Origin of the sequence: Microcoleus sp., assembly GCF_041354475.1 — a bacterium.
GTDB lineage: Bacteria > Cyanobacteriota > Cyanobacteriia > Cyanobacteriales > Microcoleaceae > Microcoleus.
This window is the reverse complement of record NZ_JBGJZU010000016.1, coordinates 1-90,990: the sequence shown is the minus strand read 5'-3', so window position 1 is coordinate 90,990 and position 90,990 is coordinate 1. Positions and strand designations below refer to the sequence as shown.

Annotated in this window: 102 protein-coding genes; 52 read left to right on the top strand and 50 right to left on the bottom strand. The window is 43.0% G+C overall.

All coding sequences use genetic code 11. From position 1 onward, the window contains the following. Positions 1 to 209, bottom strand: a 209-nt coding sequence (locus tag ACBR23_RS09115; RefSeq protein WP_371118405.1) for a hypothetical protein, incomplete at its 3' end; no start/stop codon positions are given. Positions 210 to 349: 140 nt separating this feature from the next. Between ACBR23_RS09115 and ACBR23_RS09110 the strand changes: the two genes are divergently transcribed. After that, positions 350 to 1,363, top strand: coding sequence for a glycosyltransferase family 2 protein (locus tag ACBR23_RS09110; RefSeq protein ID WP_371116582.1), 1,014 nt, complete (start codon positions 350 to 352; stop codon positions 1,361 to 1,363). 38 nt (positions 1,364 to 1,401) lie between these two features. Here the strand turns inward: ACBR23_RS09110 and ACBR23_RS09105 are convergent, their stop codons facing one another. The 5 genes from ACBR23_RS09105 to ACBR23_RS09085 form a co-directional block, all read right to left on the bottom strand. Further along, on the bottom strand, positions 1,402 to 2,556 hold the full coding sequence (locus ACBR23_RS09105; RefSeq protein ID WP_371116581.1) for a response regulator: 1,155 nt from the start codon (positions 2,554 to 2,556) through the stop codon (positions 1,402 to 1,404). A 4-nt stretch (positions 2,557 to 2,560) separates the two neighbouring features. Beyond that, complete coding sequence (locus ACBR23_RS09100) at positions 2,561 to 3,664, bottom strand: ATP-binding protein (protein ID WP_341738252.1); 1,104 nt, start codon at positions 3,662 to 3,664, stop codon at positions 2,561 to 2,563. Positions 3,665 to 3,896: 232 nt separating this feature from the next. Next, positions 3,897 to 7,586 carry a PAS domain S-box protein gene (locus ACBR23_RS09095; RefSeq protein WP_371118404.1) on the bottom strand — a complete coding sequence of 1,230 codons (3,690 nt, stop codon included), beginning with the start codon at positions 7,584 to 7,586 and terminating at the stop codon, positions 3,897 to 3,899. An 82-nt stretch (positions 7,587 to 7,668) separates the two neighbouring features. After that, a complete protein-coding gene (locus tag ACBR23_RS09090; RefSeq protein ID WP_371118403.1) occupies positions 7,669 to 14,130 on the bottom strand; it encodes a PAS domain S-box protein in 6,462 nt (2,153 codons plus the stop codon). A 332-nt stretch (positions 14,131 to 14,462) separates the two neighbouring features. Next, entirely contained in the window at positions 14,463 to 14,786 is a 324-nt protein-coding gene (locus tag ACBR23_RS09085; protein WP_341738249.1) for an iron-sulfur cluster assembly accessory protein, read from the bottom strand. A gap of 11 nt (positions 14,787 to 14,797) precedes the next feature. Between ACBR23_RS09085 and ACBR23_RS09080 the strand changes: the two genes are divergently transcribed. Beyond that, on the top strand, positions 14,798 to 14,926 hold the full coding sequence (locus tag ACBR23_RS09080) for a hypothetical protein (protein ID WP_371118402.1): 129 nt from the start codon (positions 14,798 to 14,800) through the stop codon (positions 14,924 to 14,926). A 102-nt stretch (positions 14,927 to 15,028) separates the two neighbouring features. Here the strand turns inward: ACBR23_RS09080 and ACBR23_RS09075 are convergent, their stop codons facing one another. The 3 genes from ACBR23_RS09075 to ACBR23_RS09065 all read right to left on the bottom strand — a co-directional run bounded on the left by ACBR23_RS09075 (position 15,029) and on the right by ACBR23_RS09065 (position 16,513). Further along, the gene (locus ACBR23_RS09075; RefSeq protein ID WP_340518866.1) at positions 15,029 to 15,451 is read right to left on the bottom strand and encodes a phosphomannose isomerase type II C-terminal cupin domain; all 423 of its coding nucleotides are present in this window, start codon (positions 15,449 to 15,451) and stop codon (positions 15,029 to 15,031) included. A gap of 519 nt (positions 15,452 to 15,970) precedes the next feature. After that, positions 15,971 to 16,291: a DUF5615 family PIN-like protein gene (locus ACBR23_RS09070; protein WP_340518867.1), complete on the bottom strand. Its 321-nt coding sequence runs from the start codon at positions 16,289 to 16,291 to the stop codon at positions 15,971 to 15,973. 3 nt (positions 16,292 to 16,294) lie between these two features. Next, positions 16,295 to 16,513 carry a DUF433 domain-containing protein gene (locus tag ACBR23_RS09065; protein ID WP_340518868.1) on the bottom strand — a complete coding sequence of 73 codons (219 nt, stop codon included), beginning with the start codon at positions 16,511 to 16,513 and terminating at the stop codon, positions 16,295 to 16,297. A 197-nt stretch (positions 16,514 to 16,710) separates the two neighbouring features. Between ACBR23_RS09065 and gltB the strand changes: the two genes are divergently transcribed. The 16 genes from gltB (at position 16,711) to ACBR23_RS08985 (ending at position 28,970) form a co-directional block, all read left to right on the top strand. After that, complete coding sequence (gene gltB, locus ACBR23_RS09060) at positions 16,711 to 21,297, top strand: glutamate synthase large subunit (RefSeq protein WP_371118401.1); 4,587 nt, start codon at positions 16,711 to 16,713, stop codon at positions 21,295 to 21,297. A 78-nt stretch (positions 21,298 to 21,375) separates the two neighbouring features. Further along, positions 21,376 to 21,603 carry a hypothetical protein gene (locus ACBR23_RS09055; protein WP_371116573.1) on the top strand — a complete coding sequence of 76 codons (228 nt, stop codon included), beginning with the start codon at positions 21,376 to 21,378 and terminating at the stop codon, positions 21,601 to 21,603. A 21-nt stretch (positions 21,604 to 21,624) separates the two neighbouring features. Next, positions 21,625 to 21,828 carry a hypothetical protein gene (locus tag ACBR23_RS09050; protein ID WP_371116572.1) on the top strand — a complete coding sequence of 68 codons (204 nt, stop codon included), beginning with the start codon at positions 21,625 to 21,627 and terminating at the stop codon, positions 21,826 to 21,828. Next, positions 21,828 to 22,193 (top strand): hypothetical protein, encoded by a 366-nt coding sequence (locus ACBR23_RS09045; protein WP_371116571.1) that lies wholly within the window; start codon positions 21,828 to 21,830, stop codon positions 22,191 to 22,193. The genes ACBR23_RS09050 and ACBR23_RS09045 overlap by 1 nt, the downstream gene beginning before the upstream one ends. Positions 22,194 to 22,226: 33 nt before the next feature. Continuing rightward, entirely contained in the window at positions 22,227 to 22,550 is a 324-nt protein-coding gene (locus tag ACBR23_RS09040) for a DUF433 domain-containing protein (RefSeq protein ID WP_371116570.1), read from the top strand. After that, complete coding sequence (locus tag ACBR23_RS09035) at positions 22,547 to 22,879, top strand: DUF6883 domain-containing protein (RefSeq protein ID WP_371116569.1); 333 nt, start codon at positions 22,547 to 22,549, stop codon at positions 22,877 to 22,879. Before ACBR23_RS09040 ends, ACBR23_RS09035 begins: the two co-directional genes overlap by 4 nt. Positions 22,880 to 22,898: 19 nt before the next feature. After that, positions 22,899 to 23,147, top strand: coding sequence for a DUF4926 domain-containing protein (locus ACBR23_RS09030; RefSeq protein ID WP_371116568.1), 249 nt, complete (start codon positions 22,899 to 22,901; stop codon positions 23,145 to 23,147). Between the two features lie 125 nt (positions 23,148 to 23,272). Continuing rightward, on the top strand, positions 23,273 to 23,683 hold the full coding sequence (locus tag ACBR23_RS09025; protein WP_371116567.1) for a hypothetical protein: 411 nt from the start codon (positions 23,273 to 23,275) through the stop codon (positions 23,681 to 23,683). A 6-nt stretch (positions 23,684 to 23,689) separates the two neighbouring features. Further along, positions 23,690 to 25,267 carry a GUN4 domain-containing protein gene (locus ACBR23_RS09020; protein WP_371116566.1) on the top strand — a complete coding sequence of 526 codons (1,578 nt, stop codon included), beginning with the start codon at positions 23,690 to 23,692 and terminating at the stop codon, positions 25,265 to 25,267. A gap of 572 nt (positions 25,268 to 25,839) precedes the next feature. Next, complete coding sequence (locus ACBR23_RS09015) at positions 25,840 to 26,409, top strand: hypothetical protein (protein WP_371118400.1); 570 nt, start codon at positions 25,840 to 25,842, stop codon at positions 26,407 to 26,409. Then, positions 26,406 to 26,795: a hypothetical protein gene (locus ACBR23_RS09010; RefSeq protein ID WP_371116564.1), complete on the top strand. Its 390-nt coding sequence runs from the start codon at positions 26,406 to 26,408 to the stop codon at positions 26,793 to 26,795. Before ACBR23_RS09015 ends, ACBR23_RS09010 begins: the two co-directional genes overlap by 4 nt. 129 nt (positions 26,796 to 26,924) lie before the next feature. Further along, the gene (locus ACBR23_RS09005) at positions 26,925 to 27,338 is read left to right on the top strand and encodes a hypothetical protein (protein ID WP_341738238.1); all 414 of its coding nucleotides are present in this window, start codon (positions 26,925 to 26,927) and stop codon (positions 27,336 to 27,338) included. After that, positions 27,335 to 27,817, top strand: coding sequence for a type II toxin-antitoxin system HicB family antitoxin (locus ACBR23_RS09000; protein WP_341738237.1), 483 nt, complete (start codon positions 27,335 to 27,337; stop codon positions 27,815 to 27,817). The genes ACBR23_RS09005 and ACBR23_RS09000 overlap by 4 nt, the downstream gene beginning before the upstream one ends. Positions 27,818 to 27,853: 36 nt before the next feature. Beyond that, positions 27,854 to 28,198 (top strand): XisI protein, encoded by a 345-nt coding sequence (locus ACBR23_RS08995; protein WP_341738236.1) that lies wholly within the window; start codon positions 27,854 to 27,856, stop codon positions 28,196 to 28,198. Positions 28,199 to 28,291: 93 nt separating this feature from the next. Next, on the top strand, positions 28,292 to 28,576 hold the full coding sequence (locus ACBR23_RS08990; RefSeq protein WP_371116563.1) for a hypothetical protein: 285 nt from the start codon (positions 28,292 to 28,294) through the stop codon (positions 28,574 to 28,576). Next, complete coding sequence (locus ACBR23_RS08985) at positions 28,566 to 28,970, top strand: type II toxin-antitoxin system RelE/ParE family toxin (RefSeq protein ID WP_371116562.1); 405 nt, start codon at positions 28,566 to 28,568, stop codon at positions 28,968 to 28,970. Before ACBR23_RS08990 ends, ACBR23_RS08985 begins: the two co-directional genes overlap by 11 nt. Here the strand turns inward: ACBR23_RS08985 and ACBR23_RS08980 are convergent. After that, complete coding sequence (locus ACBR23_RS08980) at positions 28,878 to 29,654, bottom strand: class II glutamine amidotransferase (protein ID WP_371116561.1); 777 nt, start codon at positions 29,652 to 29,654, stop codon at positions 28,878 to 28,880. The two genes, ACBR23_RS08985 and ACBR23_RS08980, sit on opposite strands and share 93 nt — an antisense overlap. A 305-nt stretch (positions 29,655 to 29,959) precedes the next feature. Here ACBR23_RS08980 and ACBR23_RS08975 point away from each other — a divergent pair, with 305 nt between their 5' ends. The 8 genes from ACBR23_RS08975 to ACBR23_RS08940 all read left to right on the top strand — a co-directional run bounded on the left by ACBR23_RS08975 (position 29,960) and on the right by ACBR23_RS08940 (position 38,313). Next, on the top strand, positions 29,960 to 32,179 hold the full coding sequence (locus ACBR23_RS08975; protein ID WP_371118399.1) for an ATP-binding protein: 2,220 nt from the start codon (positions 29,960 to 29,962) through the stop codon (positions 32,177 to 32,179). A 93-nt stretch (positions 32,180 to 32,272) separates the two neighbouring features. Then, a complete protein-coding gene (locus ACBR23_RS08970; protein WP_371118398.1) occupies positions 32,273 to 33,220 on the top strand; it encodes a rhodanese-related sulfurtransferase in 948 nt (315 codons plus the stop codon). Further along, entirely contained in the window at positions 33,204 to 33,872 is a 669-nt protein-coding gene (locus ACBR23_RS08965) for a glutathione S-transferase (protein ID WP_371118397.1), read from the top strand. The genes ACBR23_RS08970 and ACBR23_RS08965 overlap by 17 nt, the downstream gene beginning before the upstream one ends. Before the next feature lie 53 nt (positions 33,873 to 33,925). Continuing rightward, positions 33,926 to 34,351, top strand: coding sequence for a DUF1348 family protein (locus ACBR23_RS08960; RefSeq protein WP_371118396.1), 426 nt, complete (start codon positions 33,926 to 33,928; stop codon positions 34,349 to 34,351). 28 nt (positions 34,352 to 34,379) lie between these two features. After that, a complete protein-coding gene (locus ACBR23_RS08955; RefSeq protein WP_371118395.1) occupies positions 34,380 to 35,051 on the top strand; it encodes a peptidase M15 in 672 nt (223 codons plus the stop codon). Between the two features lie 250 nt (positions 35,052 to 35,301). Then, complete coding sequence (locus tag ACBR23_RS08950) at positions 35,302 to 36,207, top strand: D-hexose-6-phosphate mutarotase (RefSeq protein ID WP_371118394.1); 906 nt, start codon at positions 35,302 to 35,304, stop codon at positions 36,205 to 36,207. 223 nt (positions 36,208 to 36,430) lie between these two features. Then, positions 36,431 to 36,586: a hypothetical protein gene (locus ACBR23_RS08945; RefSeq protein ID WP_371118393.1), complete on the top strand. Its 156-nt coding sequence runs from the start codon at positions 36,431 to 36,433 to the stop codon at positions 36,584 to 36,586. A 200-nt stretch (positions 36,587 to 36,786) separates the two neighbouring features. Continuing rightward, positions 36,787 to 38,313: a phosphomannomutase/phosphoglucomutase gene (locus ACBR23_RS08940; RefSeq protein ID WP_371118392.1), complete on the top strand. Its 1,527-nt coding sequence runs from the start codon at positions 36,787 to 36,789 to the stop codon at positions 38,311 to 38,313. Positions 38,314 to 38,971: 658 nt separating this feature from the next. On the opposite strand, the gene ACBR23_RS08935 is transcribed toward ACBR23_RS08940, so the two are convergent. Beyond that, positions 38,972 to 39,421, bottom strand: a complete 450-nt coding sequence (locus ACBR23_RS08935) for an endonuclease domain-containing protein (RefSeq protein ID WP_371116548.1) — start codon at positions 39,419 to 39,421, stop codon at positions 38,972 to 38,974. Between the two features lie 182 nt (positions 39,422 to 39,603). Here ACBR23_RS08935 and ACBR23_RS08930 point away from each other — a divergent pair, with 182 nt between their 5' ends. The 8 genes from ACBR23_RS08930 to ACBR23_RS08895 all read left to right on the top strand — a co-directional run bounded on the left by ACBR23_RS08930 (position 39,604) and on the right by ACBR23_RS08895 (position 44,189). Beyond that, on the top strand, positions 39,604 to 39,831 hold the full coding sequence (locus tag ACBR23_RS08930) for a hypothetical protein (protein WP_340523228.1): 228 nt from the start codon (positions 39,604 to 39,606) through the stop codon (positions 39,829 to 39,831). 11 nt (positions 39,832 to 39,842) lie between these two features. After that, the gene (locus tag ACBR23_RS08925) at positions 39,843 to 40,034 is read left to right on the top strand and encodes a hypothetical protein (RefSeq protein ID WP_371116547.1); all 192 of its coding nucleotides are present in this window, start codon (positions 39,843 to 39,845) and stop codon (positions 40,032 to 40,034) included. 116 nt (positions 40,035 to 40,150) lie between these two features. After that, positions 40,151 to 40,624: a hypothetical protein gene (locus ACBR23_RS08920; protein WP_371116546.1), complete on the top strand. Its 474-nt coding sequence runs from the start codon at positions 40,151 to 40,153 to the stop codon at positions 40,622 to 40,624. Between the two features lie 137 nt (positions 40,625 to 40,761). After that, positions 40,762 to 40,974, top strand: coding sequence for a hypothetical protein (locus tag ACBR23_RS08915; protein ID WP_371116545.1), 213 nt, complete (start codon positions 40,762 to 40,764; stop codon positions 40,972 to 40,974). Between the two features lie 828 nt (positions 40,975 to 41,802). Then, entirely contained in the window at positions 41,803 to 42,225 is a 423-nt protein-coding gene (locus tag ACBR23_RS08910; RefSeq protein WP_371118391.1) for a YidH family protein, read from the top strand. A gap of 123 nt (positions 42,226 to 42,348) precedes the next feature. After that, positions 42,349 to 42,750, top strand: coding sequence for a YidH family protein (locus ACBR23_RS08905; RefSeq protein ID WP_371118390.1), 402 nt, complete (start codon positions 42,349 to 42,351; stop codon positions 42,748 to 42,750). 156 nt (positions 42,751 to 42,906) lie between these two features. Next, the gene (locus tag ACBR23_RS08900; protein WP_371118389.1) at positions 42,907 to 43,392 is read left to right on the top strand and encodes a hypothetical protein; all 486 of its coding nucleotides are present in this window, start codon (positions 42,907 to 42,909) and stop codon (positions 43,390 to 43,392) included. A 2-nt stretch (positions 43,393 to 43,394) separates the two neighbouring features. Next, complete coding sequence (locus tag ACBR23_RS08895; RefSeq protein WP_371118388.1) at positions 43,395 to 44,189, top strand: sulfite exporter TauE/SafE family protein; 795 nt, start codon at positions 43,395 to 43,397, stop codon at positions 44,187 to 44,189. A 227-nt stretch (positions 44,190 to 44,416) separates the two neighbouring features. Here ACBR23_RS08895 and cysK read toward each other — a convergent pair whose 3' ends face one another. From cysK to ACBR23_RS08880, 3 genes are all read right to left on the bottom strand, one after another. Further along, positions 44,417 to 45,394, bottom strand: coding sequence for a cysteine synthase A (gene cysK / locus ACBR23_RS08890; protein ID WP_371118387.1), 978 nt, complete (start codon positions 45,392 to 45,394; stop codon positions 44,417 to 44,419). 18 nt (positions 45,395 to 45,412) lie between these two features. Beyond that, on the bottom strand, positions 45,413 to 45,850 hold the full coding sequence (locus tag ACBR23_RS08885; RefSeq protein ID WP_371118386.1) for an Rrf2 family transcriptional regulator: 438 nt from the start codon (positions 45,848 to 45,850) through the stop codon (positions 45,413 to 45,415). Positions 45,851 to 46,137: 287 nt separating this feature from the next. Next, positions 46,138 to 47,169, bottom strand: a complete 1,032-nt coding sequence (locus tag ACBR23_RS08880; protein WP_371118385.1) for a sulfate/molybdate ABC transporter ATP-binding protein — start codon at positions 47,167 to 47,169, stop codon at positions 46,138 to 46,140. A gap of 341 nt (positions 47,170 to 47,510) precedes the next feature. On the opposite strand from ACBR23_RS08880, the gene ACBR23_RS08875 reads away from it, so the two are divergent. After that, positions 47,511 to 48,095 carry a Crp/Fnr family transcriptional regulator gene (locus ACBR23_RS08875; RefSeq protein WP_371118384.1) on the top strand — a complete coding sequence of 195 codons (585 nt, stop codon included), beginning with the start codon at positions 47,511 to 47,513 and terminating at the stop codon, positions 48,093 to 48,095. A gap of 444 nt (positions 48,096 to 48,539) precedes the next feature. On the opposite strand, the gene ACBR23_RS08870 is transcribed toward ACBR23_RS08875, so the two are convergent. From ACBR23_RS08870 to ACBR23_RS08860, 3 genes are all read right to left on the bottom strand, one after another. Next, positions 48,540 to 49,118, bottom strand: a complete 579-nt coding sequence (locus ACBR23_RS08870; protein ID WP_371118383.1) for a Uma2 family endonuclease — start codon at positions 49,116 to 49,118, stop codon at positions 48,540 to 48,542. Between the two features lie 135 nt (positions 49,119 to 49,253). Continuing rightward, positions 49,254 to 49,439: a hypothetical protein gene (locus ACBR23_RS08865; protein WP_341739217.1), complete on the bottom strand. Its 186-nt coding sequence runs from the start codon at positions 49,437 to 49,439 to the stop codon at positions 49,254 to 49,256. 5 nt (positions 49,440 to 49,444) lie between these two features. Next, positions 49,445 to 49,603 (bottom strand): hypothetical protein, encoded by a 159-nt coding sequence (locus ACBR23_RS08860; protein ID WP_293339280.1) that lies wholly within the window; start codon positions 49,601 to 49,603, stop codon positions 49,445 to 49,447. Between the two features lie 124 nt (positions 49,604 to 49,727). Here ACBR23_RS08860 and ACBR23_RS08855 point away from each other — a divergent pair, with 124 nt between their 5' ends. After that, positions 49,728 to 49,919: a hypothetical protein gene (locus tag ACBR23_RS08855; RefSeq protein ID WP_371118382.1), complete on the top strand. Its 192-nt coding sequence runs from the start codon at positions 49,728 to 49,730 to the stop codon at positions 49,917 to 49,919. Beyond that, positions 49,919 to 50,206 carry a hypothetical protein gene (locus ACBR23_RS08850; protein WP_341739215.1) on the top strand — a complete coding sequence of 96 codons (288 nt, stop codon included), beginning with the start codon at positions 49,919 to 49,921 and terminating at the stop codon, positions 50,204 to 50,206. Before ACBR23_RS08855 ends, ACBR23_RS08850 begins: the two co-directional genes overlap by 1 nt. Before the next feature lie 10 nt (positions 50,207 to 50,216). Here ACBR23_RS08850 and ACBR23_RS08845 read toward each other — a convergent pair whose 3' ends face one another. From ACBR23_RS08845 to ACBR23_RS08805, 9 genes are all read right to left on the bottom strand, one after another. Continuing rightward, positions 50,217 to 50,360 carry a hypothetical protein gene (locus ACBR23_RS08845; protein WP_371118381.1) on the bottom strand — a complete coding sequence of 48 codons (144 nt, stop codon included), beginning with the start codon at positions 50,358 to 50,360 and terminating at the stop codon, positions 50,217 to 50,219. A gap of 13 nt (positions 50,361 to 50,373) precedes the next feature. Continuing rightward, complete coding sequence (locus tag ACBR23_RS08840; protein ID WP_341739213.1) at positions 50,374 to 50,709, bottom strand: XisI protein; 336 nt, start codon at positions 50,707 to 50,709, stop codon at positions 50,374 to 50,376. Next, the gene (locus ACBR23_RS08835) at positions 50,697 to 51,113 is read right to left on the bottom strand and encodes an element excision factor XisH family protein (RefSeq protein WP_371117142.1); all 417 of its coding nucleotides are present in this window, start codon (positions 51,111 to 51,113) and stop codon (positions 50,697 to 50,699) included. Before ACBR23_RS08835 ends, ACBR23_RS08840 begins: the two co-directional genes overlap by 13 nt. A 211-nt stretch (positions 51,114 to 51,324) precedes the next feature. Beyond that, positions 51,325 to 51,579 (bottom strand): hypothetical protein, encoded by a 255-nt coding sequence (locus ACBR23_RS08830; RefSeq protein ID WP_340523243.1) that lies wholly within the window; start codon positions 51,577 to 51,579, stop codon positions 51,325 to 51,327. After that, positions 51,576 to 51,758: a hypothetical protein gene (locus ACBR23_RS08825; RefSeq protein WP_371118380.1), complete on the bottom strand. Its 183-nt coding sequence runs from the start codon at positions 51,756 to 51,758 to the stop codon at positions 51,576 to 51,578. The genes ACBR23_RS08830 and ACBR23_RS08825 overlap by 4 nt, the downstream gene beginning before the upstream one ends. Before the next feature lie 79 nt (positions 51,759 to 51,837). Next, a complete protein-coding gene (locus ACBR23_RS08820; protein ID WP_371120843.1) occupies positions 51,838 to 52,530 on the bottom strand; it encodes an SDR family NAD(P)-dependent oxidoreductase in 693 nt (230 codons plus the stop codon). A gap of 29 nt (positions 52,531 to 52,559) precedes the next feature. Further along, positions 52,560 to 54,104, bottom strand: a complete 1,545-nt coding sequence (locus tag ACBR23_RS08815) for a radical SAM protein (protein ID WP_371118378.1) — start codon at positions 54,102 to 54,104, stop codon at positions 52,560 to 52,562. Between the two features lie 5 nt (positions 54,105 to 54,109). After that, the gene (locus ACBR23_RS08810; protein WP_371118377.1) at positions 54,110 to 55,054 is read right to left on the bottom strand and encodes a hypothetical protein; all 945 of its coding nucleotides are present in this window, start codon (positions 55,052 to 55,054) and stop codon (positions 54,110 to 54,112) included. Between the two features lie 49 nt (positions 55,055 to 55,103). After that, the gene (locus tag ACBR23_RS08805) at positions 55,104 to 56,165 is read right to left on the bottom strand and encodes a class II aldolase/adducin family protein (protein ID WP_371120842.1); all 1,062 of its coding nucleotides are present in this window, start codon (positions 56,163 to 56,165) and stop codon (positions 55,104 to 55,106) included. Between the two features lie 206 nt (positions 56,166 to 56,371). Between ACBR23_RS08805 and ACBR23_RS08800 the strand changes: the two genes are divergently transcribed. Beyond that, on the top strand, positions 56,372 to 57,757 hold the full coding sequence (locus ACBR23_RS08800) for an NB-ARC domain-containing protein (protein WP_371118375.1): 1,386 nt from the start codon (positions 56,372 to 56,374) through the stop codon (positions 57,755 to 57,757). Positions 57,758 to 57,980: 223 nt separating this feature from the next. Here the strand turns inward: ACBR23_RS08800 and acs are convergent, their stop codons facing one another. The 5 genes from acs to ACBR23_RS08775 form a co-directional block, all read right to left on the bottom strand. Further along, the gene (gene acs / locus ACBR23_RS08795) at positions 57,981 to 59,951 is read right to left on the bottom strand and encodes an acetate--CoA ligase (RefSeq protein ID WP_371118374.1); all 1,971 of its coding nucleotides are present in this window, start codon (positions 59,949 to 59,951) and stop codon (positions 57,981 to 57,983) included. A 121-nt stretch (positions 59,952 to 60,072) separates the two neighbouring features. Then, positions 60,073 to 60,435 carry a DUF5615 family PIN-like protein gene (locus ACBR23_RS08790; protein WP_371117140.1) on the bottom strand — a complete coding sequence of 121 codons (363 nt, stop codon included), beginning with the start codon at positions 60,433 to 60,435 and terminating at the stop codon, positions 60,073 to 60,075. Further along, positions 60,413 to 60,763, bottom strand: coding sequence for a DUF433 domain-containing protein (locus tag ACBR23_RS08785; RefSeq protein WP_371118373.1), 351 nt, complete (start codon positions 60,761 to 60,763; stop codon positions 60,413 to 60,415). Before ACBR23_RS08785 ends, ACBR23_RS08790 begins: the two co-directional genes overlap by 23 nt. Positions 60,764 to 60,840: 77 nt before the next feature. Further along, on the bottom strand, positions 60,841 to 61,215 hold the full coding sequence (locus ACBR23_RS08780) for a type II toxin-antitoxin system RelE/ParE family toxin (protein ID WP_180274492.1): 375 nt from the start codon (positions 61,213 to 61,215) through the stop codon (positions 60,841 to 60,843). Further along, positions 61,208 to 61,453, bottom strand: a complete 246-nt coding sequence (locus ACBR23_RS08775) for a hypothetical protein (protein WP_371117138.1) — start codon at positions 61,451 to 61,453, stop codon at positions 61,208 to 61,210. Before ACBR23_RS08775 ends, ACBR23_RS08780 begins: the two co-directional genes overlap by 8 nt. Positions 61,454 to 61,577: 124 nt before the next feature. On the opposite strand from ACBR23_RS08775, the gene ACBR23_RS08770 reads away from it, so the two are divergent. From ACBR23_RS08770 to ACBR23_RS08760, 3 genes are read left to right on the top strand one after another with little or no spacing between them, the layout of a single operon-like run. Continuing rightward, positions 61,578 to 62,237 carry a restriction endonuclease subunit R gene (locus ACBR23_RS08770; RefSeq protein ID WP_371118408.1) on the top strand — a complete coding sequence of 220 codons (660 nt, stop codon included), beginning with the start codon at positions 61,578 to 61,580 and terminating at the stop codon, positions 62,235 to 62,237. Positions 62,238 to 62,288: 51 nt separating this feature from the next. Continuing rightward, positions 62,289 to 62,537 (top strand): type II toxin-antitoxin system RelE/ParE family toxin, encoded by a 249-nt coding sequence (locus tag ACBR23_RS08765; RefSeq protein WP_371118372.1) that lies wholly within the window; start codon positions 62,289 to 62,291, stop codon positions 62,535 to 62,537. Further along, the gene (locus tag ACBR23_RS08760; protein WP_371125639.1) at positions 62,524 to 62,760 is read left to right on the top strand and encodes a type II toxin-antitoxin system prevent-host-death family antitoxin; all 237 of its coding nucleotides are present in this window, start codon (positions 62,524 to 62,526) and stop codon (positions 62,758 to 62,760) included. Before ACBR23_RS08765 ends, ACBR23_RS08760 begins: the two co-directional genes overlap by 14 nt. Positions 62,761 to 62,939: 179 nt before the next feature. Here ACBR23_RS08760 and ACBR23_RS08755 read toward each other — a convergent pair whose 3' ends face one another. The 3 genes from ACBR23_RS08755 to ACBR23_RS08745 all read right to left on the bottom strand — a co-directional run bounded on the left by ACBR23_RS08755 (position 62,940) and on the right by ACBR23_RS08745 (position 64,133). Then, on the bottom strand, positions 62,940 to 63,413 hold the full coding sequence (locus ACBR23_RS08755; RefSeq protein WP_371118370.1) for an SMI1/KNR4 family protein: 474 nt from the start codon (positions 63,411 to 63,413) through the stop codon (positions 62,940 to 62,942). Between the two features lie 226 nt (positions 63,414 to 63,639). Continuing rightward, positions 63,640 to 63,942 (bottom strand): deaminase domain-containing protein, encoded by a 303-nt coding sequence (locus ACBR23_RS08750; protein ID WP_371118369.1) that lies wholly within the window; start codon positions 63,940 to 63,942, stop codon positions 63,640 to 63,642. A 44-nt stretch (positions 63,943 to 63,986) separates the two neighbouring features. Next, entirely contained in the window at positions 63,987 to 64,133 is a 147-nt protein-coding gene (locus ACBR23_RS08745) for a hypothetical protein (RefSeq protein ID WP_371118368.1), read from the bottom strand. Between the two features lie 80 nt (positions 64,134 to 64,213). Here ACBR23_RS08745 and ACBR23_RS08740 point away from each other — a divergent pair, with 80 nt between their 5' ends. Continuing rightward, positions 64,214 to 64,402, top strand: a complete 189-nt coding sequence (locus ACBR23_RS08740) for a hypothetical protein (protein WP_371118367.1) — start codon at positions 64,214 to 64,216, stop codon at positions 64,400 to 64,402. Positions 64,403 to 64,564: 162 nt separating this feature from the next. Then, positions 64,565 to 65,323 carry a site-specific DNA-methyltransferase gene (locus ACBR23_RS08735; protein ID WP_341739207.1) on the top strand — a complete coding sequence of 253 codons (759 nt, stop codon included), beginning with the start codon at positions 64,565 to 64,567 and terminating at the stop codon, positions 65,321 to 65,323. On the opposite strand, the gene ACBR23_RS08730 is transcribed toward ACBR23_RS08735, so the two are convergent. Beyond that, positions 65,315 to 65,944, bottom strand: coding sequence for a ScaI family restriction endonuclease (locus ACBR23_RS08730; protein WP_371118366.1), 630 nt, complete (start codon positions 65,942 to 65,944; stop codon positions 65,315 to 65,317). The genes ACBR23_RS08735 and ACBR23_RS08730 overlap by 9 nt on opposite strands. After that, a complete protein-coding gene (locus ACBR23_RS08725; protein WP_340523258.1) occupies positions 65,945 to 66,166 on the bottom strand; it encodes a helix-turn-helix domain-containing protein in 222 nt (73 codons plus the stop codon). A gap of 296 nt (positions 66,167 to 66,462) precedes the next feature. On the opposite strand from ACBR23_RS08725, the gene ACBR23_RS08720 reads away from it, so the two are divergent. Continuing rightward, a complete protein-coding gene (locus tag ACBR23_RS08720) occupies positions 66,463 to 67,047 on the top strand; it encodes a WD40 repeat domain-containing protein (RefSeq protein WP_371118365.1) in 585 nt (194 codons plus the stop codon). 85 nt (positions 67,048 to 67,132) lie between these two features. Here ACBR23_RS08720 and ACBR23_RS08715 read toward each other — a convergent pair whose 3' ends face one another. The 3 genes from ACBR23_RS08715 to ACBR23_RS08705 are packed head-to-tail and all read right to left on the bottom strand — an operon-like array spanning position 67,133 to position 67,850. After that, on the bottom strand, positions 67,133 to 67,429 hold the full coding sequence (locus tag ACBR23_RS08715) for a type II toxin-antitoxin system RelE/ParE family toxin (RefSeq protein WP_341739205.1): 297 nt from the start codon (positions 67,427 to 67,429) through the stop codon (positions 67,133 to 67,135). Further along, a complete protein-coding gene (locus tag ACBR23_RS08710; protein WP_341731505.1) occupies positions 67,426 to 67,650 on the bottom strand; it encodes an addiction module protein in 225 nt (74 codons plus the stop codon). Before ACBR23_RS08710 ends, ACBR23_RS08715 begins: the two co-directional genes overlap by 4 nt. Before the next feature lie 56 nt (positions 67,651 to 67,706). Beyond that, the gene (locus ACBR23_RS08705) at positions 67,707 to 67,850 is read right to left on the bottom strand and encodes a hypothetical protein (RefSeq protein ID WP_371118364.1); all 144 of its coding nucleotides are present in this window, start codon (positions 67,848 to 67,850) and stop codon (positions 67,707 to 67,709) included. A 162-nt stretch (positions 67,851 to 68,012) separates the two neighbouring features. On the opposite strand from ACBR23_RS08705, the gene ACBR23_RS08700 reads away from it, so the two are divergent. Together ACBR23_RS08700 and galT are read left to right on the top strand one after the other, a co-directional pair. Continuing rightward, positions 68,013 to 70,064, top strand: a complete 2,052-nt coding sequence (locus ACBR23_RS08700) for a WD40 repeat domain-containing protein (RefSeq protein ID WP_371118363.1) — start codon at positions 68,013 to 68,015, stop codon at positions 70,062 to 70,064. 318 nt (positions 70,065 to 70,382) lie between these two features. Continuing rightward, on the top strand, positions 70,383 to 71,393 hold the full coding sequence (gene galT, locus ACBR23_RS08695) for a galactose-1-phosphate uridylyltransferase (RefSeq protein WP_371117130.1): 1,011 nt from the start codon (positions 70,383 to 70,385) through the stop codon (positions 71,391 to 71,393). 93 nt (positions 71,394 to 71,486) lie between these two features. Here galT and ACBR23_RS08690 read toward each other — a convergent pair whose 3' ends face one another. After that, positions 71,487 to 71,771 (bottom strand): hypothetical protein, encoded by a 285-nt coding sequence (locus ACBR23_RS08690; RefSeq protein WP_371117129.1) that lies wholly within the window; start codon positions 71,769 to 71,771, stop codon positions 71,487 to 71,489. Between the two features lie 385 nt (positions 71,772 to 72,156). On the opposite strand from ACBR23_RS08690, the gene ACBR23_RS08685 reads away from it, so the two are divergent. Then, complete coding sequence (locus ACBR23_RS08685) at positions 72,157 to 73,950, top strand: metallophosphoesterase (RefSeq protein WP_371118362.1); 1,794 nt, start codon at positions 72,157 to 72,159, stop codon at positions 73,948 to 73,950. A 151-nt stretch (positions 73,951 to 74,101) separates the two neighbouring features. Here ACBR23_RS08685 and ACBR23_RS08680 read toward each other — a convergent pair whose 3' ends face one another. From ACBR23_RS08680 to ACBR23_RS08670, 3 genes are all read right to left on the bottom strand, one after another. Then, on the bottom strand, positions 74,102 to 75,223 hold the full coding sequence (locus ACBR23_RS08680) for a hypothetical protein (protein WP_371117127.1): 1,122 nt from the start codon (positions 75,221 to 75,223) through the stop codon (positions 74,102 to 74,104). 160 nt (positions 75,224 to 75,383) lie between these two features. Then, positions 75,384 to 76,085 carry a GDYXXLXY domain-containing protein gene (locus tag ACBR23_RS08675; protein WP_371118361.1) on the bottom strand — a complete coding sequence of 234 codons (702 nt, stop codon included), beginning with the start codon at positions 76,083 to 76,085 and terminating at the stop codon, positions 75,384 to 75,386. A gap of 77 nt (positions 76,086 to 76,162) precedes the next feature. Continuing rightward, positions 76,163 to 77,563, bottom strand: coding sequence for a DUF2157 domain-containing protein (locus tag ACBR23_RS08670; RefSeq protein ID WP_371118360.1), 1,401 nt, complete (start codon positions 77,561 to 77,563; stop codon positions 76,163 to 76,165). 606 nt (positions 77,564 to 78,169) lie between these two features. On the opposite strand from ACBR23_RS08670, the gene ACBR23_RS08665 reads away from it, so the two are divergent. Next, complete coding sequence (locus ACBR23_RS08665) at positions 78,170 to 78,763, top strand: Uma2 family endonuclease (RefSeq protein WP_371118359.1); 594 nt, start codon at positions 78,170 to 78,172, stop codon at positions 78,761 to 78,763. Between the two features lie 277 nt (positions 78,764 to 79,040). On the opposite strand, the gene ACBR23_RS08660 is transcribed toward ACBR23_RS08665, so the two are convergent. The 5 genes from ACBR23_RS08660 to ACBR23_RS08640 all read right to left on the bottom strand — a co-directional run bounded on the left by ACBR23_RS08660 (position 79,041) and on the right by ACBR23_RS08640 (position 82,665). Next, a complete protein-coding gene (locus ACBR23_RS08660; RefSeq protein WP_333053665.1) occupies positions 79,041 to 79,358 on the bottom strand; it encodes a hypothetical protein in 318 nt (105 codons plus the stop codon). A gap of 248 nt (positions 79,359 to 79,606) precedes the next feature. Further along, positions 79,607 to 81,025 (bottom strand): hypothetical protein, encoded by a 1,419-nt coding sequence (locus ACBR23_RS08655; protein WP_333053664.1) that lies wholly within the window; start codon positions 81,023 to 81,025, stop codon positions 79,607 to 79,609. Positions 81,026 to 81,168: 143 nt separating this feature from the next. Beyond that, positions 81,169 to 81,363, bottom strand: a complete 195-nt coding sequence (locus ACBR23_RS08650; RefSeq protein WP_371118357.1) for a hypothetical protein — start codon at positions 81,361 to 81,363, stop codon at positions 81,169 to 81,171. A 68-nt stretch (positions 81,364 to 81,431) separates the two neighbouring features. Next, entirely contained in the window at positions 81,432 to 82,142 is a 711-nt protein-coding gene (locus ACBR23_RS08645) for a DUF547 domain-containing protein (protein ID WP_371118356.1), read from the bottom strand. A gap of 133 nt (positions 82,143 to 82,275) precedes the next feature. Beyond that, on the bottom strand, positions 82,276 to 82,665 hold the full coding sequence (locus ACBR23_RS08640; RefSeq protein ID WP_371118355.1) for a pentapeptide repeat-containing protein: 390 nt from the start codon (positions 82,663 to 82,665) through the stop codon (positions 82,276 to 82,278). A 129-nt stretch (positions 82,666 to 82,794) separates the two neighbouring features. Here ACBR23_RS08640 and ACBR23_RS08635 point away from each other — a divergent pair, with 129 nt between their 5' ends. Next, positions 82,795 to 84,249 carry a bifunctional orotidine-5'-phosphate decarboxylase/orotate phosphoribosyltransferase gene (locus ACBR23_RS08635; protein WP_371118354.1) on the top strand — a complete coding sequence of 485 codons (1,455 nt, stop codon included), beginning with the start codon at positions 82,795 to 82,797 and terminating at the stop codon, positions 84,247 to 84,249. A 281-nt stretch (positions 84,250 to 84,530) separates the two neighbouring features. Here the strand turns inward: ACBR23_RS08635 and leuB are convergent, their stop codons facing one another. Beyond that, positions 84,531 to 85,610 (bottom strand): 3-isopropylmalate dehydrogenase, encoded by a 1,080-nt coding sequence (gene leuB / locus ACBR23_RS08630; RefSeq protein ID WP_371118353.1) that lies wholly within the window; start codon positions 85,608 to 85,610, stop codon positions 84,531 to 84,533. A gap of 204 nt (positions 85,611 to 85,814) precedes the next feature. Between leuB and ACBR23_RS08625 the strand changes: the two genes are divergently transcribed. Both ACBR23_RS08625 and hemH read left to right on the top strand, forming a co-directional pair. Then, complete coding sequence (locus ACBR23_RS08625) at positions 85,815 to 87,020, top strand: DUF4336 domain-containing protein (RefSeq protein WP_371118352.1); 1,206 nt, start codon at positions 85,815 to 85,817, stop codon at positions 87,018 to 87,020. A 233-nt stretch (positions 87,021 to 87,253) separates the two neighbouring features. Then, entirely contained in the window at positions 87,254 to 88,417 is a 1,164-nt protein-coding gene (gene hemH / locus ACBR23_RS08620; protein ID WP_341735850.1) for a ferrochelatase, read from the top strand. A 244-nt stretch (positions 88,418 to 88,661) separates the two neighbouring features. Here hemH and ACBR23_RS08615 read toward each other — a convergent pair whose 3' ends face one another. Continuing rightward, positions 88,662 to 89,273, bottom strand: a complete 612-nt coding sequence (locus ACBR23_RS08615; protein WP_371118351.1) for a DUF4126 domain-containing protein — start codon at positions 89,271 to 89,273, stop codon at positions 88,662 to 88,664. Between the two features lie 285 nt (positions 89,274 to 89,558). Here ACBR23_RS08615 and ACBR23_RS08610 point away from each other — a divergent pair, with 285 nt between their 5' ends. Further along, on the top strand, positions 89,559 to 90,845 hold the full coding sequence (locus ACBR23_RS08610) for a Glu/Leu/Phe/Val dehydrogenase (RefSeq protein WP_341735849.1): 1,287 nt from the start codon (positions 89,559 to 89,561) through the stop codon (positions 90,843 to 90,845). The last annotated feature ends 145 nt before the right edge of the window (positions 90,846 to 90,990 follow it).

The window sequence follows — 90,990 nt, the reverse complement described above, 5'->3', positions numbered from 1 at the left end:
CCTTGGGGGGGGCTGGGGGGGGTGACTTCTTCCTGATTCCTGAATTTCCCCCCTTGGGGGGGGCTGGGGGGGGTGACTTCTTCCTGATTCCTGAATTTCCCCCCTTGGGGGGGGCTGGGGGGGGTGACTTCTTCCTGATTCCTGAATTTCCCCCCTTGGGGGGGGCTGGGGGGGGTGATATCAAATCCGGTAACATCGGAATTATTCATCTCTCTTATCTCCCTCTGTGTTCTCTGCGTTCTAGTAAGGTTAAATCATTCCGATGCAGCCGGAAACGATATGACTTCTTCCTTCTTCCTTCTTCCTTCTTCCTTCTTCCTTCTTCCTTCTTCCTTCTTCCTTCTGCTATATGAGTGATGTTACGAGGGATTTGGCGAACCCCCCACAAGTCAGCGTGGTAATTCCTGCCTACAATTGCGCTGCTTACATCGGTCAAGCAGTCGATAGTGTTGTGAGCCAAACCTATACTGACTGGGAAATTATTGTGGTTGACGACGGCTCCAAAGATGATACCAGATTAGTTTTAGAGAAATATGGCGATCGTCGAATTCGCTATGTTTATCAACAGAATCAAGGAGTTTCCCTTGCCAGAAATCACGGCATCAAGTTAGCGCGAGGAGAATTTGTCGCTTTTTTAGATGCAGATGACTTCTTTCTTCCCGCCAAATTAGCCTCACAAATGGCGGTGTTTGCTGCACAACCAAATTTAGGAATAGTGCACAGTGGCTGGCGCTTAGTTAATAGTATAGGCGAGCCACTTCAAGATGTCAAACCCTGGCAAAATGTGCCTAAATTAGACTTAGAAATGTGGCTCCGGTGGAAGCCAGTATTGCCCAGCGCGATGATATTTCGCCGCCATTGGTTAGAGCTCGCTGGTGGCTTCGATCCGCGATTTCCACCGGCGGAAGATACAGATTTAGTGCTGCGCTTGGCTTTAATGGGATGCGAAGCAGATTGGCTGCGCCAAATAACTGTTTGCTACCGCCAGCACGAACAAAGTGCCATGTACAAAGGTTTACCCCAGGCTAAATCCCTCGCAGCGGTAATGGACAATTTTTTTGCCAGCCCTGAATTGCCAGATAAAATACGTTTGCTGGAAAAGCAAATTAAGTACAGTACCTTAGTTTGGATTGCTTGGTATTTGCACCGCACTGGTCATCCCGTGGAGATGGTACAGTTTTTGCAGCGTTCTTGGAATTATACTCCTTATTTACCCGTGGAAACAGTCATTGATTGGGCGGAATGTTTCACAGAATTTTATCAAAATTCTGGCAATGAATTGGATGCAGATTTATTAGCTAAGTCTCCGGAGTGGCAAGATTTAATGCAGTGGCTCCTAGTTAAAGAAGCAGTGATTCATTAGTTTGGATTGCTGATTGGTGATGCCACATCCGTGGAAAACTACTCCCTTTTTGGTGGCTCACTAATTTCTCCATTCTCCAACTCTCCCTCTAGATCGATACGGGGAACTGTCGGCAGAACAACTTTAACTGTTGTGGTTTCACCAGGTATACTTGTGATCGTTAGTCCTCCTCCATGCAGCTCTGCTAGAGATTTAGCGATCGCCAGTCCTAATCCACAGCCTTGTTGTTCGTAAAGTTTGCGCTCAAATTGCGTATAGGCTCCCAGGGAGGAAATCTGAGCGAGGGTCATACCCCTTCCGCGATCGGTGATGCGCAAAGTAAACATCCCATCGCTAGTGGTGCCGATCGCCTCAATAGGAGTTCCTGGTGCAGAAAATTTTAGGGCATTATCGATCAATTCTTCCACCAGTTTTGCGAAACGGCCTTCTGACATCACAATGGTGGCGTCTTCTATTTCCAAATGCAAATCATTTTCGCGATCGACTTTTTTTGCTTGTTCGACCCCTTGATAATTAATCACTGCTTTAGCCGAGAAAGTTTGGTGGCTCCGCATCAATTTTAGTCGGTCTGGATCTAGTGCTACCAAATTCATTTCTGCATATAGCAAATAATTTTGAATCAGTCTATACAAGCGTTGACCAGAAATTTTGATATAGCCCACCATCTCTCTAATTTCCGAGACTTCCAGCAAATTACGTTTATCCAAAATCAAATCAGCAGAAACCAAAATTCCATTCAGAGGCGTTCGGAGTTCGTGAGGAAGGGACTGGTTAATGCTGCTACGCAAATTATTTAAATTTGCTTCAAATCGTTGCTCTGTAGCCATCTTTTTTTGTAATCTAGTAGAGATAGTGGCTAACAATTCTTCTCTGGTAAATGGTTTAGTGAGATAATCATCTGCTCCCAATTCCATGCCTTGACGTAAATCATGTTTGCTAGATTTTGCCGTGAGGAAAATGAAAGGAATTGTCTCAGTTGCAGGATTTTTCCGCAAATTAGCAATCACACCATAACCGTCTAGTTCTGGCATCATGACATCGCAAATAATTAAATCGGGTATAATTTCTTGTGCTAATTCTACCCCAATGCGACCATTTTCTGCCCCTGTAGTATCAAAATCCTCAGCATTGAGTATTTCTATCAGGATTTCTCGAATATTGTTTTCATCTTCAATCACCAAAATTTTTGTCATAGGTTTAAATTTCTTTATTTAAGGGAAGTTGAACTGTAAATGAAGTACCTACTCCTATTTCACTGGTGACGGATATCTCACCGCCGTGTAAATCTACCGCCTTTTTGACAATTGCTAGTCCTAACCCAGTTCCAGAGATTTTACCCACATTTTTAGCTCGATAAAACAGATCGAACAGTTCTTGTAAATCTTCTGGGGGAATGCCAATTCCTCGATCTTTGACCTCAAATCTTGCTTGTTTACCCTCAAAAGCGAGGTCGAATTCTATAATACCGCCGGTTGGCGAATACTTGACAGCATTCGAGAGCAAATTGCTGAGGATATGTCGCAGCAGTTTTTCATCCATACAAGCAGGAGTAGATTCGCCTAATACTTGAAAAGAAATTGTATACTGGCTGCCAGCACTCAGTTCCAACTCTTCCACTAAGCTACTGCAAAATTCGGTCAGATCCAATGGTAAGGGATAAAAATCTAGTTTTCCCGCTTCTGCTTGACCGATTAATAGCACGTCATCCAATAGGTGAACTAGGTGCTGAACGCTATTTTGAATGCGGTGGAGATAGGTAAGTTGTTTTTCGTGAGTCCATTTATTACCGTAATGTTCTAACAACTCTGCCGAACCCAGAATTGCCGTCAACGGAGTGCGGAATTCGTGGGAAGTCATGGTGATAAAACGAGATTTAAGCTCATTGAGTTCCTTTTCTTTTTCCAGAGAGCGACGAATTTCTGTTTCGGCTTTACACCTAGCCAGAGCAATCTCAATCGTGGTGTGTAAATCTTTTTCTTCAAAGGGCTTGATGATATAACCAAAAGGCTGTGTCTCCTTGGCTCGCTGCAAAGTAATCGGATCTGTATTGGCTGTTAAATAGACGATCGGCAAATTGAACCTTTTTCTAATTTCTGCGGCAGCCTGTACTCCATCTATGGAGCCTTTCAACATAATATCCATCAAAATTAGATTTGGCTGAAGCTGTTTGGCTTTTTCGATGGCTTTTTCTCCAGTAGCGATTACCGGTGGCACAGAATAACCCAACTTTTTTAAGCTGTTTCTAATGTCCATACCAATAATAGTTTCATCTTCGACTACCATAATCGTCGTTTGGTCCATTGTATTTTTATCCTGAGATTATCCGGTGAGTGATTTTTAGATGAATTTAATTTTTACTTATACATTTTTATGTTAACCTCAAATTCCTTACTTTTGAGATTAACATACAACCCTTATTTTTTTTTCATTTTGTTATGGTTCTTAGCTAAAATCCGGGGAAAGCTACCCCCTTTTCGGTGGCGAGTTAATTTCTGGCTCTACCCCTCGGTATGTCTCAATAAATAGGATTTTTTCACCAAGATTTGGTATCACCCCTGATTACCTGTTTAAATAAAATTTGAAAACAAGTTCCGCCATTGCTCCCATAGGTGAGGGTTCCTTCTAATTGTTCAGTTAAATTAACAACTAACTGCAAACCTAGGGATTCCGATTCTTCTAAATTAAAATCGGGAGGCAGTCCCGTACCGTTGTCTTTGATGGACAGCAAGAGATAGTCGCTGTCTTTTTTGATAAAATGAATAGATATCTCTCCACATTTTTGATGGGTAAAAGCATACTTGAGGGCATTAGAAACTATTTCATTGATGATTAATCCACAAGGAACTGCCGTATCGACATCCAGCAAAATTTTATCAACTTTTAAGCACAAGTCAATTTTTTGTGTAGAAATGTTGTAAGAACGAAATAAATTATCTACTAAGTTGCGAATATAGTCACCAGCCTCAATTTTGGCTAAATTAGAGGTTTGATAGAGTTTTTCGTGAATCAGTGCCATGGAACGGACACGATTGTAACTTTCTGTAAACAGGCTTTGCACGTTTTCATCGTCGATATATCCGGCTTGCAGTTTCAGCAGGCTGGAAATCACTTGCAAGTTGTTTTTAACTCGGTGGTGAATTTCTTTCAGGAGCACTTCTTTCTCTTTCAGGGAGGCTCTTAGCTGGAAATCTGACTGTTTGCGATCGGTAATATCTCGATCCATGCCACGATAACCCCGAAAGGTGCCATCGGCATTGAAGATGGGAACGCCACTGCTTTCGAGTACAACTAAATGACCGTTTTTGTGAAGATTGGTATTTTCCACACAATTAAAGGGTTCTTGCGCTGCTGCAATGGCATAAAAAAAGTTAGCAACCCGTGCTAATTCTTCGGGAGGCATCAAGTCAAAGGGAGTTTTGCCTAGCAGTTCTTCAGGTTCATAACCTAAGAGCTCGCGTACTTTGGGACTGGCATAAGTATAGAAGTCGTTGGCATCTACTTCCCAAACCCAATCGCTGCTAGTTTCTACTAAATTGCGGAACCATTCTTCGCTTTCTTTGAGGGCTGACTCAGCTTGCTTGGCGAGAGTGATATCTGTATGGGAACCGGTCATCCGCACGGGGTTTCCTGCTTCATCCCAAATCGCCTGACCTCTGGCCAAAATCCATTTGTATGTACCATCTTTGCAGAGAATGCGGTGTTCTATGATATAAAAAGGTGTTTGCTGAGCAAAATGCTCTTTAACTGTTTGCATAGTGCGGGGAACATCCTCTGGATGTATTCGTTTTTCCCATTCGCTAAAATGATTGGCAATTTCGTGGTCTTGATAACCTATCATTTCTTTCCACCGAGGGGAGAAAAAGGTTTGATTGGTTTTGACATTCCAATCCCAAATACCGTCATTGTTGCCGCGCACTGCTAACTGCCAGCGTTCTTGACTTTCTAGTAATGCTGCTTCGACTTGTTTGCGCTGGCTGATATCTTCCACACTGCCTTCATAATAAAGCGGTTGACCCTCGGAGTCGCGGACGATGCGAGCATTTTCCGAAATCCAGATTTTCGTGCCGTCTTGACGATAAATTTGCGACTCAAACCGAAACACAGCATCGTGCTGCTGCATCAAGCTGACAAATTCGTCGCGACGGTTGGGATCGACATAAACTTGTGTTTTAATATTAGTAATATTTTGCATCAAATCGGCTGCTGATTCATAGCCATAGATGGCGACTAGGGCTGGATTGACATTGATAAATTGACCATCGAAGGTGGTTTGAAAAATGCCTTCTACAGCGTTTTCAAAGATGTTGCGATATTTGGCTTCTGCTTCTCGCAGAGCGTTTTCTGCTTGTCGTCGGACGGTGGTATTGCGAAATACTAATACTGCTCCGTAAAGTGAACCAGTATTGCGGAAAATGGGGGTGCAGTTTTGGTCGATGGGTATTTCTTGACCAGATCGGGGTCGCAAAAGAGTGCGATCGCTTAATTCAAAGGCAACTTTGGTTTGCAATACCTGTTGGACAGGACTTTTGACCTCTTGTCGCGATCGCTCGTCAATCATGCAAAATACTTGGTCAATTTGTCGTCCTAAAGCTTCCTGTGCCGGCCATCCCGTCAGCACTTCTGCCCAAGGATTGATGAAGGTAATATTAGCTAGTTTGTCAGTAGCAATCACAGCATCACCGATACTAGCAAGGGTTACTTCTAACAACTCGCGTTGGCGCTGCAAGGATGCCTCGGCTTGCTTTCTCTGAGTAATGTCACTGCCGATAAACAAAAATCCGGTAATATTAGCTTCTAAGTCGCGCAAAGCTGTCACGGACAGCAGCACAGGAAAATAGGAACGGTTGTCATTTTCTAAGAAATTAGTAATATCTGAGGGTATGCTAATTTGGGCTGTATCTGTAATATTTTTGGTAATGTAAGTCCATTCACTCTCCTCAATTTTTCCCAGGAGGGCTCTCGTTACAAAAACTTCAAATCCAGGCTCAATCATCACTCCCAATTCTTGGGACAAATCTTCAGCGTGCTTGGATATTTCCTTAAAGTTGTGGAAGAGCAGAGGGGTGGTTTTTCCAACTACTTCAGAAGCATTATATCGCAACAATCGTTCTGCCGTTGGATTGAAAGTAAGAATAGTGCCGTTGACATCTGTAGAAATGATTGTGTAGTTGGCGCTGTCCAAAATTGCCCGCTGCAAGCGAGTGGTTTCTTTTAGTCTTTCTTCTACCCGCTGACGCTGAGAAATTTCTTTTCCTAGTCTCTGATTCACCCTCTCAAATGTCTGTGCCCGCCGTCGCGAAAGTTGAGTTAGATAGACTGTCCATGCTACCAGCCCAGCCATCAAAAATCCGCCAAATAATATGACTATTGGAAGAGGAGATTGTTTTTGAATTAGGGAGTTGTGCAGCGGAAAAACCTGGATTTGCCATGCTATGTTATACAGTTGTATCCTGGTGGTTTTTGACCAGCTATTCGCTGCTAAATTTCGCTCGACTATCGAGCTATAAATTGTTTCATTTCTATCATAAATTGACACCGCGTAAGTAACTTCCGAACTTAATTTTAATGAGTCAAATAAAATATCAAATAATTCCTTAAATCTAAAAATACCAACAATAAAACCTGCAAATTTGTCTTTCCTGACAATCGGAACGTATACCAAAAATCCCTTGCCCCCCTGCTTGAGATTAATGCTATGGCTGACTATTACTTTCCGTTCTTTGGTGGCAATTGCTTGTGCTATCTGCTGCTTGAGTTCCAAGTTGAAGTTTGGCTCGGTTCGATCGCCTACAACTGGTAGACTCCAGGATACATTGAAGGAGGGGTCTACCCATTGTATGGCTTGGCAACTTTTGCAGCTCTCCAGATAAAATGCTGCTTGAGCTTCCCATATTTCTTTGGAGGGCTTTCCTAATTTTTCCCACTGCTTAGCCATGTTAACTAGCCCGGATATTTGCTCTTGTACCTCGTGGGCGATCAGGATTTTGGTATTGGTTGCTTCTAAGTTAATTGCTTTTTCAATAGAGTGGCGATCGTTTGTCAGTAGAGTGTGCGACAGAACCATAGTAATCGCACAAATACTCACCGCCACTATCATGGGTAGCGATCGCACAGTAAATACCCGCTGAGTTGTTTGGTGAATCCTAGCAAATAGTTTGATTAATTTTTTTCGCCACAGCGACGAATCTAGACTGGATTTTTTTTTATTGACACGATCGATCATAGGATTATGTTCAGCTATTTTTAAGAGCGATATTGACGATTACATTTAATTTAAGTGGTCATTAGCCAAAATTTAGAATATTTTAATTTCGCGGCTTGGGTAGATCGAAAGTAATCTGAAAACAAGTGCCAGCTTCACTAAATATTTGCAATTCACCTCCCAGTTGTTCTGACAAATTAGAAACCAGTTGTAGCCCCAAAGAGTCACTTTCTTCAATGTTAAAATCTGATGGTAATCCTACTCCATCGTCCCTCACCATCAAGAGGAATTCAGGGGAGTGATGATAGACAAATTTAATGTGAATATGGCCATTTATTTTACCTAAAAAAGCATATTTTAAACAATTAGACACAAGTTCATTGACGATGAGACCACAAGGAATAGCCGTATCAATATCTAATTCTATTCGATCGATTTCTACGTGCAATTGAATTTGGGTGTCTGTTACTGTATAAGACTGGAATAAATTAGCGGTTAAATTGCGGATGTAGTCCGCAGCATCAATCTTTGCCAAAGTTTGAGATTGGTAGAGCTTTTCGTGAATCAGTGCCATCGATCGGACCCGGTTGTAGCTGTCAATAAACATAGTTAATGCTTCTCGATCTTTGATATACCCCGATTGCAATTTTAGGAGACTAGAAATTATCTGCAAGTTGTTTTTGACTCGATGATGAATTTCTTTAAGCAAGACTTCTTTATCTTTGAGTGATGCTAGGAGTTTGCTTTCGGCAAGTTTGCGGTCTGTAATATCAATTCCCACGGAAACTGCGGCTGCTCCTTGCTGATATTTCTGGGCGACTACCAAGTAATTGCGGGTAGAATTGTCAATTTTTAAATCAATGATTTGACTGGTGGCGGTCCCTGGTAAAATCATAAATTTACGCATAAATTCAGCAAAGTTAGCACTGTTTTTGAGAAAGCCAATATCTTGACCAACAAAAGCATCTGGGGATAGGTTAAAAGTGCCAGCAAGGTGTTGGTTAACCCCAAGGTATCGTAGATCGGAACCAATCCAAGAAACCGATCCAGGTACGGCATCTAATACAGCTTGCAATTGATCTTTAGCTTGTTGCAAGGCTGTTTCAGCTTGCTTGAGGGCTGTGATATCGCGCATCAAAGTGGAATAAAACTCTACTATTCCGGTGGGTGACTTGTGGGCGATGATCATTTGGGAAACGGGCATTTCCGTCCCATCCTTTCTTAATAAAGCTGTTTCACCAACCCAAACTCCGTTGTGGGTGGCAGAGGGGAGGCCTTGATTTTGGATAATTTCCAGTGCCCATTGGGGGTGATATTGGGGAATATCAGACTGCAAGAGTTCCTGATTTGTGGGAATTCCCATGAGTTGTTTCATCTGGTTGTTGTTCCAGAGTATGTTGCCTTTAATATCGGACATACCTACAAAGTCGGTGCTGGCTTCTAGAATTGCTACCAAGCGCGATCGCTCTGACTCTGCTTGTTTGCGATCGCTAATATCTGCTAAATAACCAACTATTTCCCGTGGCTTACCCTCCACGTCTCGTACTAGCTTGGTTTGATTGTATAGCCAGCGGTAAGTACCATCTTGGTGGAGAAAGCGGTATTCCTGAATGTTGGAACCTTGCTCGATTAGTGATTGTAGATTTACCGAGACGCGGGGGGCATCTTCTGGGTGAATGTGACGGTTCCAGAAACTAGAATCTGCTAGGAATTCTCGCGCTTCATAGCCCACAAGTGAGGTGATATTTTCGCTAATAAAGGTAGGGCAGTAATCTCCCGCAGATTTGGTACTGTAGATTACCGCTGGACTACAAGAAAGTAAGTATTTTAATCTGTCTTGGGTCGCCCATAGGGCTTTTTCGGCAAGTTTGCGATCGGTGATATCTGTTTGAATACCTATGTAATGAGTGAGATTTTCCTGGGCATCGTAAATGGGAGAAATGCTTAACTCATTCCAGAACATAGTACCATCTTTGCGATAATTTCGTAAAATAACTACACAATTTTTCTGTTCTTTGATAGCGGTACTGAGTTGATCTAACCCCGGTTGGTTGGTTTCTGTTCCTTGCAGAAAACGGCAGTTGCGTCCGATCGCTTCGGCCGCAGAATAACCAGTTATGCGCTCAAAAGCGGGGTTTACGTAGATTAATGGATTATCAGGGAGCCTCGCATCGGAGATAATAATACCATTGCTACTAGCAGTAATCGCCCGGTCTCTAATTCTTGAGGTTTCTTCAGCAACTTTGCGTTGGCTAATATCGCGGCAAACACAAATAATTCCTCCTTCTTCAATTAATGTCAGAGAAATTTCCTGGGCAATTTTTGTACCATCCCGTCTTTTACCAATTGCTTCTCCTTGCCATTTTCCTGTTTGCGAAAATAGGGGAAATATTTCACGATCGAATCGTTCAATTTCTTCTTGAGAGTAGAGTTCGCGCCAAGTTTTACCTAGCAGGCTACTGCTGCTGTCGTATCCAAATATTTGGTTGTGGGAAGCGTTCAAGTAGATGTATTCACCTTGGGCATTCAGAATTGCAATCCCATCTGTTGCGGCTTCTACAGCAGCTAATTGTCGTCGCAGGGTTTCTTCGGCAATTTGGCGATCGGTAATATCTGTAGAAATACCACAAACGGCATAGGTAACTCCCTGGGCATCTTTGAGGGGAAATTTGATGGTAATATAAGTGTGTATTCCATCCTTCAAACGTATAGTTTCTTCGCTTTTTATGGGCTGTTCGCTTTCAATTACTAGGCGATTTTTCTCAGCAAAATAATCGGCTATTTTTTGGGAAAATTGAGTGTAAATGCTTTGACCAATCAGTTGTTTTGTGGTAACTCCAAACAAATTTTCAAATTTGTGATTAACCAGGATATATCTGTTTTGAATGTCTACTACATAAATCACCGCTGGGGAGTTATCAAGAATGGCTTGTAGCTGCTCTTGACTGGCTCTCAAGGCTGCCTCAAATTGCTGGCGCTCCCTAATTTCTTGGTGTAATTGCTGGTTGGCTGTCCTTAACTGAGCTGTACGTTCCTCGACTTTGTTTTCCAGCTCTTCATTGAGTAGTTCCCAGGCTTTTTCAGCAGCTTTGCGAGCAGTAATATCGCGAGCAAAGCCATAGCTGATACCTTCTTCTGGGAAAGGAATGCTGTTCCAAGAGAGCCACTTGTAAGTACCATTCAAACAACGATAGCGAATTTCCAAATCCCGCACTGCATGACCAGTGTTTTTTTCTTGAGCCCATACATGGTGGACGGTTTGTAAGTCATCGGGGTGAATGAATTCAATAAAATTTTGACCTTCTAATTGGTTTTTGGTATAACCAAGGATTTCTGTGCAAGCTGGGTTGACTAGCTTAAAACAACCGTTGAATTCGGCGATCGCCATTAGATCCATCGAATTATTGAAAAAGCGATCGCGATCGTTCTGCGCCTGCTTTAATTCAGTAATATCGCGACCTTCAGCAATCAGCATTACCACTTCTCCCGCCTCGTCTTTCATTGGCTTGATGGAGAAGTCAATAGTGGCTATTGTATTACCCACACCCCAAACATCAACTTCATAACGGATAAAGTTACCAGATGCAGCGTAGGCGATCGCACTTTTTAAACGTTCTTGAGTCGCGGTGGAAATTGTCCACCAGCGAGTTTCCCACAAGGGAAGCCCAACCACATCAGCTAACTGTAAGCCACCGAAATCTAGTACCGTCTGGTTTGCTTCCACCACAGTACCATCTAATTGCAACAAGCCAGTAAACTGAAATGTATTATTGAAGATAGCACTCAATTTTATCTGGCTCTCCCGTAGGGATTCTTCTGCTTGTTTGCGTTCTGTAATATCAATCCCGACGCACACCGCTGCCGTTTCTTGTTGATATTTGTGAGCGGCGAGTAAGTAATATCGCGTTCGACCATCAATTTGTGATTCAATAACTTGGGAAGCCTCCACATTAGAACTACCAATAAACTGAATCATAAATTCTGTAAACAGGGGGCTATTTTGCATAAAACCGAGTTCTTTGCCAATAAAATCCTTGGGCATCAAGTTAAAGCTGTCAGCCAGATGTCGGTTAACACCAAGGTATTTCCCATCAGCATCAATCCAAGAAATAAATCCAGGTACGGCATCCAATACCGCTTGTAATTGCTCTTTGGCTTGTTGCAGGGACTCTTCAGCAACTTTACGCTCGGTGATATCAACACAGGAGCCAATGTAACCTGCAAAATCGCCACTGGGCGTAAACCGAGGCACGCCTCTATCTAAAATCCAACGAAACTCTCCATCAGCATTCCTGAGACGGTATTCCATCAGGAATTTTTGACTGGTGTTAAAAGAGGATAGATAGATATCTAAACACTGATGCAAATCATCGGGATGGACAGCAGTAGTCCAACTGTTATCTAGTTGTTGTTCTAAAGTTCTACCTGTAAAATCTAACCAGCCTTGATTAAAAAAATTCCGCCGACTATCAGTACCTGACATCCAGATAAATACTGGGGCTGTATCTGCCATTAAGCGGAAGAGTTGTTCGCTCTCCCGTAGGGCTTGTTCGGCTAATTTGCGATCGGTAATATCCGTAGCGACACCAAGGATTTGACAACTGGTACCATCGGCAGATAACAGAGGTTTTTTGACTATTTGAAAGTACCGAATTTCTCCCGTCGGCGTGGTAATAGTTTCTTCTAAAAAAAATTTGGGTTCTAAGGTACTGGTAATTTCTCGAACATCAGCCAAAAATCTCTCAACTTGTGCATGGTCATCAATAAATTCGGCATCTTTTTTGCCAGTCAAATTTTCTACTGTTGTCCCTAAGAGTTCGGCAATAAATTGATTAACTAAAACATATGTTCCATTACAATCTTTAACAAAAATGGCGTGGGGGCTGGTGTCGATGACATTCCGCAGAAATTCTTTTTGTGATTGCAGGGCTGCTTCGGCGCGCTCTCGTTCGGCAAGTTCAGTTTGTAGTTGTTGATAAAGTTTGGCTTGATGAATGGCGATGGCACAATGAGTAGAAATTGTCTTGACAAATTCTAATTCGGAATCAGTCCATTCCCGTTCGCGATCGCACTGGTGCAGACAAATCGCACCCAGGAACTGTTGTTGATATAGTAGCGGTGTAATCAACATAGCATGAACACTAAACTGATGGGCAACTGCTTGCAACTCTGGCGTTAAAGAGTCGTCAATTTTGCCAAACGCAACTTGATGGCTGTCAATTAATTGCTGTTTGTAGTTGTTCAATATCGGACAGCGCATTCCCAGTAATTGTTCTGCTTCTGGGGTAGCTTCACTAAAGTAGGTAATGTAAATTTCTTCGGAGCTGTTTTCTTCCAAAATTAGGCAGCGACTGACATTCAGGGATTCATGCAACTGATCTACCGTCGTCTGCAAGATTTTATCGACAACCATCGTATCTCGCATCACCTGAACAATTTGGTTAATGAGTGCAGCCTGTTTTGCTTGTTGTTCAACCTTTGTCAGTGCTGCTTGGAGTTCAGCAGTACGCTGCTCTACCTGGGTTTCTAGTTCTGCATTACGACTGCGTAGCAATTCAGTATTTTCGATTTGTAGTTGACGAATAGATTGCTGTGCGCGTTTTAGTCCTTTATAAATTTGGGCTGGTTCCAACAAACCCAATAAGTCTACCTGGGCGACGATTCCTAACAGAGTATCATGGACATTTTCGCGAAAATGAGATACTAATAGGGGCTGCATTTGCTCTTGCTGCATTTGCTGACAAGCACGCCACAGGGAATCTTCTGGGTTGAGGTGAGTTCCCAGCCTTCTCATAATAGCTGAAGCATGGGTTTGTGCTAAATCTATGCCGAGAGCTTGTGCTTGTAAAATTTTATGTTCTGTGACGATACCTGCGGGAATGATGCGGGAAATTTCTGCCACTTCGTACTCTACTCCCTCTCTCAGATTGTCGGTAATTAGCGCCCAACTTGCGAGATTTTCTACCATCAACTGAGCAGTTTTAAGTACGGAGGTATGTCTGGGTACGCTCAGGATTTGAGTTTTCATGACTTCTGCGACAGTGCCTAATTTGAGGAGATTAGCGCTTTGGAGATTTTCCAGGATACTTTCGGGAGTAACTATCCCCAAGAGTCGATCGCGATCGTCTACAATCGGCAGATAGGAAATTTGATGTTGGCGAAATATCAATAATGGCGTAAAAATATCTTGAGCTTCCGACAGCTTGAAAACCACTTGGGGCTGTCTCATCACATCAGCGATTTTGATCGGGCTTAAGCAAGTTATACCCGACGCCGCCAGACACATAGCATCTCTAGCAGTGAAAATTCCTGCCAGAGATGTTGTGCGATGATTGGAGGACTCCTCCACTACCAAAACGCAACCATTGTGTAAAAGTGACATCCTCTGGTTACTTTCTGGTTCATCGCCACTCTCAATAACCGTTGCTTGTGGGAACCAGAAACTATCCTCGCCATCTACTTGCCCCATCAAGCGCAGAACATCGAGGAGTGATGTTTGAGGTGCTACAGTTATGGGGTGACGATCGATAGCTCGCTCTAGAGTTGGCAAGTCTTTAAGCTGCATGACGGATCATTTTATTAGTAAGTCTCCAAAAATAACTTTCGGAAAAAGTGGTTTTGCCATGAAATTTTTAGAGCGATCGCTATTTTATATTTATACTTTACAATCTCAATTATTTCATCAGTATATTTACTAGAAAGCTGACTGGCCAAGGACGATAATCATCTCACTTGATAGTTCCACTTGGTAGTCTTGACCAGCTTATTTGAACTGTTTGCTGAATAGGTAATTGGTAATTACCTATTACCTATTACCCATTACCAATTCTCGCTCGTACCTCATAGGAGAGCTCGAAAGGCTATAACTGACGAAGCCTAGAGGTTGAGTATTTATCTCTATGCAGAAAACGAATTGCCGCAGCTACAACTTTTAGCCGCGTTAGGATTGTGAAATCGGAAACCTCCGCCCATCAAATCCTCTGAATAGTCCAAGGTGAGCTCGTTGAGATATTTTAAATGCTGGGGGTCGATCGCAATTTCAATGCCCTCCGACTCGCAAACATTGGCTTCTGAGTCGATCGCATCCTCAAAAGCCATGGTATAAGATAAACCGGAACAACCGCTAGATTCCACGCCTAGACGAAATAAAGCATTGGGGTTTGGATGCTTAGATTTGAGGCGCATTACTTCCTGAGCTGCGGTTTTGCTAAGATGAATCATTAATTTTGGGAATGGGGAATGGGGAATTGGGAATTGGGAATGGGGAATGGGGAATTGGGAATTGGGAATTGGGAATTGGGAATTGGGGAGGGAATTGGGAATTGGGAATTGGGAATTGGGAATTGGGAATTAGTTATTAGTTGCGGCTTATTACTAATTGTTTATTGCTTACTTGTTGGTGCGAATACCCTATGCCCTATGCCCTATGCCCTATGCCCTATGCCCAATTACCAGTTTATAGGTTATTTAGCCTTAGATTCAGTCCGGGCATAATCATCTTGAAAACGTACAATATCGTCTTCTCCCAGATATTCGCCATTCTGTACTTCAATTAAAATCAGGGGAATCACACCAGGATTTTCCAGACGGTGATTGATGCACTGAGGAACGTAGGTAGATTGATTAGTAAATAGAACTTGTTCATTTTCGCCACAAGTAACTTTAGCAGTACCAGAAACCACTATCCAGTGTTCGCTGCGATGGTGGTGCATTTGGAGGCTGAGGCGATGTCCGGGCTTAACTTCTATACGCTTAATTTTATATCCTGGGCCTTCTTCAAGAGTTGTAAAAGAACCCCAAGGGCGCATTTCTGTGGCGGTAATTCCGTTGATTGCTATAGGTGCTTCTAGAGTAGATATTTGAGAAATTTCTTGAGTCTGAACCATGTTTTTACTCCTTCAGGATTGCTTGTTGAAGCTTTAGTAGACAAAGTTGGTTTTTGAGGTTAGCTAATTTGTGGTTAAAATTTAAGCTTACCTGCGCCGATGGATTAGCGAACGGTACATTTTTACTGCGAAGTCTGCTTTGCCCGATCGACCAGCCTTAACAACCATAGCAAAATCACCATAGTAGTTGTCACCTGTCATGGGTGCGATCGACCAAATCTACATCAAATCTTCATCTACGGCGGCTGATTCTTTATTTAATGGGACATCTTGTACCATTTACGGTTGTTTTGGAATGATTTAACTTTTCTAGGGCGCAGAGGGCCCAGAGGAAGAGAGGAGAGAGATGAATAATTGCGATACCAGCGGATTTGAGATGAATCCCGGAATCATTTTGTTGGGTTTAGGCGATCGCATCAATGGACGCAGCACGCACAACGCTATAAAATTATTATAGGATTGATTGGCGATCGGGGATTCAGTTGTTGGGAAAAATTGCATAGAGCGTATGTCGTAAAGCTATGCACTGACAATCGTAACTTGTTCAGTAGTTGCCATTGCTAAAATCGCTAAAACTTTGGGAGCTAAAGGCTTCAAATCTGCCAAGGGATTGGAGGGTGCTTGCAGAACAATTACCGCAATGTTGAACTGTGGTAAATTCTGTTGAAATGACAAGTTGCGATCGACTGTAATGAAAACATCAAACTCTGCTTCTGCAAGGGCAAGAAGTTGACCATTTTTTACACCCGCCCATCCCATTTGTGGAACCGTTTTTATCTCATAATCAACAAATTCTCTGGTAAATTTGCGATCTATACACTCATCCAAAAGAAGCTTCATGCGTTATGCCACCATACCAACAAGCTGTTTTTCTGCTTCTTCCAGCAATGCCATAACTTGCTCTTTAGTCACAGTTGGAAATCCATCTAAAAAATCATCAATTGATTCTCCTCCTTTTAGATAGTCTAGAAGTGTTTGTACCGGAACTCTAGTACAAGCAAAGACTGGAGTGCCACCCATGATCTCAGGAGATACAGTAATAATTAAAGATTTTTTAAGCATAAATATTTAGACCTTCGGGTTCCATAGTTAACTCATCCGTTGTAACTATTTTTCACGCTCGATCGCACCAGCTTTGATTTTTTCCTGCATCTACCCAATGCAGTAAATCTATATATAATACATCATACTAGATCGATCGGCATCCCACGCTCTACTCTAGATCAACATCTTTTCACCACTTTGAGAGACACATCAAAATGAACAACAACGGACTGCCAGAAAAGCAAGGCCTGTACGATCCGCAGTTCGAGCACGACGCTTGCGGAGTCGGCTTCATCGTACACGTCAAGGGTAACAAATCCCACGAAATAGTAGAACAGGCACTGACAATCCTGCTGAATCTCGACCATCGGGGCGCTTGCGGCTGCGAAGCCAATACCGGAGACGGCGCGGGCATTTTGATGCAAGTGCCCCACAAATTCCTCAAAAAAGCAGCCGCCGCCCAAAACATCGAACTTCCCGAAGCCGGCGAGTACGGTGTCGGTGCAATTTACTCATCGCGAAACCAGACGGAACGGGAAAACGGCAAACGCATCTTTGCCGAAATCGCCGCCGAAGAAGGATGTCCCCTGCTAGGTTGGCGCGATGTCCCCACAGACAACTCATCCCTGGGCGATACCGCCAAAGCCAGCGAACCTTTTATGCAGCAAGTGTTCGTCAGCCGCCCCGCAGGTATGGACGAGGCAGCTTTTGAGCGCAAACTCTACGTCATTCGCAAACGGGCACATAATGCGATTCGCAGGACTAACGTAGACCCCTACTGGTATAATTCCACACTTTCCTGCCGGACGATCGTCTACAAGGGAATGCTGATGCCCGTGCAAGTCGGAGATTACTATCCCGAACTGCACGACCCCGACATGGAAAGCGCTCTAGCCCTAGTTCACTCGCGCTTCAGCACCAATACTTTCCCTAGTTGGGAACGATCGCACCCTTACCGCTACATCGCCCACAACGGCGAAATTAACACCATGCGTGGCAACATCAACTGGATGAACGCGCGGCAATCGATGTTTGAGTCGGAACTATTCGGCGATGACTTGAAGAAAATCCCGAATTTAATCAATGTCGAAGGTAGCGACTCAACTATTTTTGATAATGCTTTAGAATTGCTGACTTTGGCCGGACGTTCTTTGCCTCATGCCATCATGATGATGATTCCCGAACCGTGGACAGCCCACGAGTCGATGAGTGACGAGAAAAAGGCTTTCTACGAATACCATTCCTGTTTGATGGAACCTTGGGACGGGCCTGCTTCGATCGCCTTTACGGATGGTACATCGATCGGGGCTGTGCTCGATCGCAATGGTTTGCGTCCTTCCCGTTACTGTATCACTAAGGATGACTTAGTAATTATGGCATCGGAAGCGGGTGTTTTGCCGATCGCCCCAGAACGAATTGCATCAAAAGGCCGCCTACAACCAGGCCGGATGTTCCTGGTAAATACCGCAGAAGGCCGCATCATTTCTGACGAAGAAATCAAACATCAAATTGCCTCGGAACATCCGTATCGCGAGTGGATTGACACGCATATGGTAGAAATTGCCAAGCTACCAGATGCTACGGAAGTTGCAGAATCCAACCCAGTGCCTTTATTGCAGCAACAAATGGCCTTTGGCTACACCTTTGAAGAACTACGGTTGCTGTTAGCACCGATGGCACGGGACGGAGTGGAAGCTGTCGGCGCGATGGGCGCGGATACGCCGTTAGCTGTTTTATCGAACAGGCAAAAACTGCTTTATGAATATTTCCAACAACTGTTTGCCCAAGTTACGAATCCGCCCATTGATTCTATCAGAGAAGAGATTGTGACTTCTGCTGAAACTACGATCGGATCGGAACGCAATTTGCTCAAGCCGGAACCAGAAAGCTGTCATTTAATTGAACTGAAAACACCAATTCTCAGCAATGAAGAACTGGCGAAACTCAAACACGTTTCCCAAGGTAATTTCAAGTCGATTACGATACCGATTTTGTTCGACCCCAAAACTGGTGTAAAAGGTTTGGAACAAGCCTTAGAAGATGTTTTTGTGGCCGCAGACAGTGCGATCGCCTCTGGGGTGAATATTATCATTTTGAGCGATCGGGGAATCAATGCCGAAAACGCTCCAATTCCCGCATTGCTAGCAGTTGCTGGCTTACACCATCACCTGATCCGCCAAGGTACGCGCACGCGGGCGGGACTGGTGCTCGAATCCGGCGAACCGCGGGAAGTTCACCACTTTGCGACTTTAATCGGCTACGGTTGCGGTGCGATCAATCCGTATTTGGCCTTTGAGACGATCGCAGATTCGATCCGCGAAGGTTTGCTGGTAAATGTTGATACCAAGACAGCTTGCAAAAACTACGTGAAAGCCGCAACCAAAGGCGTGACAAAGGTTGCGTCCAAAATTGGGATTTCCACAATTCAAAGTTACCGTGGTGCACAGATATTTGAGGCGATCGGCTTAAACAAATCCGTAGTCAATAAATACTTCACCTGGACAGCATCACGGATTGAAGGAGTAGACCTCGAAGTCATCGCCCAAGAAGCGATTTTACGCCATACTCACGCATTCCCCGATCGCCCATCCAGCGGACACACCCTCGATGTCGGCGGCGAATATCAATGGCGCAAGGAAGGCGAAGCCCACTTGTTCAGCCCGCAAACCATTCACGCCCTGCAAAAAGCCGTGCGCGAAGGCAGTTATCCGCTTTTCCAAAAGTATTCTGCCCTGGTTAACGAACAAAATCAACAGCATTTTACCCTGCGCGGTTTATTGCAATTCAAGCAGCGGGAATCGATTCCAATTGAAGAAGTTGAACCAGTGGAAGCTATTCTCAAACGCTTCAAAACTGGGGCGATGAGTTACGGTTCGATTTCTAAGGAAGCCCACGAATCTTTAGCTGTAGCGATGAACCGCATTGGTGGCAAATCGAACACTGGTGAAGGCGGCGAAGATCCGGAAAGATATACTTGGACAAACGATCGCGGTGACTCGAAAAACAGTGCGATCAAACAAGTTGCTTCCGGGCGTTTTGGCGTTACCAGCTTGTACCTTTCCCAAGCAAAGGAACTCCAAATCAAGATGGCGCAAGGGGCAAAACCCGGAGAAGGCGGGCAGTTACCCGGTAAAAAAGTATACCCGTGGATTGCCAAGGTACGGCACTCGACTCCCGGTGTAGGCTTGATTTCGCCTCCGCCTCACCACGACATTTATTCGATCGAAGATTTGGCAGAATTGATTCACGACTTGAAAAATGCCAACCGGGAAGCGCGGATTAGCGTCAAATTAGTGTCAGAAGTGGGAGTCGGGACGATCGCGGCTGGGGTTGCGAAAGCCCACGCCGATGTGGTGCTAATTTCCGGCTATGACGGCGGTACCGGCGCGTCGCCGCAAACATCGATCAAACACGCCGGTTTACCTTGGGAGTTGGGATTGGCGGAAACTCACCAAACCCTGGTTTTGAATAATTTGCGATCGCGCATTGCTGTGGAAACCGACGGACAACTAAAAACAGGCCGCGATGTAGCAATTGCTGCATTGCTTGGTGCTGAGGAATTCGGTTTTGCGACTGCGCCGCTGGTGACTTTGGGCTGCATTATGATGCGCGTCTGTCACATGAACACTTGTCCTGTGGGCGTTGCGACACAAGATCCCCTGTTGCGGAAAAACTTTACCGGCGATCCTGAACACACGGTAAACTTTATGACCTTCGTCGCCCAAGAAGTCCGTGAAATCATGGCGCAGTTGGGCTTCCGCACCTTGAATGAAATGGTAGGGCGCACCGATGTTTTGGAAGCGCAACAAGCGGTGGAACACTGGAAGGCTAAGGGTTTGGACTTCTCGAACATCCTTTATCAGCCGGAAGTTGGGGCGGATGTTGGGCGCTATTGTCAGATGGCGCAGGATCACGGTTTAGAAAAGTCGATGGATCTGACGGTGTTGTTGGATTTGTGCAAAGGTGCGATCGAACACGGCGAACCAGTCCGCGCCAAACTCCCAATCACCAACGTCAACCGCGTTGTCGGCACAATTCTCGGCAACGAAATCACCAAACGCCACTGGGAAGGTTTGCCCGATGATACCGTGCACCTACACTTCCAAGGCAGCGCCGGACAAAGCTTTGGCGCATTCGTACCCAAAGGAGTCACCCTAGAGCTCGAAGGCGAAGCCAACGACTATTTGGGCAAAGGCCTCAGCGGTGGCAAAATCGTGCTGTACCCGTCGCAAGCTTCCACCTTTGTCGCAGAAGAAAACGTGATTGTGGGCAACGTAGTGCTTTACGGAGCGACATCTGGCGAGGTTTTCATCCGAGGGATGGCGGGCGAACGTTTTGGGGTGCGTAACTCCGGCGTTAACACAGTAGTCGAGGGTGTCGGCGATCACGGTTGCGAGTACATGACTGGCGGCAAAGTTGTAGTTTTGGGTGAAACCGGGCGCAATTTTGCAGCGGGAATGAGTGGCGGCGTTGCTTACATTTTGGATGAAGCGGGGGATTTTGCAACTCGCTGCAATATGTCGATGGTGGCGCTGGAAAAACTGGAGGATGCTGAGGAAATTGCAGATTTGCGGCAGTTAATTCAGACTCATTTTGATTTGACTGGAAGTGCGATCGCATCGAAAGTCTTGGCAAATTGGGATGCGATGTTGCCGATGTTTGTGAAAGTGATGCCCAAGGATTATAAACGGGTGTTGCAGGCTATTCAAAGGGCGATCGCTGCGGGTTTAAGCGGTGATGATGCGCTGACGGCTGCGTTTGAAGAAAACGCTCGCGATGTGGCCCGGATTGGCGGTAGTTAGAGTTTTGTGTTAGAATTGTACTAATCTACCAAGGGGCTTTAAGCCCCTTGTTAGGTGGCAGAGAAAGAGGATGATTGAATGGTAGACAAAGAATGGGAAACTGATGAAGATGAACTAATTTATCATTTAGAAGCTCACAAAAATTTAATTGGATGGGTTATGGATAAATTGCAAGCAGCAGGAATTCCCTGCGAAAGAACCAGAGGACGTAACCCGGATGGAGATATTCTTTACTATAGAGCAGAAGATGAAGCACAAGTCAAGGAAATAGTTCGCGAAATCAATGCCAAGTACAATCAATTGTAAATACCAGACAAAAATACAGGGATGCCATACATTGAAGTCAAAACTCGTAAAAAGATCGGTCTGACTTTAGCGAGAAAAATAGTGAATAAAGGCAATGTATCTGCCGTTTTGACTACGGGAGAAATTACAGACAGAGCCAAAAAAATGTTTAATAAAAATGACATCGCCTATGCCGAAAATATTCCAGACACCGAATTTATGAGCTGTGAAGCTGAGGAGGACTAATGTTAGATATTGCATTTTACTCGCAGGATAAAGAAGAAGCCGAAGCTATTGAGGTTTCAAACGATTTTTATGAATGGTTAGCTCGCTCCGAGTTTGCTAGAATTGGCAAATCTGAACTAAAGGAGATGAAAGTTGATGGAGAACCCATAGAAGTTCCTGTCATCGCATTAGAAGGAGTCAATCGCCGCCAGCTTAGCGACTTCTTTCGCAATGCAATTGTGGAGGAGAGCGATGCCATGTTGGAGCAATTAAGTAGCTCTCTATCTAAGGAGGAATATCAAGACGCTACCCACAGATTGTTCCTGCTGCAACAGTTGCGGAAGCAAATAGAAAACGAGCAGTACAAATATCTACAACGTTTTTGAAGGCTATCTATATATGAGGCGATCGAGTAAACTATGAGCACAGTAACTTTAACAACAAAACAGTACGTTGAAGAACAAGATGGTTGCTATCGCATCCTTGGGAAGCGCGTTTCTTTAGATTCAATTGTCTATGCTTTCCTGGCGGGACAATCCCCAGAAAGTATCGTTCAATCATTCCCTGTGCTGACACTAGAAGAAGTTTATGGCGGAATTTCCTTCTACCTTGCTAACCGCACAGCCATTGATGCTTATTTATTCGAGGGAGAACAACTATTTGAAACCTTGAGACAGCAAGCAAGGGAAAGTAATTCATTACTTTATCAAAAACTATACACCGATCGCACCAGCCAGTTATGAAGATTCCCAATAGCGATCGCGCCATTATTGAAACATCAAAATTGACGGAATATCTACTTAATATAGAACACAAACGAGGAGGTACTAAAGCAAAACTGTTAATTCAATGCGGATATTCTCAAGAAAATTGGCAGCAATTAGAAACGGATATTCGCGATGCTCACCTGTCCGCAGATGTTGATGTTGTCAAGGAGACAGGATACGGAACGCGATATGAAATTAGCGCCTATCTCTCGACACCTGTTGGCAGACAACTTCTTGTCAGGACGGTTTGGCAAATAGATAGAGGGACTGATTTTCCCCGTTTGATTACGTTGATTCCTGATTAACAAGTTAACAGAGGACGATATGAACTATAAACTTTATTCGGATGTCATCTTGCTGTGCAACCTTGCTGAAGAAGGACTTTATGCCGGCGATATCGGTACGGTTGTAGAACAGCATCACGTTGAAGGACTAGAAACAGGTTATAGCGTTGAATTTTTCGATCTGTTGGGAAACACTGTAGCAGTTGCGACGCTACCTGGAAGTTATTTGCGATCGCCCACAAGTGCAGACAGACCTACAGTTAGACTGGTTAATAGTTTTGCTGCATAAGTAGAGGAAATTGCCCTCCAGCCGTGTCCCTACCCGATATCTATAAATTTCAGGTACAATTTAAGATTATTATCAGTCTTAGCATCTACTAAAATTATCCAGATAATTTGGAGTATTAAACACCCATGCCCGATGAAACGATTTGGATTATGACTGCCGATACTGCGGGCGAGTCTGCCGACACACCCGACTATGACGGTGCAAAGATAGGAGCACATACAGGGCTACCCGATTGGGGCGATGCTTTTGGCACTCCCAATACCCAACTCCAAAAACAGGTATCAAAAGCAGCAGATAACTTGCGGCTGCACAAAGTCAGCATCAATAAATTAGAAAAAGAACTCGTTCAATTCATGCAAACCGTAGATAAAATGTTCGGGCGCGCGGATGCGGAAGCTGACATGAAAACCATAGAATTATCAGAAATTGAGTTATCCGTTGCGATTAACGCCGAAGGTTCTTTCAGTTTATTGGGCATGGGAGCAAAAGCAGCAGATACCAGAACCGTATTGTTGCGATTTAAACGTAAGTCTTAAGGTGAAATGGGAAGAAATCAGGCGATATCAATTGGCATCAATAAATATGATTTCCTAACTCCGCTGAAATATGCCAAGCGGGATGCAGAGTTAATGCAGGAATTTCTGCGCGGGGCGAGTTTTGAGCAAGTTTTTTTCTTCTCAGATGACTCGCCCGATTATCAGGGTAGACCGACTCGTCCTTCTCGTAACAATCTGAGGCGATTTTTGAGGCAAATCTCTAACAAGCCTATTATGGCAACTGGAGATAATTTGTGGTTTTTCTTCAGCGGGCACGGGATGCAGTGTAATGGGCGCGATTATTTGATGCCTTGCGATGGCGATGCGGAAGATGTCGAACATACGGCGATTCCGATTGATTTTGTGACTGAATGTTTGCGCGGCTGTGGTGCTGGCAATGTGATTTTGATGCTGGATGCTTGTCGGTATCGAGGGAGTAAATCGGGATTGGGAATCGGCAATCAAGCTGCTGAAATTGCGCGGCAAAAGGGAGTCGTTACTTTCTTTTCTTGCAGTCCCAATCAATTGTCCTACGAAATTGAAACTTTACAGCAAGGTATTTTTACAAAAGCAGTGCTGGAGGGCTTGGGCATTCAAGGAAAATGTGCAACTGTCGAGCGATTGAATCATTATTTGAGTTGCCGAGTTCCCGAACTGATCCGAGAACATAAAGGCGAAAAAGTGCAGCAAACACCTTACTGTATTGCAGAGCCAGTCACGAAGTCGCACTTAATTATTTGCCCGCAATATGCAACATTACAAGATGTTTCTATTCTTAAAAATGATGCCTATCAAGCGGAATTAAACAAAGATTACGATTTGGCAAAACAGTTATGGATTCGCGTATTGGCTGCATCTACAGGCGATATGGAGGCCATTAACGGAATTCAAAGAATCGCTATATCACAGATTGAAAATGAGCGATATTCTCAAGGTAGTTCTGTGAGTAGCAGCGCTGCGAACAAATCGCCATCTCCATTGTCTCCCAAATCTACGCCTGTACCGAATGCTATTCCTATCGAGACTGATGTTCCTCTCAAGTCAGAATGGGGAGTAGACTATACAAATCTGCGAGATTTATTGGCGGCCAAAAAGTGGCAAGAAGCCGATGAGGAAACGGCGAGAGTGATGTTGAATATACCGGGTAGGAAACAAGAATGGCTGGATGTAGAAAGTATTGAAAAATTTCCCTGCGAGGACTTGCGTACCATTGACCAACTTTGGGTAGAATACAGCAATGGGCGCTTCGGCTTTAGCGTGCAGAAGCGCATCTATCAAAGTCTGGGGGGAACCAGTGAATATGATAGAGAAGTTTGGGAGAGGTTTTGCGATAAGGTAGGTTGGAGAAAAAAGAACTCTTGGCTGTACTACCTCACTTGTTTAGAGAAAGCATCAGAAGGTCACCTCCCGTGGGGGGTGCTTTGGTGTGGGTGGATGTGGGGAGGTGAGAGAGATGATTATATGGGGTGGGATTCTGAAGCTGACGGGTATGAAGTGCAGATAAGAGGAGGTGAAGAGGGTGGAGAAGACATCTCAGATTGCATCTCTTCTCTCGCGTCGAGACTTGTAAAGTGCAACATCTAAGCGTTACAGGATTTCATAAAGATTTATTACAAAGCCCAAAACCACGAAACCTGCTTCGACTTCCCGCGAAATCCAAGAAACCGGGTTTCTGCGACAATCTCCGAATCCCCACCAAGATTTAGGAAGAAACCCGGTTTCTAACCCCCCAGCAACAGCCCCCAAATTCAAGAAACCGGGTTTCTGCGACAATCTCCGAATCCCCACCCAGATATAGGAAGAAACCCGGTTTCTAACTCCCCACCAACAGCCTCAAAATCCAAGAAACCGGGTTTCTGCGATAATTTACGCATCCCCACCAAGATTTAGGAAGAAACCCGGTTTCTGAGCCCCGCGCCTAGTCCAAGAAACCGGGTTTCTGCGATAATTTACGCATCCCCACCAAGATTTAGGAAGAAACCCGGTTTCTGACTCCCACGCACGATCGCACATCTCTACTAATTGCCCTCTGAAATAAGGTCGATATGACGATCGCAAGTCCAGGAAGGCGATCGTGGAAAAATAGTGGCGATCGACTCAAATTGTCGCAACTGAGAGTAGAATTGAGTATCTAGTTTCCATAGAACAACGCCGCTTTGAGCCAGATTCAAATCTTAAACTTACAAAGCCTTAGCCAGGGACTCCCTGCGATTACACCTGCCTTTGGAGCCGCGATCGCAGAAGCAGGTGCGATTTGTCTAACCGATGAAGCTCACCAACCAGGAGTAACACTTAAAGTTGAAGGAGAATTTTCTGCCACATTCAAGTTAGATTGGCAGCCAGTCACCGAGCAAACCCGACGATGTTGGAATGACGAAGAATATACTACCGAGCAGGCTGCTTATGGAATCGCATTCCTGTTAATTCTGCAATTAACAAATCTCACAGTCATTGAACGCTCTCGTAAAGGAACTGGATTTGACTATTGGTTAGGAAGTCAAAATTCAGCTACCACACTGCCATTTGAGCGAATGGCTCGGCTAGAGGTTTCTGGAATTCGCAAAGGCAATCGAAGTCAAATAAATACTAGAGTCAAGCTGAAAACTGAACAAACCCGCACCTCAGACGCACAAGGCTTGCCAGCGTATATCATTGTAGTAGAGTTCAGCCGACCGATTTCTATTATTAGTGCCAAGCAAAATCCTGAAGGAACCGTAATCCAATGAGCCAGATTCAATCGCTCCACCAACAAGCAATGGATTTAGCGGAAGCAGCAGCAGTCGCCCGCTTAAGAGGTGCGTTGGAGTTGGCTACACAATTCACGCGCCAAGCCTTTGAACAAGAAACTCAGGCCGCAGCCCTAATCGCTAGCGCCCTTGATGCTGAACCCACTCGTTCTGTGCTTCACCGCAGCGCAGCATCTTTAGCGATTGAATGTGGCGAATTACGAATAGCAGAACGTCTAATTGCAACTGCGTTATCTGGCAATCCCCCGGCAGAGATTGCTGAAGAACTCAAAGATTTATTCATCCAGATTAACTTGAGCCAATATCTGAAACGTCAAGGAATCCACATCGACATTAAGGAACTGCGAGGACTGGTAAATCAATAGCACTCGTTGAAGGACTAGCCCACCCGGCGGTTGAAACCGCGACTACATAAACAAAGTCTGCCTCCGCAGACTAAGAGATAAAAGAGGTATTTTGGATTGTGACTGCTAAATTAAAGCCACTCGAATAAAATGACAAAAAAAGGTACAACAAGTGGCAGACCCTTCAATCCATCAAAAGCGGGCGGGAAAATTCTCAACTTATCTTATCAAAATGTTAAAATTACTGATAAAGGCGTTGCCTTAGTTGAAGCTCATGTTCGGAGATTTAATCCAGTTGGTGAACCTGAACTAAGAATGGTAGAAAGGTTAAGAAATATCGCCACCGAAACCCTTGTCGCTGAACCTGTTGATTTACGCTTCTATACTCACGAGTTGCGCGAGTATCTGAGGTATAAAAAACTCGGCTATCCAACGGGACAGCCAACAAACCCCGACGATGCTTATGAACTTTGGAACAATGCTCACACAGCTACTCTTGAAGATTATAAATTAAAAGAAGGATTCGGCGTTTTATTTCATCCAAGCGTAGAGGAATTTTTATGAAAAACCTAACTCAATTAACCCAGCTTGAATTAGTGCTACTGGAATTAGTAGCTAAAGGTCAAGGAAAGTGGAGTTGGTACGAACTCGCCAATGCACTTTCCCGTCGAGATGTACCGCGAGAACCTGACATGATGGTTGTCTTAAAAAAACTGGCTGCTGATGGCTTGGTTCAACGATATGTAGAAACAAATTCGCCTCGTGACAGATGGGAATTAACCCCTGTCGGTTTTATTGTGTTCGCAGACGCAAAAGCAGATAGTCAAAGCAGAATTATACGTTATGCAGTTGCGATCCAGAAATCTGAAAGCAATTATTCTGCTTATGTTCCAGATTTACCGGGATGCGTAGCAATAGGTGCAACTATCGAGGAAGTAGAACAAGAAATTAAAGCAGCAATAGTTGTTTATTTAGAAGAGTTGCGTCAATCTGGTTCGTCTATTCCTGAAGCTAGAACTTTATGTAAATATGTTGAGGTATAAATTGGTCGATCGCAAACAAGTAGAGTAAATAGTAGAATGGATAAACTAACCGAATATCCCAAGCTAATCAAACGGATTTTAACCGAGTATGTAGAATTGTCTAATCGCCGTCCTCAACCAGACATCGAGACATTCTTAATTACCGACGAACAAAACGGTCATTATATGTGGATGAATCTGGGCTGGCAAAAGGGAGAACGAATTACCGGGATGACTGTATATGTTCGGATTCGCGATCGCAAATTCTGGATCGAAGAAGACTGGACAGAAGATGGAATTGCAACGGATTTGGTGCGTGCAGGAGTTCCCAAGGAAGATATTGTGTTAGCATTTCACGAACCTGGGATGCGGCAATACACAGATTTTGCAGTAGCTTCGTAGCCTTTTATGAAACTTGGAATTGCTGTTGGGCCACCCATTTGATATAATATTGTTACTAGATTGTAGAATAGCAATCAAAAAAAAGGGATAATTATGACCGTAGAACAAACCATTTTGGAAAATGTGAAGGTCTTATCGCCAGACCAGCAACAAGAAGTCTTAGCTTTCATCAAATTCTTGCAGTCCGATAAATGGGAAGATATCTATAAAGGACGCTTCCAAGAACTGCAACAAGAAATTCGTCAAAACACTGATATCGATCACGATGATGACCCCATTGAAACAGTCCTCGAAGGGATTCAGCAAGGCTTCCATGAGGCAATTACCGGAAAAACTCTCCCTTTGTCTCAACTGTGGGATGGAATCGATGACAATTGATCCAAAACCGATCGCAATTGAACTCACCCCTCGATTTCAAAGAGACTTGCGAACTTTAGGCAAACGCGATCGCAACATTCGCAAAGACATTCAGCCTGTAATCGAACAACTTCAAGCGGGGGAACTTCCGGGCGATCGCATTCCGGGGATGGAGTACGAAATTTTCAAAGTCAGAATTAAAAACAGTGACATTCAAAAAGGCAAAAGCGCTGGCTACCGTGCTATTTATTACCTCAAAACTAGCGATTCGATCGTTTTGGTGACTATCTATTCTAAATCAGACCTATCAGATATCGCCAAGCTATCTCTCAAAATTGATTGGCAAACCATCATGAAATACCAGCAATTCTCCCGGCTGAATCTTCGTCCAAACTTCATTATCCGTAAGTGGTAAAGTAGCAATTACCGCCACGCGATCGCCCTCGTTGGTCAATTCCCGAAAATCCACCGTCACATCCTCATCGATCGAGTGGGCGCTAGCAAAAGGTGCTTGTCTCACAATATAATGCAGGTTGGTAGAACAATGCACAAACAAATGTTCTCCATCGGAAAGTAAATAATTAAAAATTCCGTACTCTGCTAAACTTTTAGTAATTTCATTCAAGACCGGATAAAGTTCAGTTAAATCCGGCTTATATTCAGGAAAAGTCGATCGCAATTTTTCCAATATCAAACAAAACGCTTTTTCACTGTCAGTTTTACCCACAGGCTTGTAAAACCCAGCACTTTCAGGATTGAAATTTTCCAGATTTCCGTTGTGAGCAAACACCCAATAGCGCCCCCAAAGTTCCCGCCCAAAAGGATGGCAATTTTCCAGAACAATGTCACCTTGAGTAGCTTTACGGATGTGAGCAATCACGTTAGTTGAATGAATGGGATAGCGACGCACTAAATCAGCCACTGGAGAACTAATGGCTGGTTTAGAATCTATAAAAATGCGGCATCCTAAACCCTCAAAGAAAGCGATTCCCCAACCATCTTGATGAATGTCGGTTTTGCCACCTCTGGCCGAAAAACCCTCAAAAGAAAAGCAAATATCTGTGGGAACATTACAGTTCATTCCTAGTAATTGGCACATAACGGTTAATTTTAGGAAGTTAGGAATATTGATGTCTCCCACAAAGATAGTCAAGAACAGGTTGTTGAGGTCTGTTCCAGAGGAATTATGGGAGATGTTGATTGATGTCGCAGCTATTGGTCGCTACGGACTGACAATGATAGTATTATAGTAGTCAAGAATCTAGAATTTCTCAAAAAGTCATAAAAATTAGGGATAATCAATCGTATAGAGAGAGAAATAGCATATTATGGCTACATAGAGGATGATGTTACTTGGCGATAATCCTCTATTTCTGCGATCGCAAAACTTCCGATATACAGCCCATGGTAAAACCGACCACAATTTTCACGAAACTTCCTTTGTCAAATCCAGCGAACCGAAAAATATCCCTGCAAACCCTCCTGATCGTTCCCTTTGTCCTACAAATCTTCGCCGCCGTAGGCTTAACGGGATATTTATCGTTCCGAAACGGACAAAAAGCCATTAACGACTTAGCCAATCGACTCAGCAACGAAGTTAGCGATCGCATCCATCAGCACCTAGACAGCTATTTAGCCACACCTCAACAAATCAATCAAATTAATGCCGATGCTATTAAATTAGGACAATTAGACTTACAAAACTTTCCTAAAGTAGGACATTTTTTTTGGAAAGAAATGCAGGTATTTAATGTTGGCTACATCTTCTACAGTTCAGCCCAAGGTAACTATGTTGGTTCTGGATATTTCCTCGATCCTGGAAAAATAGCTATTGATGAACTTTCCCCCAAAACTAAAGGTAAAACTCACAGTTACCATACAGATGGGCAAGGAAATCGCATTCATTTGGAATATGTATACGATTACGAGCCTCGGAACGATCTGGTGTATAAACAAGCCATCCGTTCGAGAAAACCGATTTGGAGTAAAATTACTAATTGGGAAGGTTTTCCCGAAATTTTATCTATTGCTTCTGGCTATCCCATCTACAATAATAAGAGTTTACAAGGTGTTTTGGTTGTTGACATCCGCCTTTCTCAAATCAGCGATTATCTGCGAAAAATAGCAGTTAGTTCTTCCGGTAAAATTTTTATTATAGAGCGCGACGGTATGCTGGTAGCGAGTTCGTCTCAGGAACATCCTTTTAAAATAACTAACAAAAAAGCCGAGAGAATTAATGCTGTAAATAGTAGCGAAACTTTAATTAAATCCACAGCTACTTATTTGAATAAAACCTTTGGTAGTTTTCGGGAAATCACAGAAAATCATAACTTACAATTTACCGAGAAAGGTCGTCGCCAATTTGTCCGTACAGCACCTTGGCAGGATAAATTTGGTTTAGACTGGCTAGTAGTAGTTGTCGTTCCCGAATCTGACTTTACAGAACAAATTAACGCCAATACTCGCACTACAATTGGGCTGTGTGCGGGAGCATTGTTAGTAGCAGTTTCCTTGGGGATTTGTACCTCTCGCCGCATTATCCAATCTATCTTTCGGATTGTCACCGCGTCCCAAGCGATCGCCGCGGGAGAATTAGATCAAAACGTGCCTGGATCGAGCATTACAGAAATAGGAATTTTAGCCACTTCTTTCAACAGGATGGCAGAGCGGCTGCGGGAATATTTCATAACTCTCAAAACCACTAATGAACAATTAGAAAATAGAGTAGAACAACGCACCAAAGAACTTTCGGAAGCTCTTTACAACCTCCAAACAACTCAATCCCAATTAGTCCAAACTGAAAAAATGTCTAGTTTAGGGCAAATGGTGGCAGGCATTGCCCATGAAATTAACAATCCAGTCAACTTTATTCATGGTAACATCACCTGTACTAAAGAATATATTGAAGAACTGCTAGAAATAATTAATCTTTACGAAAAACACTATCCTAGTCCTACGCCTGAACTTCAAAAATCTTTAGCAACTTGCGATTTAGATTTCGTGAAAGAGGACTTACAAAAAATCATGGATTCCATGCAAGAAGGAACGAATCGCATCACAGATATTGTGCTGAATTTGCGAAATTTTTCTCGACTAGACGAATCAGAATTGAAACCAGTTGACCTGCGCTCTGGTTTGGAAAGCACTCTGATGATTTTACAACATCGTTTGAGAGCGACTGAGCAAAAACCTGCAATTGAAGTGATTAAAAACTATGGCATTTTATCAAAAGTAGAGTGTTATCCTGGTTTGTTAAACCAAGTTTTTATGAATATTTTGAGTAATGCGATCGACGCTGTTCAAGAATCCAAGATGGATTATATCAATAGTAACCCAACTATTGTAATTTCTACGGAAATGACCCCCGAAAATTTGGCGATAGTCAGAATTAGAGATAATGGGTTGGGTATAAAAGAAAATTTAATATCTAAGATATTCGATCCCTTTTTTACCACAAAACCTGTAGGAAAAGGTACAGGATTAGGATTGTCGATAGCTTATCAGATTGTCCGAGATAAACATCAAGGAGATCTGATTTGCACGTCTACACCAGGAGCAGGTACGGAATTTGCGATCGTACTCCCTCAAAATATTAGAACCCGCCAAAATGATTTGTCAAATTAAATTTAGTTTAAAAAAGAGCGCCTAACCACAGACCGGGGATGATATGATGGTAGGAGTGATTTGTTTTTTCAGTTGCAATAAATACTAAGATAGATGGCTGAATTCTTAACCGCTGCATTATATAAGTTCGTTGAATTATCGGATTTTGCCGAGCTCAGAGCACCGCTGCTCGCCTGCTGCGAGGCAAATCAAGTCGTTGGTACTATTCTGCTTGCCCAAGAAGGCATCAATGGGACGATAGCAGGTGCACCCGAAAGCATCTATGCAGTGCTGGCATTCCTGCGAAGTGACAGCCGTTTTGCGGATTTGGTACACAAGGAATCCTACTCAGAAAAATTACCGTTTTATCGCCTCAAGGTACGCTTAAAGCGGGAAATTGTCACGATGGGTGTACCTGATATTAATCCTAACCACATGGCTGGTCAATATGTCAAGCCCGAAGAGTGGAACAAACTGCTTGATGATCCTGATGTTGTCGTAGTTGATGTGCGTAATGACTACGAAGTGTCGATCGGCACTTTTAAAGGTGCGATTAATCCCAAAACAAAAAGTTTTTCTGAATTACCTGAATGGGTGGAACAAGAAACTGCTTTACACCATAAACCGAAGGTAGCGATGTTTTGTACAGGTGGGATTCGATGTGAGAAATCTACGGCATTTTTGCGTAAGGTGGGTTTTGATGAAGTCTATCATCTGGAAGGGGGGATTTTAAAATATTTAGAAATAGTTCCAGAAGCAGAAAGTCGTTGGGAAGGTGAATGTTTTGTCTTTGATGAACGTGTGACAGTTGGTCAGGGATTAAAGCCCGGTGACTATGAACTTTGTCGCGCTTGCCGCCACCCGATTAGTCAGGAAGATCGAGCTTCGGAATTATTTGTATTAGGGATGAGTTGTCCTCATTGCTATGGTACAAAAACGGAAGCACAAAAACAAAGTTTATCCGAACGGCAACGTCAAATTGAGTTGGCTAAGAGTGGCGACCAAAAACATATTGGTGCGCGTTATAATGTTCAGGAAAAACCCGATGAGATCACCAACTGAAGGTATTTCAAATTACCCAATTTTGTATTCTTTTCGCCGCTGTCCCTATGCGATGCGCGCGCGCTTGGCTGTGGTTGCAAGCGGGATAGTGTGTGAATTAAGGGAGGTTGTCTTGCGCGATAAACCACGGGAAATGTTGGATGTATCTCCCAAAGGTACAGTGCCTGTATTAGTCGATCGCGATGGACGGGTATTAGAGGAAAGTATTGACATCATGTTTTGGGCTCTGCTGCAACATGATCCTGAAAAATGGTTGATTCCAGAGCAAGGTTGTGTTGCCGAAATGCTGGAATTGGTCGATAAATGCGATCGGGGTTTTAAATATCATCTTGACCGTTATAAATACCCGAATCGTTATGAAAATACTGATGCAATTGTTCATCGAACAGAAGGTTATTTATATCTGGAATTACTCAACTCACGGTTAAGGGAGACCAGATATTTGTTTGGGAATCGTGTGGCTTTGGCAGATAGGGCGATCGCCCCTTTTGTTCGTCAATTTGCTCATACCGATATTGAGTGGTTTAATCAACAGTCTTTGCCAGACTTACAGTCTTGGTTAACCGAGTTTGTAGACTCCGAAATTTACACTAGGATTATGTCTAAATATCCGAAATGGGAATCTGGTAATGAATGCCTTGTTTTCCCTTAACCCAAGTGTATTCTACGTGAGTAACTGGCACTATATCCTCTATCTACATCGACATGGAAACTAAACCACCTCTACCACCTTTTACCTTAGAAACAGCTAAAACAAAAGTTCAAGCCGCAGAAGATGCTTGGAATAGTCGCGATCCAGAACGAGTAGCCTTGGCTTACACCGAAGATTCACAGTGGCGAAATCGCGCCGAATTTTTCAGTGGAAGAGCAGAAATCAAAGCTTTCTTAAAACGCAAATGGGCAAAAGAATTAGACTATCGTTTGAAAAAAGAACTATGGAGTTTTACAGACAATCGGATTTCTGTGCGTTTTGAATATGAGTGGCATGATGATTCTGGCTACTGGTATCGCGCCTATGGTAACGAACAGTGGGAATTTGCCGAAAATGGGTTGATGCGAAGACGTGAAGCTAGTATTAATGATGTGCTAATTCAAGAGTCTGACCGTAAGTTTAAATGGGAACGCCCATGATTCGTCCTCTAAAAACTGTGTTAAAAGTATGAGAAAACCGCAAACAGTAAAATCTCTGGAAGAATTAGGACGTATCCAACTTTCAAAGAGTTTTTTTATGCGTGAGTTTCTGTATTCTGAAATCTCACAAATTGAAAGCATTCCTAATATTCCAGACGATCCAGATTTAGCAATTGCCGCAGGGAGAAATCTGTGCGAAAAAGTGCTTGAGCCAATTCAAGATGCACTCGGTCGAATCAGCGTCCGTTCGTCTTTCCGTGCTAGTGCTGTCAATCAAATAGGTGCGGAAAATAAAAATCAATATAGTTGCGCCAGTAATGAGTATAATTATGCAGGGCACATCTGGGATGTCAGAGATCAGAATGGGTATATGGGTGCAACTGCCTGTGTGGTTGTGACTTCTTTTATTCCTTATTACCATCAGACAGAAGATTGGACAGCATTAGCTTGGTGGATTCACGATCGAATTGATGCGTATTCAGAAATGACTTTTTTTCCAAAATACGCAGCTTTCAACATTACCTGGCATGAGAATCCAGAGCGTCAAAAAGTGATTTACAGCTATGTAAAAAATCCACATACTCAAAAGAAGAGTGGGTATTTAACAAAGACTGGAATGGAAAACTTTTCCGGCTCACATGAGCAGTTTTATCAAGAGTTTATTCGGCAGTTGCACCAGCCACCTAACCAGGGCTTGTAGCAGAACGGATGTTGGCGCTATCAGTTATGATACAAAGTGCAAGTCCGTCCGCTGAAGCCCAAGCTGTTAGGCAACTTATTCACAGGATGAGTCAAGGATAAAGGTGCGTCGCTTTCTACAATCAGCAATTTCCATTGAATATCCGGCGGCGACGCACCCTACAAAGCTACTTCGTGTCCTTCGCGTCTTCGCGGTTCAATAATACTAAAGTCCTGAGATAATTATGAAGTAATTCACTCCCGCCAACAGCATGAGTATTGACCAATTAAACACCGACTATGGCATTGCCGGCCACCTCACCTTCGCCACCGGAAACGGTGGTTTTCCGATGATTCACATCGACAATGGCCAAGCCAAAGCCTTGATTTCTGTGTATTCTGGCCAAGTGCTCTCCTTCCAACCAGCCACCGAAACCACAGATTTGATGTTCCTCAGCGACAAAGCCTACTATGCGGAGGGGAAAGCCATCAAAGGCGGTGTACCCATCTGTTGGCCTTGGTTTGGCCCCGATCCCGAAGGTTTGGGGCGTCCAGCCCATGGGTTTGTGCGGAATCGCCTCTGGAATGTGGTAGCCACCAGCACTACTCCAGAGGGCGCAACTCAAGTGATTTTGGGGCTTAAGGATACTGAGGAAACTAGGGCGATGTGGCCCCAAGCCTTTGAATTGACGATCGCAATTACCGTCGGAACCACTCTCACGGTAGAATTAATTACCCGCAATTTAGGGGACAAAGCCTTTCCCCTCAGCCAAGCTTTCCACACCTATTTCCAAGTAGGAGATATCAACCTCGTGCAGGTTTTGGGATTGGAAAATACCCAGTATCTTGATAAAGCCGATGGTGGTGTGGAAAAAACTCAAGTGGGTGGAGTGGTAGCAACTGGTGAAGTCGATCGCATTTATCTCGATGTTACCAATGAATTAGTCATTGACGATAGCGCCCTGAATCGTCGTATTCGCATTAAATCCTCTGGTAGCAAATCTGCTGTAGTGTGGAATCCCTGGGTGAAAATATCTGCAAGTATGGCCGACCTTGATGATAGCGATTATCAGCGTTTAATCTGCGTGGAAACGACTAATGCGGCGACGGATATTGTCGAAGTTCCTGCTCATGGTGAGTTCCGATTGCAGGCAATTTACAGCGTTGAGCGCGACTAAGGAATGAGAGCTTAATCTCAGCGGTGATAGGGCTACAATTCCCTGGGTTGGATTGAAAAACTCTGTCACCGTGACGACGAAGAATGTCTTACCTTCAGAGATATTGTTATAATGAGATATTGAGGAGAAGTTATGGGTAAATCAACAGCTAAATCATTTAAGGTTGGATCGGAATGATTTAACCGCAGAGAGCGCAGAGAACACAGAGTCAGAAAAGAGAGAGATGAATAATTCCAATGCCAATGGATTTGATATAATATCGGAATATACGGACTGGCAAAGTACCGAGTGGCAAAATTTTGCATTAATCCAACTTTTCGGCGAAGATGATGAGATTGAATATTATTTAGAAGATGCTGAAGAAATCTATCAACCATGAAACTAGGTGATATTGCACGCCGAGGCCAGAAACCGGGTTTCTTCCCAGATATTTAGTTGAGAATCTTAGATTTTTCACAGAAACCCGGTTTCTTTGGTACTTATGTCAATCCTAATACTCTCAAATGCAATAAATGTAACATTTTTAAATAAAGATTTGCTGTAAAATAAGGTGTTTCCAAAATATTACCATCAATGGTTATGCAAAACTATAACTGGAAAAAGCTCCAAAATGGCTCAGATATTCGCGGTATCGCCCTCGAAGGGGTTCCCGATGAAAAAGTTAACCTCACGCCCGAAATTGCCACAATTTTAGGTCAATCCTTTGTGAATTGGCTGGTGGGAAAAGTCCATAAACCTGCGGAAAAGTTAACGATCGCGATCGGGCGCGACAGCCGCCTATCCGGGCCCAGTTTAATGTCAGCAGTCATGGCCGGAATCACCTCTGTTGGTAGCCAAGTATACGATTTTGACATGGCATCAACTCCGGCGATGTTTATGAGTACCATTACTCCTGGTTTTGATTGCGAGGGGGCAATTATGCTCACGGCTAGCCATTTGCCTTTTAATCGCAACGGCTTAAAGTTTTTCACCGCCAATGGGGGTTTACAAAAAAAAGATATTACAGATATCTTAGCATTAGCTGAAAGTAATAACTTTGAACTAGCCACGGTTCCAGGTAGCATTGGCAAACATGATTTTATCTCGGTTTATGCTAACCAATTTGTGACTAAAATTCGCGAATCAGTTAATCATCCAGATAATTTTCAGCAGCCATTAAATGGATTAAAGATTGTTGTGGATGCGGGTAATGGTGCGGGTGGATTCTATGTGGATAAAGTTTTAAAACCTTTAGGTGCTGATACCACAGGGAGTCAGTTTCTGGAACCAGATGGCACTTTTCCCAATCATGTGCCAAATCCTGAAGATAAACAGGCAATGCAGTCAATTTGTCAAGCGGTAATTGCTAATCAAGCTGATTTTGGGATTATTTTTGATACGGATGTCGATCGCAGTGCGGCCGTCGATGGAGGCGGCAAGGAACTCAATCGCAATCGCTTAATTGCCTTGATTTCGGCGATCGTCTTACAAGAACACCCTGGTTCCACCGTTGTCACCGATTCCATTACTTCCGATGGCTTAACGCAATTCATCGAACAGGATTTAAAAGGAATTCACCATCGCTTTAAAAGAGGCTACAAAAATGTGATTGATGAATCGATTCGTCTCAATCAAAGCGGACAGGAATCTTGGCTGGCTATTGAAACTTCTGGCCATGGAGCTTTGAAGGAAAATTACTTTCTGGATGATGGTGCTTATTTGGTTAGTAAATTATTGATTGAATTGGCTAAATCCCAGCTCCAAAATAAGTCATTGCCAGCTTTAATTGCCAATTTACAAGAACCGGAAGAAAGTGCCGAGTTTCGGATTAAAATTAATGTGGATGATTTTAGGAATCTGGGCGATCGCGTTATTGAACAACTGCAAGAATTTGCATCAACTCAAGCCGACTGGAAAATCGTTCCCAATAACTATGAAGGGCTGCGGATTTCCTGCACATCACCTCACGAATCTGGCTGGTTTCTGTTACGTTTATCTCTGCACGATCCGGTGATGCCTTTGAATGTTGAGTCTAACGTCCAAGGTGGTGTCCGTCGCATAGTCGATCGGCTTTTAGTTTTTTTCCAAACAACAGAATCTCTTGATTTTTCTACACTGTTGAAGTAGAAACTCACTCCTAACGCCTCCGTGGAGGGGAACCCACCCCTAACCCCTCCCTGGAGGGGAACTAGATCTAATCTACCTCTTCCTCATCGGGGAACCCACCCCTAACCCCTCCCTGGAGGGGAACTGGATCTAATCTACCTCTTCCTCATCGGGGAACTGGCTCTTGCTCCCCTCTTGAGAGGGGCTGGGGGTGTGTCTTCTTGAGGGGAACTGGATCTAATCTACCTCTTCCTCATCGGGGAACTGCCTCTTGCTCCCCTCTTGAGAGGGGCTGGGGGTGTGTCTTCTTGAGAGGGGCTGGATCTACCTCTTCCTCATCGGGGAACCCACCCCTAACCCCTCCCTGGAGGGGAACTGGATCTAATCTACCTCCTCCTCATCGGGGAACTGCCTCTTGCTCCCCTCTTGAGAGGGGCTGGGGGTGTGTCTTCTTGAGAGGGGCTGGATCTACCTCCTCCTGATCGGGGAACCCACCCCTAACCCCTCCCTGGAGGGGAACTGGATCTAATCTACCTCTTCCTCATCGGGGAACTGGCTCTTGCTCCCCTCTTGAGAGGGGCTGGGGGTGTGTCTTCTTGAGAGGGGCTGGATCTACCTCCTCCTGATCGGGGAACCCACCCCTAACCCCTCCCTGGAGGGGAACTGGATCTACCTCCTCCTAATCGGGGAACTGGCTCTTGCTCCCCTCTTGAGAGGGGCTGGGGGTGTGTCCTCGGCTTTTGAGGGGGATTGGGCTGTATCCATTCTGCAAAACCCAAGCCTGAATCACCTCTAAAACACCTTCAACCTGATGCTTTGCATCCTCCTCTGTAAACCGTAAAAATCTCACGCCTAGCGATTCTAAGCGAGCTTGTCGTTCTCGATCGCGCTTTTGTGCTTCCTCACTGTCATGAGAATATCCATCAATCTCGATCGCCAGCATTAATTGTTTGCAATAAAAGTCTACAATAAATTCATCGATAGGCCGTTGGCGATCGAAGTCATAGCCCATCATTTGTTTGCCTTTGATGTATTTCCAAAGACTGATTTCGCCTGGACTCATATTGTTGCGAAGCTGGCGGGCAAGTTCCTTAAGTTTGGGGTTATAGGGGATGATGTTGTATTTCATCAATTCCAAGACTGGTCATTGTAATTTATTTTATGATAAACCTCCCCTAGGGAATGGAGCATGATGGCTCTCTCCCAAACCACAAGATTATTAATAATATCTGAGCGCGCCTGCGATTTACCAAATCGTGGCACAATAAGTTTCAGACTATTGGCAAATCGAATCCAACCAGGAATTTAATTATGTGGCGTGTAAGCATTAACTGCTCAGCAGCAAGCTGGGATATCCATTCTAAGGCATTCAAGGCGATCGCTGAAAAATATCCGGGAACACCTCTTTCTTCAAAAAAAATGAAAGGTGACGGCCAACGCATCATGGAATATCAAATTGAAAACGTCAATGACGCAGAGGATTTTATGGAAGAATGTTTTACCTTAGATGGTTTTACTGCTACTTTTGAATCCCTATAGAGACGAGGAATATGTCATCTAACAGTGGAGAGTCTAGCAGTAAAATCCCTAAGACTAAATCTGCTAATCAAACTAATAGAGATGTGGACATTGCAGTCAAGCTCGCTCTCCTGATTTTGCTGCTAACTATCTTATCGAGGTTTTTTGCGATCGTCAATGCTGGCGAACGAGGGGTACTCATGCACTTGTACTTGGCAGTATAAATCCAGCGGCTAGAGTCTTTTTTATGATGGCGCGCCACGGTTTATTTCACTCTTCATGAGGTAGGACCCATTCCTCTAACAGAACTCCCCACGTTGCTGTGACGATGTGTACGTTTATGACATTTTTGGTTCCGGCTGTAATGTCTTTGTTTAATATCAAGCTGTTTGATTGCATGGGTTATTTAGGAGCAATTTATAGCTATGGATTTTTAACTGTTTACGTCTTAATTTCGCTCGCCGCACCAGTTTACCTGCACAAAATTGGTAAATTGCGCCTGCAAGATATCGTATTTTCAGTCGTAGCGATCGCATTTATGATGATTCCTGTGGTGGGCAGTGTTGGCATTCCCGGTAGCACTATGTTCCCACCTCCAGAAGCTCCTTATGATAAGTTTCCTTACTTGTTCTTGATGTACTTAGTTGCTACTTGCGGATGGTTTGTGTTGCAGCGGCTGCGTTCTCCTGAACTGGCGGGATCGATGCGGCATAGAGTGGATGCAATTCACTCCAAATTCGACAGCGAAGGAAATGCTATTTACGGCAGTTCTAAGTTGAATCCACTCCCCATTGACAGTGATAGTTTTGATTAGCAGTTCAAAACCCAAAAAAAGCACCTTCGGATTACGAGAATGCTCTTTATTTTCTGGGGGCTGGCCAAATAACAGAACACAAATGGGATTGTGATGGAATTTATCTACCCAGCGATGTCAAAGCCACCGATTTAAGTGTGGGCGATCGAGTTGCACAAGCATTGACCGGCCGCGTAGCTGTTAAAATAGTTGACGGAACTCAATTTGTAGCGACAGCTAATCCCCAGACGGCGGCTATTGAATTTAACGTTCCTACTGCTAAATTTTTCCAGCCTGGGGATGCGAATTGGTTTGTTCCTGACGTGACTCAGGCTTACCAAGAAATTGGGTCTAAAGCCCCGTCCTTCTAGGACGGCTTTAATTAATTATCAACTTTTGTTAAGTGTTTTCTTGAACTTTCTTGCATTGTGTTCATTGTAGAGTAAAATAACTATACTACAGGTAGAATAACCGCCGATACACATGAGACACCACGCTCAAACGACTGGTCGGAAAACAATAATGGTTAGTGGGTGGCGAACACCACGAAAAACATAGCTGGGCTAACTAATGTAAGCCAAAATCAGAGACCAAACTTTTTATTTCTAAAATGTACTGTGGGGCACACAGAAACAAGAGAAGCAATTCTCGAAAGCTTGGGGAGACAAACCCTCTGAGGCTATCTAAATTAAGCTCGATATTTGGTTCTTTTGAACGGATACCTGGTTTAAACACTGCCGCAAGGATAGATAGTTTTAAGGTATGTCGCAGAACCAAGAATCCCCTCGCCTTCAGGCAGGGGAGTGTCAAATAGATACCCAATTACCCAACGCACCTACTGAGGAAAATGATTGATTGGGCTGTAGTTGAAACGCCCTCGGCTTTGTAAAAACAGGTAAGTAGAAGGAAGAAGTAACCCCCCCTAGCCCCAGGGCGGTTTCATTCTCCAAAAAACCAGGGCTTTGTAGGGGTAGTGGATGGTGCGTGCCTACCCCCCCCACCGACAATTTTCCGTCATTTCAGGCATTGGGGCAACCGGGCGTGGGATTGCCCCTACAAAGAATGAAACAGCCCTGCTTGCACGAGTAGTAAAGTTTTTTACCCCACCCCAACCCGGACCTTATTAAGGTCCGGGAGTAAGAAATGCACAAATGATACGAGGGTTGCTATATTTGCAGTCACGATTAAAAGGTTGAGCCATGCTATTAAAGTTCACATCCACAAAAGTAAATACAGAAAAGACTAAGCGACCAAATCCGTCGCGGGTGCGGGATCACTTGGCAAACGAGCGCACTTATTTAGCATGGATGCGGACAGCAATATCGCTGATGGGTTTTGGCGTAGTTATCGTGCGCCTTCGCGCCTTCCATCCTCCTATGCTCCCAACTCCCGGTAATGGCTGGAAGTTGGGTTTGCTTTTTTCGGCAGTGGGTTTGCTGACGGTGCTATTCTCAACTAAGCACTACTTCGGTGTCCGCCACGATATCGATTATGATACCTATGAACCTACCGATCGCTGGGTAATTCTGTTTAGCCTCGCGATCGCCATCCTAGGGGCGGGAGTAATCTATTATATATTCACAGTTCCTGCCAGTTCATTTGGTTTGATGACAGCAGAATAATGGTGCGTTTTCATATAAAAGTTGATTTGTAGGGTGCGTTGCTACAACCTGTTAAATTGAACTGCCAAATTTTCCAGGGCGACGCACCTGATTTACCAAAAAAAGGCTAGATAGTGGGCACCGATGACAGTAGATGAGGAGAAACTAAAACAGCAAAATCTGTCGCGGGCGATCGATCTTTCTGCCAATGAACGCACTTTTTTAGCATGGATGCGGGCAGCGATCGCACTTATGGGTTTTGGCGTCGTCATCGTCCGACTGCGCGTTATCCAACTCCCCCTACAGCACCGTCACACGATGGGGTGGAAATTGGGCTTAATCTTCTCTCTAGTAGGTTTGGCGACAGTCTTAATCTCAACCAAGCACTACTTCACCGTTCGCCACCAAATTGACCACGATACCTACGAGCCACCAGACGGCATGATCTTATTTTTCAGTTTTGCCCTCAGCTTATTGGGAATAGGAGTAATTTATGTGATTTTGGCCTCAGCCCAGGGTTCAGTCACTGTTCCCATCCCCGATTAAGCGCACAGCAGTTAACAGACAACGGCTATTATTGAGTGTAAATACCTAAACTTTCCTCGATTTCGAGAAAGTCCAGTAACTCGATCGAGTTACTGGACATATTCTCGGTTTTAATGATAAACTACGGTAGATCGATCGAGTTATGAAGATTTTGACGTGAAAAATGCTAAAAAAGTCAGTGAAGAGTCCCAGATTTCAGCACAGTCAGCAAGCGAGAAGTTACCCGAAGCTAAGCGAGACGGCTTGAAAAAAGGCTGGTTGAAAAAACTCAGAGGCGGATTGCTTCTAGTAATTGGATATTTGCTATCACCGCTGTGTTGGTGGAACGATTTATTTTTCAATCTGCCCATTGCTTATGCCTTTGGGTATCTCTGTAGCTTGCTTTCCCCAGATTTACTATTTCCTTGCTCAATTGTCGGCTACTGGCTGTCCAATATTGCTGGAATTCTGTTGATGCAGCTAGGGAGTGTAGAGGTTTTTACAGACAAACCCAAGGAAAAAAACCTCAAAAAAGAGTTATTGACCGGTTTCATCTCATCAACCGCCTTCACTCTTGTGATTGTGGGATTGATTCATTTTAATGTTCTCGATACTCCCGACCTATTTTCCACCCAGCAGTCGATCGACCTTTTGGGGAGCTAACCGTGAACTACTTATTACTATCATTTTTCAGTTTTTTCGTGGGAATTATCGTTGGTTTGACCGGAGTAGGAGGAGCTTCACTCATTACGCCGATGTTGATTTGTGTCTTTCAAGTTCCGGCATCGATTGCTGTGAGTTCAGATGTCGTAGCAGCCACATTTATGAAAGTTGTTGGTGGCTTCAAACACTGGCAACAACAAACCCTGGACTTGCAAGTAGTTAAATGGTTGGCTTTAGGAAGCGTGCCTGGTTCCCTGGGTGGTGTGTGGATATTACACTGCATCAAAGGGAGCGGCACTGAGAACTTAGATTACATCTTGTTGCACTGTCTGGGAATGGCGATCGCCCTAGTTGTCATGTTAGCAATCTCCCAATTATCGCTCAAAATCCTTCTCCCTAATTTGAAATTACCACAGCCGCCAGAATGGGACTTAAATACTAATTATGGCCGTATTTGTACTGTGATTGCTGGAGCAATTTTAGGCTCCATAGTGGGAATCACTAGCGTCTCTTCCGGTTCGATGTTTGCATTGTTATTGATTACTTTTTTCCGCCTAGATTCTTCAAAATTGGTGGGTACAGATATTTCTCAGGCGGCTATTTTGTTGATGTTTACTTCTCTAGGACACCTCAGCCTGGGAACAGTAGACTGGAGTTTAGTATTGCCAATTTGGTTGGGTTCGGTGCCGGGAGTTTTAGTAGGGGCTAAATTCTGCCAAATTATGCCTCAACGCCCGCTTAAGTTGGTGATTTATGGAATGTTGGCAATGGCGAGTTGGAAGTTGTATCAAGTCTGAAAAGTAGGGTAATTTCAGGAGTATTGCTGTCAACAAATATGCGCTTTCGGTGCAGTCCGGCAAGGGTTCAAACCCCTGCCTCAAAGCTGAAGTCCTCTGAAGAGGACTATTAACTCATTAGTCCTCTTCAGAGGACTTTCGCTTTGAGCCAGGGAATTAATTCCCTGGCGGTCTTTCGGGTTAAGCTGATATCAATGTCGCAGGAGGGACGATCGCCCTACTGCGGATTAATTGCTAATTAATGCTTCGAGTTCGCTGACTGTCGGTAATTCTAAATCTTTGAACAGCACTGTACTAAGGTAGCGTTCGCCAAAAGAAGGCTGCACAAAAACTATCAATTTTCCAGCATTTTCGGGACGCTTGCCGATTTCAATGGCTGCAAATAAAGCTGCGCCTGCGGAGATTCCTGACAATAATCCTTCTTCTCTCGCTAGCCGACGACTGTAGGCGATCGCATCTTCATCGCTAACAGTAATTATTTCATCAATTAACTCTGGTTTCAAGACTTCCGGGATGAATCCTGCACCAATTCCTTGAATTTTGTGGGCACCAGATTTGCCTCCAGAAAGCACGGGGCTGTTTGTCGGTTCTACTGCGATCGCCCTAAAACTCGGCTTGCGCTGTTTAATTACTTCAGCAACTCCCGTAATCGTACCGCCGGTGCCAACTCCAGCCACTAAAAAGTCTATTTTACCGTCAGTATCGGCCCAAATTTCCTCCGCCGTAGTTTCCCGGTGAATTTTCGGATTAGCGGGGTTGCGAAACTGCTGCAACAAAAAAGCACCCGGAGTTTCTTCTGCAATTTCTTCGGCGCGGGCGATCGCGCTTAACATCCCTTCATGTCCCGGAGTTAATTCTAACTGAGCACCGTAAGCCTTTAACATCGATCGGCGCTCTAAACTCATCGTATCCGGCATTGTCAAAATCAATTTGTAACCCTTAGCCGCCGCCACCATTGCCAAAGCAATTCCAGTATTGCCCGAAGTCGGTTCCACTAAAATAGTTTTCCCCGGTGCAATTAATCCCGCCTCTTCTGCCGCCTGAATCATGCTCGCCCCGATGCGATCTTTCACCGAAGCAGCCGGATTCATCCCTTCCAATTTTACCGCAATTTGAGCAACTACTCCTTCGGCTTGGGGAATTTTATTGAGCTGAACTAAAGGAGTTCTACCAATTATTTCTGTAACATCCTTAGCAATTTTCATGGCTTAATTTATCTCCACTTAAATGTAGTACATGGGATTGACTTGTTTGCGAGCGTCCCGCTGTTGGCACAAATCCTGCAAAGTGTATTTGCCCAAAACTGTCAGAGATGCTGCTGTGACTTCCTGCCAGATTTCTCGTACCGCAGTCTTTTCTACTGTTGCGGATTCTAAAACTTTTTGAACCTTGCTGCTACTGTCGCCTTCTAAAGCTGAGAACACCTCTAGCAAAGTAATTTGCCAGGGTTCTTTTGCCAGCAAATAACCGCCTTTAGCGCCCCGCAGACTTTGCACGAAACCCGCACGTCGCAGCACGGTCAGAATTTGGTCTAGATAGCGTTCCGGTATCTCTTGAGCAGCAGCAATTTCGCTCACCGTGAGGGGGGAGTCCTTGGGGTAGGGCGTTGCAAGTTCCAAGAGCGCTAACAGGGCATATTCCACTCTAGAAGATCGTTCCACATTTGCTACTCGTGTTTCAGTTTTAAATCTGCTATTCAATAATATACTGTTTTCCGATATGTGTATAGTGGTATTTTTTGGGGTTTTGATGAAAAAATCGCTTGAGCTAGTACCTAGCTAGCGATATGGCAACTGCCAAGGCTGTTAAGGCGGTTTGGTCAATAAGTAACCTGTCGCTACCAGAGTTAAGACAATGCCACAAGTTAAAACACTCAAAGAAGGCCAAAATCTTTGAGGATTTATGTATTACCGCGTGACCAGATTTTGAGTAAGATGCAACGGTGGATTTAGATAGAATAAGCAGGAAAAGTCATCGCGTGTTTGGGTTTGACATAAACCCTTTGATTTCGCACTAACTGTAGTTGATCGAAGCGCTCGCGGCTGACGTAAGCTGTCACAATTTGACCCGATTCTAATAGCAATTCAGTTTGAATTTCGCGTCCCAGATGAATGATGCGGCTGACTTTTGCTTCCGCAAAACCGGACTCCGGCTGAGTGTTAATTAGCACATCATGGGGACGCAAAAATACTACTTGAGAATGAGCAGCTCCATGGTTAGATAGTTCTTCAGCATTTCTGTTAAACAGCCCGATCGCATTCGGCAACACATTAACAGGCCCAATAAAACTCATCACAAAAGCCGTTGCCGGTTTGTCATAAATTTGAGCAGGAGTGCCAACTTGTTCCACTCTACCTTTGTTCATCACTACAATTTCATCGGCTACTTCCATCGCTTCTTCTTGATCGTGAGTCACAAAAACTGTAGTGATATTCACTTCTTTGTGGAGTTGGTGCAGCCACGATCGCAATTCTTTGCGAACTTTAGCATCCAACGCTCCGAAAGGTTCATCTAATAGCAGCACTTTCGGCTGAACTGCTAGAGCTCTGGCTAAGGCCACCCGCTGTCGTTGGCCTCCCGAAAGCTGGGAAGGGTAGCGATCGCCCAAACCACCCAACTGCACTAACTCCAAAAGTTCCTCAACCCGTTTGTTAATTGTGTCTTTAGGAACTTTGCGAATTTCCATCGCAAAAGCAATATTTTTTCGGATCGTCATGTGCTTAAACAAAGCGTAATGCTGAAACACAAAACCGATATTCCGTTCCTGCACCGACTGCTGAGTAGCATTTTCACCGATCAAATAAATGTTACCGCTATCTGGGGGTTCAAGTCCCGCGATCATCCTCAGCAAAGTCGATTTCCCGGAACCCGAAGGGCCCAACAGCGCCACTAGAGAGCCGTTTTTAATTTCCAAACTCACGCTGTCAATGGCATGAAACGACCCAAAGTGCTTGGATACGTTCTCAATTGTAATGCTCATAACCTTTAACTCCTGTTCGTTGACCGATTTTATGTACTATACATTAAATACGGTTGTCTGTCATGGTCGTAACTTTTTTTTAGGAATTGACATTTTTATTAACTCCAGTTAGTATATACAGTTACAGTAGTATATAGTAAACTCTATCTCTTGTTCGGAGAAATTCCTGACTCTAGATCTGTAACTGTCAGGAATATATAGCAGCCACATTCTCGGCGGTTAGGACGCTCTTAATCGCGGAAACCATTGCTCGGAATTCCTTCTTCCTTCTTGCTTCTTCCTTCCGCCTGCTATACTCCACTGCTGGTGCTGCCCAAGTCTAAATTCTGGAATAATTCGCTATGACGATTGGTTCATCTTCCTCTGAGTACCTTTGCAATCTGAGAAAATATCAGTTTTCCCGGCGGGTTCACTTGCCCAACCAAAAAAATGCTCTCTGGCAAATTGAAACTGGGGTAGTGCGAACTATGACGTGGCTAGAAGATTCCACAATCGTCACTTTGGGTTTGTGGGGGCCTGGAGATGTGGTGGGCAAACCGCTCTCAAAATGCGATCCTTATCAAATTGAATGTCTGACCAAAGTCGAGGCAACTTTATTATCAGTCGATCGCGGACTAAATAGAGATGTTCTACTGTATCACCTTCAGCAAGCGGAAGATTTGGCCCTAATTCGAGCGGGTAAAAGAGTGGAATTAATGCTTTATCAACTATTAACTTGGTTGGCTAAAAAATTTGGTTCGGAAGTAGACCAAGGACATCTAATCGATCTGGGTTTAACCCATCAAGACATAGCCGAACTGCTAGGCATCACTCGCGTAACAGTCACTCGTGCCCTTGGTAATTTTGAGCAGCAAGGTTTAATTCAGCGTCTGTCGATTCATCGGATTATTTTGCAAGATTCACAGGTGTGGCACTACGAAATTTGAAAAAATGAGCTGACTGCGATATTCTGAAGCAATTGATGATGACTACTTATGAGAAGATTGGCTGCAAGTGAGGTCGCAAATCAACAGCGATGAAATTCATCTGTGGCGAGGCAAATAAGCTGTTTTTGGTATATCATTGGATTGCAAAAGTGCGATTGCCTAACTGTAATATGCAGGCGATCGCATCACAAACCTATTCAGGGTTGGCTCTCTTGGATTTGTGGTAGTAACTGTATCGAAAAGTACAAAATTTTGGTGATGAAATCGCTGAAATCCTTACCCTGAGACACATAATATTAAATCCGGTAGCATCTGAATTATTAAGATCTCTATTTTCTCCCTCTGTGTCCTCTGTGTTCTCTGCGGTTAAATCATTCAAATGCAACCAGAAACGATATAAGCTATATCAATCATCGGATACCAGGAGAGCCGCTTTGCGATCGCCTACATCTCTCGACGGAACACTCTAATAGCTTCCCCAGTATCAGTTTCCGCCATCAAAATGCAGCGTTTGAACAAATCGAGATTCAGGTTACTAAGTCCGGGTAGCTGACTGCGATCGCTCTTTTCATAGCTACAGTCTTGGAGATGATATATTTTCAGCAATCCATCTTCCCAAAACCAAACCTCTGGAACACCCAAAGCTTTATAGCGCTCTAACTTACTGATTCCTCCACTGGTAAAGACAACTTCGATCGACAAATCTGGAATCTGTTTTACACTCCCAATGCAGTAGGATTCATCTGCTTGTACAGAGACAACTCCCGATCTTTCCTGCGTCATTGCCCCTGTGGGCTTGAAGAAAATTCCCTGTTCGACGAGAAACGTAGTCAATAAGTAACCGATAACATGAGCAAAAGCTTCGTGGTCTTCTCCAGGCATCAGAATCTCGATCGTCCCATCATAGTAAAATAGTCGCACTCCAGGGGAGCCTTCAAAGCCTTTTTGGATAAATTTAAACCGTTCCCACATTCCATGATGAACAATTCGCTGATCTGTGGTTTTGCTAAGTAGTGGAGGCATCGCGCTCAGATCCAGTCTAGAATTTATCTTAATTGTAGCTCATATTTAACAATTAAACCGCAGATGAACACAGATATAATTTGATCTGCGTTCATCCGCGTTCATCTGCCTACATCTGCGATCGCAAAAACACCCCTAGGAATCAGCCCGCAACTTATCCAAAACAGTCCGATCTTCCAAAGTAGAAGTATCTCCAGTCACCTCCAAACCAGCAGCCAAAGAACGCAACAAACGCCGCATAATCTTCCCGCTACGAGTCTTGGGCAAAGCATCAGTAAATCGAATTTCTCCCGGACGGGCGATCGCCAGTAAATCAACCAAGGTTATCAATCTGGGTAAAGCAACTTATCTTCAACTTTTAAATTCCTAATTTGTTCGCGAATCACATCGGTTTTTGTTCTACCGCTGTTCGCGCAATAAGCTTCTAGGCGAAGCATTTCTACTTCAGGCAGTCTGATGGTTAGAACTTTAACATTTTTACTCATACTGCAATTATACTAAAAAATGCAGTACAATTCTAGCATAGAAATGCGCCTTGGCAGAATGTTGCCGCACCATGCCAAGACGACTTCCCCGAAGTTGAAGGTCCAACAAAGGAGCTACTTAATTATGATTCAAGATCCTGAAAAAGAACCAGAACGCTGGGATGAGCCGATTTTAGCCGATAATCTCAAGCAAGCGAAACAGGAGTGCCAAAAACGAGCCGATCGCTACCAGGTTGAATTAGAATCTGTAACTCAACCTCGAAAAGTCGAAAATCGCCCTCAAGTGTACCGTTGCAACTACAAGGAGAAAGAATAATGGCTGTTTTGGAGTGCGTCAAACCGGGTGCTCAACTCGGTCAAATAATTCTTGCCGTCGATTTGACAGTTGCCGGCGCGATCGATCGCATCTTAGCAACAATTCAAGACTTAGGATATGACCCAGAAATCCGTCATATCAAATACCCGTCAGGAGTTCACGTCTTAGCAATTCTCAAAGACGAACAGCATTCTCAAGCAGTCGATGATGATTACTTGTTAGAAGAATGGCTGCAAGTCAGGTCGCAAATTAACCCGGATGCCGTTCATTTATGGCGCGGTAAATAAGCTGTTTTTGCTAGATCGGTGAATCGGGAAACGTAAAAGAGCGATCGCCTAACCTAACTTTAGTATGCAGGCGATCGCTGCACCCACACTCAAATATTACTTGCGATCGACGATCGATGCTCGATCGCAAGCAATAAAAGCTTAAATCTTTCATACATAAGCTGTAACTAAGCAACTGCATAACCCGTATGAGGTCTGACATCTGCTGGATGAAATCCTAAAACAATCGAATCCTTGGGAATTCCAGCAGCTACAAGTTCTTTAGTCACGCCGTATTCTGTCTCATCTCGCTGTACCCAAATCTTATTGTCAATAATATCTATATGAACCAAACAGCCGTGAATTCGTTTGGCTTTATCCCATCCTAAAGTAACTAGCAGGTAACTGTCTGAGTTGTCATCAAACACGGCTTTACAAATTATATCGCCGTGAGAGTAAGGAATTTTTGTATAGGGTTCCAGGACTATTTTAATCGTAGTTCTGAAGTTAGCTAAAGTATCCATTTTACGATCGCCTCTTGATTTGGATCGAATACAATCAGCTTGAGATTTTCATCTTCGATCATTAATTGACCGATCGGTTCTTCAAATAGAGATTCATAAGTAATATCGCGAACAGCCAGATAAAACGTATGTTCTGGATAAGTTCTTTGAAGAACAGACCGATAAATAGTAAATTGTCCGATCGCATCTCTCAAGTCCTGCATTTCTGAATCGCTGACAAAGCTTTTGACTTCCACAGCAATTTTCTGTTCTCCTCGTTCTGCTGCTAGCACCTGTTTTGCTCCCAGATCCACATACATATCTTTTTTACCCCATTTCAGATGGAGAGGATCGTGAGTAATTATCCAGCCATCATTGAGGAGAGATTTTTTGACTGTATTGTGGTAGAGGTCTAAAGCGGGCATAAAACAAAACGAGCAAAATAAGACTTCATGGTTATATGATAGCAAATTATCATGCAATTATCTTAAACTCTAACTAAACCGCAGATGAACACAGATGTAAATCTTATCTGCGTTCATCCGCGTTCATCTGCCTACATCTGCGGTTAAACACCCCTATAAATCAGCCCGCAATTTATCCGAAGCCGTTTTATTTCAGAAGTAGTGTTGTGGCCTATTGAGAGCTATACTCACCAAATGTTGTCACATACCCCTTAACAGTAACTCCCAGATCTAATTCCTCGTGATGAATCAGTAGGTTAGATAATTGGGCAATCAAAAATTCAATCTCGCGACGGTTCTCAAAGGAGAGAAAAATACTGCTACCTTCACCCTTAATAATCACAGTTGGAATATCGCTGTCGTCTAACTGTGAATCAATATCTGGGATTATTTGTCTGATTTGTTCTTCAGTCCACATCTGACTCATTCCTCTATCTCCCGTTCAAAAATACAGCGGTATGACTTACCACTTTTATTGAGAATGACACCGCAGAAAGTGCAGCGCCCGTCGCCTCTTAATTCATTATACTCTGCCAACTCACGGCAGCGACGAATAGCAGCAGATTGCGGTTTATGAGGTACGCGGGGCGGGGCGATCCATGCCATAAGCCATTAGCCCGACTCCAGATAGTACATCATATTGCTGACAACCACTGTAACATATTGCTCCTGGCCCGGTGCCGACTTATACGTGATGCGTTATGGCAGGTCTTAGGATCGCTTGAGAAAGGGAAATATTATCACCGATGTTTATCATTTTGATTAAAAGATCGGATACATCTGAATAAGATACAGCATCTTCGCGTTCAAAGTTGCTATTTCTCATATTGCATGGAACTATAACATGGGATTGCATATTATATTGCGAAATATCTTGATTCAAACATTCTGAATATCTAATAATTGCTGCTTTAGAAGCAGCATAAATGCTGTAAAACTTGTTGCCTGGTTCACCAGCAAGTCCAGATGTTGAAGAAATGAAAAATATCTTTCCCTGCTTACGTTTACACATCTTTGCAATGAATATTTTTGAAAGATAGACGGCTCCCTTAAAGGTTGTATCAATCTCAATATCTATACCTGCGTGTGGAATATCAGCAATGGTAACTCCACCTGTGCAGGCAGACGCATTATTGATAAGGATATCAATATGACCAAACTTTTCCAGACATGAATTTATAGCGGTTTCGCATTGAGTGTAACTAGATATATCAAGAGAATGCCACATGATTTGGTCATTGTTCTTTGTTTTGGCACTATCAGGAATGTTCCTGGCAGTTGCAAATACTTTAAAACCACTTGCTAACAAGTGTCCACAAATATGTTCGCCTAACCCCTTTGATGCGCCAGTAAGAAATACGACTCTATTTTCAGACATGATAATAACCTCTAGATTTTGACCTTTTTTTAAAAAATTGATGGAATCTGATGCTCCCACCCGTTCCAGTCACCCTCATAATCACCCCATTTATCAGTAATAGTATATGCTATTTCATTCGGCAAAATTGAATTATTAAATTTCTGGAATGAAGCATATACCCATTTTTGATAAGATGGCACAGTATGTATTGTGAGAGAGCCAGACTTAAATTCATCTAAAGCAACCTGCATCAAATTTAATGTTAATAAATTGAGGAGCGTTGCCCATTCGTGAATTTTATGCTTCTCAGTAAGTCCACTATCTTCTTTTCTAAGATTAAGTTCACAAAGCTTCCGAATTTGTTCATAGTTTATAATACGGCAGATTTCAGCGAAAGGTTCAAGAGACGGGTCGAAAGTTACACCTTCTGACGGTGATATCGTTGAGCTTGTCGATCCAGACAACTTAGTTTTATTAGAAAGTGGCCTCATTTGGCTATTTGGTGCCCAATCTGATTCAAAGGCATAGCTAAAATAAAGTGTCTGGCCTAAATAGATAAAATTCTCTTCATTATATAGATCGGCCAACCTAGAAATGTTTTCTTGTAAGCTCTGTATAGTTGCTGTTTTGTTAAAGAGAATAAATGATAAATTACAAAATATCTGATTTTCTCGCAATTTTCTAATTGCATTTATAGCAGTGGCACTGGTTTGTCCTTTTCGCATCCCTTTTAAATCATCATCATGCAATGATTCTATGCCTAATAAGATTGATTTAATACCCGCACCTGCCAGTAATTCGTAGTTACCAAATCTCTCCAATGTATCGGCTCGATTATAGATCATTATTTCAACTTGTCCATGAAATTGCTCTCGTAATCGTGTCAATAAATTTATTACCTCCGGATAATGTTCTCGATCTGCGCCAATAAATTCAGCATCATAGAACCAGAACTTATTTATTCCATTATCGAGGTATTGTTGAATATCGCTAACTACGAGATTAGCAGGGCGGCGAGTAAATTTATTAACATAATTTGTGCCGTGATTGATGAAGCAAAACTTGCAACTATAGTGGCATCCACGGGTAGTTTCTATTGTTGCCTTAAAAAATTTGCGTCTAATTCCGAGGTCATTGATGTACTTCAAGCCATAAGGATAATGTGTTAAGTCTGAACTAAAATTAGGCCCATCGGCTGGCAGTCCGAGTTCTTTCGCAATAGTTCGCTCGTCGTGCAGAATAACTGCTGTTCGTTCAGGATATGGACTTGTCCAATATTGAAGTTTGCCAGTTTGACCATAAAAAATCACCCTTGCTTCTGTTTTTGAAAGAAGATGTTGTGAAATTTTAAGAGCATATTTCCAATGAAGCCCTGTACCACGAACACATAATATGTAAGCACGGGCTCCAAATTCGATTAAAGTATCTACGTTTACAGAACGATCGAGGTGAAAATCAAAAACTTCAAAAGCGGCACCTACACTATCTAAATATCCTGCCAATGAAGATGCAATGGGCTCTTCACGAACATCGAGCAGATTATATACGGACAAATAGGGTACACGGACAATTGCGATCGTTTGTTTATTCATAGTTTTCATAGTAGGTTATATACATGAAGAGAAAGGGGAGAATCATGTGCGTCTGCATCAAGACCAGACTTCTTTAATTGAACAGAGCAAGCATCAACAGAGCTAATGTCAAAGAGTCTATTAAATGATAACTTTTCTAAAATGTCTGATTGAAATGTATCTGCCAATATGGGACTGTTAGTTTTTGTGTCGCACTCCTTTAAACCAAACGCCAGAAGATAAGAATCCACGAGTTCGCAACTTCGCTCTCTTAATTCTTTAAGACCTGCTTCATCCGCAAACTTTAGGATATCAGCCTTTGTATGGAGATGTTCTCTGGAAGTAAATATGTACTCATCAACTAAATTATCTTTGGCAATGGTGATTCTGACATCCATATCCACAATTTTTTGATCTGAGTCCACTATTTCAGTTTTATAGGGCCAAATGCACTCTATTTTACCTAAAGGCGTTTCTAGGATACGCTTATAAATACTGAGTTCGTCCCATCTTCCACCAATATATAACTGATTTTCAATATTTGCATCTTTATGGATTTCCACAAAGAATACGCCATTTGTATCGAGAGATTTTGCGGCTTGGTTAAATAAGTTAGCCGCATATTCTTTGTCAACTAATACAATTGAGTATCTTGGAATAAATATCAAATCTGCATTGACAATTTGCTCTAAACCAATGATTGCATCAGCGCACAGATAGTTGCCGTTAAAACCTCTATTACAAGCAACTTTTTCCATTTCATGAGAATTGTCAATTGCTACAACTTTTCCATTCCAACCACCATTCAGAAGATGAGTGCCATGATATGCTGGTCCAGCAAAAAGTTCGACAAAGAGACCAGTTGACGGAAGCGTAAACGCTCTAAGACGGTTTAGCTCTTCTATAAAATTCCGGTCATCGGCTATTAATCCATAAAGTTCAGCATAATTAAAATATAATTCATGTGACATATCTTATGTTACTCCTCTGCTTTCACTGATTACTACTCTGCTTTCACTGTTATTTCGCTTTACGCAAATTACTTTCTATGGTTCTTTTGATTTCCTGATAAGCCAGATGTGGCTGACTCTCCGTTGATAAGAACAACTCACCATGATCTTCCATAATAGCCATATCAATTTCGTCTTGAGATTTAAAATAACTCACTAAACTATCCCCAAGTTTTGACTCGCCGTACCTCATTGGTGGAACTGCAATTTTATGGGAAAACGTGGGATTACGAGTGAATTGACGACTCGCGTGTGTGTGCAAAATTGCACTAACATTGAGCATTTTTGAATATATTACAGAAGCTTCTACACTATCTGATGAAGGAAGGAAATTCCCTGAGTATGCCAGCAAATTGGATGACTCATCGTAAAAATGAACATAGGCTATGCGACTTAAATCAATATTAGTCTTACTCGTTTTCGTGCAGGTAATAAAAAAACCTTCTCCATGTGGGCATCTTAAAGAGATAAAACCATCAGTCTCAGCCCGATGAAAAAGACTATTTTTCCCAACTAAGGCACTTACCTTCCCAAAAAAATCTCTAATATCTTTGGTGAAAATCTTTTCTATATTTTTGCTAATACATTTTGGCTCATATTTAATCCTAACAGAATCACAAATAGCATTGTCTACTAACTTATCAAGAGATGGTATATACTTGTCTCCATGCTGTGTAGGGAGAAGAAAATTAATTTGACTATAATTCTTTTTCATTTTTTCTACAGTCGGACTTGCAGAGTCAAAAGACTGTTTAGATGAATAAGACATTGCAATCGTAGCAGAAGTAAAACTCTTGATGACATCCATATAGTCGAATGTCGTTGATTCTGGATCATCTAATCCATCAACAACGATTAGATGCCGCAAGACATAATTTGAATTAGATTTAACTAAAGTATCAATATCTTCGCCATAAGTAAAGCCATATTTATTTGATGCTAATAATATCTCTTGCGAAAGTTCTGGATATATTCTATGTTTATCAATAAGGCAAACAAGCACATCATTTTTTGTTAAAGGATAATTGTATTGATATGACTTCAATTCGGGCTGCATCAAATTGGGCTGCATCAAAAGAATCCTCAATCGTTTTCAACCAACCATAGGTAATTTATAATTCATAATTTAACGCGTGTCTAGCCTAACCAAGTTACATAAAGTAGCTATTTTGAAAGCATCTTTAAGTTACAAAAAGTTACCTCTTTCGACTAAAGTTATCAAAAGTCACATTTAGTTATGCTATAGTAGTAAAATGCACTTACGCCCTCAGCTAATCTATGAAAGTTGAAAATGGCATAGCCTTTCTTGATGATCTGGTTTATACCAAAACCGGAAAACGCTTAAACAGTTTGCAAAAAGCTATTTTACGCGGTACTTGGCAAAATCTAAAATATCCCGAAATTGCTAAGACTGAAATCAGATCGGCAAAATATGTTAAAGGTGTAGGCTTTAAATTATGGAATCTTCTATCAGAGATGTTAGGAGAAGAGATGAATCAATCCAATTTTCGCGCAGTTATGGAAAAAACTAAATTAGCTATTGACTTATCAAATTCTGCCACAGACTTTGCACAGGTTAATAATATTATTAATAATTATCATAGTTGTTTCCCTATTTTGAATTTTCCCAATGGAACACAAACTGAAACCCCAAATCAGGATATACACAGGCAGGATGCCTGTGCTACAAATAAAAAAGATTTAAGCGAAATGCCTAATCTTTCTACATTCTATGGGCGCAATCAAGAATTAACTACATTACAAAAATGGATTCTTCAAGAAAAATGCCGCTTAGTGACAATATTAGGTATATCTGGTATTGGGAAAACTGCGATCGCTATCAAATTAATCCAACAAATTGCCGATAAATTTGATTATATATTTTGGTGCAGCTTACGCAATAAACCTAGTCTGGATATAATTGAAACAAACTTATTATCATTTATTTATGAAAATGTCAATACAAATAATAAGCCATCGCTCATCCTAGACTCCTTGCGAAAACATAGCTGTTTAATCATTTTAGATGATGTGCAGATGCTTTTTAAGACTGGAGAATTAGCGGGTAAATATGAATCTGGATATGAAGAATATGCCTCACTATTTAAACAAATAGGAGAATCTGATCGTAATAGTTGCCTTGTCTTACTGAGTGGAGAAAAACCCTTAGAAATTGCCGATTTAGAAACAGAAAATCAAGGGTGTAAATCCTTACAATTAGCTGGCTTAGAAGTAGATGCAGCTTGGGAAATCCTCAAAGAGCAAGGTTTAGACAATCAGGAAAAATGGCAAGATATGATTAATCAATATAGCGGTAATCCTTTATGGTTAAAAATGGTTGCTAGAATTATTCAAGATTTAGGATTGACAGATTTATGGCAACAGGGAAGCACGTTTTTATTTGCGGATTTGGAATATAAATTAAATCAGCAGTTTAAGCGGTTATCAGCAATTGAGAAAAAGGTGATATCAACTATGGCTAATCTGGGCGATCGCATTACCATTACCCAAATCTTAGCATATATACCCCAATCAGAATTATTCAATGCTTTACCATCTTTATTAAGGCGTTCATATATAGAGAAAAATGTAGATAATGGAGAAACATTTTTTACTATACAACCTGTGATTAAGGAATATGTCAAACAACAATTAGCGAAGTGAGAATTAGAATTACAGCAGATTACAGGTTTATGAGGTACACTAAAGTTGGGAGTTTACAAACTCACGGTACGATCACCCGCAGTTTGTGTACGATCGCCTAACTATGAGAAAGGTGCAAGATTTCAATTATACCGAACAATTAAACCGCAGATGAACACAGATGTAAATCTTATCTGCGTTCATCCGCGTTCATCTGCCTACATCTGCGATCGCAAAAATACTCTTAGGCACCACCCCGCAACTTATCTAAAACAGTCCGATCTTCCAAAGTCGAGGTATCCCCCGTCACCTCCAAATCAGCAGCCAAAGAACGCAACAAACGCCGCATAATCTTCCCGCTGCGAGTCTTCGGTAAAGCATCAGTAAAGCGAATTTCGCCCGGACGCGCGATCGCGCCAATTTCCTTCACAACGTGCTGCTTCAATTCCTTAGCCAATTCATCGCTAGGCTGCTGCGAATTATCCAGCGTCACAAACGCCACTATTTCCTCACCCTTAATATCGTCCGGTTTACCCACAACCGCAGCCTCCGCCACCGCAGGATGAGATACCAAAGCTGATTCAACTTCCATCGTACCGAGTCGATGTCCGGCAACATTAATTACATCATCAACCCGGCCCATTACCCAGAAATAACCGTCTTTGTCTTTGTGCGCGCCGTCCCCTGCAAAGTACACGAATTCGCCATCTTTTGGGTGCAAATACTCCCAATAAGTACGACGGAAGCGATCGGCATCATTGTAAAGAGTCCGCATCATTCCCGGCCAAGGATGTTTCACAACTAAATAACCACCACTTTCATTAGTTACCGGTTCGCCATCTTGGTTAACAACATCGGCAATAATTCCGGGGAAAGGAAGGGTTGCAGAACCTGGTTTTGTGGGGATTGCACCGGGCAAAGCGGTAATCATAATTCCGCCAGTTTCTGTTTGCCACCAAGTATCGACGATCGGACAATTCGATTTCCCAATTACCCGCTGATACCACATCCAAGCTTCAGGATTAATCGGTTCGCCGACAGTTCCCAACAACCGCAAAGATGACAAATCTCTGGCATTTGGCAAGTGTTCGCCCATTTTCATAAACGTGCGAATTGCGGTTGGTGCAGTGTAGAAAACAGTGACACCATATTTTTCAATGACATCCCAAAAACAGCCTGGATTTGAAGGGCGAGGAGCACCTTCATACATGACAGTTGTGGCACCGTTGGACAGCGGCCCGTAGACTATGTAACTGTGTCCAGTAATCCAGCCGACATCAGCAGTACACCAGTAAACATCAGTATCTTGGAGGTCAAATATCCACTTGGTTGTCATGTGGCTATAAAGGTTATAACCGCCCGTTGTATGGACGACACCTTTGGGTTTGCCGGTACTTCCAGAAGTGTAAAGAATGAATAGCATATCTTCGCTATCCATCGGTTCGGCTGGGCAATTTGCCGATGCACCTTTTTGCAAATCGTGCCACCAATGATCGCGCCCGGATTCCATGTGAATTTGCTGTTTGGTGCGCTGTACTACGAGAACGTTGGTAACGCTGGGTGCAGCATCATTTGCTAATGCTTTGTCTACTTGTACTTTGAGGCCAACTGCTGCATCTTTGCGGAAGCCGCCGTCAGCGGTGATGACGAGTTTGGCTTGGCCGTCGTTGAGTCGATCGCGCAAAGCTTCAGCACTAAACCCGCCAAACACCACACTGTGTACTGCACCGATTCTGGCACAGGCTAACATGGCGATCGCAGCTTCGGGAATCATGGGCATATAGATACCGACGCGATCGCCTTTTTCCACTCCCAAATCCTTGATTACGTTAGCCATTTGGCAAACTTCGCGGTGGAGTTGGGCGTAGGTGAGGGTGCGGGAGTCTCCGGGTTCCCCTTCCCAAATCAGGGCGGCTTTATTTTTGCGCCAAGTTGTTAAATGTCTGTCTAGACAATTGTAAGAAATGTTAATTTTACCATTGACAAACCATTTAGCAAAAGGTGGCTGCCAGTCGAGTACGGCATCCCACTTTTGGAACCAATCTAGTTCCTGTGTGGCGAGTTCGGCCCAGAATGCTTGGGGGTCGGCTTTGGCTTTGTCGTAGAGGGCTTGGTACTCTTCTAGGCTTTTGATGTGAGCTTTTTCGGAGAATTCAGCAGGCGGCTGAAACAGGCGTTTTTCATGCAGAATTGATTCGATCGTATCTTGTGACATCGTTCTTAACTTTAATTTTGGTTAGTCTTTTTAGCTATTGTGTGCATAAGTTGGCACAAAAGTATGTTTATTTTCCTTAAGACTTTGGAGAATTTGGTAAGTGTTGGGAATGTGTGAGAAATTATGGTAGCGGTAAATGCTCAATTTTATCTTGGTACTCATCATCAAATGATCCTTGATAAATCAAAATTAGCTCGTCAATATTTTGACCAATACTCAGCTTGGAATTCAGGATAAATATTCCTGGAATATGGCGATTTTGTTCTAGATGATCTGTTAAATGAACGGGCATTGAGCGACGGTTGTTGGTAACAAGAATGAAATTGTGGATTTCGCACCAAATAAGAATTTCTGGATCGAGAGTGCCTTTGGAAGGTGCTGTTAGTTCTCCCACTGCTAGAACAACCAGATCGGGATTGCGCCTCCGAATTTGGTTAACATATGCAGGATCGACATTTTCATCAAACAGATACTGGATTGCCATCAGCTTTTCTCATTACATCTCTTGCTGCTCTTAGTTTGCGGATTTTTTCATACACTGGACGAGGATTGCGACGTTGTTCTTCTTGCATTCTTTCGCTCCATTCCAGCCCTTCAGTTATGTATTTACCGACTGCTTCTTTGTTGTGCAGGTAGTACAAAATTGTCGCATAAACTTGTTCGAGGGTGAGAGATGTATAAATGTTGGCGATTTCTTCGGGAGTTCGAGCGCGAAACAGGTATTCATAAAGAATTGTTTCGATGCCAATGCGGGAACCTTGGAGCCGAATGTCATCAGGTCTTAGGAAGTTGAAGTAGTCTTCAAGTTGCATAGCTGGTTGATTAAGGTAAGGGTTGATCGTATTATAATACCTGAACAGAAGATCGCACAAAAGCCATGACCCAAAATTTAGGCATCTTCTTCATCTTCACCTGCACGCCGTTCGTATTCTAAAATGATGCCCGTAAGTTCATCTGCTGGAATATCAGCTTGTGCAGATTTTGTATAAACTGTCAGTAAAATAATTCCATTTTCAGTTTTGACATAATAAATCAGACGATAGCCGCCGCTTTTACCTTTTTGAATATCGCTATTTCTAACTCTCACTTTAAAAACATCGTAACCAATCCCAGATATGCGATCGCCTGGTAACTCTCCCTGTTCAAGTTGTTCGATGACTGGTTGTATATCATTACGAATACTGCGATATTTTTTGGCGAGGTTGCGTAAGTTTCTTGTAAACGTTGGTGCAGCTTCAACTTGAATCAATGGTTGCTCAGACATCATCAATTCCCTCCCATATTTGGGCAACAGGAATTGTTTTACCAGTCATTGCTTCCTGCCAAGCTTGACGAAAATCTGCTAAAATTGCTTCTTTAGATTGCTCCTCTTCATTGATTTCTGTTACTTCGGGAATTAGCACAATTACTTCTACTCTGCTATTTTGCTCTAACTTTAGTGGCTCATCAACGCACAATTGTCCTTGCTTGTCGATCGTTGCCATCACTTTAATTGCTTTCATTGTTACTCCTGGTAATCTAGAGTGTAAGAAATAGACTGATGTAAAAGGCTAGTGAAAAGTGATAATATTATATTATACCAAATCTGCCAGATCTTTTACAGGAACAGCCGATCGCACAAAAGCCATGACCCAAAATTTAGAAGCAAGTCAACTTTCGCTAAATGACGTTCGTCACCTTCTCAAACTCCAAGAGTTAGAAGGAGAGGGCTTCAGTGATTTTTTCTCTCTGGAACCTCTGACAGAATCAGAACAACAGGAACTATTGAAACTTAGAAATGACTTTCGACGATACCTATCCGCAGGAAAAATTTCAGAAGAACTCGTTAAGTTTTTAGTGCTTTCACCGTTGATGAGATTAACAGGATTTTTTGAGATTCCGATCGTGCTGACAATGGAAGATAGCATACCGATCGAAGTTGAGGATGGGGATACTTTAATTAAAGGGCGGTTGGATATTTTAGCCGTAAATCAGCCGGATGCGGAGATAGGGGCGGCGCAGTTCTGGATTTTGGTGGTGGAGGCGAAAAATAGTGCGATCGCCCCTTTGGCTGGTTTGCCACAATTACTTAGTTATACTTATAAAAGTTTGCAGCAGCAATCGTCTGTTTGGGGATTGACTACGAATGGGGAAAGTTATCGGTTTGTGAGGGTGACGCGGGGGAATCCTTGTACTTATCAGATTTTACCGGAATTGAATTTGATTGACAAAGAGCGATCGCTTTTGTTGGCGCAAGTGTTGAAAGCGATTTGCAAGTTGCAGAACGTGCAGTTACAATTAGCGTAAAATGATACAATTGGTGGCTTATCAGTTATCTTGTGAATAGGTGACGTTTTGATGAATTACCAAGTTGAGTTTAAGCCGAAAGCGGTCAAAGATTTAGAATCTTTGCCAGCAGAGGTACAAAACCGAGTTTTGACCAAGATTGAGTTAATGCAAAATAACTTGGCAGGAGATGTGAAACGCTTAACTAATTATACGCCCGAATATCGGTTGCGGGTAGGAGATTACCGAGTTTTGTTTGAAATAGAGGGAGATGTTTTGGTAATCTACCGCCTCAAACACAGAAAAGATGCTTACTCTTAAACGATTGAAGGAAATACCCATGATTCAGTTACATCCTGAGTTTATCACCAAAAATGGCAAAAAGGAATTTGCGGTGATACCTTACGAAGAATTTGAAGCACTGCAAGAATTAATTGCTGATCTAGAAGATTTGATGGATTTGAGGGCAGCGAAGGAAGAAGACGCAAATCAGCCTTCTGTGTCGCTAGCAGAGGTGAAGAGACTGTTAGGATTACAGACATAAATTTGCTGTCAATATTCTGGTAGTGTAGGGTTGTACGATCGCTCTTATTAGCCCAAGTCTTGAAAGCGATTTGCAAGTTGCAGAATGTGCAGTTGCAGTTGGCATAAATTTTGCTTCCAAAGGAATTTGCTAGGTGAAGAGAATGTTAGGATTTTAGGCATAAATCATGTACGATTTCCTCATTTTTTGGCCAAAGCCATCAAATATTTCGCGTGAATTTCTACCTCAGTTGCCAAAAACTCACTAAAGCTCTCATGGCTTTTAATAAAAGAAGTTTGATTAGTCCCTTCGCAGTATGAGTAAGTCGGGGGATCTGCGCCTTCTGATACTCTAAAAAAGCTAAATTGATAGCCCTGGTGCATCAAGAAAATAAAGGCATCCTCTGGTAAAGATTCAGCAAAGTTATTTTCCTGCAATAACTCGACAGCCCACTCTTGCAGTTGAGGTAAATGTTTAAAGAAACAGTCCGAACCCCGCAAGAATTTACCAGCACTAGACCCCATAGATAACAGGAATTCCTGATAGCATCGGGGCAGAGAAATCCCCAACTGTTGCTCGATCGCAATTACCTCATCGCAGGTACAGCCTGCGAGTTCATCTGGCTTCACGAGTTTTAGTTCTATCAGTTGCTTTTTGACTCGATCTAAATACATAGCTACTACATCCTTTAAGTTTTGCAAGACATACGCAGGATTGATGGAATTGTCAAGGTTTAAACTTTTAGAGATCCCCTTTCAAAATAGGGCTGTGCGTAAGTTATGCTTCAATACGGTTCAGTTAGTGCTAAAAAAACGATCGCACGTAGGTTGGGTGGAGGAACGAAACCCAACACAATCGCTAGAATTCTCCTTAGCTGAACCGTATTGAGTTATGCTTAGCTTACATTGTATCGTTTACCGTCAGTCTGATGTTGGGGAACCGCCTGCGAAATTGCTCTATTACGTCGCAACAGGAATCACAGGGTTCTCTTTCTGTCCATAAATTTACTCTGCCTTGAACCTCCGGTGTTTGAATATATCTCAATCCCAATTCCTCAAGTAGTTTACGTTCGCTATCATAGGCTCGTGAATGTCCGGGTGGGACTTCAAAAGTCTGAAATAATGGCTCGTCTGGTAAACTAACTGTGCCGGAACGAGTCGATCGACCGCTGATATCAAATCCGGTAACATCGGAATTATTCATCTCTCTTATCTCCCTCTGTGTTCTCTGCGTTCTCTGTGGTTAAATCATTCCGATGCAGCCGGAAACGATATGACGGCTATCAATTCGCCGCGATCGTTTTCAATCAGGAAGTCTGCAACAGCAATATTTTTATAAGCCGATACTCCTAGCTCTTCTCGAATTTGGCTAATACGATTCGCCCATTCTTCCATATGGATCTCTTTATCTTTTACAATACTTCCCCAGATTACCAAAGGGATGAGGGGACAAAGTAGGCGAAATTTATCGGTTTGTGCGGGTGACGCGGGGGAATCCTTGTACTTATCAGATTTTACCGGAATTGAATTTGATTGACAGAGAGCGATCGCTCTTGTTGGCACAAGTGTTGAAATGGATTTGCGGCGTTGCAGAATGTGCACTTGCAGTTGGCATGATGGTTGGGAATTCAGGAAGACGAACTAAGGAAATATACATGATTTAATTACTTCCTGAGTAGAGTTCCAAAAACTAAAAATTTGTGGCAATATAGATTTATACCACCATCAACTGTATCATGCTTTTAACTGAAATAGTAAATTTTTTAGGCAAACCGTACTTCCAAGCCCCTAACTGCCTAATTTATCAGATGGACTGCTTAGAAGCAATGTCAAAGCTCCCTGATGAATGCGTCAATCTTACTGTCACCAGTCCCCCCTATAACATTGGCAAAGAATACGAAAAAACACTACCACTTGATAAATATTTAAACTGGTGTGAAAGCTGGATAAGTGAAAATTATAGGCTAATCCTTCCTAACGGCGCTTTCTGGCTCAACTTGGGGTATCTATCAATTCCTAATCAAGCTAAAGCTATCCCAATTCCCTATCTACTTTGGGACAAAATTCCTTTTTACCTAATCCAAGAAGTTATCTGGCACTATGGCGCTGGGGTTGCTGGTAGTAAGTTCTTTTCACCGCGCAATGAAAAATTTCTTTGGTATGTTAAAAACCCTAAAGACTATACCTTTAATCTAGATGATGTGCGCGATCCCAATGTAAAATATCCTCATCAAAAAAAGAAGGGCAAAATTAAAGTCAATCCCCAAGGCAAAAATCCGACTGATGTTTGGGAATTCCCTAAAGTAACTTCTGGTAAAAATAGAGCATCAAAAGAGCGAACATCTCACCCCGCTCAATTTCCTAGTGCTGTTATACAGAGAATAATCAAAGCTTCATCCAACCCAAATGAAGTCATTTTAGACCCTTTTCTGGGTTCAGGAACTACAGCGGTTGTTGCTTTAGATTTGCAGCGCACTATTATCGGATTTGAGATTTGTCAGGAATACTGTGATTTAGCAGCCAACCGAATTGATGATTTTCTCAGACAAAAGCAGATTAGTAAAGCTCAATTATCTTTATTTTAAAGAGTGTAAATTTTGCTCAATAGGCAATTTCAGCAACTTATATCGCTCTACATCAGGGCTTAATTTAGCTTGCTGACCAGTGGCTGCTGTTTGCCCTTGCCAATCTTCTCGATCTATCCATCCAAATCTAACTAAATTAATATTTAGAGTTTGTGCGCCTTCCATTTTGGGATTGAATTTCTGGAAATTAACTACAAGGTAATAGCCGGACTTGTCTTTCTTCGGTTTTGCTCCTGTAGCGCTTTGTTGAGCATAACTGCGATTGCCGTAAGTGTTACGACTACTTGAAGAAGTTTTAATTTCAATTGAGAAGTGATTGTTCGGGATGTGAACAATATCTTTTTCGATGGCGGTGCGATCGCGTCGCCAAATTCCGGGGTATTTGCTGGCGAATTCTAATGGTATTAGTTCATGTAAAAAAAATCCCATAATTTGGGGAGTTGGGAATAAATCTATTCCTATTGTGTAGCCTCTGCTGGTTATGCTGGATTGAAAAATTTCATTCCAAACTTGAATAACCACCTCATAAATTTCTTGTGGATCTAGTGGGTGTAGATCTATGAGTTCTAGTGTCTTCTCGTGCCAATCCTGGACAGGAAGCCCCGTATAAGGTGATTGCATTTACTCTATTTCCTGCAATAGTTCGCTGGGCGATACTTCTAAAGCTTTTGCTAGCCGCAAAATGTTTAGTAGGGCTATGTTTCTTTCACCCCGCTCAATACCACCAATGTAGTTGCGGTGCAGTCCAGCTAGTTCTGCTAACTTTTCTTGGGAAAAGCCCTTTGATGTCCTTAGCCTGCGAACTTGCTCTCCAAATTTTTTGAGGTCTGGATTTTTTGCCACATAAGCAAGATATCGGTGACTGCACTCCAAAATCTACACACTATGAGTGTGATTTGTGATTAAATAAAAACAGCAAGCCCATAGTCAGACCAAGCAGAATTAACTTGATGCCATCACTTTAATTGCTTTCATAGTTACTTCAGCTAATCTAGGGTGTGATAAATGGAATTCAATTGCAAAAAATAGCATTCTCAATTTTATATAAAAACCAGATTGAAAAAAAGTTTAATGAAGTGCGATAACTTTATGGGAAACTAAAAAATAGTCCATAACTGGCAATAGCTGACCGCGAAGTCGTGACCCAAAACCAACCTACCAAACTGGAAGCTCATCAGCAAGTCAAATTAAAAAGTATGGAAATTGAAAAAGCTGGACACGATGCGTTAGAGCTTTTTAAGTCGGACGGCCACCAAATAGAAGCCTTGCGGGCCGCTATTAAGGCTGGGGAAAATTTAAAAACATGGATGCTAAATCATCGGGCGGTTACTACCTATCCCAGTACCAGTCCCCTCTTGGCTTTGCAGGTGATTCTCTCCAAAATTCGCGAACGCCATCAGTTTGTCGGACATCGGAGCACCGTCAGGAGTGTATGTTTTAGCCCCAATCAAGATGCGATCGCCACTGCATCACAAGACGGCACCGCCAAATTGTGGGACTTACAGGGTAATTTACTGGCAGACTATAGCGGATATAAAGGGAATTTACTCAAAGGCGAAGCAGATTTTGTGGAGTTAAAAACTCCGATTTATAGTATTTGTTTTAGTCGGGACGGGAAGTTTTTAATAACTGGTTCCCAGGATGGAAAGGTGCGGTTTTGGCCCGTGGAAACTTTGGATGACTTGTTGGTGAGGGGGAGGGAATGGCTTGGTGAGAAATTTTAACGCCTGCAATTGACGTAAATTTTAGTTTCCCAAGTTTAAGCAATGATACAAGTCAAAGACTAGCCAGACTCTTGCAAACATTTATTTATGTTCGCACTTGCCAAGCTTTGGGATCTCTCCGACTGTGAAAAATTGCTGTGACAATCACCCGACTTGATACAATCCGATAGTAAACAGCATAAGGAAAGCGACGAACCACAGATCGCCTAACATCACGATAGACAACTGGATATGATTCTGGCATCTGGCAAATTCGATTTAACGTCTCGTCCACAGAGTCCAAAAAATCGTCGCCAAGTCCTACCTGCTGGCTTTCGTACCAATTGTAAGCCTCATCGAGTTCTTCACGAACTTCTGGCCGAAACACTAGCGCATAATTCATGGGCGTCTTTTTATCGAAGCTTTAATTTGTTCCCAAGTCATTACATCATCTGGATTAGCTTCGGAATCGCTAATCCGCCGATCCAGTTCTTGTTTTTGTATTTCTGTAAGATTGGGGTAAGCTTGCTCTGCTGCGATGCTATCCCAAATTGCTTGTACGAGCCGAATTCGGTCTTCAATACTGAGCGATGTAATTTGATTCAACGTGACAGTGAGATCCATACTAATTAACCTGGAGGAAACAGTGGGCAATTGGTACACTTAAAAATATAGCAGATTTATTGCTCATATTCATTACTTTCTGTCACTTCGGGAATCAGCACAATTACTTCTACTTTGCTATTTTGCTCTAAATTTAACGGTTCATCAATGCACAATTGCCCTTGGTTGTCAATCGTTGGCATCACTTTAATTGCTTTCATAGTTAGTTACTTCAGGTAATCTACGGTGTAAGAAATAGATTGATGTCTAAGGCTAGTGCCTCGATCGCCTTTTTCAAGAATACCAAAAAGTTTAATGAAGTGCGATAACTTTATGGGAAACTAAAAAATAGTCCATAACTGGCAATAGCTGACCGCGAAGTCGTGACCCAAAACCAACCTACCAAACTAGAAGCTCATCAGCAAGTCAAATTTAAAAGTATGGAAATTGAAAAAGCTGGACACGATGCGTTAGAGCTTTTTAAGTCGGACGGCCACCAAATAGAAGCCTTGCGGGCCGCTATTAAGGCTGGGGAAAATTTAAAAACATGGATGCTAAATCATCGGGCGGTTACTACCTATCCCAGTACCAGTCCCCTCTTGGCTTTGCAGGTGATTCTCTCCAAAATTCGCGAACGCCATCAGTTTGTCGGACATCGGAGCACCGTCAGGAGTGTATGTTTTAGCCCCAATCAAGATGCGATCGCCACAGCTTCCATTGACGGTAGCGCCCAATTGTGGAACTTGCAGGGTAAGTGTTTGGTGACTTTTAGCGGACACAAAGACTGGGTAAATAGTGTTAGTTTTAGCCAGAAACAAAATGCGATCGCCACTGCATCCGATGACAAAACCGCCAAATTGTGGGACTTACAAGGCAATTGTCTAGTGACTTTCACCGGCCATAACGACTGGGTAACTAGCGTCTGTCTTAGCCCCACTGTGGCCGCGCTGGTGACGGCTTCCTATGACGGTACTGCCAAATTGTGGGACTTCCAAGGCAATTGTTTGGTGACATTCAGCGGACATCAGCAATCGGTAACAAGTGTGTGTTTTAGCCCCAAGGGAGACACCCTGGCCACTGCATCCTACGATCGCACCGCCAAACTGTGGGACTTCCGAGGCAACTGTTTGGTGACATTCAGCGGCCATGATGGGTGGGTAACTAGCTTGAGTTTTAGCCCGACAGGAAATGCGATCGCCACAGCATCCTATGACGGTACTGCCAAATTATGGGACTTAGAAGGCAACTGTTTAGTGACATTCAGCGGCCATGATAGTTGGATTACCAGCCTCAGTTTTAGCCCGACAGGAGATGCGATCGCTACCGCTTCTAACGATCGCACCGCCAAACTTTGGGACTTACAAGGCAACTGTTTAGTAACATTCAGCGGCCATGATAGTTGGATCACCAGCCTCAGTTTCAGCCCCACAGGAGATGCCCTAGCTACAGCATCCAACGATCGCACCGCCAGATTGTGGCACTTACAAGGCAACGATTTAGTGACTTGTAGCGGACATCAAAAATCAGTAAATAGCGTTAGTTGTAGTCCCTATCAAGATAGAATCGCCACAGCTTCCAATGACCGCACCGCCAAATTGTGGAACTTCCAAGGCAAATGTTTAGTAACTTTTATCGGACACAATGACTGGGTGACAAGCGTTAGTTGCAGCCCCAATCAACCTAGAATCGCCACTACTTCCAGAGACGAAACTGCAAAATTATGGAACTTCCAAGGCAAATGTTTAACGACTTTTATCGGACATTTTGACTCTGTATGGAGTGTCGGTTTTAGCCCAAAGGGAGATATAATTGCCACTGCTTCTAGAGATGCTACTGCCAAATTATGGAACTTGCGGGGCAAATGTTTGATGACTTTCACCGGACATCAAAGCTGGGTAACAAGCGTTAATTTTAGCTCAAAAGGAGATACAATTGCCACTGCTTCTAGAGACGATACTGCAAAATTGTGGAACTTTCAAGGCAAATGTTTAGCAACTTTAATCGGACACCTTGACTCTGTATGGAGTGTTTGTTTTCACCCCCATCGAGATGTCCTTGCTACTGCCTCTAATGACGGTACTGCAAAATTGTGGGATTTCTATGGCAACTGTTTGGTAACATTCACCGGACACGATGGACCTGTCTTGAGTGTCTGTTTTAGCCCCACGGGAGATACACTAGCCACTGCTTCAATTGACCACAGTGTTAAATTGTGGGACTTGCGGGGGAATTTATTGGCAGAGTATCGCGGTTATCCGGGGAATTTGAGCCACGGTGAGGCAAATTTTGTGGAGTTAAAAACTCCGATTTATAGTGTTTGTTTTAGTCGGGATGGAAAATTCTTGCTATCTGCTTCAGAGGATGGAAAAGTGCGTTTTTGGCCAGTAGAAACATTGGATGAATTGTTAGTCAGAGCTAAAAAATGGCTGGATTAGATATCCCATAAATTACCCAGATTCGCAATTATTCATCTCTCTTCTCTAACTCTGTGTCCTCTGCGCCCTCTGTGGTTCAATCCTCTAAAATCCGGTATAATCACAATTATAGGGGCGGGGCTGGTTTATATAATTAGTCAATACTTATTAAATATATCGGCGAACCACCCCCTAGGGAACGACCGATAATAAAATTATGAAACAACCGTAAACCACATAATTTATAAAATTGTTAAACATTTGTAAAATGCCCGTGACATAATATCAAAAAAAATCTAAAATAAAAGACAGCTCGACCCTAACAATGTAGGTGAGAAAATGTCTGAACTTAGACAAAATCTAATTACCAGAGATTGGGTAATCATCGCCACTGAACGGGCAAAAAGACCGGATCAATTTGCCAACCACAAAAAAACAACAGAATTTCTGCCCTCCCACCGCGCCGATTGTCCATTTTGTGTGGGAAATGAGGAAGATGGAACTTTGGAAACTTTCTGTTTGGGCGATCGCGCTGACTGGAAAGTTAGGGCAATTCGCAATAAATATCCCGCCCTTTCCCCAACCGCAGAAGGATTGAGAATTTCATCGGGAATTCATCGCCGGATGTCGGGAATGGGGATTCACGAAGTCATTGTCGAACATCCGCGACATGATTTGACGACAGCATTGTTAAGCATTGAAGAGGTTGAAAATATACTTGTAGTATATCGCCAGCGTTATTTAGAAATTAGAAAATATCCTCATATTGAAACAATTATTATCTTCAAAAATCATGGTGAAAGTGCCGGAACTTCTCTCGAACATCCTCACTCGCAGATAGCAGCTACCCCTGTTGTTCCCAGTCAGTTTCGCAGCCGGATTGATGAAACTATTAGATATTTTGATGATACGGGAGAGTGTTTGTTTTGCCGGACTTTGGAAGATGAATTAGCTGCTGGTGAAAGAGTGATTTTTGAGAGTAAACATTTTGTGGCTTTTATCCCTTATGCTGCGCTTTCACCGTTTCATATTTGGATTTTTCCCCGCCGCCATGCTTCGTCCTTTGATGATATTACCGATCCAGAGATTTCTGACTTGGCTGATACTTTGAAAACTGTACTGGCTAAGCTTTATTACGGATTGAATAATCCCGATTACAACTATAATATCCGCTCAGTGCCGACGGCGGAACAGGGTACTAAGTATTTTCACTGGTATATTGCGATTATTCCCAGGGTTTCTAAGCAAGCTGGGTTTGAGTTGGGTAGCGGAATGTTTATCAATACTGCTTTACCGGAGGAAAGTGCTGGTTTTTTGCGATCGACGATAATTCCTATCGATCCGCCCTAGCCATAAAAAAAGGGAAAGGAATCACCTATGCCCTATGCCCTATGCCCTATGCCCTATGCCCTATGCCCTATGCCCTATGCCCTATGCCTAATATCAAAATAAACCTTCAACGTACTGCCAGTAGTCGTCGCTAAAACTAGCTTTTAATATTTCTCTAATCTTGATGTCGATAGCTAATTGACTCTCACCGGGCTCGCCAGTATCGCCGATTTCCCAGCCCCCATCCGAGAAATTTTGTTGGAGATGGGAGAGTTGATGGGCAAAATTCGCCAGAAAATGATGTTCGTTTACCCATTCTGCCGGATCGGGTATTGCTGAACTAGCAAAGGTGCGATCGACTAAATTATTGTTGAAACCATTGTCAGTCTGGTTTTGCATACTTCTGTTGATCGAGAACTTGAATTCGCAGCTAATTAGTCACTCATTCTATCTTAATCTTAACGCTGAATTTCCTAGAGCGATCGCGATCGGTCCGTGGAAGTGATATATTTGGTTCTTTTTGGCGATCGCGATCGAATCTCCTTTTGACCTTCCTATGCTAAACTGTGTGGCGCTAGATTTTAATCTTAAAAAATCTTAGTTATGGCAGTTCTATTTCTTTTATGAATATTTTTTAATTAACCGCAGAGTTCGCAGAGGCCGCGGAGTAAGAGAAGGAAAAAAAAGAAAGAAGATTGCATTCGATTCTTAAATTTTCGATAACCTTAGTCGCCTAAAATTAAAAATCTCAAATCTCAATTAATTTTTCTCTTCCTTCTTCCTGATGTTGATACCCCTACCCGACGACTTAGAAAATCCTGCTAATTACCCTCGTAACCCTTGGTTTTTTTCTATCTTGCTTTTAATTGTCCTATTGTTTGGTTTAATTATGAAATCTTACCTAGACCAACCCCAACTTTTAACCGATCCATTTCTGCAACTCCCAACAGCAAACTCCGTGCGAGTTGTCTGGTTTACCGAATTTCCAGGTATTAGCAACAAAGTCATTTATGGCGAAGAATTGAATCAAAGTGCGATTGCAACTACCACCAAACTAAGTCGCACTCGCGAAGACAAAGACTCCTACATTTCAGATATTCATAAACGTGGCATTGTTGATAACAATTCAATTGTTCGCGATATCTGGCGTCATGAAGCAAAAGTTGCCAATTTAATTCCCGGTGTTACCATTCCTTATTTAGTGACCAGTGAAAGAGTAGACAACCAATCAGTCAGCAGCAAAATTTTCACCCTTTCACCAACACCAATAGTAGGGACTCCCCTCCAAATTCTCCTGACTTCCGATCATCAACTGATGCCAATGACAGCAGCAAATCTCCAAAAAGTAGCTGAAACAATTGGCAAAGTTGATGCCGTTTTCATGGCGGGCGATTTAGTTAATATAGCCGATCGCGCTTCTGAATGGTTCGATGACGTCCGCGGCCGCGCTTTCTTTCCCTGTTTGCAAGGGCGCGGCTTCTCTCAACTCGACAAAAACGGCACCCAAACAATATACACCGGCGGCGAACTGATTCAACACGCACCTTTATTTCCCGCCATTGGCAACCATGAAATTATGGGCCGATTTTCAACAGTTAGCAAACTCAACGACCAATTCAACGATCCTTTTCCGCGCGCTGCTGCCGAGAAAATCTACCAATCCCAAGCTGAAAAGTCAGCCGTAAAAGACAAAGATACTTGGCTAAAAAACCATACTTTTAATAACGATACCTATAGGGAAATTTTCACTCTTCCCGGTGACAAAAATTACTATGCTGTGACTTTTGGTGACGTGCGGCTAGTGACTTTGTATATTACGAATATCTGGCGAACTCCCAACCTAGACCCCGCTGCGAAAGGCAGATATCGGGAACGTAACGAAGATTTTAATAATTTTGAAAAATGGGGCTATGGACAGCATATTTTTGAGCCTATTGTCAAGGGTAGCCCTCAATATAATTGGCTGCAAAAAGAGTTAAATAGCCCCGAATTCCAACAAGCAAAATATAAATTTGTGATGTTTCATCACCCGCCCCATTCTCTAGGCGATAATATTGTACCTGCTTATACTGACCCAGTGCAAATAATCGATCGCGATGCAGAAGGTACAATTAAGATGATACGTTACGAGTACCCAAAAAAACAAGATTATATTATTAGAGATGTTATTCCGCTGCTAGAAAAAGCCAAAGTACAGTTAGTATTGTACGGACATTCCCACCTGTGGAATCGGTTTGTCAGTGCCAGCGGAATGCACTTTTTAGAGACTTCTAATGTTGGCAACAGTTATGGCGCTTTCTTCGGCGAAAAACGCAGATTCGTGCCACCAGCCTATGATGAAGATTACAGTGCAACAGGAGATCCCAACGGTTTAAATCCTGCGATCCCAACAATTGCGCCGCTATTAGCAGATGGCAAACAACTGCCATATATTGACAGTAATGATATTACAGTTTTCAGTATTTTTGATACCGGTGATGGTGTTGTGAGTAGCTACTATTTTGATACCAGAAAACCAGAATCAGAAGTGGTAAAATTTGACGAATTTAAGTTAAAAAGTTCATCAACCAGCCTGTAGGGGGGGGTTTAGGAGATTGTTGGTGTACGTTAGTAGTAAATTTTGATGGATTTAAATTCAAAAAATCATCGATTGTTCTCAATTAATTAAGGCTGACGCACAGCCGCTACAAAAATTTATATGTAGATGCTGTGCGTAAGTTCTATAATCACTAAATAAACTTTCTTGCTTCTGCTAAAGCTGCGTCAAACTTGAGCAATACATCCTCTTCAGTATGAATCAGTTTCTCCTGTTCCAGCAGCGGCCTGCCGAAGCGAAAAATACCATCCTGTTCTACGTGATCTACATACGGTATGGTTTCTGGATGTGGCAAAAACTTTCTACCAATGGTGTACGGCGTGTGGTAAGAAAAACTAAAATCAGGAAATTTGTCACTCTTGATTTCCAGATAATAAAGGGAATAATAATCTTTGGTTTCGCAGTAAACGCAGTCGCGACACTTATTTACCAGTTTGCGGTTTTGATAGAAAAAATCCCACTTGTCCCAATAGTAATCATCTTTCATCATTTCCTGGTGGTCGTCACAAAGTTCGAGATACAATTTGTCAGCATCGTGGGGACGATAAAAGTAGAGCATGGCGTAGGGCATTTCAATCAGTACCTTGACTGCTTGATTTTTGCGCTGATACCATTGCTGCCGATGAATTTCGTAAATTTCGTTATCTTCAATAGCTTTGGCGCTGTTAAGCTGATTTTCTTTGGCCCACCGCGAAGCCCAAACTGTCCAGTAAGCTAGCTGGAAAGTTGCAGAAATTTCAGCAGAACCTTGTTCTTCCCAGTCGGCAATAATTTTTGACCAAGCTGAACTAAAAGCTAATCGGGAGTCTGCCTTTTCTTGCTGGCTTTCTCGACTGATTGGGATGGCTGTTTTACGATTATTCTGAATCTGCCCTTTTGGTTCGTTTCGCCAACTATTGATATCGGTTTGTGAGAGAGTCAATATGAATCTTCTGTCGTGAACGGGATATTCTAAATGAATTCCTGACTTGAGGAAGGTGCGATATTCTAAAACAGGGAGTTTGCCTTGTTCAATCCATTGTTGGCGTTCTTTTGAGGAACATTTGAGCAGTTTTTCTAATTCTACTGGCTCGACGGCTAATTCACTTTTGAATGTCTCCCAAAATCTTTCTTGTTCGGCTGGGTTTACCTCCAGCACGGATACAATTGTGCTGACGAGGTGGTCTATTTTGTCTGGGCAATTGTCAGGGAGTCCTAAAAATTCGAGTAGTTGGGCTTTGAGTATGCGTCTGGAAGAGATTAGCGAGGCTAACATGAGAAGCTCCAGTAGAGTCAGAACTTGTGCCCTTGTTGAATTAGCAAGATTTGCACAAGTCTATATATCTTACGGCAATTTAAGACTCGATCGCCCGTAATTCCCACTCAAATCAGCATAAATACTCAAATTTTGTGACAAAGGTTGATCGACCCCGTAGCTAAAAGCGATAATTGCGCTGTCGCACCCACAGACTCACAGGCACTGCATGACCTGTTTTGTCCACCTTCACTTCTACCACAAAAGATTCCCGCTGTGCCCTTTGAGCTTCCCCAATCTCCTGATTGACCTTTTCCCTTTCATTTTCTGGCATATAATAAGTTTCCAAACCATATTCCATCTGCCAGCCATTATATTTACCCTGAATGGCGATTTGATTTGCGGGTAAACTCGGGGGATTTTCTAAACTAACGCGGACTGGTTTCCAAGCTTGGGGACGACCAGCATTGGTCTGGGTTTTGGGCGATTCCAAAATTACATAAAAACTGGTTCCAGACTTGACATTGTAATTCTTTGATGGTGGGCAAACAACACCGGATGGACAAGGTTGTTTGTCGCTTGGTAACTCTTTCCATCCCGGTAATTTTTGGAGATTATTTTGCTGAGAAATATCATAACTCAAAACTTGGTAATATCCGCGCATTAAATCGTAAGGGTCTACTGGTACTGTTTGCAAAACCACTGTTTTACCAGTGACAAAAGTGTAGACTGCCGAAGCTGGTACGGTGATAATTAGTCCAATTTGGAGCAATAAAGGAATCCACATTCGCCACGCGGGAATACGTTTGGCTTCCGGGGGAAGCTGAAACAAATTTGTTTCTTCTGGATTTTCAGTTAATAAGTCAATGTTGTTTGTGTTCATATTGTTGACGGTTGTTTCGGAATTATTAAACCACAGAGAACGCAGAGTCCGCAGAGGAAGAGAGAGATGAATGATTTTTATTCGTCTTTGATGGTGGCGAAGTGTCGCTCGAACCACAAACCAGCGGCAATTACACCAATGCCACACAGCACAAATACAAAAGATTTCAGCAATAATTCTGTATTGTATTCAAACAATCTGCTGATAATTTGTAAAGTTACCAATACCATCCCGCCCCAAAAACTCCGGCGGTTTCCTAGTGCTAAACCTTCTCGAATTAAACCCACCGCTAGCAGAAATAATAAAACGTTAAACAGAAAAGTTGCTAATTGGGGGAGAGGAGAAACATTGAGATGGTAAAACGGTATTAAGGCGCTGATGACGATCGCAATGGCGATCGCACCTGTGGTCAAATCCACTCCTTTTTGTTTTGGTCGGCGCAGTTCCAAACGTCCCAGATGCAGCCACTCAAACACCATCAAAGCACCCAAAACAATGACATTTGTCAAAAGACTCCAATTCAGGGGAATCTGCGAAGGAGCGGGGGAATCTTGCCACAGCCAGTGGAAGGAAAGAAAGTAAAAAAGACCAGCCAAAAATAGCAGTGCTAAACTACGGGCGGTAAGTTGAAACAGTCTGCTGTCTATATTCGGCCACATTGCATCGTCGTATCCCCACAACAAAGCGGGTGGTAGGGCACAAAAAATTGCAGCACCCCAGCTTGGATTTAACCCTTGGATGATGGAAACTTGTAGGGAAAAAATGAGGACGATCGCACCTAGGGCAAATATAGCACGCGATCGACACCAATAAGCTAGTGGTATAAACATGATACTGGCGGCGATCGGCATTTGTCGCACCAAAATTTCCAGCCAAGAAAACTCGACTTTAGAAGACCAATCTAACACAGCCAGCCAATAGCTTAAACTGACTAAAAGTGCTGACAAAACGCCCAAGGAAGTCAAGCGCAAACTGTAAGCCATTCCAAGCACGCCGATTCCCCAAGCGAGGAAAAGTCCGTAGGAAGAACCGCCAATATGAAACATCTGCGCCATCAGTGCCATATTTGCTCCTAAAATCAGAGCGCCTAATAGCAACAATCCTTCACCTAAAAGTTTGTTTCGCCCTTTGGTTAGGGGTATATTTGGATTAGAGTTTTTGCTGCGAGAAGGGGGAATTCGCCACAGATAGAAACCTGCTGCATTCACTGCGACGAATAAGCTTAATAACAGTGCAACTCTGGCTTCTCGCGACCAAACTTGCCAGTTTGCTGCTACAAACGTGATGACTCCTAGGGCTAGGAGAATGCTGCCGAGACTGATGAGAATGCCCAGGAATCGGTTGCGGGAGGCGCTTTCGAGGGTGTGGAATTGGTAGCGATCGGCAAGTTGTTGGTACAATGAAGTATCGATGAGTCCTTCTGCTTGCCAGAGTTTAGCTTGCGATCGCAATTCTCGTCGAAATTGATCTGAAATCATGGTGTATATTCCAGAGGATTTGAGCGGTGATAGCTTTCAATATGTCAGTTGTTAAGTAATTGTAGGTGGTAGGTGGGACACCTGTTGAAGTTGCACAGCAGATTTGATACGAAATCCTGTAGTTAGGAGACGGCACTGCCCATTGGTGTCAACTTAAGCCTGAAAGCCATATAAATGTAGCTCTTAGGCAAAGTCTAGATCCCCCTAAATCCCCCTTAAGAAGGGGGACTTTGAAAAGACTCTTGTCCCCCCCTTCTTAAGGGGGGCTAGGGGGGATCTGGATTTAATAGTCAAACAGCAATCTCTGACTGGATTTGAGCTTAAGTTGACACCAATGGGCACTGCCCATAGGTGTCAACTTAAGCTTGAAACCCTTGGTATTTCTTGCTTTTACCTAAGTCTAGATCCCCCTAAATCCCCACCCCCCCCTAGCCCCCCCCAAGGGGGGAAGGGGGACTTTGAAAAGACTCTTGTCCCCCCCTTCTTAAGGGGGGCTAGGGGGGATCTAAGTTTAATAGTCAAACAACCATCTGTGACTGGGTTTGAGCTTAAGTTGACACTAATGGGCACTGCCGTGTCCCTACAATTAATAAGGAATGTAATATTATGGTACAAGCTCAATCTAAAAAATTAACCTTTGATGAGTATCTTAACTACTCAGATAACACCGATAATCGCTATGAATTAATTGATGGAGAGTTAATCGCTTTGCCGCCAGAATCTGAACCTAACAATTTTATTGCCAACTATCTATTCTTCTATCTGGCTAGCAGCGGGCTAGTGCCACTTAGACTGATTAAAACTCATAATTGTGAGGTTCAAGTTGCTGTTTTGCGATCGGGAGATGCCGCCAATCGTTACCCCGATTTGATTATTTTGGAACCCGAACACATTCCGCTGACAGCAAACAGGTTAACTATTACCTTTGATATGCTACCTCCTCGGTTGGTTGTGGAGGTAGTTAGTCCGGGTAGGGTGGGTAGCGATCGGGATTACGAGCGCAAACGAGCTCAGTACGCAGCGCGGGGCATCGCAGAGTATTGGGCGATCGATCCAATTGAACAAGTAGTGACGGTTTTGCGGCTTCTGGATGGGCAATATGTTGAGGTTGGGGTATTTCGGGATGGAGAGGCGATCGTATCTCCAATGTTTCCACAGCTAAGTTTGACGGTTCAACAGATTTTAAGCGGAGAGGTTTAAGGGCGGATCGATAGCTAATTGGTTAGCATTCATCTAACCACCTACCGATTAGTGAAAATCTCCACCCTCAACCTGATTAAGGCTATGTTTCAATCCCTGATAGGGATTTAGGTTGATTGCAACCTGTAAGTTTCGCTAACAGTCACACCATTTTTAGATAGTGACGTGAGAATATCATCAACCTTACTTACTTTGCTAAATAAATCTAGGCGGGGAAAATCAAAGATCCCCGCCTATGACTTAAAAGTGCTACAGCCAGGTCAGGATAAAGATTTAACTACTTTCCAAACGCTTGCGCCAATAAATTAGAGTCTTCGGAAATATCACGCGAAAACTTTTCAACTAGACATTGAAAGAATTTATTAAAATCTTCTTCTCCTAAAGTAACGTCCTCACTTGAACCTTTAGTTAACTTAACTTGACCTGGAATACTTTTTCGGATTGTAATTGTGCTACCAGAGATGTGTAGCTTTAAATCCCACTCCTCAATCTCGAACAGGTCGTTCGGTCCTCTGTAGGTAGGTATACGGTTCCACGCCAATACCTGATTGAGGTCTATACCAATAGTATTGCCACATCGTATTTTCTCAGACATTTACTGCTCCTCATCCAATGGTGGAACGCTTTTCTTTGCCATAATTTATATCTAATCCTCTTTGTTTCTTAAGGTAGCTCAAACCATTTAACAATACATATAACACATAAACTATTTATGTGACAATTCTACACAGTAAACTCGTTTCAACCACCTATCCCGCCCCGCCCCGCGCTCCGACCGCTCCGACCGTGCCACCTTGCCACCGAAACTAATAAGCTATTTACAGTCTCTAGAACCTTCAACCCTTACAACCACCTCCGGAAACGTTTTTTCGCTTCTTTAGAATTTGGTATTAACTTACGTAATAATTCCTTAGAGTTTTTATAAACAATTTTATAATCTATATTTACTTCTATGGTTAACCCATCGCCCGTTAATTTTGTTAAATTTAAGCGTTCATTTATATACGCTATGAAAAGACACAACAACATAACAAATTGGGGAGGATAAAATGAGTCACCCGCATATTTAATTATAAGGTCTCTAAAATGCCATAAATTTACCCATTGTGCAAAAAAGTCATAGAAATTTTCAATCTCCATGTAAAGTTCGGGATACAAGTCTATAGGTCTGGCTATAAAAGTCTGACTTACGAAATAAACAGGTAAAGGATACCAGTTAATAATCCTATTTGTCGTTAAATGAAAAGTTGCTACAATTTTCGTATTGTTCCATAAAGTCAAATATTGACCCTCTTTATCTTCGCGCCACTTAATACTAATTTTATGTGGTGATTTTTTTCTTATTGTTTGATAATATGTTTTTTCGTAAAGTATTTTATCTTGGTAAACTATTCGATTATTTTTGCTTTTGCTTACTCTCCGAATACACAAATCATAATGTAATTCTATTACGAATAAATCATAATTTATTAACATATTAGAGTTAACGGCTTCTCTTACTGAGTTAGTTTCTTTTGATAATAAACTCACTGTAATATTATCATTAAAACCCATTATAAAATTATTCACTTGTCGGTATTCGTTCTCTAAATTAATATGACTTATTGATTCAACAACTTTAAAAAAAACTTCATCTAAATTATTATTGATGAAAATGTCTTTATTAAAAACAAATACATAGTAAAGAATTTTTTTTAAAATATGTTCATTAGGAGGTAAGCATAAATAACGAACTATATTTGAAAAAAATCTACAATGCCTCTCAGAAGATTTATTATGATACAAATAAAATGCCTGTTTTTTAATATTTTCTCTATTTTCGTAAAAAATATTTAACCATAATTCAATATTTATATTATATTTAATTACTAGGTTTTCGCCTATACTTCTATAGCATTCAAGCTCTGAAAGTTTAATATTTTTTAATTTTATCATCCCTAAATCAATTATTTTTTGAATTTTTATATGAAATTTTTCTAAACTTTGTTTTTTACCCTCTGAATCAAAATCATAGTCAATATATGATGAATAAATGTTAATATCTGTTCTCTTAGAACAAGGATTTTTACCACTATATTTATAATGTGAGAAATGTGGGAATTTTATTATACCTGACTTATTTAAATCACTTCCCTTTTTAAAAAATACACTTTCTTCACACTCACAACAAGTTAAAAATAAATTATCGTAAGATTGATAATTTATTACTTCGTTAGTGGCTGTAAATATTTGATTTAAGGACATCGAAAAAGCATTTTTCATAATACCGTGATTCCTTAATGATTTATAAAGTTTTTATATACGAAACGTCAAGTCACTATAATAACACATCTATATTAAATATCAACTATTGACATAAATACCTATAAAATCCCGTGAGCTATACATTTAGAAGGTTTCTGCATTTACCGACCTTGACGCAAAAAATCTAGACCGCTCCGACCTCTCCGACCGTGCCACCTTGCCAGCGCTCCGACCGTGCAGACGTGCGACTGTGCCATCGGTGCGAGTGTAGCCGTGCCAGCGCTGCGAGTGCGAGTGCAGCCGTCCGATCGCCCCGTTGCCTCAAAGTCATCCGATCGCACTGTTGAATCTGGCAATTTGAAGGGGTAACGACAGACTAAAAAAATTACCCCCTCAAAAAAACACCTATCCCTAGGCGCAAATTTTATCCATCAACCCGATTCAAATTCCAGTCGTAAGGCAAAAAAACGATCGCCCATTCATCCCCTACAGCCAGATCCGCGCCCAAATAACCACCCACATATCCAGCCGCAGAACCCGCCGCCTTCACAAAATCCTCACCGTACCACTTAAAAATCTTGCTCAAATAAAGCGTCTTTTTCCCAGCATCGTACCGCACCTTATCGGGATTGTGAATAAAACGGTTCGCCTCTATTTGCAGTTGAGTTCGCACAGCCTCTGGGAAATAAGCCCCCCGACGCAACATCGGACATCCAACCGCAGCGCAAACCAAGGCAAAATGGATGCGCGGTTCCGCAAAATCCCGGCGCAAAATTCCGTGTTCGATTTGATTGAGACTGTACTTTTTCCCCGCAATTGTATAAGTTGAACGGGTGAAAAAATCCAAAAAGCTTAGCCAGTTGGGAATTCCCAAAACTTTTGGACGAATTGACGCGATCGGATATACTTCAATAACTTGAGAAATGGCGATCGCATTATAGACATTCAGCCACAAAGCCAGACGCTCATTCCCATCAGTCACAGCAGCCAAATCCACATCTGCCAAACTTTCCAGCCACTCTCTCAAAACCTCTGCCGACTCAGCTTTCCAGCGCCCATAATTCACGCGCCCAAAATCCTCAACATAGGTGTGTAGCAAATTGTCCCAAGTCTCAAAGGCGATCGTATTTGTCATTACAATTTACTTTTTTTTAAGGACTAAAATCTTTACTACAAACCAGTTTTCTGTTTTGTCTATTGACTACTCTTTTCACCCCCTAATTAAAGGGGGCTAAGGGGCGTTCTGGGTTTCCAAACACGCCCTCATCCTATTTAATAGTACCATCAACCCAAGTCGCACCTTTGAGCTTAGCATTGTCCAAATTAGCCCCCGTCAAATCCGCACCTTGTAAATTAGCATCAGTCAAATCTGCACCTTGTAAATTAGCCTGTCGCAAAGAAGCCCCACTCAGAGAAGCCCCACTTAAATTAGCCCCACTTAAATTAGCCCCTCTCAGATTCGCCCCCCTCAAATCTGCCTCTTGCAAATCAGCATTTGCCAAATTCACCTCCGGTAAAGGAACGCTTCTCAAATCGCAACCTTGACACTGGTTAGTTTCCCGCAACTGGTTGAGTTGTTGGGGGTTAGCTGCTATCGTCGTTGTTACTAGGCCAAGCATCAATCCAAAGGAAACAGAACCCAAAATTAGAGATTTCATGGTATTAATATTCTACAATTTTAAAACATTCTCAATTTACACTTCAACTGCGATCGATATCTTCCGCAAAACTCCTATCCCAATTTTCACAGGCCATTCTGATTGTTTAATTATCATTCCCCAATCCCCATGATTAATCAAAAAAAAATCGGCGACAAACTGTTAGCAGCCATTGAAAGCAATCAAAGTTTGCTGTATTTGACCCTAGACCCCCAACCCGAAACTTTCCCAGATACACTGTCCATAACCACAGATTTCTTGGCAAAAGCTAAATGGGCGATCGACCAAACAGCAGACTTAATTAGTGCGTGCAAAATCACCCTAGGTTTTTACCAAACTCTCGGCATTCCCGGCTGGGAACTACTGCAACAAATATTAGCAATTATTCCTCCTCACATTCCCGTAATTTTAGATGCCAAACACTGCGATTTAAACACCAGCACCGTATTTGCCAAAACCGTATTTGAAGACTGGCAAGTTGACGCTGTTACTTTGAGTCCCTATGCAGGATTCGACCAAGTAGCGCCCTTTTTATTATATCCAAACAAAACTGTTTTTGTCCTTTGTGCCACTGCCAATCCCACCGCCGCCGCTTTACAAGAATACCCAACACCAGAAAATCCTTTGTACCTGCAATTAGTCCGAGTTTCTCAGACTTGGGGAACCCCTGAAAAACTCGGTTTACAAGTAGGAGTAATGCCGGATATGTTAGCGCGGATTCGCCAAGCCGCTCCCGAACGCCTAATTTTAGTTGAAGGAGACATCCCAGAACAAAATGACTTGACAGAACAAAACGACCTTGCAGAATTGCTGGCGGCTGGTTTAAGCAAGAATGGTGAAGGTTTATTGCTACCAATACCTGCCAGTTTATTCGCGGAGTCAAATCCCCGCGAAGCAGTGCAAAAATTGCGGGATAATATTAACGAACATCGGCTAAGGGCGATCGCAGGTAGTCCTACTTGCGAATTATGGCTACCGGATGTTTGCTTTTTACAGCCAGAACCTCACCGGGATTTAATTTTGCAACTTTATGATATTGGCTGCGTAGTTTTTGGCGACCACGTACAAGCATCAGGAGCAGTATTTCCATATTACATTGACTTGCGAAAAATCATCTCAATTCCGCAAATTTTTCACCAAATAGTCAGCGCCTATGCAGAAATTCTCAAAGGCTTAAAATTCGATCGCATTGCGGGAATCCCCTATGGTTCCTTACCCACAGCCACGGGTTTAGCTTTGCGGATGGAACGGCCCATGATTTTTCCCCGTAAGGAAGTGAAAACTTACGGTGCGGGAAAGTTAATTGAGGGGCATTTCCAGGCGGGAGAAACTATTGTGGTAGTTGATGATATTTTGATTAGTGGCAAGAGTGTGATGGAAGGGGCTGCTAAGTTAAAATCTGCTGGGTTGAAGGTGGAAGATATTGTGGTTTTGATTGACCACGAACAGGGAGTAAAAGATAAATTGCTGGTGAATGGTTATCGAGCCCATTCTGTGTTAGCGCTTTCGGAAATTGCTCAGATTTTGTATCAAGCAAATCGGATTGATACGGAGCAATTTCATCTTTTGACTGCGGAACATTAAACCCCAATTCCTGTAGGGGCGGGCGCATAGGTGTCAACTTAAGCTCAAATCCAGTCAGAGATTGCTGTTTGACTCTTAAATCCAGATCCCCCCTAGCCCCCCTTAAGAAGGGGGGGACAAGAGTCCGATCAAAGTCCCCCTTCCCCCCTTGGGGGGGGCTAGGGGGGGGTGGGGATTTAGGGGGATCTGGACTATGGTAAAAACGACATTTATCAAGGCTTTCAGGCTTAAGTTGACACTAATGGGGCGGGCGATGCCCCTACCAGATTATTCGATCGACTTTACAAAACTTCCATCAAAGCATCGCTCATCGCCCGACAACCAACAAGTTTCATGCCTTCCGACATGATATCACCAGTGCGATAACCTCGGTCCAAAACTTCCACAACTGCTTGCTCAATCTTATTAGCAGCTTCCGGTTGGTTCAATCCATAGCGTAACATCATTGCTGCACTCAAAACTTGCGCGATCGGGTTTGCTTTGTCTTGTCCAGCAATATCTGGTGCAGAACCGTGCACTGGTTCAAAAACTCCCGGCCCTGTTGCGCCCAAACTAGCAGAAGGCAGCATTCCAATACTACCAGTTAACATTGCGGCCGCATCAGAAAGAATGTCGCCGAATAGATTCCCCGTGACAATCGTATCGAACTGTTTTGGCCAGCGGATTAACTGCATTGCTGCATTGTCAACGTAGAGGTGAGAAAGTTCCACATCAGGGTATTCTGAAGAAAGGGCAATTATGCGATCGCGCCACAGTTGCGAAACATCCAAAACATTCGCTTTATCCACGGAACACAGCCTTTTGCCACGCTTCATCGCCGTCTCAAAAGCTACTCGCCCGATTCGATCGATCTCTGACTCGGTATAAGCCATGGTATTGACACCGCGTTTTTCCCCAGTTTCCGTTTTAAAAATACCCTTCGGCTTCCCAAAATAAATGCCCCCAGTCAATTCGCGGATCACCATAATATCCACGCCTTCGACAACTTCCTTTTTCAAAGAAGAAGCATCAACTAATTGAGGTAAAATAGTCGCGGGACGCAAATTAGCAAACAAACCTAATCCGGCACGCAGCCCTAAAAGTCCCGTTTCTGGCCGTTGTTCGCGGGGTAAATTATCCCACTTATAACCGCCGATGGCTGCTAATAATATAGCATCGCTGTTGCGGCAAATTTCTAGGGTTTCATCTGGTAGTGGATTGCCTGTTTCATCTATAGCAGCACCTCCCATTAAAGCTTCTTGAAAATCAAAGCCGATGTCGAATTGTTTGCCGACAATTTTTAGGACATCTACTGCTACAGCGATAATTTCAGGACCGATTCCGTCTCCGGGTAAAAGAGTGATGCGGTAGTTTTGTGTCATAGCTACTAAGTTGATAAATTTTGCGAACTTATGATTATATCAGGACAAGTTACCTAAAACTTGAGAAAGTTGTTTGTAGTAAAAAGGTTTATAATTACTTAAATCATTGCTTTTTATTGCATTTTCTTGCTTCCTGCTTCCTTCTTCCTTCTTGCTTCGGCTATAGTTCGATCGCACGTACAGCAATTTGGAAGGAGTCTCTCCGTGACAGCAGGCGAAGATACACCAATATCAGAACAGATTGATTCCAAGGACTTTTCCTGGCCTTTTTGGCCCCTAGTCCCCATCTATCCCTACAGCAGGCGGCGGACAATCCGCAAGGAAATCGTTAAGGACACAATCTGGACTTTTGACCAACTTCAGGGCATTTTCTACGTCGTTGTCCCGATTCGGATGACGGTGATTAAACTCGAACCCGAAGGCCTTCTCGTCTACGCCCCCGTGGCACCTACTCCTGAATGTATCCGCTTGCTCAACGAGTTGGTGGCAGAACATGGTGAGGTTAAGTATATCCTGCTGACAACTATTTCCGGCATCGAACACAAGGTTTTTGTCGGCCCCTTTGCTAGGTGTTTTCCCACCGCCCTGGTGTTTGTCGCCCCGCAGCATTGGAGTTTTCCGCTGAATTTACCCCTGAGTTGGCTGGGTTTTCCCGCAAAACGCACCTTTGTACTTTCCCCTGACAGCAGCAAAGCGCCTTTTGCCGATCAATTTGATTTGGCGATTCTTGGTCCGATCGACCTTCGCTTAGGTTGGTTTGCGGAAGTGGCGCTATTTCACAGGCGATCGCGCACGCTGATGGTAACAGATTCTGTGGTTTCGATCCCTGAAAATCCACCGGCGATCGTTCAACTCGACTCTTATCCCTTGTTATTTCATGCCAAGGACAGCCCCTCGGAACCCGTGGCAGAAACTCAGGCAAATCGGCGCAAAGGGTGGCAGAGAATAGCTCTATTTGCCATGTATTTTCGTCCTAGCGTGTTGGAAGTGCCATCGTGGTCATCTGTATTAGCGGGAGCCATCAAAGCCCATGAACGTTCTGCCAAAGCCTATTTCGGCTTGTTTCCCTTCAGGTGGCAAGCGGATTGGAGGCGATCGTTTGAGGCCTTGCGGGGAGGAGGGCGATTGTTTGTCGCACCGATTTTGCAAGCTTTGATTCTCAATCGCGCACCCCAGGAAACCCTCGATTGGGTCCATCAAGTGGCGAGTTGGGATTTTGAAAGAGTGATACCCTGTCACTTTGATTGTCCCGTCGCCGCCAATTCCCGTGAATTTCGGCAAGCATTTTCTTTTCTGGAAAAACACTCTGATGTCAACCTTTTGCCAGAAGCAGATTTTCAATTACTTAGGGATATTGATGCAGGTTTAAATAAAATTGGTATTGTCCCGCCAGCTAAGGAGAAAGTTTAGCAATTATTGCCAAAGTCAAAATTATGTATACGTTGCTATCGACTTAAGATATTATGAAGTTATATTATAAAGTCGGCATGGGGCATCGGCACGACTCTAAATGGACAAAGAGGGAAGGTAAGACTGCCTCGGCAGCACATCCCCGTCAACTGTCAAGAGTCACCGCCCTCACAGAGCGGTGAGTATGTCAATAATAAGTAACAGAACTGGACGATGAGAGAGCTGTAACCGTTATGGGCCGTGTAGGAGTATTGCTATTAAACTTGGGCGGACCCGATAAAATCGAGGATGTCCGCCCTTTCCTGTTCAACTTGTTCGCTGACCCGGAAATTATTCGCCTGCCGTTTCCCTGGTTGCAGAAACCACTCGCCTGGTTGATTTCAACCCTGCGTTTTCAGAAATCCCAGGCAAACTACCGCCAAATCGGGGGCGGCTCTCCTTTGCGTCGCATCACAGACGAACAAGGGCTAGCGCTGCAAAAGCTCTTGGAGTCCAAGGGAAAAGATGCGCGTGTTTATGTGGGGATGCGCTACTGGCATCCTTTTACCGAAGAGGCCATTGCCCAAATTAAGCGCGATGGGATCGAACATTTGGCAATCTTGCCACTGTATCCTCAATTTTCCATCAGTACCAGCGGTTCTAGTTTCCGACAACTAGAAGAAATCTGGGGAAAAGATCCAGAACTCAAGGAGATGGAATATACTGCTATTCCTTCTTGGTATCATCGTCCAGGCTACATTCAGGCAATGTCTGAATTGATCGCCCAGGAATTAGACCATATTCCTAATTCCGATCGAGTTCATATCTTTTTTAGCGCCCACGGTGTCCCTGTCAGCTATGTAGAAGAGGCTGGAGACCCCTATCAGCGGGAGATAGAAGATTGTACTCGTCTGATTATGGAGCATTTGAATCGATCGAACGAACACACTCTCGCCTATCAAAGTCGGGTTGGCCCGGTGGAATGGCTCAAGCCTTACACCGAAGATGCCATTACCGAACTCGCGGCCAATGGAGTCGAAGATTTGTTAGTAGTTCCGATTAGTTTTGTTTCCGAGCACATCGAAACTCTGCAAGAAATTGACATGGAGTATCGAGAATTGGCCCAAGAGTCGGGAATTCAAAATTTCTACCGAGTGCCGGCGCTGAATACTCATCCGGTGTTTATTGAGGCTTTGGCTGATTTAGTCATCGAGTCGCTGGAATCTCCCAGTGTTAAGTTCTCTGATGTGGTACGCCCTTCTAAGAAAGTGAAGATGTACCCTCAAGAGCAGTGGGAATGGGGTTTGACCACGGGGGCGGAAGTCTGGAATGGTCGTGTGGCGATGATTGGTTTTATGGCACTGTTGCTGGAGTTAATTACCGGTCACGGTCCTTTACATTCGATCGGCTTACTTTAAAGGCGGTTTCTCAAGAAAACGACCGACGATGGGGAATCATACCCACCCCTAGCCCCTCCCAGGAGGGGAACCGGAGCTAGCTCCCCTAGCCCCTCCCAGGAGGGGAACCGGAGCTAGCTCTCCCCCCTAGGGGGGATGGGGGATGGGGGAGAGAATTGGGCATTGGGTATTGGTAGCAATTAACTAATAACTAATAACTAATAACTAATAACCAATAACTAATAACTAATAACCAATTATTAAATTAATCTGGATCGCGTTTACCTTGACGGGGATTTCCTAATAACCCCTGTTTTGCTTGACTCCTGTACCAGCGATACCACTCTTTAGAGCTGCGAATTGCCAGCCACAGCAGCAGCATCGCAATCAATCCCCCTTGCCGCGGCGCATCGAAGGCAAATAACACCAAAGCAATACACAAAGCGTCTTGAACAAAAATCAGCCACATCGGCAACACCTTCAGCCGATAAAGCCATCCTGCTTGCACCAGTTGCAGCACTAAAGCCAACAAACCTCCGACAATACCAATAATCCACAGCATCCAAGGGTGAGCTACAAGTTCGTCGATGGAACTTACCTGAGCGATCGCAATTGCCATAATTGCTCCTACAATGGGGCTGAAAATAACTTGCACAATTTGCAACACCCGCTGTCCCACAAAGGTTTTAGAAGCAAATAATTCTAATAGCGACCAACTCACCAAAATTGCTATCACCACTTGGGGGTGAAGCCCCGACAATAGAGGTATTTCTGACCAAAGTTTATCGATGCGTAACAAACCAATTAACAGCAGGGGCATGGCAATTCTCATACCCCCCGCCGCCGACGCAGAGAGGGCAGCTAGGAGTCCAACCATAATAATTATTTAGTTAAGAAGGTGAGTTAATTAGTCGATCGATGTCAGATTTTCCTTACCCTAATGGCTGGCTTTGATTTAAGCGATCGAGCTCAAGTTTTGCTTTGAGTTCACTATTACTCTCTATTGTAAGTCTAAATGCTTAATTTGTGGTTGCCGATGGCAGATAGTCGATCGAGACAAAGTTGTTGACTGTTGTTAGTGTACACAAGTATTATTAAGTAGAATTGCTGAACAAATCTGCTTCCTACTTCCCTCGGACTTCTTCCTTTTTCTTTGTTAATTATGTCTGAATCATTATTTACTGATGCCAGTCGCCGCTTAGAACGAGCCTTAAAATATGTATCCCTTTCCGAGGATACGATCGAACGGCTTAAATATCCCAAATCTAGTTTGATTGTATCAATTCCCGTGCGGATGGATGACGGTTCTCTGCGAATTTTTCAAGGTTATCGAGTTCGCTACGACAATACCAGAGGCCCGTCCAAAGGAGGAGTTCGTTACCATCCCAAAGTATCCCTGGACGAAGTGCAATCCTTAGCATTTTGGATGACTTTTAAATGTGCAGTTTTGAATTTGCCCTTTGGAGGAGCCAAGGGAGGCATTACTGTAAATCCCAAGGAATTGTCTAAACTGGAATTGGAAAGGTTGAGCCGGGGCTATGTGGATGCGATCGCCGATTTCATTGGTCCAGATATCGATATTCCCGCACCTGATGTTTACACAAATCCCATGATTATGGGTTGGATGATGGATCAATATAATACCATCAAACGGCAACTTTGTCCAGCGGTTGTCACTGGTAAACCTGTAACAATTGGTGGTAGTTTAGGTCGAGATACGGCTACAGCAACCGGGGCTTTTTTTGTATTAGAAAATATTCTGGCAAAATATGAGTTAGTTCCTCAAAATACCACTGTAGCAGTACAAGGTTTTGGCAATGCCGGTGCAGAAATAGCCGAACTACTGTGGAAAGCAGGTTACAAAGTTGTGGCAGTTAGCGATTCCCAAGGGGGGATTTATGCTAAACAAGGTTTGGATATTCCCAGCATCCGCAGTTTTAAAGACTCGAATAAAGGTATCAAAGCTATTTATTGTGAAGGCACTGTTTGCAATATTGTCGAGCACGAAATTTTGACTAATCAGCAAATTTTAGCTTTAGATGTAGATGTGTTGATTCCCGCGGCTTTGGAAAATCAAATCACTGAAGCAAATGTTGATAGCATTAAGGCTAAGTTTATTTTTGAAGTAGCTAATGGTCCCATTGATTCCGCTGCTGATTTGATTTTAGAAGCCAGGGGGCTTCAGGTAATTCCTGATATTTTAGTCAATGCTGGAGGCGTAACGGTTAGTTACTTTGAGTGGGTGCAAAATCGTAGCGGACTTTATTGGAGTCTGGAGGAAGTTAATCAGCGCTTGAAGCATAAAATGGTGGAAGAAACTGAGGCTATCTGGAAAATATCTCAGGAGTTATCAGTTTGTATGAGAACTGCTGCTTACGTCTACGGGTTAAACCGACTGGGAGAAGCGATGAATGCGAAGGGAACGCGCAATTATTATGTTAACGGTTAAATAAGATACCTCGTAAAAACCAAGCTGTGAACAGGCTGGAGGGCCATTGGTGTCAACTTAAGCCTGAAAGCCTTGGTATCTCTCGTTCATAGCCAAGTCTAGATCCCCCTAAATCCCCACCCCCCCCTAGCCCCCCCCGCCCCCC

Bases quoted from the DNA above. Each gene is read 5' to 3' on its own strand.
- ACBR23_RS09110 (WP_371116582.1), top strand. From the start codon at position 350: ATGAGTGATGTTACGAGGGATTTGGCGAACCCCCCACAAGTCAGCGTG.
- ACBR23_RS09105 (WP_371116581.1), bottom strand. From the start codon at position 2,556: ATGACAAAAATTTTGGTGATTGAAGATGAAAACAATATTCGAGAAATC.
- ACBR23_RS09100 (WP_341738252.1), bottom strand. From the start codon at position 3,664: ATGGACCAAACGACGATTATGGTAGTCGAAGATGAAACTATTATTGGT.
- ACBR23_RS09095 (WP_371118404.1), bottom strand. From the start codon at position 7,586: ATGATCGATCGTGTCAATAAAAAAAAATCCAGTCTAGATTCGTCGCTG.
- ACBR23_RS09090 (WP_371118403.1), bottom strand. From the start codon at position 14,130: ATGCAGCTTAAAGACTTGCCAACTCTAGAGCGAGCTATCGATCGTCAC.
- ACBR23_RS09085 (WP_341738249.1), bottom strand. From the start codon at position 14,786: ATGATTCATCTTAGCAAAACCGCAGCTCAGGAAGTAATGCGCCTCAAA.
- ACBR23_RS09080 (WP_371118402.1), top strand. From the start codon at position 14,798: ATGGGGAATGGGGAATTGGGAATTGGGAATGGGGAATGGGGAATTGGG.
- ACBR23_RS09075 (WP_340518866.1), bottom strand. From the start codon at position 15,451: ATGGTTCAGACTCAAGAAATTTCTCAAATATCTACTCTAGAAGCACCT.
- ACBR23_RS09070 (WP_340518867.1), bottom strand. From the start codon at position 16,291: ATGAAGCTTCTTTTGGATGAGTGTATAGATCGCAAATTTACCAGAGAA.
- ACBR23_RS09065 (WP_340518868.1), bottom strand. From the start codon at position 16,513: ATGCTTAAAAAATCTTTAATTATTACTGTATCTCCTGAGATCATGGGT.
- gltB (WP_371118401.1), top strand. From the start codon at position 16,711: ATGAACAACAACGGACTGCCAGAAAAGCAAGGCCTGTACGATCCGCAG.
- ACBR23_RS09055 (WP_371116573.1), top strand. From the start codon at position 21,376: ATGGTAGACAAAGAATGGGAAACTGATGAAGATGAACTAATTTATCAT.
- ACBR23_RS09050 (WP_371116572.1), top strand. From the start codon at position 21,625: ATGCCATACATTGAAGTCAAAACTCGTAAAAAGATCGGTCTGACTTTA.
- ACBR23_RS09045 (WP_371116571.1), top strand. From the start codon at position 21,828: ATGTTAGATATTGCATTTTACTCGCAGGATAAAGAAGAAGCCGAAGCT.
- ACBR23_RS09040 (WP_371116570.1), top strand. From the start codon at position 22,227: ATGAGCACAGTAACTTTAACAACAAAACAGTACGTTGAAGAACAAGAT.
- ACBR23_RS09035 (WP_371116569.1), top strand. From the start codon at position 22,547: ATGAAGATTCCCAATAGCGATCGCGCCATTATTGAAACATCAAAATTG.
- ACBR23_RS09030 (WP_371116568.1), top strand. From the start codon at position 22,899: ATGAACTATAAACTTTATTCGGATGTCATCTTGCTGTGCAACCTTGCT.
- ACBR23_RS09025 (WP_371116567.1), top strand. From the start codon at position 23,273: ATGCCCGATGAAACGATTTGGATTATGACTGCCGATACTGCGGGCGAG.
- ACBR23_RS09020 (WP_371116566.1), top strand. From the start codon at position 23,690: ATGGGAAGAAATCAGGCGATATCAATTGGCATCAATAAATATGATTTC.
- ACBR23_RS09010 (WP_371116564.1), top strand. From the start codon at position 26,406: ATGAGCCAGATTCAATCGCTCCACCAACAAGCAATGGATTTAGCGGAA.
- ACBR23_RS09005 (WP_341738238.1), top strand. From the start codon at position 26,925: ATGACAAAAAAAGGTACAACAAGTGGCAGACCCTTCAATCCATCAAAA.
- ACBR23_RS09000 (WP_341738237.1), top strand. From the start codon at position 27,335: ATGAAAAACCTAACTCAATTAACCCAGCTTGAATTAGTGCTACTGGAA.
- ACBR23_RS08995 (WP_341738236.1), top strand. From the start codon at position 27,854: ATGGATAAACTAACCGAATATCCCAAGCTAATCAAACGGATTTTAACC.
- ACBR23_RS08990 (WP_371116563.1), top strand. From the start codon at position 28,292: ATGACCGTAGAACAAACCATTTTGGAAAATGTGAAGGTCTTATCGCCA.
- ACBR23_RS08985 (WP_371116562.1), top strand. From the start codon at position 28,566: ATGACAATTGATCCAAAACCGATCGCAATTGAACTCACCCCTCGATTT.
- ACBR23_RS08980 (WP_371116561.1), bottom strand. From the start codon at position 29,654: ATGTGCCAATTACTAGGAATGAACTGTAATGTTCCCACAGATATTTGC.
- ACBR23_RS08975 (WP_371118399.1), top strand. From the start codon at position 29,960: ATGGTAAAACCGACCACAATTTTCACGAAACTTCCTTTGTCAAATCCA.
- ACBR23_RS08970 (WP_371118398.1), top strand. From the start codon at position 32,273: ATGGCTGAATTCTTAACCGCTGCATTATATAAGTTCGTTGAATTATCG.
- ACBR23_RS08965 (WP_371118397.1), top strand. From the start codon at position 33,204: ATGAGATCACCAACTGAAGGTATTTCAAATTACCCAATTTTGTATTCT.
- ACBR23_RS08960 (WP_371118396.1), top strand. From the start codon at position 33,926: ATGGAAACTAAACCACCTCTACCACCTTTTACCTTAGAAACAGCTAAA.
- ACBR23_RS08955 (WP_371118395.1), top strand. From the start codon at position 34,380: ATGAGAAAACCGCAAACAGTAAAATCTCTGGAAGAATTAGGACGTATC.
- ACBR23_RS08950 (WP_371118394.1), top strand. From the start codon at position 35,302: ATGAGTATTGACCAATTAAACACCGACTATGGCATTGCCGGCCACCTC.
- ACBR23_RS08945 (WP_371118393.1), top strand. From the start codon at position 36,431: ATGAATAATTCCAATGCCAATGGATTTGATATAATATCGGAATATACG.
- ACBR23_RS08940 (WP_371118392.1), top strand. From the start codon at position 36,787: ATGCAAAACTATAACTGGAAAAAGCTCCAAAATGGCTCAGATATTCGC.
- ACBR23_RS08935 (WP_371116548.1), bottom strand. From the start codon at position 39,421: ATGAAATACAACATCATCCCCTATAACCCCAAACTTAAGGAACTTGCC.
- ACBR23_RS08930 (WP_340523228.1), top strand. From the start codon at position 39,604: ATGTGGCGTGTAAGCATTAACTGCTCAGCAGCAAGCTGGGATATCCAT.
- ACBR23_RS08925 (WP_371116547.1), top strand. From the start codon at position 39,843: ATGTCATCTAACAGTGGAGAGTCTAGCAGTAAAATCCCTAAGACTAAA.
- ACBR23_RS08920 (WP_371116546.1), top strand. From the start codon at position 40,151: ATGACATTTTTGGTTCCGGCTGTAATGTCTTTGTTTAATATCAAGCTG.
- ACBR23_RS08910 (WP_371118391.1), top strand. From the start codon at position 41,803: ATGCTATTAAAGTTCACATCCACAAAAGTAAATACAGAAAAGACTAAG.
- ACBR23_RS08905 (WP_371118390.1), top strand. From the start codon at position 42,349: ATGACAGTAGATGAGGAGAAACTAAAACAGCAAAATCTGTCGCGGGCG.
- cysK (WP_371118387.1), bottom strand. From the start codon at position 45,394: ATGAAAATTGCTAAGGATGTTACAGAAATAATTGGTAGAACTCCTTTA.
- ACBR23_RS08880 (WP_371118385.1), bottom strand. From the start codon at position 47,169: ATGAGCATTACAATTGAGAACGTATCCAAGCACTTTGGGTCGTTTCAT.
- ACBR23_RS08875 (WP_371118384.1), top strand. From the start codon at position 47,511: ATGACGATTGGTTCATCTTCCTCTGAGTACCTTTGCAATCTGAGAAAA.
- ACBR23_RS08870 (WP_371118383.1), bottom strand. From the start codon at position 49,118: ATGCCTCCACTACTTAGCAAAACCACAGATCAGCGAATTGTTCATCAT.
- ACBR23_RS08860 (WP_293339280.1), bottom strand. From the start codon at position 49,603: ATGAGTAAAAATGTTAAAGTTCTAACCATCAGACTGCCTGAAGTAGAA.
- ACBR23_RS08855 (WP_371118382.1), top strand. From the start codon at position 49,728: ATGATTCAAGATCCTGAAAAAGAACCAGAACGCTGGGATGAGCCGATT.
- ACBR23_RS08850 (WP_341739215.1), top strand. From the start codon at position 49,919: ATGGCTGTTTTGGAGTGCGTCAAACCGGGTGCTCAACTCGGTCAAATA.
- ACBR23_RS08845 (WP_371118381.1), bottom strand. From the start codon at position 50,360: ATGAAAGATTTAAGCTTTTATTGCTTGCGATCGAGCATCGATCGTCGA.
- ACBR23_RS08840 (WP_341739213.1), bottom strand. From the start codon at position 50,709: ATGGATACTTTAGCTAACTTCAGAACTACGATTAAAATAGTCCTGGAA.
- ACBR23_RS08835 (WP_371117142.1), bottom strand. From the start codon at position 51,113: ATGCCCGCTTTAGACCTCTACCACAATACAGTCAAAAAATCTCTCCTC.
- ACBR23_RS08830 (WP_340523243.1), bottom strand. From the start codon at position 51,579: ATGAGTCAGATGTGGACTGAAGAACAAATCAGACAAATAATCCCAGAT.
- ACBR23_RS08825 (WP_371118380.1), bottom strand. From the start codon at position 51,758: ATGGCATGGATCGCCCCGCCCCGCGTACCTCATAAACCGCAATCTGCT.
- ACBR23_RS08820 (WP_371120843.1), bottom strand. From the start codon at position 52,530: ATGTCTGAAAATAGAGTCGTATTTCTTACTGGCGCATCAAAGGGGTTA.
- ACBR23_RS08815 (WP_371118378.1), bottom strand. From the start codon at position 54,104: ATGAATAAACAAACGATCGCAATTGTCCGTGTACCCTATTTGTCCGTA.
- ACBR23_RS08810 (WP_371118377.1), bottom strand. From the start codon at position 55,054: ATGTCACATGAATTATATTTTAATTATGCTGAACTTTATGGATTAATA.
- ACBR23_RS08805 (WP_371120842.1), bottom strand. From the start codon at position 56,165: ATGCAGCCCAATTTGATGCAGCCCGAATTGAAGTCATATCAATACAAT.
- ACBR23_RS08800 (WP_371118375.1), top strand. From the start codon at position 56,372: ATGAAAGTTGAAAATGGCATAGCCTTTCTTGATGATCTGGTTTATACC.
- acs (WP_371118374.1), bottom strand. From the start codon at position 59,951: ATGTCACAAGATACGATCGAATCAATTCTGCATGAAAAACGCCTGTTT.
- ACBR23_RS08790 (WP_371117140.1), bottom strand. From the start codon at position 60,435: ATGGCAATCCAGTATCTGTTTGATGAAAATGTCGATCCTGCATATGTT.
- ACBR23_RS08785 (WP_371118373.1), bottom strand. From the start codon at position 60,763: ATGCAACTTGAAGACTACTTCAACTTCCTAAGACCTGATGACATTCGG.
- ACBR23_RS08780 (WP_180274492.1), bottom strand. From the start codon at position 61,215: ATGTCTGAGCAACCATTGATTCAAGTTGAAGCTGCACCAACGTTTACA.
- ACBR23_RS08775 (WP_371117138.1), bottom strand. From the start codon at position 61,453: ATGAAAGCAATTAAAGTGATGGCAACGATCGACAAGCAAGGACAATTG.
- ACBR23_RS08770 (WP_371118408.1), top strand. From the start codon at position 61,578: ATGACCCAAAATTTAGAAGCAAGTCAACTTTCGCTAAATGACGTTCGT.
- ACBR23_RS08765 (WP_371118372.1), top strand. From the start codon at position 62,289: ATGAATTACCAAGTTGAGTTTAAGCCGAAAGCGGTCAAAGATTTAGAA.
- ACBR23_RS08760 (WP_371125639.1), top strand. From the start codon at position 62,524: ATGCTTACTCTTAAACGATTGAAGGAAATACCCATGATTCAGTTACAT.
- ACBR23_RS08755 (WP_371118370.1), bottom strand. From the start codon at position 63,413: ATGTATTTAGATCGAGTCAAAAAGCAACTGATAGAACTAAAACTCGTG.
- ACBR23_RS08750 (WP_371118369.1), bottom strand. From the start codon at position 63,942: ATGAATAATTCCGATGTTACCGGATTTGATATCAGCGGTCGATCGACT.
- ACBR23_RS08745 (WP_371118368.1), bottom strand. From the start codon at position 64,133: ATGGAAGAATGGGCGAATCGTATTAGCCAAATTCGAGAAGAGCTAGGA.
- ACBR23_RS08735 (WP_341739207.1), top strand. From the start codon at position 64,565: ATGTCAAAGCTCCCTGATGAATGCGTCAATCTTACTGTCACCAGTCCC.
- ACBR23_RS08730 (WP_371118366.1), bottom strand. From the start codon at position 65,944: ATGCAATCACCTTATACGGGGCTTCCTGTCCAGGATTGGCACGAGAAG.
- ACBR23_RS08715 (WP_341739205.1), bottom strand. From the start codon at position 67,429: ATGAATTATGCGCTAGTGTTTCGGCCAGAAGTTCGTGAAGAACTCGAT.
- ACBR23_RS08710 (WP_341731505.1), bottom strand. From the start codon at position 67,650: ATGGATCTCACTGTCACGTTGAATCAAATTACATCGCTCAGTATTGAA.
- ACBR23_RS08705 (WP_371118364.1), bottom strand. From the start codon at position 67,850: ATGAAAGCAATTAAAGTGATGCCAACGATTGACAACCAAGGGCAATTG.
- galT (WP_371117130.1), top strand. From the start codon at position 70,383: ATGTCTGAACTTAGACAAAATCTAATTACCAGAGATTGGGTAATCATC.
- ACBR23_RS08690 (WP_371117129.1), bottom strand. From the start codon at position 71,771: ATGCAAAACCAGACTGACAATGGTTTCAACAATAATTTAGTCGATCGC.
- ACBR23_RS08685 (WP_371118362.1), top strand. From the start codon at position 72,157: ATGTTGATACCCCTACCCGACGACTTAGAAAATCCTGCTAATTACCCT.
- ACBR23_RS08680 (WP_371117127.1), bottom strand. From the start codon at position 75,223: ATGTTAGCCTCGCTAATCTCTTCCAGACGCATACTCAAAGCCCAACTA.
- ACBR23_RS08675 (WP_371118361.1), bottom strand. From the start codon at position 76,085: ATGAACACAAACAACATTGACTTATTAACTGAAAATCCAGAAGAAACA.
- ACBR23_RS08670 (WP_371118360.1), bottom strand. From the start codon at position 77,563: ATGATTTCAGATCAATTTCGACGAGAATTGCGATCGCAAGCTAAACTC.
- ACBR23_RS08665 (WP_371118359.1), top strand. From the start codon at position 78,170: ATGGTACAAGCTCAATCTAAAAAATTAACCTTTGATGAGTATCTTAAC.
- ACBR23_RS08660 (WP_333053665.1), bottom strand. From the start codon at position 79,358: ATGTCTGAGAAAATACGATGTGGCAATACTATTGGTATAGACCTCAAT.
- ACBR23_RS08655 (WP_333053664.1), bottom strand. From the start codon at position 81,025: ATGAAAAATGCTTTTTCGATGTCCTTAAATCAAATATTTACAGCCACT.
- ACBR23_RS08645 (WP_371118356.1), bottom strand. From the start codon at position 82,142: ATGACAAATACGATCGCCTTTGAGACTTGGGACAATTTGCTACACACC.
- ACBR23_RS08640 (WP_371118355.1), bottom strand. From the start codon at position 82,665: ATGAAATCTCTAATTTTGGGTTCTGTTTCCTTTGGATTGATGCTTGGC.
- ACBR23_RS08635 (WP_371118354.1), top strand. From the start codon at position 82,795: ATGATTAATCAAAAAAAAATCGGCGACAAACTGTTAGCAGCCATTGAA.
- leuB (WP_371118353.1), bottom strand. From the start codon at position 85,610: ATGACACAAAACTACCGCATCACTCTTTTACCCGGAGACGGAATCGGT.
- hemH (WP_341735850.1), top strand. From the start codon at position 87,254: ATGGGCCGTGTAGGAGTATTGCTATTAAACTTGGGCGGACCCGATAAA.
- ACBR23_RS08615 (WP_371118351.1), bottom strand. From the start codon at position 89,273: ATGGTTGGACTCCTAGCTGCCCTCTCTGCGTCGGCGGCGGGGGGTATG.
- ACBR23_RS08610 (WP_341735849.1), top strand. From the start codon at position 89,559: ATGTCTGAATCATTATTTACTGATGCCAGTCGCCGCTTAGAACGAGCC.